Origin of the sequence: Aeromonas sp. MR7 (assembly GCF_963899385.1) — a bacterium.
Classification (GTDB): domain Bacteria; phylum Pseudomonadota; class Gammaproteobacteria; order Enterobacterales; family Aeromonadaceae; genus Aeromonas; species Aeromonas bestiarum.
The window spans coordinates 168,694-266,873 of record NZ_CAWQXH010000049.1; the positions used below are offsets into that span (position 1 = coordinate 168,694).

The window sequence follows — 98,180 nt, forward strand, 5'->3', positions numbered from 1 at the left end:
GGTTTCTAGTTTCCCGCGGTAACACGAGTGCCGGAGGTTTCTTATGTGGATTGGGGTGATTAGCCTCTTCCCGGAAATGTTCCGAGCCATTACCGAGCACGGGGTAACGGGTCGGGCCGTCAAGAGTGGCCTGCTGCAGATTGAGTGCTGGAACCCCCGGGACTTTACCCACGACAAACACCGTACGGTCGACGATCGTCCTTATGGTGGTGGGCCCGGCATGTTGATGATGGTTCAGCCGCTGCGTGACGCGATTCATGCAGCCAAGCAAGCGGCGGGAGACGGGGCGAAAGTCATCTATCTCTCTCCTCAGGGACGCAAGCTGACTCAAGCTGGCGTAACCGAGTTGGCGACGAGTCAGAAACTGATTCTGGTAGCCGGTCGATACGAAGGTATCGATGAACGCGTGATACAAACCGAAGTCGACGAAGAGTGGTCTATCGGGGATTACGTGTTAAGTGGTGGCGAGTTGCCTGCCATGACCCTGATCGATGCGGTTTCGCGTCTGGTCCCAGGGGTTTTGGGCGATCAGGCCAGTGCCGAGCAGGACTCCTTCACGGATGGCTTGCTGGATCATCCCCACTACACTCGGCCGGAGTTGTTGGATGGATTGGCGGTGCCAGAGGCGCTGACAAGCGGCAATCACGAAGTGATTCGACGCTGGCGTCTCAAACAGTCGCTCGGACGAACCTGGCAAAGAAGGCCGGAACTTATTAACAACCTAGCTCTGACTGACGAGCAAGAATCACTTCTTGCCGAGTATGTCCGCGAAGTGCGTGACAGCGTTAAGTAGAGTTTTCAGTTTATCCTAGGTAAGGAAAGACAATGAGCAAGATTATTCAGCAGCTTGAACAAGAGCAACTGCGTACCGACATCCCGGCATTTGCCCAGGGCGACACCGTACGTGTTCAAGTTCGTGTTAAAGAAGGTGGTAAAGAGCGTCTGCAGGCTTTCGAAGGCATCGTTATTGCCAAGCGTAACCGCGGTCTGCACTCTGCTTTCACCGTTCGCAAGATCTCCAACGGCGAAGGTGTTGAGCGTGTATTCCAGACTCACTCTCCGCTGATCCACAGTGTAGAACTGAAGCGTCGTGGTGATGTTCGCCGCGCCAAACTGTACTACCTGCGCAACCTGTCCGGCAAAGCTGCTCGTATCAAAGAGAAGCTCAACTAATTCGATTCGAATTGGTGTCGGTATGTCGGCGAAAAGCTCGACAGGTAGTGAAAAGGCTCGCCAATGGCGAGCCTTTTTTGTGTCTGCAATTCGGGTGCCGGCCAGATGCGCCAGTGTTCTGCTCGTCGCCTACTGACTGACCCGCACCACTGAGTTGTCACGTCCGAAGGGGCCGGGCACATAGTCGTCCGCCTCCCAGTCGTTGTCGTAGTGAGTCTCCCCGTTCGGTTGCACCAGCTGGTAGCAGTATTCGAAATGGCTGGGGCCATCGGTGGGCAGGTTGAGGGTGGTTCTGAACTCCCCGCTCTTCATCCGTTTGAGCTCTATGGGTTGCCACTGGCTGAATTCCCCCAGCAGCAGTACCTGTTCAGCCTCACCTGCGGCCACTTTTTCCACTGCGAAGGTCACCTTGACCTCGGGACGGGACTTGAGGAATTGCTTGTTGATCGGCATGACGCCTCCTTGTCATTGATTGCGAAGAAATGGCTTCTGGCTATTTTTATATCACTTTATGACAAGGATGTTTATAACGGAGATCAAAGGGGCAGGGCAAAGTGGCGTTGCAGCAGGCCGTGGGTGAATCCTGTCTTGAGGTAAAAGCCCCGTGGCAGGGTCAGGATCGGCTGGCCATTGCGACCGATGGCACGGGTCAGCGCCTTGTTGTTGGCGGCCTTGGGACGCAGTTGCATCACCTGGCCGTGGCGAGCGCTGATCTGCTCTACCTCGCCCAGCACTATCATGTCCATCAGCTCCTCCCAGTCCTGGCGCAGCAGCCGATCCTCCTCCTCACTCGGGCTCCACATCAGCGGCATGCCGACCCGCCGCTCGCCTATGGGAATGTCGCGGCTGCCCTCCACCGGGATCCAGAGCACCCGGGAGAGCTTGTTGCGCACGTTCGACTGCTCCCAGCGCTGGCCGCTGACGCCGATCAGCGGCGCCACGCAGACGAAGGTGGTCTCCAGCGGTTTGCCCTGAGGATCTATGGGGATCGTCTTGAGCTCTATGCCGAGTTCGGGGAAGTCCTGCTCCGGCTTGCTGCCGGCGCTGGCGCCCAGTTGCCATTCGATCAGCTGGCCGACCCAGCCCTTGTCCCGCCTCAGATCCTGCGGGACTGCAAGGCCGGCATCGGCCGCCAGCTGTGCCAGCGTGAAGCCCGCCATGGCATGGGCTCGGCTCAATAACTCCTGCTCGGACTGGGGCTGGGTGGGCATGAATGACTCCTGCAAAGGGGGATTATTCTAGCAAGTCTGATCCCTGGTGAGGATCGTTGTTTTTATAACCGATCCTGCCGAGGGGTTGCACAGGGGGGGCGGTTTTGTGTGTAAGCACTTATCATAATGATTTTTAACGGATTTGTCTTTGTTGCGCCGATCTTTCCCACGCAGGATCCCGACTTGAAATAGTTGTCCAAGGGTTTGCTCATGCTGTTGCACACAGTTATCCACAGAAATCTTGGATAACTGGCTGAAAGTGGTGATAGTCGGGGGGTTGTTACAAAAAAATGTGAAACTGCACCGATTTTTGCTGTGATGACAGGGCAGATAGTGTGCCACTCCTGTGGATAAATTAGCCGTGGTGGATCTTTGAGCAGCCGAACTTGTTCACAATCGGGATCCCGGATCTCCGGCCGGGAAAGACATGGATCTTGATCCAGCACTCTGCATTTAACACTATGTATTTAAATACATATTTAGTTTTTATCATCATGCTGTATGCTGATGCCCTGGGTAGAGCAGATAAATAAAACTACTGTATATACCCGCTTGCTCACAGGCTTATGCACAGTCTGGGTGGGCAACTTGCGGGGCTTGATCCTCAGGTTTGTTTATAAGTCGGCTTGAAATTGAAAGTTATTCATGAGTGGGGGATTGCAGTCCTTGTTTGCTGCCACGGGGTGAATGTGGAACAATCTCCTTATAGATTCAGCCTTTATAAGGTGATCACGTGATAGATGGCGACGGGTTTCGTCCCAATGTCGGAATCGTGATCTGTAACCGTGACGGGCAAGTATTGTGGGCTAAGCGCTATGGGCAGCACTCCTGGCAGTTTCCGCAGGGGGGGGTTGATGACGGTGAGACGCCTGAGCAGGCCATGTATCGTGAGCTGTATGAGGAGATAGGCCTCAAGCCCGAGGATGTGACCATCATGGCCACCAGTCGCAACTGGCTGAAGTACCGCTTGCCAAAACGCCTTGTTCGTTGGGACAGTTCACCGGTCTGTATTGGCCAAAAACAAAAATGGTTCTTGCTACAGCTGGATCCGGGCAGGGAGTCCAGGATCCAGTTCGGCTGTCATGGTCACCCCGAGTTTGATGATTGGCGTTGGGTCAGCTTCTGGTATCCGGTACGCCAGGTTGTCTCCTTCAAACGAGAAGTCTATCGACGGGTGATGAAGGAGTTTGCTCCGCTGGCGATGCCAGTGCCTGTGGTGCAAGTTAATCGGAAAGATGGGCGGCGCAACCGCTCTCGCTAAGGAGCACACCTAGTTGCTGACGGAACTCAGACGCATCGTCGAAAGCATGGCCGAAGCCAACACCCTGGAGCTGGCCCTGCAGGCATTGGTCAGCCAGACCCGGCTGGCCATGATGGTGGACTGCTGTTCCGTCTATGTTTCTGAACCTGACATGCGCCGCTACCGGCTTGCCGCGACCGATGGTCTGGCCGAGTCGGCGGTGGGCAAGGCGACCCTGCCATTCGAGCAGGGCATAGTCGGTCTGGTGGGTCAGCGCGAAGAGCTGATCAACCTGGCCGATGCCCCCTCCCATCCCAGTTTCAAATTCCTGCCCGATGTGGCCGAAGAGGCGTTTCGCTCCTTCCTTGGCGCCCCCATCATGCATCAGCGCCAGGTGGTGGGCATTCTGGTGGTGCAGCAGAAGGACAGTCGCCTCTTCGATGAGGGGGAGGAGTCCTTCATGGTCACGCTGGCGGCCCAGCTGGCGGCCCGCATCGCCCAGGCGCAGGCCAAGGGCTGGTTGCAGAAGACCGACTGGAGCAAGCCGCTGCGCGGCATCGCCGGGGCCAGCGGCATTGCCATGGCCAAGGCCTGGGTGTGGCGGCCCCGCAAGGAGCTCAGCTCCATCACCCCGCGCAAGGACGAGGAGCACGCCAAGCAGCTGGAGCGGCTGAATGTGGCGGTGGAAGAGGTACGCCACGATCTGGAGAGTCTGGCGCTGCGGTTTCGCGAGAGCTACAGCCAGGATTCGGTCGCCATCTTCGACATCTATCTGCATCTGCTGAACGATCCCGGTTACATCAAGCCCATCCGCAACAAGGTGAGCAAGGAGCACTGGACGGCCGTGTCGGCGGTCAAGCTCATCAGCGACCGGCTGATCGATCAGTTCAAGGGGATGAAGGATCCTTACCTGCAGGAGCGCTCCACCGATGTGAAGGACATAGCCCAGCGGCTCATCAGCCGGCTGGTGCAGAATGAACCTGAACACATCACGGTCGGCGAGCCCGTGGTGCTGGTCGCCGACGAGGTGACGGCCACCATACTCGCCGAGGTGCCGCGGGAATTCCTGACCGGGGTGGTCTCCCTCAAGGGGGGCACCAACTCCCACGCCGCCATTTTGGCCCGTGCCATGGGGGTGGCGGCCATCATGGGGGTGGATCTGCCGCTCGGCGACATAGGCGGTCGCATGCTGGTCGTCGACGGCTACAGCGGCGATCTCTTCATCGAGCCCAATCAGGTGATCCTGACCGAGTATCGGCAACTGCTCAACGAGGAGCGGGCGCTCGATACCCTGGTGCGCAGCGTCGACAACCAGCCATCGGAAACCGCCGACGGCACTCCTGTCTCCTTGCTGCTCAACGCGGGCCTGAGCGCCGACACCGAGATCTCCCTCAATCATCTGGCGGACGGAGTCGGGCTCTATCGCACCGAGATCCCCTTCATGCTGCAGGACAGCTTCCCCTCAGAGTGGGAGCAGACGGCGCGCTATCGCGGCATCCTGGAAACCTATCGCAATCGTCCTGTCTGCATGCGCACGCTGGATGTGGGGGGCGACAAGCAGCTGCCCTATTTCCCCATCGTCGAGGAAAATCCCTTCCTTGGCTGGCGGGGGATCCGGCTCACCCTGGATCACCCCGAACTGTTCCTGGTTCAGCTCAAGGCGATGCTGCGGGCCAGCGAGGGGCTGGACAACCTGGCCATCATGCTGCCGATGATCAGCAGCGTCAGCGAAATCAGGGCCTCCCGCCGGCTGCTGGATCAGGCCTGGCGAGAAGTGTCGGAAGAGGCGGCCAGTCGCGATGCGGTGATCCGCTACCCCAGCCTGGGGGTGATGATAGAGGTGCCGTCCGCTCTCTATATACTGCCCGAGATGGCGCCACTCATCGACTTCTGGTCGGTGGGCAGCAATGACCTGACGCAATACCTGCTAGCGGTGGATCGCAACAATGCCCGCGTCGCCAACATCTACGATGCCTTCCATCCCGCGGTGATCCGCGCCCTGCAACTGCTGGTCGATGCCTCCCATCGCTACCAGAAACCTGTCTCCGTGTGTGGCGAGCTGGCCGGCGATCCGGTCGGTGTGCTCTTGCTGCTGGCCATGGGCTATCGCCGCTTCAGTATGAACACCCACAACATTGCCCGCATCAAGTACGTGCTGCGTCAATCCACCCTGAGCGAGCTGACCGCGCTGATGGCCGACGGCCTCAAGCACGACAATCCTCACGTGCTGCGCGGCCTGTTCGCCCGTTACCTGGAAGAGCACGGTCTGGGCGGCTTGCTGCGGGCCGGTCACAAAACGAAACAGACTGATTGATAATCATGCCTTGTCCCTGCTGACGAATGATCGGAAAATGCGGCTTTTCTTATGACTGGGGCCGCATATGCAGCACGATGGATATTGGGTTTTCTCGCAGGTTGATCCTGTAGCATTCAGTTTGGGGCCACTATCGGTACGCTGGTACGGTCTCATGTATCTGTTTGGTTTCGCCTTCGCCATGTGGCTGGCGGGGCGTCGCGCCGATACACCGAACAGCGGCTGGACCCGCAACGAGGTCTCCGATCTGCTGTTTTACGGCTTCCTCGGGGTGATCCTGGGTGGCCGGGTCGGTTACGTGCTGTTCTACAACTTCGACATGTTCCTGGCCGATCCCCTCTACCTGTTCAAGATCTGGACCGGCGGCATGTCGTTCCACGGTGGCCTGATCGGGGTCATCACCGCCATGATCTGGTTCGCTCACAAGACCAAGCGCCACTTCTTCACCGTGGCCGACTTCGTGGCACCGCTGATCCCGTTTGGCCTCGGCGTGGGTCGCATCGGCAACTTCCTGAACGGCGAGCTGTGGGGCCGGGTAACCGATGTGCCCTGGGCCATCATATTCCCTGAGGCTGGCCCGGAGCCGCGTCACCCTTCCCAGCTCTATCAGTTCGCGCTGGAAGGTGTGGTGCTGTTCATCATCCTCAACCTGTTCTGGCGCAAGAACCCGCCCCGTGGCGCCATCTCAGGCATGTTCCTGTTGTTCTACGGTCTGTTCCGCTTCCTGGTGGAGTTTGTGCGTCAGCCGGACAGCCAGCTGGGTCTCTACTTCCAGGAGATCAGCATGGGCCAGATCCTCTCCATGCCGATGATCATCGTCGGTGCCATCATGATCTGGGTCGCCTACAAGCGTCCTCAGCTGTTCGGCAACGCCGCGAAGGAGGCAAAGCAATGAGAGCCTATCTTGACCTGATGCAGAAGATTCTGGATGAGGGCACGGTCAAATCCGACCGCACCGGTACCGGTACCGTCTCCCTGTTCGGCCACCAGATGCGCTTCAATCTGGCGGATGGCTTTCCGCTGGTCACCACCAAGAAGTGCCACCTGCGCTCCATCATTCATGAGCTGCTCTGGTTCCTCAACGGTGACACCAACACCGCCTATCTGAAAGAGCACGGCGTCAGCATCTGGGATGAGTGGGCCGACGAGCATGGCGATCTGGGGCCTGTCTATGGCGCCCAGTGGCGCTCCTGGCCGGCGGCCGATGGCTCCGTCATCGATCAGATCCAGCGGGCTGTGGATGACATCAAGCACAATCCGGATTCGCGCCGCATCATAGTCTCCGCCTGGAACGTGGGCGAGCTCGATAAAATGGCATTGGCACCCTGCCACGCCTTCTTCCAGTTCTATGTGGCGGACGGCAAGCTCTCCTGCCAGCTCTACCAGCGCAGCTGTGATGTGTTCCTCGGCCTGCCGTTCAACATCGCCAGCTATGCATTGCTGACCCACATGATGGCCCAGCAGTGCGATCTGGAAGTGGGCGATTTCGTCTGGACCGGTGGTGATGTGCACCTCTACTCCAATCACATGGAGCAGACCGCGCTGCAGCTCTCCCGCGAGCCACGGCCCTTGCCGCAGCTGGCGATCAAGCGCAAGCCGGACTCCCTCTTCGACTACAGGTTCGAGGATTTCGAGATCCTGGGGTACGACCCCCATCCCGGCATCAAGGCGCCCGTCGCCATCTAATGTAAAAGGCGCCTTGAGGCGCCTTTTTTATGCATAAAAATAACTTAAAATTCATTTTATTGATTGCGTCATCAAGGGGGCCTGAGTGCAGTAAAACTTGCGTATAGCAGGCACCTTCTGTTTTGCCTTCGGTTTTTTCGTTGTATTCAGCAGTAAGAAACGATTTTCCATTAATTGTTATGGGATATAGACTCAAATCAAAGTAATACTGTGGATAATTTAACCATGAGCAACGTAATAAAGAAGTTTCTGCAGCTGGAGGCCGCCTCCGGAATAATTCTGATCATGGCAGCCATACTGGCGATGGTATTGGCCAACACGGGTCTGGCCGGTGGCTATCAGGCATTCCTCGATACGCCGGTGCAGGTGCGCATCGCCGCACTCGACATCAACAAGCCGTTGCTGCTCTGGATCAACGACGGTTTCATGGCGATCTTCTTCCTGCTGGTCGGGCTTGAGGTCAAGCGCGAGATGCTGGAAGGGGCCCTCTCTTCCCGGGTGCAGGCGACCTTCCCGGCCATAGCCGCGGTCGGCGGCATGCTGGCCCCCGCGCTCATCTACGCCTTCTTCAACTACTCGGATGAAGTGGCGCGCGCCGGCTGGGCTATCCCCGCCGCGACCGACATCGCCTTCGCCCTCGGGGTGATGGCGCTGCTGGGCAAGCGGGTGCCGGTCAGCCTCAAGGTGTTCCTGCTGGCGCTGGCCATCATGGACGACCTGGGTGTCATCATCATCATCGCGCTCTTCTATACCCAGCAGCTGTCGCTGACGGCGCTGGCGGTCGGCATACTGGCGACCCTGACCCTGCTGTGGATGAATCGCCGTGGGGAGGACAGGATCGGCCTCTACATGCTGGTGGGGCTGGTGCTCTGGGTGGCTGTGCTCAAGTCCGGCGTCCATGCGACCCTGGCTGGCGTCATAGTGGGCTTCATGATACCGCTCAACGGCAAGCGTTATGCCTCGCCGCTCAAGCATCTGGAGCACTCGCTGCACCCGTGGAGTGCCTACCTGATACTGCCGCTGTTCGCCTTTGCCAATGCGGGGGTTTCGCTGGACGGGATAGGCCTGTCGTCCCTGCTGAGCCCTGTCCCTCTTGGCATCATGCTGGGGCTGTTCGTGGGCAAGCCGCTCGGGGTGTTCACCATCAGCTGGCTGGCGGTCAAGCTGGGCATCGCCCAGTTGCCGGGCGGGGTCAACTTCAAGCAGATTTTTGCGGTCAGCATACTGTGTGGCATCGGCTTTACCATGTCGATGTTCATCGCATCGCTGGCGTTCGAGCACGGCGGATTGGATTACGGCAGCTATTCACGCCTCGGGATCCTGGTGGGATCCACCCTGGCGGCGGTGGTCGGTTATCTCGCCCTGCGGATGTCGCTCCCCAACCGGGAGGCGGATCAAAGCACGGAGGGGTTATGAGAAGAGTGATAGGCTTGGTCATGCTGGCGAGCCCGGGGCTCTGGGCGGCCAGTCTGGAGGATTGTCAGCAGGATGCGGCATCAAACAGCTGCTCCGCCTATCTCAACGGGGTGGTCGACAGCGCCGTCATGCTGGGGGACAAGCAGGCCAAGGCCCAATTCGGTGAGACCTTCGCCGAGCGGGCCCTGAGCAGTCGGGCCGGTGAGCGGGTCAAGCAGTCCAACAAACGCTACTGCGGCGAGCGGATGCCTGACAAGGTGCGCCTCAAGGCCAACTTGCAGGCGCAGTTCACCGCAAACAAGGTTGACTCGATCAGCGACATGTATGACATTCTGGCGGCTGAACTCAGCTGCTACCGGAGTCCGCGTACCGCGGGAACCCCATCGGATGTCACACCTTAACTACAACCACCTTTACTATTTTTGGATGACTCAGAAGAAGGGCTCCGTCACCCAGGCGGCGGAAGCCCTCTTCTTGACCCCGCAGACTGTCACCGGCCAGATCAAGCTGCTGGAGCAGCGCCTGGGCGGCAAGCTGCTGATGCGCAAGGGGCGCTCCCTCGAGGCCACCGAGCTGGGCCAGCTGGTGTTTCGCTATGCCGACAAGATGTTCAGCCTCTCCTACGAGATGCTGGATATCGTCAACTACCGCAAGGAGAGCCAGATACTGTTCGACGTCGGCATCGCCGATGCGCTCTCCAAACGCCTCGCCAGCCGGGTACTGCTCTCGGTCATTCCCAACGATGGCTCCATCCACCTGCGCTGCTTCGAATCGACCCACGAGCTGCTGCTGGAACAGCTGAGCGAGCACAAGCTCGACATGATCCTCTCCGACTGTCCGGTGGACTCCAGCCAGCATGCGGGCCTACTCTCCAAGCGGCTCGGCGGTTGTGGCGTCAGCTTCTTCTGCAAGGCGCCGCTGCCCGAGAAGCCCTTTCCCGCCTGTCTGGAGGAGCGCAAGCTGCTGATCCCGGGACGTCGTACCGCCATGGGTCGCCAGCTGACCCAGTGGTTCGAGCAGCAGGGCATCTCCCCCAGTATCCTCGGGGAGTTCGACGATGCGGCCCTGATGAAGGCCTTCGGTTTCTTCAATCAGGGCATCTTCATGGCCCCCACCATCTATCGGGAGGAGATCCTGGAAGGGGAGGAGGTGATGCTGATCGGGGAGACCCAGGATCTGATGGAGGAGTATTACGTCATCTTCGCCGAGCGGATGATCCAGCATCCGGCGGTAAAACGGGTATGCGAGAGTGATTTCTCCTTCCTGTTTGCCGGGCGGGAGGACTTCACCACGATTCAACCGGCAACCCTGGCATTTTAAATCAGCGGGTCACAGAGTATGATTCTTGCCTCGGACGAGAGGGGATGAGATGCAACTGGAAGAGATGGAGGCGAATGCGAGCCGGGCGGTGGCGCTGCTCAAGGCACTGGCCAACGAACGACGACTGTTTATTCTGTGTCAGCTGCAGGATCGGGAACTGTCGGTGGGGGAACTCAACGAGGTGCTCGGATTGAGCCAGTCAGCCCTGTCACAGCACTTGGCCGTGCTTCGGCGGGATGAGTTGGTGGAGACGCGAAAAGAGGCCCAGACGGTCTACTATTCGCTGCGCAGCCACGAGGTGCGCGAAATGATTGCCCTGCTGCACAAGCTTTACTGCAGCGCAGATAAATAAAAACCGGCACTGAGGCCGGTTTTTTTAGCTTTATACAGCCGAAGCTGATTAAGCCATAGCTTTGATCTGGGCAGACAGGCGGCTCTTGTGACGAGCAGCTTTGTTCTTGTGGATCAGGCCTTTGGTAGCCATGCGATCCATGATCGGCTGAGCGGTAGCAAAAGCAGCAACGGCAGCAGCTTTGTCGCCAGAAGCGATGGCAGCAATTACTTTCTTCAGATAGGTACGGGTCATTGAACGACGGCTGGCGTTGTGTTGACGACGTTTCTCTGACTGAATCGCGCGCTTCTTAGCAGATTTGATATTAGCCAAGGTAAAACTCCTAAAACTGTCTTAGCGAGTGTATTGAAAAGGCCCGGAAATATGCCTTCTCAACCACATATTGTCAAATGATTTGTGCAAATAAACACCGCCCCCCGGTGGTGTGTCTGTTGGGAGGCGGTTAAACTGTCGGCCGATTCTACCAGCATTCTTTCCATTCTGACAGTTCCAGAGGCTTCGTCTTGAGTAAGAAATTGATCAAATCCGGCATGATAGTGTCCGCAATGACGCTGGCGTCCCGTGTGATGGGCTTGGTTCGCGATGTGGTCATCGCCAATCTGCTCGGCGCCGGGGTGGCCGCAGACGTCTTCTTCTTTGCCAACCGCATTCCCAACTTCCTGCGCCGGCTGTTCGCCGAAGGGGCCTTTAACCAGGCTTTTGTTCCCGTGATGACGGAGTACAAGAAAAAGGGCGATGAGCGCGAGGTGCGCGAATTGCTGGCCGCCGTGGCGGGTACGCTTGGTGGCATAGTCACCGTCGTTACCCTGCTCGGGGTGCTGGGCTCGGGCGTGCTGACGGCCCTGTTCGGCTGGGGCTGGTTCTGGGACTGGCTGCATGGCGGGCCGGCGGCCGAGAAGTTCGAGCTGGCCAGCCTGATGCTCAAAATCACCTTCCCCTACCTCTGGTTCATCACCTTCACCGCCATGGCGGGGGCCATACTCAACACCTTTGGCCGCTTTGCCGTCTCCTCGTTTACGCCCGTGTTTCTCAACCTCACCATGATAGCGGCGGCCTGGTGGATAGCGCCCTTGATGGAGCGGCCAGAGATAGCCCTCGCCATCGGTGTCTTTCTCGGCGGTCTGGTGCAGTTCCTGTTCCAGTATCCCTTCCTGCGCCAGATCAACATGCTGGTGTGGCCCAAGTGGGGTTGGCATCATCCCGGGGTGATCAAGATCCGCACCCTGATGATCCCGGCGCTGTTTGGCGTCTCGGTCAGCCAGATCAACTTGCTGATCAACACCATGCTTGCCTCCTTCCTCGCCACCGGCGCCATCAGCTATCTCTATTACTCGGATCGGCTGCTGGAGTTTCCCCTCGGCCTGTTTGCGGTGGCCATCAGTACAGTGATCCTGCCTGCGCTGGCCAAGAAGCACGTGGATGAGGATCCGGCCGACTTCGCCCGTACCATGGACTGGGGGGTACGCATGGTGATGCTGCTCGGCCTGCCGGCCATGGTGGGGATAGCCGTGTTGCGCGAGCCCATACTGCGAGTGCTCTTCATGCGCGGCGAGTTCGGCATGCACGAGGTGAGCATGTCCAGTGCCAGCCTGCTGGCTTCCACCACGGGCCTGCTCTCCCTGATGCTGATCAAGGTGCTGGCGCCGGGCTACTACGCCCGCCAGGATACCAAGACGCCGGTGCGGATCGGGGTGATGTCCATGATTGCCAACATGGTGTGCAACCTCATCTTCATCTTCCCGCTCGGCTATGTGGGGCTGGCGCTGTCGACCGCCTGCTCGGGCACCTTGAATGCGGCCTTGCTGTTCAAGGGCTTGTATCAGCAGTCGGTCTACCGTCCGTCCCGCCATACCGGGATCTTCTGTCTCAAGCTGCTGGTGGCGACCGTGCTGATGGGGGGGCTGCTTGGCTACCTGTCGCCGGATCTCGCGCAATGGGGCGCCTGGGGCATGGGCAAGGCCAGCATGCAGCTGACCATGTTGCTCTGTCTGGGCGGGGCCCTGTATGGCGTCATACTGCTGGCGCTGGGCATTCGGCCAAGACACCTGAGATCGGGTCAGTAGCCGCAGTGACACTGCCGCCATGGGCGGGTGAAACTTGCAGGGGGTGGCTCTGATGGCGCTCGGCATTCGGAATTTGACCAGGATGCCTGAAATCGGGCCATGAGGGCTGACCCTGCCTGCTGGCTGATATATAATCCGCCGATTTCCATGGCAGCAACGCACAAGGCACTGATGGAGCTTATTCGCGGTATTCACAATATCAAGCCCCGTCACCGGGGGTGTGTATTGACCATAGGCAACTTTGATGGGGTCCATCAGGGTCACCATGCCGTGCTGGCACGCCTGCAGGAAAAAGCCGTCCAACTCGGCCTTCCCGCCTGCGTCATGCTGTTCGAGCCCCAGCCCCTTGAGCTGTTTGCAGGTAGCGAGGCGCCTGCCCGCCTCAGTCGGCTGCGGGAGAAGTACGAGGCGCTCAGGGGCATGCAGCTCGATCGCATGCTCTGCGTGCGCTTCAACCATCGCTTCGCCGAACAGTCCGCCGCCACCTTCATCGAGCAACTGCTGGTGAATAAGCTCGGCGTGCACTATCTGGTGGTCGGCGATGATTTTCGCTTCGGCAAGGGGCGGGAAGGGGACTTCCAGCTGCTGGAGGCGGCGGGGCAGCGTTTCGGTTTCGAGGTGATCAGCACCCAGAGCTTCCAGCTTGAACGCCAGCGGGTCAGCAGCACGCTAGTGCGCGAGGCTCTCAAAGCCGGCCGGATGGCGGAGGTGGAGCTGATGCTCGGTCGCCCCTATACCATCAGTGGCCGGGTGGCCCACGGTGACAAGCTGGGCCGCACCATAGGTTTTCCCACCGCCAATCTGGCGCTCAAACGCCAGGTGATCCCGGTCGGTGGCGTGTTCGCGGTGGAAGTGGTATGTTCCGGCAAGACCTTCCCCGGTGTCGCCAATGTGGGTGTACGGCCGACCTTGAGCGGTACACAAGCCAGATTGGAAGTACATCTATTTGATTTTTCTGGCGATCTATATGGTCAACAGGTCAAGGTGCTGCTTCGCCACAAGCTGCGCGAAGAGCAGAAGTTTGCCTCTTTCACCGCCTTGAAAGAGCAGATCGAACGAGATGCCCTGGCGGCCCGAGCCTGGTTCGGGCTGCCACCATTCAATTTACCCAGCACTCTTTTAGAAAAGAAGGGAACCCAGGACTGATGAGCGACTATAAACATACCCTGAATCTTCCGGAAACCGAGTTTCCGATGCGTGGCGATCTGGCCAAACGCGAACCCAACATGCTGAAACGTTGGTACGATCAGGATCTTTACGGCGCCATTCGCCGCGCCAAAGCGGGCAAGCCCTCCTTCATTCTGCATGATGGCCCTCCCTACGCGAACGGCAGCATTCACATCGGTCACTCGGTCAACAAGATCCTGAAAGATGTCATCATCAAGTCCAAGGGCCTCTCCGGCTTCGATTCTCCCTATGTGCCCGGCTGGGATTGCCACGGTCTGCCCATAGAGCTGAAAGTGGAAGGCATGGTCGGCAAGCCGGGCGAGAAGGTTTCCGCCGCCGAGTTCCGCGCCGAGTGCCGCAAATATGCCAAGACCCAGATCGAAGCGCAGAAGACCGACTTCATCCGTCTGGGCGTGCTGGGTGACTGGGAACATCCCTACCTGACCATGGATTTTGGCACCGAAGCCAACATCATCCGCTCCATGGCCAAGATCGTCGAAAACGGCCACCTGCACAAAGGTTCCAAGCCGGTGCACTGGTGTACCGACTGTGGCTCCGCCCTGGCTGAAGCCGAGGTTGAGTACTACGACAAGAACTCCCCCTCCATCGACGTGCGTTTCAAGGCCGTCGACGAGGCTGCCGTTGCCGCCAAGTTTGATTGCGCCGAAGGCCACACCGGCAAGGGCCCGCTCTCCGTGGTGATCTGGACCACCACCCCCTGGACCCTGCCGGCCAACCGCGGCGTCGCCATGCACGCAGACCTCGACTATGCCCTGGTGCAGGTGGATGGCGAGCATCCTGAGCGCCTGATCCTGGCTGCCGACCTGGTCAAGGACGTGATGGACCGCGCTGGCATCGAGCAGTTCCACAACCTGGGTTATGCCAAGGGTGCGGCGCTCGAGCGGCTGCGCTTCAACCACCCCTTCTACAGCTTCGACGTGCCTGTGGTACTGGGTGATCACGTCACCCTGGATGCCGGTACCGGCGCCGTTCACACCGCCCCTGGCCACGGTCAGGAAGACTTTGTGGTCGGTCAGAAGTACGGTCTGGAAGTGGCCAACCCGGTTGGCAGCAATGGCGTTTACCTGCCGGATACCGAACTGTTTGCCGGCCAGCACGTGTTCAAGGCCAATGCGGCCGTGGTCGAGGTGCTGAACGAGCGTGGTGCCCTGCTGCACCACATGGTGTTCAACCACTCCTACCCGCATTGCTGGCGTCACAAGACCCCTATCATCTTCCGTGCCACCCCGCAGTGGTTCATCAGCATGGAACAGAAGGGTCTGCGCAAGCGTGCGCTGGAAGAGATCGAGCGCATCGAGAAAGACGGGATCACCCAGCACGGCCAGAGCGGCTGGGTTCCGGCCTGGGGCAAGAACCGCATCCAGGCCATGGTCGAGAACCGTCCTGACTGGTGCATCTCCCGTCAGCGTACCTGGGGCGTGCCCATCTCCCTGTTCGTTCACAAGGAGACTCAGCAACTGCACCCGGAATCCGTGCGCCTGATGCATGAAGTGGCCAAGCGGGTCGAGCAGGCCGGCATCCAGGCCTGGTGGGATCTGGACAAGGCCGAGCTGCTGGGTAGCGACGCCGACATGTACGACAAGGTGCCCGACACCCTGGACGTCTGGTTTGACTCAGGTTCGACTCACTCTTCAGTGGTCGATGCCCGTCCCGAGTTCAACGGTCACTCCGCCGACCTCTATCTGGAAGGTTCCGACCAGCACCGTGGCTGGTTCATGTCCTCCCTGATGATCGGCGTGGCCATGAAAGACAAGGCGCCCTACAACCAGGTGCTGACTCACGGCTTCACCGTGGATGGTCAGGGTCGCAAGATGTCCAAGTCCATCGGCAACGTGGTCAGCCCGCAGGACGTGATGAACAAGCTGGGTGCCGACATCCTGCGTCTGTGGGTCGCCAGTACCGATTACACCGGCGAGATGACTGTCTCCGACGAGATCCTCAAGCGCTCTGCCGATGCCTATCGCCGCATCCGCAACACAGCCCGTTTCCTGCTGGCCAACCTGAACGGCTTCAATCCGGCAACCGACATGGTGGCTCCGGCTGACATGGTGGTGGTGGATCGCTGGGCCGTGGGTCGTGCCAAGGCGGTACAGGCCGAGATAGTGACGGCATTCGACGAGTACAACTTCCACGGCGTGACCCAGAAGCTGATGCAGTTCTGCTCCATCGAGATGGGTTCCTTCTACCTGGACGTCATCAAGGATCGTCAGTACACCGCCAAGGCAGATAGCCTGGCTCGTCGCTCCTGCCAGACAGCTCTGTATCACATAGTGGAAGCCATGGTGCGCTGGATGGCGCCTATCATGAGCTTCACCGCCGACGAGATCTGGGCCCTGTTGCCGGGTGAGCGCAGCGAGTTCGTGTTCACCGAGGAGTGGTATGACGGCCTGTTCGGGCTGGATGCCGGCGAGCAGATGGGCGATGCCTTCTGGGCCGAGATCCTGACCGTGCGCGGTGAAGTGAACAAGGCGCTGGAAGCGGCCCGTGGCGAGAAGCGCATCGGCGGCTCCCTGCAGGCCGAACTGACCCTGTTCGCCAAGCCTGCGCTGGCCGAGCGTCTGAATGCCCTGGCTGACGAGCTGCGCTTCGTGCTGCTCACCTCCAAGGCCAAGGTCGTGATCGCTGACAGTGCACCGGAAGGTTCCGTTGCGACCGAGCGCGATGACCTCTGGCTGAGCGTGGCCCAGTCCGCCGCCGCCAAGTGCGACCGCTGCTGGCACCATGTGGAAGACGTGGGCACCATAGCCGGTCACGAAGAGATCTGTGGCCGCTGCGTCACCAACGTCGAGGGTGACGGCGAAACACGTCAATTTGCCTGATGAACATGACTCATAACAAGAGCGGCCTGCGTTGGCTGTGGCTGGCGGTGCTGGCATTCGTACTGGACCAGGCGAGCAAGCTCGCCGTGGTCAAGCTGCTGCCGTTTGGCTATCCGGGGGTGGAGATCACCCCCTTCTTCAATCTGGTGCACGTCTACAACAAGGGTGCGGCGTTCAGCTTCCTGGCCGATCAGGGGGGCTGGCAGCGCTGGTTCTTCGCCGTGCTGGCGTTTGCCATCTGCGGGCTGCTGATCCACTGGCTGCGCAAGCAGTCGGTTACCCAGCGCTGGAGCGGCATCGCCTATTCGCTCATCATCGGCGGGGCCCTTGGCAACGTGTTTGATCGGCTGGTGCTTGGCCACGTGGTCGACTTCCTCGACTTCTACTGGCAGCGTTCCCATTGGCCGGCGTTCAACCTAGCGGACAGCTTCATCTTCATCGGCGCCGCCATGATAGTGCTGGAAGGCTTCCGTTCCGAGAAGAAGAGGGAGGTGGCATGAGTCAGCCTATCGCCGCCGAAATTACGGCCAACAGCAGCGTGCTGTTTCACTTCGCCATCAAGCTGGAAGACGGCTCGGTTGCTGACAGCACAGCGCTGCACGGCAAACCGGCCCGCCTGCGGATGGGAGATGGCAGCCTGACCAACACCTTCGAACAGTGCCTGCTGGGCCTGCAACAGGGCGACGCCAAGAGCTTCACGCTGGCGCCGGAGCAGGCGTTCGGCCTCGCCAATCCCGACAACATCTACCATCTGGATCGAGCCAAGTTCGGCGCCGAGGTGGAGCCCAAGGTCGGCACCATCATCCTCTTCGACCAGCCCAATGGCAGCGAGCTGCCCGGCATCATACGGGCGGTGGAAGGCATGTCGGTGACGGTCGATTTCAACCACCCCCTGGCCGGTCATACCGTCACCTTCGAGGTGGAGATCCTGGGCGTTGATGACGAGGAAGAGGTTCACTGATGGATATTCTGCTCGCGAATCCTCGCGGTTTCTGCGCCGGCGTTGATCGTGCCATCAGCATAGTCGAGAGCGCGCTGGAGAAGTTCGGTGCTCCCATCTATGTCCGTCACGAAGTGGTGCACAACCGCTATGTGGTGAACAAGCTGAAAGAGGCGGGGGCCGTGTTCGTCGAGGAGCTGGACGAGGTGCCGGACGACAGTATCGTCATCTTCTCCGCCCACGGCGTGGCCAAGACGGTGCGCGAGATGGCCAAGTCCCGTGCCCTCAAGGTGTTTGATGCCACCTGCCCGCTGGTGACCAAGGTACACATGGAAGTCCATCGCGCCAGTCGCAAGGGCTCCGAAGCCGTGCTCATCGGTCACGCGGGTCACCCCGAGGTGATCGGCACCATGGGCCAGTACGAGAACCGCGAAGGCGGCATGTATCTGGTGGAAACGCCGGACGATGTGGCCAAACTCCAGGTGAAGAATCCGGATGATCTCTGCTTCGTCACCCAGACTACCCTGAGTGTGGATGAAACCTCGGATGTGATCGACGCCCTGCGCAAGCAGTTCCCCAAGATCCAGGGGCCGCGCAAGGACGATATCTGTTACGCCACCCAGAACCGCCAGGATGCGGTGCGGGAGATGGCGGGGCTGGTAGATGCCATGCTGGTGGTCGGGTCACGCAACTCTTCCAACTCCAACCGTCTGCGCGAGCTGGCCGAGAAGGTGGGGGCTCGCGCCTACCTGATCGACGATGCCTCCATGATCGAAACCGGCTGGCTGGAGGGGGTCGAGCGCATCGGGGTGACGGCCGGCGCCTCGGCACCGGACGTGCTGGTGCAGAACGTTATCGCCCGCCTGCGCGAGCTGGGCGGCAATATGGTTGTCGAGCACCCGGGTCGCGAAGAGAACGTGGTGTTTGAAGTGCCGCCCGAGCTGCGGATCCTCTGATCCGCATCCTGTTGGTCGGGATGAGATGATGGGTCCCCGAGCCACCTCCTGCGAGGTGGCTTTTTTATGCACGATTCTTATGAATCTTGTTTACCCGGATGCCGCAGGAACCCAGCGAAAATTGATGATGTATGTCCAAGATTTGAGTAGATTGAATTGCAAGCGAAGAGCCGCAGTCTAGACTGCTGATGATCTTCTCATCTGGCTTGATGGCACATGGATATGCAGGCAAGCCCCCAACGAAATCAGAGCGAAACAGGATGTTTTTGCGTTCAGGTTTTAGCCTTATCGAGCTGATGGTCACCATAGCGATCGTGTCGATCCTGCTGACCCTGGGAGTCCCCTCCTTTAGCGCGGTATTGCGCAACATCACGTTGACCACCCAGGCCAACAATTTCGTGGCCGCCATCAACCTTGCCCGCTCCGAAGCCATTCGCCGCAATACGGCGGTGACCCTCTCCGCCACAGCCAGCAACATTACCCAGCATCACTGGGAGTCGGGCTGGCAGATCTGGGTCGACAGCAACGGCAATGGCACCCTGGATAACGGTGAGCTGCTGCGCCTCTTCCCCGACATGGGGTCAGGCACTCTGGTCAGCAACACCTCGCTCTTGCGTTTCAGTGGCAACGGCTTTCTCGATGGCCGCCAGCAGGTGACGCTGGTGTTTTCTCTGCAACCACCTGACTGTGCCGCCGAGCCGGCGCGGGACATCATGATCACCCCCGCCGGCCGTCCCTCCATCCAGGAGACCAGCTGCATATGAAGCGTCAACAAGGGCTGTCACTGCTCGAAATCCTGATCTCCGTGCTGGTGCTGTCGATCGGCATCCTCGGCATGGCGACCCTGCAGCTGCAGGCGCTCAAGAGCAACCAGTCGGCGCTGACCCGTACCGAGGCGACCCAGTACGCCTACATGATCACCGACATGATGCGGGCCAATCGCAGTGCGGCCCTGCTCGGCCAGTACAACGTGGGGCTGGGGGAGGCCGTCTCAGGCAGTTCGATGGCCATGTTGGATCTGCAGTACTGGAAACAGGCGCTGACCGGTCTGCCGAGCGGCGATGGCGCCATTGTGATCAGCGCGGGGCAGGCCACCATCACCATCCAGTGGGATGCCAGCCGGCTGCCGACCGAGCCTTCGTTGCGCAGCATGACGCTGAGGACGGATCTATGAGCGGGCGCCCGTCACTGCGACGGCAGGCCGGGGTCGGTCTGGTGGAGGTCATGATAGCCCTGGTGCTGTCTCTGCTGACGGTGGGCATCATCATTCAGGTTTTTCTCGGCAACCATAAGACCTATCTGACCGGCGAGGCCATAGCCCGGGTGCAGGAAGACAGCCGATTTGCCGTCAACCTGCTGCAAAAAGAGCTGCGAATGGTGGGTTATCAGGGGTGTCTGAGCAAGCAGGGGGTCAACATTACCAATACCCTCACCGGCGGGACTGCACTGCCCTACAACTTCACCGTCTATCTGCGCGGTTATGACAATGTCACCGCCACTCTGCCCGCAGCCTTGTCGGCCCTGTTCACCGCGGGCGAGCCCAAGCCCAGGCCGGGTAGCGATGTCTTGTTGATCCAGGGGCCGACCGGGGCCGGGGTGCCGGTGACGCGCAACAACAGCGCAGCCCAGCTGTTCGTGCAGCAGATCTCCAGCAAGGCGAACTACTGCGGCACCGGCAAGCAGGGCTACAGCGACTTGTGCGAAGGGGACATAGTCATGGTCTCCGATTGCCAGAAGGCCCGGATCTTCCAGATCACCCAGACCCAGGTGGTGGGGGCGGGGACCGAGGTCAACATAGGTCACTCCAATGACAACAAATACACCCCAGGCAATGCTATCAGTTCCTGGGGCGGGGCCAGCAGCCCGGTCGAGGAGCGTTTTGGTGCCGGTTCGATACTGAGCCGGATGGAGACCCGGATCTACTACATTGCCCGGGCCTCGGCCACCGCCCCCTACACCCTCTATCGCAAGAGTGGTCTCGCCGCCGGCATGCCGCTGGTCGAAGGGGTGACCGACATCCAGCTGACCTTCGGCGAGGATCAGAACCGGGATCGGGCGGCGGATCGTTACGTGAGCGCCGCCAGCAATCCGAACTGGGACAACGTGCTGGGGATTGGTGTCCAGCTCTTGATGCGCGGCGCTCAGGGCAATCTGGTCTCCGCGCCCCAGGCCTTGAGCTTTGCGGGCTCGACCTTCCAGGCTGGCGACAATCACTGGTACTGGGTGGCCGAGACCACGGTCGCCCTGCGCAACCGGCTGCCATGAGGATGGAATCCATGATGCCTCGACAACAGGGAATGGCACTGGTGATCAGCCTGATTTTTCTGGCCATGGTGAGCCTGCTGGCGATGGCCAGCATGCAGGGCGCACTGTTGCAGGAGAAGATGGCGGGCAACCAGAAGGAGTCGCAGCAGGCGCTGCAGGCGGCGGAGGCCGGTTTGCGTGCCGCCGAGCGCTATCTGGAAGCCGGTAATTCAGGCCCCTATGACAACAGCGCCGGTTTGTACGAGTTCGTCAGCGTGGCGGTGGATCCCGCGTCTCCCTCCACGGCCTGGCGTACCTATGCCAACAGCGGTCTGGCGGGGCGCGCCCCCGAGTACTTCATCGAGCGACTGCCCTACACCCAGGCTGGCAATGAGAGTCTGGCGGTCGACGAACCGATAGGCGAGCGTCGCCTCTATCGCATCACGGCAAGGGGATTCGGTCTCTCGGATGAGAGCCGGGTGCTGTTGCAATCGACCTACAGCCGCTAGGAGGGCAACCCATGCGCACATCTGGCTACGGACTCTCGGTCCTGCTGCTCTGCTCGCCGGTGCAGGCCGCGCTCGATATTGCCCAGGTTCCCCTCTATCTCGGTACCCGGGCCGAGCCCAACATCATGTTCAGCCTCGATGACTCCGGCTCCATGCACTTCGAGCTGATGCCGGAGGGGCTGATCGAGAACAGCGCCCGCTACGTCTATCCCCGCGTCGACAACGTGTATGGCAGCGAGGACTATGACAACCGGACCGTCACCTTCACCAGCAACAGCGACCGCAACGCCTATACCCGCTCTAGCAACAACAACAAGCTCTACTACAACCCGCTGCAGAGCTACCGCCCCTGGGCCAAGGCGGATGGCACCCTGATGGCGAACGCCAGCATCAGCTGTGCGCCGCACAATCCGTTCAATACGGCCGCCGGTTGCCGTGACCTGACCAAGAACAACCGGTCTAGATCGCTGCGTTACTACACCGGATTCTCCTCCAGCGACTACAACGATGACGAGACGTTCTGGCCCGCCGTCTATTTTGCCTACAAGGGCAGTGGCGATGTGAAGAAGGTGGGCAGCTACACCCGGGTCGAGATCAAGTCGGGCAGCACCTATGGCGGACGCCCCAACCGCAGCGACTGCAAGAGCGCCCCCGTCTGCACCTATGACGAGGAGATCCAGAACTTCGCCAACTGGTATACCTACTATCGCTCCAGGATCCTGGCGGCCAGGGCCGGGGTTGGGCGGGCCTTTGCCAGTCAGGGGCAGGCCATCCGGGTCGGCTTTGCCACCATCAACGCCAGTGGCAGCGTGATCCGTGGTGTGGCCCCCTTCTCCGGCACCGATCGCAGCGCATTTTTCAGTGACCTCTACAGCCGCGACATTCTGGCGTCCGGCACACCGCTGCGCACCAGTCTGAAGGATGTGGGGGAGTACTTTTCCCGCACGGACAACAATGGCCCCTGGGCCGCCAGTGCGGGCAGTACTCTGCCGCACCTCACCTGCCGTCAGAGTTACAACATACTGATGACGGACGGCTACTGGAACGGAGACACCCCTTCGGTGGGGGATCAGGACAAGGACGGTTACAGCAATACCCTGGCCGATGTGGCCTACCAGTATTGGAAGGCGGATCTGCGCACCGATCTGGCCAACAAGGTGCCGACCAGCACGGCAGATCCCGCCAACTGGCAGCATCTGGTCAATTTCACCGTCGGGCTGGGGGTGAATGGCTCGCTCAATCCGGCCAACGGCATCCCGAGCAACTGGCCCAATCCCCATGATCCGGATGACAAGGAGTACAAGAACCCGACCTACATTCCGGAGTACAAGATCGATGATCTCTGGCATGCGGCACTCAACAGCAAGGGCAGCTTCTTCAGTGCGGCCGACCCCGACACCTTTGCCGCGGCCCTGAGCAGCACCCTGGCCCAGATCGCGGCCCGCAACAGCTCAGCCAGTTCGGTGACCGCCAACGCGACCCGGCTGGACAGCAATACCCACATCTATCAGGCCCGTTACAACAGCGGGGACTGGTCGGGACAACTGGTTTCCATTCCGCTCAACAGCGATGGCTCATTGGGCTCCATGGCCTGGGATGCGGCGACCCTGATCCCGGCGCATTCGGCCCGCACTATTTTCACCCGGCAAAACGGGGTCGGCATCCCTTTTACCTGGGCCGATCTCAATGCCACCAACCGCGCCTTGTTCAACATCGCCGGCGACAACCAGGGGGAGAACCGGGTCGCCTATCTGCGCGGTGATCGCAGCCGTGAACAGAGCAATGGCGGCCTGTTTCGCAGTCGCAGCGATCTGCTGGGGGACATCATCAACTCGGATCCCGTCTATGTCGGTGTCAGGGACTACGGCTACGGCAGAGCCACCGGGCTGAGCCAGGCGGAGCGGGACGGTTATCAGAGTTTCCTCGGATCGACGGCCATCCGCAGCCGCACTCCCATGCTCTATGTGGGGGCCAATGATGGCATGCTGCACGGTTTCAGGGTCGCCAACGGGGTGGAGACCCTGGCCTATATTCCCGCCAGCCTGTTGGGGGATCTGAGCCTGTTGACCAAGCCTGATTACAGTCATCGTTACTATGTCGATGGTACTGCCAAGGTGGGCGATGCCTATCTTGGCAGTAGCTGGAAAACCGTACTACTGGGATCCACGGGGGCCGGTGGCAAGGCGGTATTCGCCATCGACGTGACGGCGCCGGACAATTTCAGCGCCGACAAGATGCTGTGGGAGTTCACCAATGCCGAGATGGGGGTGGCACTGGCTGCGCCGACCCTGGTTCGGGTCAAGTCCGGCAGCAAGTGGGTGGCGCTGGTGGCCAATGGTTACAACAGCACCAGCCAGACGGCGCGTCTGTTCGTGCTGGATCTGGCGACCGGCGCCGTGATCAAGGAGATAGATACCCAGGTGGGGTCGGCCAGCGAGCCGAACGGTCTCTCTTCCCCCTTGCCGGTGGATGAGGATGGCGATCGGGTGGCTGATTATGTCTATGCCGGCGATCTGCAGGGCAACCTGTGGAAGTTCGATCTGACTGACAACAACAGCGCCCAGTGGGGCAGCGCCTTCAAGACCGGCAACAAGCCAAAGCCGCTGTTCCAGGCCTGCAATGGCACCTGCTCGGCCAGTACGCGCCAACCCATCACCATGCGGCCACTGGCGATCCGCCATCCCAAGGGGGGCATCATGGTGCTGATGGGGACGGGGAGCTATTTCACCAATGATGACAAGCTGTTGCCTGCAACTCCGAGGCTGGAGGCCGTCTATGGCATCTGGGACACGGGGGCCGAGGTGAGCAGTAGCCAGTTGCTGCAACAGAGCATCACCCACGAGTATTCGGCCAATGGCACCAGCATCAAGTTCAATGTGCGGGTGGTGTCCAGCAAGGCAGTCAACTACACCAGCCAGAAGGGCTGGTACCTGGTCTTGAAGTCACCCGGGCTGAGCAAAGGGGTGGGGGAGCGCGCCGTCTCCGAGATGCTGTTTCGGAACAAGCGGCTGATCTTCAACACCCTGATCCCCTCGGCAGATGCGTGTGACTTTGGCGGCCGTTCCTGGTTGATGGAGCTGGATCCCGTGTCGGGGGCCCGTTTGACCTATTCGGTGTTTGACGTCAATGGTGACGGTGCCGTCAACGATGATGACTATGTGGGGATCAAGGATGATGCCGGCAATGACGTCAAGGTGCCGGTCAGTGGCAAGCAATTTGACGAACTCACCACGACCCCGAGCGTGGTGGAGGATGCAGACATGGAGCGTAAATACATCAGCGGATCCAGTGGCAACATCTCGGTCACGCTGGAAGAGGGGGCGGGCGATCTGGGTGGTCGTCAATCCTGGTTGCAACTGGACTAGAGGCTGGCATGGAGCGTGGATTTTCCCTGATGGAGTTGATGATTGCGGTGGCCGTGATGGCCATCCTGACCGTGATCGCCTACCCCAGTTACAACAACTACATTGCCTCGGCCAAGCGGGCCGAAGCCAAGGCAACCTTGCTGGAGGCCGCGCAATATCTGGAGCGGCAGTTTACTGCGGAGGGCAATTATGATGGCGGGAATCTGGCCTCTGCCGGACTGGCGACCCTGCCAAAGGAGGGGGGAGAGGCTTATTACAACCTGGCGCTCAATGCCAGCGGGGGTCGTTATACCCTGACGGCGATTCCGACCGGAGCCATGAATGGTGACCCCTGCGGCCTGCTGACCCTGGATCAGGGTGGGCAGCAAGGGGTGTCAGGCGCCACCATGACGGCGGCGGAATGCTGGTAGGACGGCGATACCGGTCGCCTGTTACCAGCAATCGGCTGGGGTCTTGGTGTCGGCCTTGTTGAGTGTCAGGGTATCGCAGGCAGTACTGCCGGCCTTGTCTCCGACCTGAGCCCCTTTGGTGGTGGCGATCAGGGTATAGGTGGTCGCGGTCGCCCCTGAAATGGTGAAGGTGTAGTAATCGCTGGCAGGGTTGCCCACCTGGGAGGGGGTGGCGCTGTAGCTGGTGTTGGAGACCCGAAACTCTTCCTGCTTGAGCTGCATGCTGAGCAATCCCTTGAAGGCTTCGGCCCGGCGGGATTTGCGCAAACCATCGGTGAAGCTGGGGTAGGCGACAGAAGCAATGATGGCGACGATGGCGATCACGACCATCAGCTCCAGCAGCGTGATTCCTGATTGTTTGATTCTCATGGGCGGCATGGTTCATGAAACAGGTTGATACTATAGGATAGTACTGACAGTACGCTCTACTGGCATGAGCAAAAAGAAAGGAGTCTTGAGCTAATGGAATGTACAGAGGGCAGATCCGCCGGTTTTACCCTGATTGAACTGATGGTTGCCATGGCCTTGGTCGCCCTGTTGTTGACCGTGGCCATCCCCAGCTATCAGTCATTGCGCCAGGACCAGATGGTCAAGGCGGCGGCTCTGGCCGTCTATACGGACGTGATGCTGCTCAAGTCCGAAGCACTCAAGCGCAATCGCAACTTGCAGATGATCCTGTTCAACAGTGGCACCAACAACTGGTGCTATCGCATCAGCATCGACGGGACCTGCGGCAGTTGCAGCGATACCTGCTCCAGTATTGAGGGTCGCAAGGGGGCCGATGCCAGCGAGTTCCCGGGCATTGTCCTGACGGCGACCTATACCGAATCATCGAGCCAGGTGCGCCCCATCACGTTTTCCCCCCGTCGCGGCACCCTGCCCAGCGGCAGCATCACGGTTGCCTCGTCCGTTGCCAGCATGAAGGTGGTGACCAGCAACCTCGGGCGGGTACGCACCTGTGCTGTCAGCAACCTGGTCGGGGAGGTGACATGCGATTGAGGGCTCATGGCTTCAACCTGGTCGAACTGATGGTCGCCATGGTGGCCGGGCTGCTGCTGGTCGCGGCTGTCACCTCGCTGTTCGCCACCATCCTCAAGGCCAATCATACCGCCATGCAGACCAGTCGCCTGAATCAGGAGATCCAGCTGCTGACGGACATGATAGCGCGTGATATCCAGCGAACCGGGTATGACACCAATGCGACTCAATTTCTTGCCGCAACATCCGGCAGCCGCTCCAGTTTCTATTTTGATACGGCAGCGGATCTGATGAATGAAACGGCGACGGGCTCCGGCCTCTATACCTGCATCAGGGTGCGCTATGACAATGATGAGAACGGTGTACTGAACACGGATGACACCCTGGTCTACAGCTACAGCAGTGCTGACAAGGGGATCAAGCAGGGGACTGGCGCTACGACATGTGGCAACGGCAGCCTTGTTTCTACCGATGACACCATAGAGATAACCGCCATGACCCTCAGGTTGCTGCCGAGTAGCCAGGTCAGCGGGGCGCGGGCACTGCAGTTGATGATGAGCGGTCGCTTCAAGTCTGCGCCCGCACTGACCCTGAATCTGCAGCGGGACATCAAACTGCGTAATGATGGGTACTGATATGAGCCGACAGTCGGGTTTTACCACCTTCACCATCACGTTGCTGCTGGTGCTGATCTTGTTGGGTATCTCACTGCTGGTGGGCAAGATGCTGGTGGCCGATCGACGGGTGACCCTCAATGAGGTGCTCTATCGTCAAGCCATGGCGATGGCAGAGCAGGGCATGGCGGATGGATTGGGGCGGCTGGCGCTGGACCCGGGTTGGCGCACCAGCTCGGCAACGACCACGCTGACCACTGGCAGCTACACACTCTCGTCAGTGGATGACACGGCCATTACCGTGGGGTCCGTGGTGGTGACTCCGATCCGGGTGCGCTCCCAGGCGACGCTGAGCAATGATCAGGCGCAGGCTGCAGTAGAGACCAAGGTGGTACGTTTCAGCGTGTTGGCGGGATCGCCAGCGGCCCCCTTGACCGTGGCCGGCGGCATGGCGGTCGGCGGCAACTTCACCATAGTGGCCAATCCCAATGGCGGTGGGCTGGGGGTGCCCCTGTCGGTCTGGACCAGTGGCAACGTCGACCTCATTACGGGGACGGGGCAAACCTGTCATCAGGGGGATTACAGCGGCGGCTGCTCGGCCAACATCAGCCAGAAAGGGGACAAGCAGTCGGATATCAAGGACAACGATGCCGCCTTTCCGACCGATCTGGTCTGGTATCTGTTCAATGAAAAGGATGATGCTGCCGGTTGGACCAATCTGGAGGCCAGAGCCACCCAGCGGTTGACCGATTGCAGCTCCCTCGGCCCCACCTCGACCGGGCTCATCATAGTGGATGGCGACTGCAAGCCTTCTGCCAACGTCGGCACCGAGGCCGCACCCGTGATCCTGATAGTGCGCAACGGCAATTTGGCGGTGAATGGCAACACTGTGCTGTACGGTCTGGTCTTTGCCTACTCGTCTAACCCGGCCGCGGCCGGTACGGATGTGAAGCTGACCGGGGGAGCCATAGTATATGGCGCCATGGTATCCAATTATCAGCTGGGAAATGCCAACGGCACCTACGATGCAAAGTTTGATGCCAATGTATTGAGCAACATCTCGAATGGCGCCGCTTTCCAGGTCGTCAATCAGGTGCCCGGCAGTTGGCGGGACTGGTAGAGGAAGATGAGGATGAATAGGCAAAAAGGATTTGGCCTGCTTGAGATTTTGATCACGCTGGTCGTGTTGGGGGTCGGGGTTGTCGGCCTGGTCGCCATGTCAAAGTCGGCGCTGACTGTCTCGCAGGATGGCCGTCGCTATGAGACTGCGATGCGCCTGGCTGAATCAAAACTCGATGAGTTCCGCAACTTCAATGGCGTGATGACGGCAACGGCACCGCTCACGGCTTACAACCAGATCGCCTCGGCCAGTGCCGCCGTTACCCTGTCGGGGGAACCCTATTCTCTGGCCTGGACCGTGACCAATCAGTACCTGAATGGCTCAACCTGGCAAGGCACGGTGCCGGTCGGCTATCGCCTCAGCTATCCGGGGAGAAAGGCGGTGGCCGTCAATGTCGGCTGGTCGGATAGCGAAGGGCAATCCCATATGCTGCAGCTTGTCGGGAATGTATCGCCGATAGAGTCCTTGAGCACAGATCAGCTGAACGGTGGCTTGAACACCGCAAGGCAGGGGCCCAAGGTCAACTATACGCCTGGGGTCGCCCCGGATGTCATCTCGGTTGAGCTGGGCGATGGCAACAAGCAGGAGACCAGCAAGCCCTTGCCCACAGTCACGTCCAAAGATGGTCAGGTCGGCAAGTTGGTGCAGTTTGAAACCGTGACTTACAAGCCTGAGGCCGGAGGCAACACCCAGCAGGTGTTGCAGGACATGGCCTCAGTCTCCTGCTCATGCAGTTATGGCTCCAGCCTGACCGCCTATTTGCCGGGGCAGGTCTACAGTTCGGCGAGCAAGCAACTTTACTGGAAAGCTGGCGCCATGCTGAGCAAGCCGACCGGGACACTCGACAGCAGCGTCAATGGCCAGCCCACGCTGTGTACCAGCTGCTGCAAGGATCACTTCGATGGCAGTGGCTCCAGCTTTACTAACTTCTATGCTCCGCTCAACACCAGCCGGGTGCGTTACAACAGTGCCTTGAGCACTGTCACCAGTGGCAAATATGTGGACGCCTGTCGTTTTGTCCGGCTGGACGGTTTCTATCGCCCCTTGCCAGACTGGAACCTGGTCAAGGTAGTGGTGACCACGGCCGATTTTCTGGCCAAGCCGGCCAATCAGGCCAGCTATCAGAAATACATCAAGTACGTGGTCAAGACTTACATCGACTGGCAGAAGTCGACCCTGAACTGGACGCAAGGCGCCTCCGCCACACTCCCGACGATCACCGACTTTTCGGCCTGGCTGGCCTCCAATGCAGAGACTGGGGGAGATACCACGACAGGCATCACAGTCAGTACCGGCACGGCGCAGCTCATCGCTCGCGGCATCTATGTGGACGTGCTTGACCCTGTCTATCTGGTTGGCATCGACACCAGCGAGACTGACTATCTGACCAAGGTGCCGTTTCAGGATATCAACCTGACCATGCTGGCAGAATGGACCATGGGACCACTGACCCTGTTGACCGGCAGCGCCACCGATTATGCGACCGTCACCAATGAAGCGGTGAAAACCGTGGTGGACCTCAATAACTACTATTTCGGCAGTTACAGTCGCGGCTACATGACGGCGAAAAAATCGACCAAAGACAGCGGCCAGATACTGCGGGACGTCATTATCCGGGTCGCTGCCTATCAGGGGAACTCGGGGATCACCGCCTCCCTGATCTCCCCGCAGGATCAATCATTGGCATTGAGCGCCGACATGCTGGTGAAAATTGATGCAAGCCAGCAGACGGTACCGACCATCAAAGTCAGTGGCCGAATCCAATGCTTGGATCGTGGCAAGGGGAACAATAATCCGCCGCCAGAGGCCTGCAGCAAGAACACCTTCAACAACCTGAGCATCAGCACGCCAAACTCGGGGGCGACCTGCCGTATCGACAAACCGCAGGCGAACAACCAGCCCGCAGCCTATCTGTGCGAGGCCCCGGAAAATGCGACGCTGGCCATCAATCTTTCCTACACCAATCAGGGCAGCACAACCTACATGCTGCAGCCGCCCTCTTTCAGCGTGCAGATGACGCCACAGCCCAACAATCAGGTGTTGAGCGGGCCCTGTTCCCTGCTGGTGGACAATGGCGTCACCAACGCTGCCAACCTGACTTGCACCCCTTGAGCCTTAGGCGCTGGCACCGCCAGCGCCTTTTCTTTATCATTCCCCATCATTTTCGATTTTAAGATGCATCGCCATGGCAAAAGCCCTCTCTCTGATGCTTGCCCAGTTGAACCTGACGGTAGGCGCCATCGAAGATAACTGTGACAAGGTGCTGGCTGCGGCCGCCCAGGCCGAGCAGCAAGGTGCTGATCTACTGGTGTGCTCCGAGCTGGCCCTGACCGGCTACCCGCCGGAGGATCTGCTGTTGCGTGCCGATCTGATGATCCGGGTCGACGCTGCGCTGGCTCGCATCGCGGCCTGGCAGGGCAAGTGTGCCATTCTGGTGGGTCACCCCTGGCGTGAGGGGGCTGCGCTCCATAATGCGGCTTCTCTCTATGAGCAGGGCAAGCTTATCGCCCGTTACTTCAAGCAGGATCTGCCCAACTACGGAGTATTCGACGAGAAGCGCTACTTCACCGCAGGCACGGATAGCTGCGTGGTGCCCTTCCGTGGTCATCAGCTGGGACTGCTCATCTGCGAAGATCTGTGGCAACCGGGCCCGGCGCTGGCCGCCAAGGCGGCGGGAGCCGAGCTGCTGCTCACCATCAATGCCTCGCCCTACGATCAGGAGAAACCCTGGATCCGCCATGAGCTGATGACGACCCGCTGTCACCAGACAGGTTTGCCGCTGGTCTATCTCAACCAGGTGTGTGGCCAGGACGAGCTGATCTTCGACGGTTGTTCCAAGGTGTTCAACGGTCGGGGCGAGCTGACCCATAAATTGGCTCCGTTTGCCGAAGAGCTGGCCCTGGTGCGCTTTGCCGCCGGGCAGCCGCTGAAAGAACGTGAGCCTGCCGCGTCGCTCGACCCCTTGGCCGAGACCTATCAGGCGCTGGTACTGGCGGTGCGTGATTACATCACCAAAAACGGTTTCCAGGGGGCCGTGCTGGGTCTCTCCGGCGGCATCGATTCCGCCCTGACCCTGGCCATAGCGGCCGACGCCATAGGGGCGGACAAGGTGCAGGCAGTGATGATGCCGTTCCGCTACACAGCCCAGATGAGTGTGGAGGATGCCAAGGAGCAGGCCGAGCGTATGGGGGTCGAGTTCGACATCATCTCCATCGAGCCCATGTTCGAAGGTTTCATGACCCAGCTGGCGCCGCTGTTTGCCGGCACAGCCCGGGATACCACGGAAGAGAACCTGCAGGCTCGCTGCCGTGGCGTGCTCTTGATGGCGCTCTCCAACAAGCGTCGGCGCATAGTGCTGACTACGGGCAACAAGAGCGAGATGGCCGTGGGCTATGCCACCCTGTATGGTGACATGGCGGGCGGTTTCGACGTGCTCAAGGACGTGCCCAAGACGCTGGTCTTCAAATTGTGCGAATATCGCAACTCGGTCGATTACGTGATCCCGCAGCGGGTCATCGACCGTCCCCCCTCGGCAGAGCTTGCGCCAGACCAGGTGGATCAGGACAGCCTGCCCCCCTACGACATCCTGGATGCCATCCTCAAGCGCTACGTGGAAGAGGATGCCTCGGTCGCCGATCTGGTGGCAGAGGGATTCGAGGAGGCAGTGGTGCGCAAGGTGATCCGGCTGGTGGATCTCAACGAATACAAGCGCCGTCAGGCCGCCGTCGGGCCCCGTATCACGGCCCGCAACTTTGGTAAGGATCGCCGTTACCCCATCACATCCGGGTTTGGCAAACAGAACTGGTAAGGAGTCACCATGAAGAAGATTGAAGCCATCATCAAACCGTTCAAGCTGGACGATGTGCGCGAGGCCCTGGCCGAGATCGGCATCAACGGCATGACGGTATCCGAAGTCAAAGGCTTCGGCCGCCAGAAAGGGCACACCGAGCTCTATCGCGGCGCCGAATACATGGTTGATTTCCTGCCGAAGGTAAAGGTGGAGCTGGTGGTGCAGGACGAGGATCTCGATGCCTGCCTGGAAGCCATCCAGAACACAGCCCGCACCGGCAAGATAGGTGACGGCAAGATTTTCGTCTGCGAGGTGGAACGGGTCATTCGCATTCGTACCGGCGAAGAGAACGAAGACGCGATTTGATGTGATGCATGTGCCTCGTAACGATCAAGAGAACGAAGATGCAACACGGCTGATGTCATGGATGCGCCTCGCTGCGGTGGCAGGCCTGCTGGCCGGCCTGACCGCTTGCAGTACCCGGCCGCCGGCCCAGCCGGAGAACCTGTGCCAGATCTTTCGGGAGAAACCCGAGTGGCACAAGGCGGCACTCAAGATGAACGAGAAGTGGGGGACGCCGATCCAGGTGGTGATGGCCATGATGTACCAGGAGTCCTCCTTCGTACACGACGCCCAGCCGCCTATGGGGTACTTCCTCTTCATCCCGACCGGGCGGGCCAGCTCCGCTTATGGTTATGCCCAGGTGAAAGACGAAACCTGGGACGATTACCAGCGGGAAACCGGCAACGGCTGGAGCAGTCGCGACGACTTTGCCGACGCCATCGATTTCATGGGCTGGTACACTAACAAGGCCCAGCGGCTGAATGGCACCTCCAAGTGGGATGCCTATGGCCAGTATCTCAACTATCACGAAGGGTGGGGTGGCTACCGGCGTGGCAGCTACCGCAGCAAGGGGTGGTTGATGAAGACCTCCCGCAAGGTAGAGGCTCGCGCCCAGCGCTACGGCGCCCAGTATCGACAATGCAAGGATCAGCTCTCCAGCGGGGGCTGGTTCTGGTAACCAAATCAGGAGTCAGAAATGCCGCTATTGGACAGTTTTACCGTTGACCACACCCGCATGGAAGCCCCTGCGGTACGCGTGGCCAAGACAATGCAGACCCCGAACAAGGACACCATTACCGTGTTCGATCTGCGTTTCTGCGTGCCGAATCAGGAGATCCTCTCCGAGCGCGGCATCCACACCCTCGAGCACCTGTTTGCCGGTTTCATGCGTGATCACCTGAACGGCAATGGGGTGGAGATCATAGACATCTCCCCCATGGGTTGCCGTACCGGCTTCTACATGAGCCTGATCGGCGCACCGGACGAGGCCCGTGTCGGCGCAGCCTGGAAAGCGGCCATGAGCGATGTGCTGACAGTGCAGGATCAGGCCAAGATCCCGGAGTTGAACGAATACCAGTGTGGCACCTTCAGCATGCACTCGCTGGAAGAGGCCCATGCCATCGCCCGCCACGTGCTGGAGCGCGGCATTGGCGTCAACCACAATGAGGTGCTGGCCCTGCCGGAAGATAAGCTGAAAAGCCTCTGATCCTGGTATCGCCAGCATGAAAAAGGCCGGTCATTGACCGGCCTTTTTGTTGCCTGGAAGGATCAGGAGGGCAGCGGCATCACCCGGTTGCGGCCCAGCTCCTTGGCCTTGTAGAGCAGCTTGTCGGTACGTTCGACCAGGGCATCGCCCGTCTCCTGGCCATTGTACTCACCCACCCCGAATGAAGCCGTGATGTGGTCGATGCGGCGGCCTGACTTGCGATCCAGAATGGACATCTTCTCGATGGCCCGGCGCAGGCTCTCGGCCATCTGGCGGCTCAGGGCCAGGCTGCGCATGGGCACCAGCAGGGCAAACTCCTCGCCACCGAGCCGGTAGGCGGTGATGCCCTCCTTGCAGGTTTCCCGCAGCCGCTTGCTGAAGGCGCGCAATACCTGATCCCCCAGCAGATGGCCATATTCGTCGTTGAAGTTTTTGAAGCGGTCTATGTCCGACAAAATGAGAGAGAAGGGGCGCTTGCTGCGGATCAGGCCGTCTATTTCCAGATCGAAGGCGCGTCGGTTGAGCAGGGAGGTGAGGGCATCCTCGTTGGCCAGCTTGCGAGTCTCGTTGAGCGCCTCACGCAGCTCCTTGATCTCCTTCTCGGCGCTGCTGAGCTGATTGCGAAAATGCATGGTCGACATGCGAACATCCCGCGACTCGCGTACCAGATCCCGCAAGATACCCATGGTATCCTCCAGGCTCAGCCCCTCATCGTCGATGAGGCTCAGCCGATCGAAGCTCTTGTCGAGCATCTCCTGGAACATGCCGGTGTCGGAGATGGCATCCTGCATACTATGGCCGAGCTCGTTGGCCATGGCAGCCAGAGTGAGCTTCATCGCCTCCATCTGCTGCTCGTCTTCGGCGGCGAGATGCTGGTGATAGAGCCGTTCGCAGGTGGTGAGAGAGCAGGTGCCCTGCAGCTTGATGGCCTGATCGATGGCCTGATTGAGCTCGGGCATGCTGGCGGCCACATAGTTATACCAAAGGGTGTAATTATCCGGCGTCGTGGGAATTTGATACTTGATCATCAGGGGAACCGCCTGCTTCAGATAGGCGGCGGATTGGGCGAACGAGTCCTTGCTCATGAGTTCCGTGTCTCATCATGCCTGCAAACTTTGCATAGTATGACAGAGAGATTGGCCAAAAGGCAGCCGATGGATGCCATTAGCTCCCCCCTTCGATATAATGTCTGCGTTATTACCTACCCTAAGGCCTGCTTATGTCTCAAAAAGATCCTTTCCTCCAACGCGAGGCCGAAAAATACGAAAACCCCATCGCCAGTCGCGAGATGCTGCTGGAGCTCATCAAGGGCCATGAAAAACCCATGTCCCGGGAAGAGCTGGCCAAGGCTCTCAAACTGACCGACGAAGAGCCGTTGGAAGCCTTGCGCCGTCGTCTGCGCGCCATGGAGCGTGACGGGCAACTCGTGTTCACTCGCAACCAATGTTATGCCCTGCCGGATCGTCTGAATCTGGTGAAAGGGTATGTACTCGGCCACAAAGATGGTTTCGGTTTTCTGCGCCCGGAAGGTGGTGGACCGGATCTCTATTTGAACAACCGCGAGATGCAGCGCCTGATGCATGGCGACTACGTGCTGGTGCAGCCGACCGAGATTGACCGCAAGGGTCGTCAGGAAGCGCGTCTGGTGCGTCTGCTCAAGTCCCGCGAGGCGGATATCGTCGGTCGTTACTTCGTCGAGAACGGCGTCGGTTTCGTGGTGCCGGATGACAGCCGCATCGGCCAGGACATCATCATCCCCGAAGGGGAAAACAAGGGAGCCCGCCAGAGCCAGGTGGTAGTGGTGCGCATCAATCAGCGCGCCACCTCCCGCATCAACGCGGTCGGTACCGTGCTGGACGTGCTGGGCGAGAACATGGCGCCGGGCATGGAGATCGAGATCGCCCTGCGTACCCACGGCATCCCGCATACCTGGCCGGAAGAGGTGACCAAGGAGGTTGCCGGTCTGGGCGAACAGGTACCGGAGAAGGCCAAAGAGGGTCGTATCGACCTGCGTGCCCTGCCGTTGGTCACCATAGACGGGGAAGACGCCCGTGACTTCGATGACGCCGTCTTCTGTGAAGCCAAGCGTGGTGGCGGCTGGCGCCTGTGGGTAGCCATCGCGGATGTCTCCTCCTATGTGAAGCCCGGCACTGCGCTGGATGCCGAAGCGTATCAGCGTGGCAACTCCGTCTATTTCCCCGAGTTCGTGGTGCCCATGCTGCCGGAGGTACTCTCCAACGGCCTCTGCTCCCTGAACCCGCAGGTCGACCGTCTGTGCATGGTGTGCGAGATGACCATCTCAGCCGCCGGCCGCATGTCCGGTTACAAGTTCTACGAAGCCGTGATGAACTCCCACGCGCGCATGACCTACAGCAAGGTGGCGGCGATCCTGGATGGCGAGCCCAAGCTGCGTCAGCAGTACGAGCCGCTGGTGGGTCACATCGAGGAGCTCAACAACCTCTACAAGGCGCTCAAGCATGCCCGTCACCAGCGTGGCGCCGTGGAATTCGAGAGCGAAGAGACCCGCTTCATCTTCAACGCCCAGCGCAAGATCGACCAGATAGTGCCGCTGGTGCGCAACGATGCCCACAAGATCATCGAAGAGTGCATGATCCAGGCGAACGTGGCTGCGGCCCGTTACATCGAGAAGAACGAAGCCTTTGCCCTGTTCCGGGTGCACGACCGTCCGGGCGAAGAGCGTCTGACCGGTTTCCGTGACTTCCTGGCCGAACTGGGTCTGGAGCTCAAGGGTGGCCTCGAGCCCGAGCCGAAAGACTTTGCCGAGCTGGCCGCCAAGTTTGAAGGGCGTCCGGATGCGGAGCTGCTCTCCACCATGCTGCTGCGCTCCATGCGTCAGGCCGTCTATCAGGCCGACAACATAGGTCACTTCGGTCTGGCCCTGAAGTCCTACGCGCACTTCACCTCGCCGATCCGTCGCTACCCCGACCTGATATTGCACCGCGCCATCAAGTACCAGACGGCCAAGGAGCAGCAGGGCAATCTGCGCCACAAATGGACTCCGAGCGGTGGTTACCACTACCAGCTGGAAGAAGTGGATCCCATGGGCGAGCACTGCTCCATGACAGAGCGCCGTGCCGACGATGCGACCCGCGACGTGGCCGACTGGCTCAAGTGCGAGTACATGCTGGATCACGTGGGTGACGAGTTCGATGGCGTCATCGCCAGCGTCACCGGCTTTGGTTTCTTCGTCCGTCTGGCGGAGATCCACATCGACGGTCTGGTGCACGTCAGCACCCTCACCAACGACTACTACCAGTTTGATCCCCTGCACATGCAGCTGATCGGCGAGAACTTCCGCCGTCGCTACCGTCTGGGCGACAAGGTACGCGTCAAGGTGATGGGCGTGAACCTGGACGATCGCAAGATCGACTTCGTGATGGTGGAAGAGCCGCTCCAGGCCACCGGCAAGAACGCCAAAGAGATGGCGCGCAAGCAGGCCGAAATCAAGAAAGAGAAGGCCAAGAGCGCTCAGCGCCACGAAAAACGCAAAGAGGGCAAGGAGATCGGCAAATCCGACAAGGGTGGCCGCGCCAAGCCCAGCAACAGACGACCGAGCAAAAAGGCTCGTGATAAGGTCAAGAGCACGAAATGAGTACTGAACTGATCTACGGCATTCACGCTGTATCCGCGCTGCTTGAGCGCACCCCGGAGCGTTTCATCGAAGTGTGGGCCCTCAAGGGCCGGGATGACGACCGGCTGCAACCCCTGCTGACCGAGCTTGAATCCCTCGGTCTCAAGGTGCAGAGCGTGAACCGCAAGACGCTCGATGACAAAGCCGAGGGCAACAATCACCAGGGCATCATGGCCAAGGTGATAGAGGCGCCCAAGCTGGCCGAGCACGATCTGGCCAGCCTGCTGGACGGCTTGGCGGTGCAAGAGACCGCCCCCTTCCTGCTGGTGCTGGACGGGGTGACTGACCCGCACAACCTGGGGGCCTGCCTGCGCAGCGCCGATGCGGCCGGGGTCCATGCGGTGATAGTGCCGCGGGACAAGGCCAGCGGCCTGACCTCTGTGGTGCGCAAGGTCGCCTGTGGCGCCGCCGAAGTGGTACCGCTCATCCAGGTCACCAACCTGGCCCGCAGCCTGCGCGAGTTGCAGGAGCGCGGCGTCTGGCTGGTCGGCACCGCCGGTGAGGCGGATCACGACCTCTATCAGGCCAAGCTGACCGGTCCCATGGCGCTGGTCATGGGCGCCGAAGGCAAGGGTATGCGCCGCCTGACTCGCGAGCATTGCGATGAACTGGTGAGCATCCCCATGGCCGGGGCTGTCTCCAGCCTCAACGTCTCGGTGGCAACGGGCGTCTGCCTGTTCGAAGCCGTGCGTCAGCGTCGCGCCTGAGGCGAACGGGATGGACAGACCCCCGTTTAGCCGGGATCGGGTCATGAATGAGCAGGAGGCCACGCGCCTCCTCTCTTTTGCCCGCTCGTTGACCTTGAGCCCCCGCACCTGTCTCTGGCATGCGGGCGACAGACCCGATCTGCTGGTCAGGGTGGAGCAGGGGTTGCTGCGGGCCAAGGTGGTGCTGGCGGATGGCCGCGAGTACATCAAGGAGTTCTACTGGGAGGGGGACGAGTTTATCGACTTCCACCATCTGCTCAGTGGTGAACCTGCCCGCTACAGCGTGGAGGCGCTGGAGCCCTGCCGGCTGCAACTCTTCAACCTTGGCGACTTGCGTCAGCTCCCTTGCTGGTCCGCCTGGTATCACCACCTGCTGGCGGTGCAACTGCGCATCAAGGAGGAGAAAGAGTTGCTCTTGCTGACCGAGAGCCCCCAGGCCCGTTATCAGCACTTCCTGCAATGTTTTCCCGAGCTGGACGCCAGGGTGCCGGATCACCAAATTGCCGCCTATCTGGGCATCACCCCCATCAGCCTGAGCCGCATTCGCAAACGGCTGAAGGATCTTAACAAAGGTTAATGCCAGCCCCTTGCTGGCTGGCTATGCTGCCCTTCTCATCATGAGCAAGGAATCCCCATGAACTGGTCCCTCAAGTCTTTTGAACAACTCGACGTCAACGAACTGTATGAACTGCTCACCCTGAGATCCCGCGTCTTCGTGGTGGAGCAGACCTGTGTCTTCCTCGATCTGGACGGGGTCGACAAGCGTCCCGACGTGCAGCACCTGCTCGGCTGGCAGGATGGCGTGCTGGTGGCCTACGCCAGACTGATGGCGCCCGGCGTGGCCAAGGCGAATCAGGTGGTGATCGGTCGGGTGGTGACGGCGCCCGAGGCCAGAGGCGACGGTCTGGGTCACCAGTTGATGCAGCAGGCGCTGCTGGAATGCGAACAACTGTGGCCCGGGGTCAGCATCTATCTGGGCGCTCAGGCGCACCTGCAGGGTTTCTATGGTCGTCATGGCTTCACCGCCGTGGGCGAACCCTATCTGGAAGATGACATTCCCCACATCGGCATGACCTCCTCTTAATATCTTTTAGGCATAACAATGAAATTATTATGTCTTGAGGTAGTAAAGAAAACGGGTGCTCGCCGCCATGTTACTGGGTACCCTCTGAGTGATTAATCGGCAACCGTTGATGGATAGGTTTAAAAATGGTTTTTTACCCCATTAATACAGAACAAGATTCAGCGATTGAGCCGTTGAGGCATTTTATCTGCGTTCGCCACACGAGTGGCTGTCGCTGATGGAGCTGTTGCGCAAGCGGTTCGCTCTGGACCTGCAAACCTTCGCCATCATCACCCTGGTGCTGGGCAATCTGGCCCAGGCCTTCTCCGATGTGCTGGTCAAGCTGATCGGCCCCGGTTTCAGCCCCTTCCAATACATGTTCCTGCGCCAGCTGCTGACCCTGCTGGTGCTGCTGCCCTTCATGCTGCGGGTGCCGAGAGCGGCCTGGGGACTGGGTGCCTGGAAATGGCACCTGCTGCGCGGTCACCTCTGCCTGCTCGGCGGGGGCGGCATGATGCTGGCTCTGACCCAGCTGCCGCTGGCCACGGCCAACGCCATCTTCTACGTCTCCCCGTTGCTTACCCTGCCGCTGGCGGCCTGGCTGCTCAAGGAGAAGATCAATTCCCGGGTCTGGCTGCTGGGGGGCATGGGGCTGCTCGGGGTCGTGTTCGTGCTCAAGCCGGGGGATTTTCATCTGGCGGGGCTGGGTGCCCTGGTGACCGCCTTCACCCTGGCGCTGTTCAACGTGACCGGCCGCAAGCTGCCAGCGGGTATCTCTGTGGTGGCGACCCTGTTCTGGGCCAACCTGCTGGCGTTGCCATTGACGGCGGGGTTGGCGGTGAATCAATGGCAGCCGGTGGACTGGCGTCTGCTGGCGCTGATTGGTGGCAGCGGCGTGATGCAACTGCTCTACCATGCCAGTTGCATTTATGCCTACCGGCAGGTCGAGGCCAACCGCATCGCGACGACCGAGTATTCCGGCCTGATGTTCGTGGTGCTGCTGGGGGTCTGGCTGTTTGGCGAGATCCCGGCCTGGAACCTCTGGGTCGGGGTGGGCTTTATCCTGCTGGCCATCCATTGGCAGCGTCGCCTGCGCTAGCGCGCTCTCCTCCATATGACAAACCGGCTGCTTGCCGGTGTGTCATATGAGCAGCTTATGAAGCCGATCCCGGTTGTGGCACCGAAAATAGGCTAGCCTGTCCCGCTCTCAGTGACAGGAACCCCATCGTGACACTCACCCTCTTTGCGGCCATCCTGCTGGCCGCGCTGCTGCACGCCCTCTGGAATGCGCTGGCCAAGCGCCAGGCCGAGGGGCGCGTCAGCGTCTTGCTGGTCTCCCTCTGCTCCGGGCTGTTTGCCGCCCCCTTCTTGCCGCTGGTGGGGTTGCCTGTGGCTGCCGAATACCCCTGGCTGGCGCTCTCCATCCTGCTGCATTGCGGCTATTGCCTGTTTCTCGGTCGGGCCTATCGACTGGGGGAGTTCGGCCAGATCTATCCGCTGGCCCGTGGCAGTGCCCCCCTGGTGACCCTCTTGCTCGGGGCCCTGCTGCTGGGGGAGGTGCCCGGTGGGCTGGCGGTAGCGGGTGCCCTGGTGCTGGTGAGCGGGGTGCTGCTGATGGCTTGGCGCGGCGGTATCAGGCTGGCGCCTGCAGCCCTGCGTGCCGTGCTGATCACGGCGCTGTTCACCGCAGCCTATACCCTCTCCGACGGCGCTGGCGCTCGCTCGGCCGGGGCGCCTGTGCGCTACACCCTCTGGCTGTTTGCCCTGACTGCGCTGATGATGCCGCTGCTGATGCGCTGGCAGAGTCGCACCGCCTGGCGCGCGCTCGATCTCGCGGCATGGCGTACCGGTGCCCTCGGCGGCGCTCTGTCACTGCTTGCCTACGGCATCGTCATCTGGGCCATGACCCAGGCGCCCATCGGGCTGGTGGCGGCGCTGCGCGAGAGCAGCGTGCTGTTTGCCGTGTTGCTCTCCTGGTGCTGGCTGGGGGAGAAGCTGGGGCGGGTACGGCTGTGGGCCGCGCTGGTGATCCTCTGCGGTATCTTGCTGATCCGCCTCGGCTGATGGGTGACGACGTCAGGCCGGGATAGCCCCGGCCTGACGGTTGGCTCAGGGAGTGACCCGGGTCGTCAGGGTGAAGCCCTCCTCGCAGGGGGCGAGCTGCACCCGAACCTGGCCCAGCTCGGCCAGGGTGCCGACATGGGTGCCGCCGCAGGGGATGGTGACCTCTTTACCTTCAAGCATGCAGTGCCAGTAGCGCGAATCTATGATGGCCTCGCCGGCCCGGCTGCGGCGGATCTCGCCACCGGCCGACAGCCAGTCTGCCAACTGCTGGTTTACGCTGGTCTCGATCTGCGCCAGTTCCGCCAACAAAGCGTCACTATTGACCCCCTTCTTGCGCAGGCTCTTGCCGATACGGTACTGCTCCTGGGATCCCATGGGCTCGACCCGCGAGGTCTGGATGGCGAGGCGGTCAAAGTCGGGCTGATCCAGCGCGTCGCGCTCGCTCACCTCCTTGCGCCAGTAGGGAACCAGCATCCGGTTGAGGGCCAGCGCCGCCAGATGGCAGCCGCTGTGGCCCAGGCTCAGGGCGTGGCGGGCTGCGGCATCCACCTTCAGTTCAACCCGTGAGCCCACCGCCAGAGAGTGCCGGCCTGCCAGGGGATGCACCACCACGAAGGCCCAGCCTTCGGCGCCACGCTTGACCGGAATCTCTGTGTCCACGAACAGTTCGCCTTCCGGGCTGATGGCGCCCATGCGGCAGGGGCCCACACTGGCATCGCCGCCATCCCAGCAAACCGTGCCCACATCGCCTGGCTGATCGGGCCAGAGGTGGCTCTGGGGGTGGAAAGGGGTGAGGTCGGTGACCAGCATGCTGGTGTCGCCGTTCTGGCAGAAGAGCACGCTGGCCTGTTCATGATGGTGGCCCAGCACGAAGCTGGCTCGGGTATGTTCCATGGATGGCTCCTGCGAATCGAAGAGGAAGAGAGAGCCGCAGCATACGCCAAAGTGCAGGCCGGCTCATTAACCTGGGTTAATGAGCCGGCCTGAATAGCGGGTTGTGAGCGCTAGATCATGGCAACCAGCAGGTAGGCGTTGAGCCCGATCACCAGCGCGACTATGAGGCGGCCGACTGCCTGGGTCACCGGATGGTTGCGATACTCGCCCATCAGCGCCCGATCGCCGGTCAGGATCAGCAGTGGAATGAGCGCCAACGCGATACCGAAGCTCAGCACCACCTGGCTCAGCACCAATATTTCGGTGGTGTTGAGCCCCATGGCGATCACCACGAAAGCGGGGGCCATGGTGATGGCGCGGCGCAGCCAGAGCGGTATGGTGAAGCGCACGAAGCCTTGCATCACCACCTGACCGGCGAGTGTACCCACGACCGTGGAGGAGATGCCTGAGGCCACCAGTGACAGGCCGAACAGGGTGGCGGCGGCCTGCCCGAGCAAGGGCGTGAGCGTCTGGTAGGCGGTTTCGAGTTCGGCCACGGGCTGGTTGCCGGCGCCGTGGAAGGCGGCCGCCGCCATGGCCATCATGGCCAGGTTGACGAAGCCGGCTATGGTCATGGCGATCGCTACGTCCACCCGGGTGGTGTGCAGTCGCTGGGGCACAGTGCCCTGATCCTGGGTGTGCTGGGTCAGCGCCGAGTGCAGGTAGATGACGTGAGGCATGACGGTCGCACCGAGCACGCCAGCGGCCAGATAGACGGCGTCGCTGTTGGGCAGACCGGGGAAGAGGGCGCCTTCCAGCAGGCTGGGCAGGTGGGGGCGGGAGAACACCAGCTCGACGATATAGGCCGCCGCCACGAACAGCAAGAGGCCGCCAACCACTAACTCCAGCGGCTTCTGGCCGCGGGATTGCAGCATCAGAATGCCCCAGGTGACCACGGCCGTGATGCCAGCGCCTTCCAGCAGGGTGACGCCGAGCAGCAGCTTGAAGCCCACGGCCGCACCGATGAACTCGGCGAGATCCGTGGCCATGGCGATGAGCTCCGCCTGTACCCAGTAGGCCCAGACCGCTGGTTTGGGCAGCCGATCACGTATGTGCTCCGCCAGGTTCTTGCCGGTGACTATGCCGAGCTTGGCGGAGAGGGTCTGCACCAGCATGGCCATCAGATTGGCCCATACCACCACCCACAGCAGCCGATAACCGAAGGTGGAGCCGGCCTGGATATTGGTGGCGAAGTTGCCCGGATCTATATAGCCGATGGCGGCGATAAAGGCGGGGCCAAGCAGGGTCAGTTTGAATTTGCGGGCCGGGATGGCCGTGGTCAGCGCGGGTTGCATGGAATCACCCTCCATAAGATTATGGAGATAGAATAGATCTAAATGATAATTATTATCAATTGATGTTTTGTATCATACCCATAGATAAAAACATCTGTGGCGGCCAGTTGCAGTGAGGGATGTTATTTCGTACAATACGCCGCCCTAGAAAGCAGTGTCTAAACACACCATACGTTCCTTGCCTCCGAGGTCTGGCTGCACCTGGGCGGAGGCTGAATTAATCCGTAAGGAGCTAAAATGCGTCATTACGAAATCGTCTTCATGGTTCATCCGGACCAGAGCGAGCAAGTACCCGGCATGATCGAGCGTTACACCGGCGCTATCACCACCGCGGGTGGTACTATCCATCGCATGGAAGATTGGGGCCGTCGTCAACTGGCTTACCCGATCGACAAGCTGCACAAAGCTCACTACGTTCTGATGAACGTGGAAGCAGAGCAAGCCGTTATCGATGAACTGGAAACCAACTTCCGTTTCAACGATGCCGTTATCCGCAACATGATCATGCGCACCAAGCACGCCGTGACTGAAGTTTCTCCGATGGCCAAGGCCAAGGAAGAGCGCTTCGTCCGTCGTGACGACGAGCGCCGCGAAGATACTGTTGAAGCAGCGTCTTCCGAAGAGTAATTCTGGATCACTGAATAGAGGATAAAGGCCATGGCACGTTATTTCCGTCGTCGTAAGTTCTGCCGCTTCACTGCCGAGAACGTTACCGAGATCGACTACAAAGATATCGTTACTCTGAAAAACTACGTCACTGAATCTGGCAAGATCGTACCGAGCCGTATCACCGGTACCCGCGCCAAGTATCAGCGTCAGCTGGCACGCGCCATCAAGCGTGCTCGTTACCTGGCTCTGCTGCCGTACACCGATCTGCACAACAAGTAAGAATCGGCCCGGCACTTAAGCCTAACTCAACTTTTATAGAGGAAAGGTAATGCAAGTTATCCTGCTCGACAAAATCGCCAAACTGGGCGGTCTGGGTGATCAAGTCGCTGTTAAAGCTGGCTACGCCCGTAACTATCTGATCCCGCAAGGCAAAGCCGTTATGGCTACCAAGGCCAACATCGAGACTTTCGATGCTCGCCGTGCTGAACTGGAAGCCAAACTGGCTGCCGGTAAAGCTGCCGCTGAAGAGCGCGCTGCCAAGCTGGGTGAACTGGCTGCTGTTGTCATCGCCTCCAAATCTGGCGACGAAGGCAAGCTGTTCGGTTCCATCGGTACCCGTGACGTGGCTGAAGCCATCACTGCTGCCGGCGTTGCTGTTGCCAAGAGCGAGGTCCGCATGGGCAACGTTCTGCGTAACACCGGCGAGTACGAAGTTGTTGTTCAGCTGCACGCTGACGTCAAAGCAACCGTACAAGTTCAGGTTGTTGCCCTGTAATAGCGTTTCGCTTTTGCAGAAAAACCCGCGCACTTGCGCGGGTTTTTTATTTTGGGATCAAAGGGTAAAGTGAGGTTCTGTTCCTCTGGAGGAGATCCTTATGGCAGCCTGGGTCGAAGGTAGGGTCATCGAGCGCATCGAATGGACCCCCACCCTGTTTTCCCTGCGTGTGGAGGCCGAACTCGTCCCCTACAAGGCAGGTCAATTTACCAAGCTGGCCCTCGAGCAGGGTGAGCGCCGCATCCAGCGGGCCTACTCTTTCGTCAATCCCCCCTCTGCGCCTTACCACGAGTTTTACTTCGTCGAGATCCAGGGCGGTGAGCTGACGCCTTCACTCGGTTCCCTGCAAACGGGCGACACTCTGCTGGTGCAATCCCAGGCGACCGGCTTTCTGACCCTGGATGAGCTCCCGCCCGGCCGCGATCTCTGGCTGCTCTCCACAGGTACCGCCATAGGCCCCTTCCTCTCCATGCTGGCGGACGGCGAGGCGTTCGAGCGCTTCGAGAACCTGGTACTGGTGCACGGGGTACGCAAGGGGGAGGAGCTGAGCTACCGAGCGCTGATCGATGGTTTTTCCGAGCGCCACGGCGAGCGTTTTCGCTACGTGCCCTTCGTCAGCCGCGAGGCCTGGCCCGATGCGATGGAAGGGCGGATCCCGGCGGCCATCGCCGACGGGCGACTGCAGGAGCGAGTCGGGCTCGCATTTTCACCCGAGCTGAGCCAGGTGCTGATCTGTGGCAATCCGGCCATGGTGAAGGAGACGCAACAGACCTTGCTGGCATTGGGGCTGGCCAAGAACCTGCGGCGGGCGCCGGGCAACATCAGTGCGGAGAATTACTGGTAGTCCAATGAACACAGGGGCCATGGGCCCCTGTGTGATGTCTGCTGTGGTTTCGGCTAGTTCTTCTTGCCGTTCCCATTCCCGTTGCCATTGCCCTTCTGCTTGTTGTGGCCCTGACCCGGATTGTTGCCGCTGTGGATGCTGCGGTTGTAGTGATCGCGATACTTGCCATCCACCTTGTCGCAGTTGAGCTGGATCCGGCTGTCGCCTATGCCGAGATCCAGGCAGTTGTTCTGCCACCAGTCGTACTCTTTCTGATCCCAGTTGATGTCCAGCTTGATATCGTCGGTGGATAGCTTGACGCCATCGTTGTTCTTGGAGGGCGGCGCGGCAAAGGCCACGCCATGGGCCAGCAGGAGGGAGAGCAGCAGGGCGGTTTTATTCATGATGACCTCGGATTCAGGGTGATTGCTATCAGTCTAGAAGGTGCAGGCTTAACCTGAACGGAACCAGCCATCATTGTGGCTGCGCCGGCTTTGCGGCTTGGCACCTCACCTTGCCAGGGGGGCTGCGCCACTTCTTCGGTGCGACGGGCCCGCTTGTCATTGCGTCGAGGATGGCAGCTTGGGTTCGAGCCGTCATCATGCCGGTGGCGGCTATTTGCCCAATCTGGTCGCAGCCTGTCCATCCAGGGCAGTATCTGATTGAATTCAAACGATTAGCCTTCATTCTGTCGATGGGGGGACTATAATCGGTAGCCAACTTTTCCTGCACAGTATCCCCACTTCATCATGAATACACAGGCTTCCGCCATATTGCGCTACCCCAAGGGGTGGTTCGCTCTGACCACGGTGTACAGTTTTACCGGGTTGGCCATTCTGGCCTCCATCGTCTTCTCCCTGTTGCTGTTTCTCTCCATCGACGACAACCCCCTGATGAAGTGGCTGTTCGGCGGCCTGGCCATCATCTTCGAGCTGGGCAAGTTCTACGTCTGGTACGAGTACGGCGAGTGCAAGGCGCGCCGCGATCTCGGCGGCGCCTTCTGGTCGCTGCTGTTCTACAGCGTGCTGGCCGCCATCTCCATCGGCGGCAGCATCGGCGGCAGCATCGGCGGCATCAACAGCGCCACCAACACCATACTGAGCCAGCAGGCGCGCCACGAGCGGGAGCTGGCCCGCTTCGACGAGCAGATCGCCAGCATAGAGCGGCAGATCCAGCTCAACGAGGAGGCGGCCCGCAAGTATATAGAGATGGCGCGCATCTCCAGCGGCGTCAGCGGCTTGCAGCAGGCCAACACCAAGCTCAGGTTGAAGCAGGATGAGTTGCGCCAGGAGCGGGACGCCAAGCCGCTCAACGAGCAGTCCTCCATGCTGGGGCTGATGAGCAGTCTGGCGGACGGGGTGGGCATGAGCATCAGCCAGGTGCAGTTTCTGCTGGTCTGTTTCCTCTCGGTGCTGCTGGATGTGTTTGGTGCCTTCTTCGTCAGCCTGATCGGCGAGGAGAACCGCTTTCGCCGTATGTGGCTGTGGCAGCAGGCGCGGGAGCAGGCCGCGGCGCGGCTGGCGGAGGCTGCGGCCACTGCGCCTCCTGTGGTGAGCAAGCCGGAGCCCGAGCCAGCTGTGGTGGCCCAGGTGCGCTCCGTGCTGGAGAGCGGCGAGCTCAAGTGCAGCAAGCGCGGGGTAGCCGAGGCGTTGTCGCTGTCGCTGGAAGAGGTAGACAGGGTATTCCAGCATCTGCTGGCCCAGGGGGTGCTGGGGCAGGGCAGCAACCGCCACTACCACCTCAGCGCGCAAGCGGGTTGATGATCTGGCCACCTCAGGGTGGCCTTTTTGTTGCTGTGCGCGGGCGGCGCTAGTGAGTCAGCACCATCATCAGGCTGAGGAAGGCGGCCAGCCCCCCACCTATGCCGATGATCCAGTAAAACCCCTTGGCCCCCTGTTTGAGCGGGATGCGGAAGTAGAGCAGAAACGCCCACCACCCCAGGGCCAGCAACAGAGGAATAAGAAACATTCGAGCCATGGTGTCCTCGCTGTTATTCTGTTGACCCTTGATCAGTCAACAGGATGGATTGTGCAATGACGCAGCTACAGATTACCGCATTCGGCGACCCCTCGGTACTCAAGCTCAACCCTTCGCAGGGCAAGGTGCCCGCCGAGGGGGAAGTCCGGGTGCGCATCTGCTTTGCGGGAGTCAATCCCATCGATGCCAAGACTCGGGCCGGCCTCGGCTGGGCGGCGGCCCAGAACAAGGACAAGCTGCCCTGGACGCCGGGTTATGATGTGGCTGGCGTGATTGAGAAGGTGGGCCCAGGCGTGACCTCGCTGGCAGAGGGAGATCAAGTGTGCGGCATGGTGGGCTTTCCGCTGGCGGGCGGCGCCTATGCCGACAGCACTGTGGTGAGCGCAGAAGCGCTGGTCAAGCTAGATGGCATCAGCCTCAAACAGGGCGCCGCCCTGCCGCTGGCCGGTCTCACCGCCTGGCAGGGGCTGTTTGAACATGGTGCCCTCAAGGCCGGTCAGCGGGTGCTGATCCTGGCCGGTGCCGGCGGGGTTGGCCATCTGGCGGTGCAGTTTGCCAGCGCTTACGGCGCCGAGGTGGTCGCCACGGCCAGTCGTGACAATCACGGTTTTCTCCATGGCCTGGGGGCCGGTCATCTTGTGGATTACCACGACCCTGACTGGGTCGCGCAGATCCTGGCCCAGGGGGGGCAGGTCGATCTGGTGCTGGACCTGGTGGGCGGCGAGAGCGGCAAGGCGGCGCTCGCCTGCGTCAAGCCCGGTGGCCGTCTGGTGACTGTACCGACCATCACGGCCCAGCAGATCAAGGATGCGGCGGTCGATGCCGGCATAGAGGTGCTCGGCATGCTGGTGCACCCCGACAGCAAACAGCTGGCCCAGATGCTGATCCTGCTGCGCCAGGGGGATGTACATATCACGGTCGGTGGCGAGTTTGCCCTGGCCGAGGGGGCGCTGGCCCATCAGGCCATAGAACAAGGCCATGTGCGTGGCAAGCTGGTGCTGCGCATGCCTGCCGCCGATGGCCAGCCCGGATGACTGGTATTGCCGAGATGGGGCTGGGCTGGCTGTTTTTGAGCGCCTTCACCTCCGCCACCCTGCTGCCCGGCAGCTCGGAAGTGCTGCTGGGGGCCATGGCGGCCAAGGGAGAGTGGAGCATGACCAGCCTGCTGCTGTGGGCGACGCTTGGCAATACCCTGGGCTCCATGACCACCTGGTGGCTCGGCTGGCTCGCCACCTTCAAGAAAAAACCGGAAGATTTTCAAGGCCGTGGGGAACAAAAAGCCCTCGGCTGGCTCAAACAACATGGTCACTGGTGTCTGCTGTTGGCCTGGACGCCAGTGGTCGGTGATGGCCTCTGTCTGCTGGCCGGTTGGCTGCGTCTCTCCTTCTGGCGCTCTCTCATCCTGATCGGGCTCGGCAAATTATTGCGTTATGCCCTGGTTTTTCTGTTGGCCAGTCACATTTTCTAGCCCCTTTCTTCACTCACGAGGTAACCGTGAACAAACTCATTCCATTAAGTCTTCTTCTGGGCTTCACCCTGCCCGTGCTGGCAGCCCCCACCCTGGTGTCGGAGCAGGTCAAGGAAGAGGGCAAGCTCGGCATCCCTTACCAGATGTACAAGCTGGACAACGGTCTGACCGTGATCCTGGCGCCCGACAAGTCAGATCCCCTGGTGCACCTAGACGTCACCTATCACGTGGGCTCGGCCCGCGAGCAGGTGGGCAAGTCCGGGTTTGCCCACTTCTTCGAACACATGATGTTCCAGGGCTCAAAACACGTTGGCGATCAGGAGCATATGCGGATCATCAACGAGGCGGGTGGCGACATGAACGGCACCACCAACAAGGATCGCACCAATTATTACGAGACTGTGCCGGCCAATCAGCTGGAGAAGGTGCTCTGGCTGGAAGCGGATCGCATGGGCTTCCTGCTCGATGCGGTGAGCCAGAAGAAGTTCGAGATCCAGCGCGCCACCGTCAAGAACGAGCGCGCCCAGCGCATCGACAACCAGCCCTATGGCCTGGTGAGCGAGAAGGTGGGGGAGGCGCTCTACCCGCGCACCCATCCCTACTCCTGGCAGCCCATCGGTTATGTGGAGGATCTGGACCGGGTCGGGGTGGATGACCTCAAGCAGTTCTTCCTGCGCTGGTACGGCCCGAACAACGCCACCCTGACCCTGGGCGGCGACTTCGATACCAAGCAGGCACTGGCCTGGATCGAGCAATACTTCGGTTCCATCCCGCGCGGTCCTGACGTGGCCGAGCCGACCCCGGAGCCGGTGAGCCTGCCCGAGACCCGCTACGTGACGCTGGAGGACAAGGTCCATCTGCCGCTGCTCTACATCAGCTACCCGACCGTCGCCCTCGGCGATCCGCAGGAGCCGGCGCTGGACATGTTTGCCGACGTGCTCGGCGGCTCCGCCAGCTCCATGCTCTACCAGTCGCTGGTGAAAACCGGCAAGGCCATAGACGTGGGCGCCTCCCACTACTGCGAGGAGCTGGCCTGCACCCTGACCGTTTACGCCTATCCCAACCCGGCGGTGGATGGCAGCCTCAAGACCCTCAAGGGGGAAGTGGACAAGGTGATCGGCGAGTTTGCCGGTCGCGGCCTCAAGCCGGAGGATCTGGAAAAGGCCATCAGCAGCTATCGCGCCTCGGCCATCTGGGGTCTGGACAGCGTCTCCGGCAAGGTGAGCCAGCTAGCCATGGGCCAGGTGTTCGCCCAGGATCCCAACTATGTGTTCAAGAGCCTGGATGCCATCGGCAAGGTGACCCCTGAGCAGGTCAAGGCGGCCTATGACAAGTTCATCGTGGACAAGCCGGCCGTGGTGCTGAGCGTGGTGCCCAAGGGCAAGACGGATTGGCAGGTGACCAAGCCGAACTTCACCCCTGCCAAGCGCGAGCTGCCCGATTACAGCCAGCATGGGGAGCCGCTGGCGCTGCGCCCGGTCAAGGACAACTTCGATCGCAGCGTGCAGCCCAAGGCGGCGGATGCGGTCAGCGTCAAGGTGCCCGCCATCTGGCACGGCAAGCTCGACAAGGGGATCGAGATCATCGGCACCCAGAGTGACGAGATCCCGGCCGTTTCCATCATGGTCGCCCTGCCGGGCGGCATGCGGGCCGAAGGCAAGGGGGAGCTGGGGCTCGCCAGCCTCACCGCCAGCATGATGGGACAGGGCTCGGTGCGCCTGACCGAGGCCCAGCTCAGCGACGAGCTGCAAAAGCTCGGCTCCAGCGTCAGCGTCTCCAGTGCCCAGTACAGCAACCTGGTCACCATCAGCAGCCTGACCGACAAGCTGCCCCAGACCCTGGCGCTGGTGCGCGAGGTGTTCGAGCGGCCCGGCATGCGGGAGGCGGACTTCGAGCGGGTCAAGGCGCAGATGCTGCAAGGCATGAAACAGAGCGAACAGCAGCCGGAGTGGCTGGCAGGCCAGGCGTTCCGCGAGCTGGTCTATGGCAAGCAGAACCGCCTCGGTCAACCGGGTGACGGTGTGCTGGCCGACGTCGAGAAGCTGACCCTGGCGGACGTGAAGCGCTTCTATCAGAACTACTACAACCCGACCAACGCCAAGGTGGTGGTAGTCGGGGATGTGGCTCAGCAGCAGGTGGAGGAGCAACTCGGTTTCCTGACCCAGTGGAAGGGCGCCACGCCGGTACTCGGCAGCCTCAAGCCCAAGGGTGAGCAGGCCAAGCCGGGCATCTATCTGGTGGACAAGCCGGGGGCGCCCCAGTCGGTGATCCGCATCGGTCGTCGCGCCATGGCGTTTGATACCACGGGGGATTACTTCACCGCCGGGCTGATGAACTTCAACCTGGGGGGCAACTTCAACAGCCGCATCAACCTCAACCTGCGCGAAGACAAGGGCTACACCTACGGGGCCAGCTCGGGCTTCTCCGCCAATCGCGAGGTGGGTACCTTTGCCACCGGCGCCAATGTGCGGGCCGATGCGACCGTGGATGCCATCCGTCAGTTCCTCAAGGAGATGGACAACTACCGCGCGACCGGCCCGACCCCGGTGGAGCTGGCCTACATGCGCAGCGCCGTTTCCCAGCAGGATGCGCTCTCATACGAAACCTTGGGCCAGAAGGCAGGCTTCCTGCTGCAGATGATCATGTATGACCTGAAGCCGGACTATGTGCAGGCCCAGAACCAGCTGATCAAAACGGTGTCACCCGAGGCGCTCAAAGCCAGCGCCGCCCGCTGGCTGGATCCGGCCGACATGGTGATTGTGGTGGTGGGTGACAAGCAAAAGCTTGAAAAACCCCTGAAGGAGCTTCATCTTCCCATCTATCCGCTGCAGCTGCCCTGAGGGCGCTTCATAAAAATAGCGCCGCCCCCCTGTGGGGCGGCCACACATGAGCCGTGAATATGACTACTACTAGCTTGTCACTCACCGAGTTGTTGACCGCCCTGGGTTCGCCGGAACGGCTGACGGCCCTCAAGGGGATCCGGCGCGGGATCGAACGTGAATGTCTGCGCATCACGCCGGAGGGGACCCTCTCCCAGACGGATCACCCCAGGAGTCTGGGCTCGGCCCTGACCCATGCCAACATCACCACCGACTACTCGGAGAGCCTGCTGGAGTTCATCACCCCGGCCACCGACTCCATCGACAGCCTGATCGAACAGCTGGGCGACATTCATCGCCACGCCATCCATCATCTCGGTGACGAGCGCATCTGGCCGCTCTCCATGCCCTGCTTCGTCGGCGACGAGGAGAGCATACGGCTGGCCCAGTACGGCAGCTCCAACATAGGGCGGATGAAGACCCTCTACCGGCAGGGGCTGAAGAACCGCTACGGCAGCCTGATGCAGGTGATCGCCGGGGTGCACTTCAACTTCTCCATGCCGGACAGCTTCTGGAGCGAGTGGCAGGATCTGGTGTGCGAGGGCTGCTGCAGCCAGCGCTTCATCTCCGACAAGTACATGGGGCTTATTCGCAACGTCTACCGCTTCGGCTGGCTGGTGCCCTATCTGTTCGGCGCCTCCCCGGCCATCTGCGACTCCTTCCTCAAGGGGCGCAAGAGCAGCCTGCCGTTCCAGAAGACCGGCAAGGGCACCCTCTACCTGCCCTATGCCACCGCGCTGCGGCTGTCCGATCTCGGCTACACCAGCAGCTCCCAGAGCAAGCTCAACATCAGCCATGACAACCTGCCCGCCTATGTGGCCAGCCTGCGCCGCGCCATCAGCACCCATGATCCCGAGTTTGCCAAGATAGGGGTCAAGGTGAACGGCGAGTACCGTCAGCTCAACGACAACGTGCTGCAGCTGGAGAACGAGCTGTACGCGCCGATCCGGCCCAAGCGCACCCCGCGCAGCGGCGAGAAACCCTCGGATGCGCTGGAACAGCGCGGCATCGAATACATAGAGCTGCGCACAGTGGATGTGAACCCCTTCACCCCGTTCGGCATAGATGTGGATCAGATCCGCTTCTTCGATCTGTTCCTGGTCTGGTGCCTGCTGCGCCCGTCTCCCGTGCTGGGTGACGAGGAGATTGCCCGCAATCGCCGCAACCAGAACAAGGTGGTGCTGGAAGGGCGTCGCCCCGGCCTGGAGCTTGAATATGAGCAGGGCAACGCCATCGGTCTCAAGGAGTACGGCCTCAAGCTGTTTGACGAGCTGGCTCAGGTGGCCTCCCTGCTGGATCGCTGCTGTGGCCGCAACCGCTACCGCGAGACGCTGGCCATGCACCGCGAGAAGCTGCTCAATCCCGAGCTCACCTACTCCGCCCGCCTGCTCAAGCAGTTGCTTGAGAGCGGTCAGGACAACGGCTGCTTCGGTGACGAGCTGGCGAGCCGCTATCGGGAAGAGATGCTGGCCGGCGAGCTGCAGTACTGGGATCAGGCCTACTTCGCGGGCGAGGCGCGGGAATCCCTGGCCAAGCAGCGGGAGCGGGAGCGCAGCGACAGCCTGTCGTTCGACGACTTCCTGGCCGACTACTTCGGTACCCGCCAGACCACGACCTGATCCTTCCCCCTTTCGATCCGCAAGCCGCTCCTGGAGCGGCTTTTTTATTGCGTCTCTCCCGCCTCTCCCCGGCGTATTTCCGTGGCCCCGAGCGTTCGAAAATGGCGCCCGAAAATAAGTGTGAGTCAGCCTTCACTTCAGCAGGGCGGGTGGGGTTTTTATTGTCAATCCGCTCACATTTCCCTCTTTTGCGGCTTGAGTCTTGCGCCGTGGACGCCTAACGTCACGGCAACTGAAACGATTCAGCTTTCACAAAAACCATTCACAAGAACAAGAGACACGAGGATAAATCCATGTTGAAGAGACTCTCCATTGCCGTACTGCTCGCCCTGGGCGCGAGCTCGGGCCAGGCCGCCGAATTTCTGCTGACCGACTCCCAGCAGGGACTGGATGTGGGGGACTGGAAGATCAGCAGCGACAAGCTGGGGATCAAGAGCCCTGTGCCCTTCTCCGTCGAGAAGAAGCGGCTGCACGGCGGGCGTCAGGAGGGGGTGGATCTGCTGATCGTCGACAACGGCGTGATGAAGATTACCCTGGTGCCGACCCGCGGCATGGGGATCAAGGAGCTCAAGGGGGCCGATGTGCGCCTCGGTTGGGATTCCCCCGTCAAGGAGGTGGTCAACCCGGCCTTCATCGATCTGGAGAGCCGCGCCGGTCTCGGCTGGCTCGATGGCTTCAATGAGATGCTGGTGCGTTGCGGCTACGAGTGGACCGGTCACCCCGGAGTCGACGACGACGGTCGCCTCAAGAGCCTGCACGGCCGGGTGCAGAACATACCGGCGTCCGTGGTCAGCGTGACCATAGACGAGGAGCCGCCCTATGCCATTCACGTGCTGGGCCGGGTGGACGAGCGCACCTTCAAGGTGAGCGAGCTGGTCACCTGGACCCAGCTGAGCGTAGTGCCCGGTCAGGCGGAGTTTGCCCTGCAGGACAAGCTGACCAACCACGCCGACTACGAGAACGAGTACCAGATCATCTATCACAGCAACTTCGGGACGCCGATCCTGGAGGAGGGGGCGCGCGTCAGCACCCCGGTGAAGCAGATCTCCCCGTTCAACGACTACGCCAAGGCGGGGCTGAAGAGCTGGCAAACCTATCTGGGGCCGACCAAGGGCTTCGATGAGATGGTGTTCAATCTGGTGCCCTACAGCGACGCCGAGGGCAATACCCTGGCGGTGCTGAACAATCGGGCGGGCAGCGCCGGTGTGGCTGTGGGTTACAACACGCACCAGTTGCCCGTGCTGACCCTGTGGAAGAACACCGACACCCGGGCCCAGGGTTATGTGACGGGTATCGAGCCCGGCACCAGCTATGCCTACAGCACCAAGTACCAGCGTCCGCTGGGACTGGTTCCCAAGATCCAGCCGGGGGAGACCAAGACCTTCGATCTGACCTATCGTCTGCTGCGAAATGGGGAGGAGGTGAAGCAGGCGCTGGCACAGGTGGAGAAGATCCAGGCCGGTCGCCCCACAGAGCTGCGCGAGCAGCCGCTGGTCAAGCTGCCCTGAGTGGCAAGCACACAGCAAAAAGCCGCTCTTGAAGCGGCTTTTTCATGTCAGGCGTGGGCATGCTCAGACATGGTTGTACATGGCCTCGATCTCGCTCTGGTACTTGGATTCGATGATCTTGCGGCGCAGCTTCATGGTGGGGGTGATCTCCCCCAGCTCCATGGAGAAGGCGCTCGGCAGCAGGGTGAACTTCTTCACCTGCTCGAACTTGGCCAGCTCCTTTTGCAGATCCTGGATGCGGGCATCGAAGAACTCCATCACCCGGGAGTTGCGCAGCAGCTCTGTCTTGCACTGGTATTGCAGGTTGATGGAGCGGGCGTACTCCTCCAGCGACTCGAAGCAGGGCACGATCAGCGCCGACACGAAGTGGCGGGCATCGGCGACGATGGCGATCTGCTCGATGAAGCGATCCTTGCCGATGGTCCCCTCCACCAGTTGCGGTGCCACGTACTTGCCGTTGGAGGTCTTCATCAGCTCCTTGAGGCGCTCGGTGAAGTAGATGTTGCCGTCGCCGTCGAGCTCGCCCGCATCGCCGGTGCGCAGGAAGCCATCTTCGGTCATCACCTCGGCGGTGGCGTCTGGCTTGTTGTAGTAGCCGCGCATCACGGTCGGGGAGCGCACCAGCAGCTCGTTGCTCTCACCCAGCTTCACCTCTATGCCGCTCAGCGCAGTGCCGATGGAGCCCAGCTTGAACTGGTGGTCTTCGTAGCAGCAGACGGTGGCCGTGGTCTCTGTCATGCCGTAGCCGTACTTGAGGTTGAGCCCCATGGCCTGGAAGAAGAAGTTCACGTCGTCGGCGAGGCGGGCGCCCGCCACCGGCAGAAAGCGGGTGCGACCACCGAAGCGGGCGCGCAGCTTGCGAAACACCAGTCGCTCCGCCAGCCAGAGCTGGGCGTAGAGCAGCGGCGAGGTCGCCTTGCCCGCCTGACGGCTGGCGACCAGCTGCTTGCCGACGCCGGTGGCCCAGCCGAACAGGGCGCGACGCAGGCGTGGCGCCTGAGCCACCTTGGCCTGGATCATGGCGTAGGCCTTCTCGTAGAGGCGCGGCACGGCGCACATCACGGTCGGCTGCACCTCGCCGATGACATCCATCACCTTCTGCGGATCGCGGATGTAGACGTTCTCGGCGCCGCAGTAGAGCACATAGTAGGTCCAGGCGCGCTCGAACACGTGGCTGAGCGGCAGCATGCACAGCGACACATCCTGCTCGTTGAGGTCGAGGCGGCTGTTGTGCATCTCGAAGCAGGCGGCGATGTTGGCAAAATCGAGCATGACCCCCTTGGGTTCACCCGTGGTGCCCGAGGTGTAGATCAGGGTCAGCAGGTCGTCCATCCGGTACTGGGTTTCCCGTACCCGCAACTCCTGCTCGCTGGCCTGATGGTTGCCGGAGACCAGAAAAGCCTGGAAGTGGCTGGCCGCCGGGCAGTCACGCAGGTTGACCTTGCCATCGAGGGCGACGATCTGGCGGATCTCGCCATCCTTCAACAGGGTGAGCGCCTGATCGAACTGGGCCTGTTCGCCGACGAACAGCAGGCCTATGTTGGCGTCGCGCACTATATAGCGCAGTTGCTCAAGGGTGCTGGTGGGGTAGATGGGCACGCTGACGCCGCGGGCGGCGAGGATGCCGAGATCGGCCTGGGTCCACTCCGGCATGTTGCGAGCGTAGAGACCCACCATTTCGGTGGGCTGGTGGCCGGCGCGGATCAGCGCCTGGGCGCAGTAGTCCATGGCCTGTCCCAGGGTTCGCCAGCCGATGGCACGCCACTGGCCATCCTGTTGTACGCGCAGGGCGGCCTTGTTGCCAAGCCGGGCGATACGTTCACGCATCAGTCGAACCAGATGGAGTTTCGGCATCAGTCAAACATCCTCAAGTAACAGTTGTACGCCCGCAGGGGCACTAAAAATCGCGCTGGAGTTTAAACTCTAAGATTACAGCTTACAAGTGTGCGCTGTTTGTCCTGGATCACAAAGTCAGCAATCCGGGCGAGCTTGAGGCATGATGGTCGATGACCAAGAGGAGCCATTCAGGGAGGGTGAACAATGAGTGTCGGGATCAAGGGCATGGTCACGGGGGCATTGCTGTTGCTGGCCGGGGCCGGCGGGCTCTGGTTTGCGCTGGGGGATATGGCCAGCGAGCAAGACAACCCCTGGCTGATCGGCGCCGACGGATACGCCAAAGCGCAGCAGCTGGCCCTGCACAAGGGGTATCCGCTGCTCTATGTGATCGAGCGCGCCAAGTGCCGACGCTGCAAGGGACTGGACGCCACATTGTGGCAGTCAGAGGAGATGGCGCCCGTGCTGGCCAGGCTGGTCAAGGTGCGGCTCAACCCGGATGCGGGGGATGGCAGCGAGCACATACTGCGCCGCTTCCCGCAGGTGGCGACCCCGCCCGGCATCTATGTGCAGCAGCCGGGGGAGCCGCTCAAGCCCATCAAGATAGCGGTGGATCTCCAGCAGATCTGGATGCCGGGCGTCACCTGGCGGCGCGGCTTCTTCATGCCGTTGTCGGCGGCCGGCTTCGAAGCCGTGCTGCACACCACCCAGAGCCTGCAGGATCCGGCCCTCGACAATGCGCCGTTGCTGTAGGGCGGCTGTCTAGCCGAAGTCGAACAGGCGGGACATGAGCACGGCGTCTTCCCGATCCTGGCCGGTGCCGTAGTAGTCGGCGCGGCGGCAATACTCGGCAAACCCCTCGCTCTCGTAGAGGCCGATGGCGCGCTTGTTGCTGTCGCGCACCTCCAGGAACCAGGCCTCGGCCCCCTTCGCCTTGCTGCGGGCCAGATAGGCCTTCAGCAGCGCCCGTCCCAGCCCCTTGCCCTGACAGTCTGGGTGCACGCAGATGTTCATCAGCGAGCTGTCGCCCGCCACCAGATCCGAGATGTAGAAACCGGCGGGGCGGCCATCCAGCAGCATCAAGCCATTGAGATAGCGCGGCCCGAAGCAGGAGATCAGGTTGGCCTGGCTCCAGGGCTCCTTGTGGGCGGCCTGTTCTATGGGGTAAATCAGCTCGAAATCTGTCTCGAGCAGGGGACGAAACTCAGGCATGGTGGCTCCGGGTCGGGGCGGCGGAAGGAAAGGGGGCAGATCCGGGCGACAGGGTCGCTTAACCGAGGCGCGATCTGAGTTGCTGCCACAGCGCCCGTTTCTGGGCCGGTGTCGGCGTGAGCGGGCAGACCAGCGCATCGGGCCAGGCGGGATCGGCCAGTTCCAGCCAGAGCTGGGGGGGCTTGTGCCCGGCGGGCAGCGTGGTCAGCAGCGTCACCTCGTCGACGCCTATGCCGAGCAGCTGGCAGAGATCCGCCAGCAGGGTCGGGGCGGGCAGGCGAGGTGCCAGGATCCAGAGCTTGCCGGCCGGCTGCGTGTCGAGTTCAGGCTGGGCCAGTTGGACGGAGGGCAGATCCCGAGCAGGGGCTGGCTCGGCGGCCTCCTGGTAGCCTGGGGCGGCATGGGCCCCCAGCAGGGCCGGGCGGCGCAGTTGCCAGCTTTGTATGCCCATGCGGGCCAACAGGGTTTGACGCATCAGGTCGGGCGTGAGGCCGCTTTGCTCAAGGGATGGCGCCTGATGTGCGTTCTGACGCTCGGGATCTTGCATGGCTGTGGCTCTGTCTTGATCTGCATTGGTGAAAAAAGCTCTGCGCAGGGTACACTCGAACGCGTTTTGCTGCATCTTTTGCGGTATGTTTTAGCCAGGAGTGGTGGCCCAGCGCCCATGCGCCCGCCGGTTTTTCCCGCAGGTGGCCTCGACACAATACAATAAGCAGAACAGGGAACATTCGACCGAGTCGCGGGTGTGCCGGTTCCAGACAACCCCAGTATCGGAAGTGCGCTTATGCCACCTTTAGCACCACAGAATCTTCGCCTTGCCCCCATTCATGAACGCTTGCCACGCCTGTTGTCGGCCCTCGGCGAGGGATTGTATGAGCGCCAGGATGCCCTGCGGCTCGGTCTGCTGGCCGCCCTCAGCGGCGAGAGCGTCTTCCTGCTGGGCCCGCCCGGCATTGCCAAGAGCCTGATCGCCCGCCGCCTCAAGCTGGCCTTCCATGAGGCGCGGCACTTCGAATACCTGATGACCCGCTTCAGCACGCCGGAGGAGGTGTTCGGCCCCCTCTCCATTCAGGCGCTGAAGGAGGATGGCAAGTACCTGCGGTTGACCACGGGCTACCTGCCGGAGGCCGAGGTGGTGTTCCTCGACGAGATCTGGAAGGCGGGTCCCGCCATCCTCAACACCCTGCTCACCGCCATCAACGAGCGGCAGTTTCGCAACGGCGACAGCCAGCACCCCATCCCCATGCGGCTGTTGGTGACTGCCTCCAACGAGCTGCCGGCGCCGGACAGCGGGCTGGAGGCGCTTTACGATCGCATGCTGGTGCGGATCTGGATGGACAGGGTGCAGGAGAAGGCCAACTTCCAGGCCATGCTGGCCAGCGATGGCCAGTCCCATCAGAACCTGCCGCCCTCGGTGCAGATCCACAGCGAAGAGTATGAGGCCTGGCAGGTGCAGATCGACCAGGTGCGGCTGCCCGACGACTGCTTCGAGCTCATCTATCAGCTGCGCCAACAGCTCGACAGCCAGCTGGCCCACAGCTGCTACGTGTCGGATCGGCGCTGGAAGAAGGCGGTCAGGCTCATCAAGGCGAGCGCCTTCTTCAACGGCCGCGACGAGGTGGCCCCCCTGGATCTGCTGCTGTTCAAGGATTGCCTCTGGCACGACGATGCCTCCCGCACCGCCCTGCTGGAGATGATGACCGAATTCTCCCGCCTCTATGGCTACCAGCAGTTGGCCATGACCCGCCAGCTGATGGGGCTGCGGGATCAGTTCAAGCAGCTCAGGAGCGCTGTGGCCCAGCGCCTGTGCTGCAAGGCGAAGCAGCGCCAGCAGTGGTTCGGACGCCGCGCCCGCGGCATCCAGATCCCGCTGGCCAATGCTCGTCCGTTTGGCAAGCTGGTGCACTTCAACCTGCTCACCCCGGCGGCGCTGGATGGCGACGATCCGGAGCGGCTGATCGAGACCCTGGTGTTCGATCGCACCCTGCTGTCGCACTGGCACCCCACCGGCGAGGCGCTGGTGGGCTGGCCGCTCGGCAACCCCAAGGAGGGGCACTACGAGCTGGTGCTGGACGACGAGCTGCGGCTGCAGGTGCTGGACCTGCAACGCCAGCAGATCCCGCTGGTGCTGGTGGAGCGCACTGCCATCCCCGAGGTGGTGATAGCCCCCTGGCAGGCGGCGCTCACCGGACTGCTGGCCGAGAGCGGCCTGCTGCAACAGGAGCTCAAGCGTCAGCGCGGCCTGTTCGAGCGCCATCAGCAGCACCTCTTCATCGGCCGTCACTGGCTGCAGCAGGTGGAAGACAGCTTCTTCGTGCTGAACCGGGATCTGGAGCAGCTGCGCAGCGATATCAGCCACTGGCACGATCGCCTGCCGAAGCTGGACGCCTGAGCCATGGGGAGCGTGAGTGGGGTAGCCATGAGCCATGTCGGCGGAGGTCGCCATGCTTGAGATCGGCATGATGGACTTGGGGCTGCTCATCGGCGAGGGGGAGCTGGCGGGGGAGATGGCGCTGCTGCTCGCCTCGGCGCCCAAGATCTCCGAGTTCATCAAGCGCTCCCCGCTGCAGGGCAAGCTGCTGCAAAAGCGCATCCGGCGCTGGAGCGAGCAGCTCGGCGAGGAGATGCGTCACAAGCCGGTGCCGGTGGCGCTGGAGCAGGAGTACCGCTTGTATCAGGCGCACAAGGGTCTGTCGCTGGCCGAGCTGATGGGGCGGCTGCCGACCCTGCTGGACGGGCTGGAACAGTTCAGCCCCTTCGCCGGCGAGGCGCGCAGCCTGGTGCGCCAGATCATGGCCCACCCCACCGACAGTCAGCGGCTGTTGCTGATGGAGAAGTGGCGCACCAGCCTGGTGGGCAGCCTGCTGCAACTGCAGCAGCAGATCGCCGAGGCGGAGCGGGAGAAGCAGCGCCAGGAGATCGAAGATCAGCTGCTGGCGAGCCGCACCCTGGCCGATGCGCTGGATCCGAACCAGATCTCCGCCGGCGGCCTCTGGGATCTGGCCCAGGGCAGCTGGCACAAGCGCAGCCTGGTGCTGATCAAGCAGTACGCCCGCATGTTGCAGCGCGAACCCCTGCTGGCCGAGATAGCCAACCTGCTGGGGCGCAGCGAGCAGGACAACCGGGCCAACGAATCCCCGGTGCCGCCGGTGCAGGTACACGAGCTGGAAGAGGTGCAGACCGACGACGTGCCGGACGATCTGGTGGGCATACACCCGGCCAGCGACCTGATGCGGCTGTTGCCGAGCGAGGCCGTGATGCTGGCCCTGCCCGAGCTGGAGCTGGAGTTCTATCGCCGCTATCTGGAGCGGCGCCTGCTCAGCTACCAGTCGCGGGGCACCTTGCCGCGCCAGCGCCTGCTGCTGCGCACTCCCGAGCTGGGGGGCCATCAGCTGCAGCAGCGGGGCCCTTTCATCGTCTGCATCGATACATCTGGCTCCATGGGTGGTTATCCGGAGGAGTGCGCCAAGGCGCTGTTTCTGGCCCTGCTCAAGGTGGCGATGGACGAGAAGCGGGGCTGCTATCTGATGCTGTTTTCTACCGAGGTGGCGACCCTGGAGATCACCGCCGATACCGGTCTGGACAAGGCGGAGCGCTTCCTCTCCATGAGTTTTCACGGCGGCACCGATCTGGTGCCCTGCCTCGAGAAGGCGTTGATCAAGCTCGATGATCCCGCCTTCGCCAGGGCCGATGTGCTGGTGGTTTCCGACTTCATCGCCCAGAGCCTGCCGCACGCCCTGCTGGATCGGATGAACCGCCAGCGCAAACAGCAGACCCGTTTCCACGCCGTCGCCATGTCCCGCCACGCCAAGCCGGCGCTGCTGCGGGTGTTCGACAACAGCTGGCTACTCGACTGCGGCCTGCGCGGTCGCCTGCTGCGCCGCTGGCAGCGCAACTGAAACGCGCCGTGCCGGCAGACTGGCCAGCACAACCCCGACACACAAGAGGCCAAGCGCCAGCCACACCGGCGGCGTGACGGCTTCCCCCAGCAGCCACCAGGCCAGCATGGCCGCCATCACGGGCGTGAGCGAGCCCAGCGCCGAGCTGACCTCGGCGCCCAGGGTGCGGATGGCGTGGGCGTAACAGAGCGCCGCCAGCAGGCCGGCGCCTATCCCTTGCAGCAGGCCCTGCCATAGCCAGACGCTGGCATGACTCACGGCGGGCAAGGGGCTCCACAGGAGCGTCGGCAGCAGCAACAGGGCCGACGGCACCGCCACCAGCGCGGCCGCATCCAGCGCCGCCAGTCCGCTGCGTCTGACCGCCAGGGTAAACAGGGCCCACAGCAGGGCCGCCCCCAGAAAGCAGACTTGTCCCTGCCACAATCCCGGCTTTCCGCCCAGCAACAGGGTAGCGGTGGCCAGCACTATGAGGGCGAGCCCCCAGCGCCGCTGCGCGGGGCAGGGGCGCGCCACAGCAGCAGGCCCAGCAGGCTGACCATGAGGGGCACTGTGCCCGGGATCAGGGCGCTGCCCTGGGCCACAGGGGCCAGCTGCATACCGGTGGCGCCGAGCCAGAAGAAGGGCAGACCGGCCCCCGCCAGCATGGCCAGCTGCCAGCGCAGGGGCGTGCGGCGCAGGCGGATACGGTGACGCCAGTAATAGGGGAGCAGCAGCAGGGCCGGGATGCCGAAGCGCAGCAGCGCCAGCGCCTGTGGCGGGAGCTTCTCCTCGGCGCCGAGGCGCAGGGAGAGAAAGAAACCGGACCAGAGCAGCACGGTGGCGAGGGCGGCGGCCCAGCCGCTGCAACGGGGTGACAGTGTGAATGACATAGGGCTCCCTCCATGGCGTGTCCCGGGTCATTATCTCGCCAGGGGGGAGGGTGTTGCAGGGCAAACTGTTTGAGAAATTCCGGTGTAATTGCTAGTTTCAGCCAATCCAAAAGGGATTTTTACCGGATATCACCAAGATGCTCGACAGGATTGATTTACATCTGCTACGGCTGCTGCAACAGGACGGGCGCCTCACGACAGTGGAGCTGGCGGAGCGGGTCGGGTTGTCTGCCTCCCCCTGTGCCCGGCGTCTGAAGCGGCTGGAAGGGGAGGGCCACATACGGGGGTATCGCGCCGTGCTGGCGCGGGAGAAGCTCGGCCTTGGCATCACCATCTTCGTCAACGTGCGGCTCAGCCAGCACAGGGAGCCGCTGGTGGAGGCCTTCGAGCAGGCGGTGGCGGCCATGGCGGAGGTGATCAGCTGTCACACAGTCTCCGGCAACTACGACTACCTGCTGGAGGTGGTGGTGCCCGACCTGCCCGCCTACGAGCAGTGGATCCGGCGGTTGCAGTCCCAGGACATGGTCAACGACATCAGCAGCCACTTCGCCATTCGCGCGGTCAAGGTGATGGGGCCGCTGCCCATTTGACCAGGTTCAGGTACAGGGCTGGTGGCCGAGCCCGCGCTCGTTCACCTGCTCCTGATCCAGCAGCGGCTGACCGCTCGGCTGGGAGACGTAAAAGCCCCGCTTGCCGCTGCGCTTGACCCGATACATGGCCTGATCGGCCCGGGCCAGCGCCGTGCTGAAGTCATCCTGTGGCCGGATCGCCGCTATCCCCATGCTCAGCCCCACGGCGGCGTCGCCGTTGGGCAGCTCGAACGGGGTCGAGATGGCATCTATGCAGCGGCGGGCCAGGTGGCTGGTGCGGGGATCCTCGCTGGCCCAGGGCAGCAGCAACACGAACTCGTCGCCGCCGAGGCGGCCGATCCTGACCCCCTCCTCGCAGCAGGCCTTGAGTCGCCGGGTGAGGGCGATCAGCAGCTCGTCCCCGGCCCTGTGGCCCAGGTTGTCATTGACCTGCTTGAAGTCGTCGAGATCGATGAAGCAGATGGCCTCGAACGTCTGCGGGAACTGGCGTTGCAGCGCTGTGCGGTTGAGCAGGCCGGTTAGGGGATCCCGGTGGGCCAGCTGGGCCAGCTGCTGCTCGTACTCCTTCTCGTGGGTGATGTCGATGTGGGTGCCCATCACCCGCAGCGGCTTGCCCTCTTCATCCCACTCCACCACCCGGCCCCGATCCAGCACCCAGGTGATCTTGCCATCCTTGGCGATCATGCGGTGCATCGCCTGATAAAACGGGCTCTTGCCGCTCAGGTGATCGAAGAAGGCCTGCAACACCCGCTCCCTGTCCTCCGGATGCAGGTGTTCGCGCCACACATCGAAGTGGGCCGACAGCTCCTTGGGCTGGTAGCCGAGCATGGCGCCCCAGCGCCGGTTGAAGATGATGAGCTTGCCGGTGGGCACGTGATTCTGCCAGATGCACAGGCCTGTGCCGTCCATGGCGGCCTCCAGCTTCTCCCGTGCATCCTCGGCCACCCGCTTCAGCCGCTCATTCTCCTGCAGCAGCCTGTCATAGGCGGCCTGCAGCTCCTCGTGTCTCATGAAGGCACTCTTCCCTGTGGTGAATGTCGCTATAGTCGATGCTGATTTTCCTCCTGTAAAGGGGATGAGATCGCCAGTGTGAGGGCCAGCCTGAACCTGTGGTTTTTCTCTCCCTCACTCTGGTTGCTGTGCCCATGGGCAAGGAGAGATATGATGGGGCATCCGAGTGCCAGCACCATCGAATGGGGAAACCGAACCGGCATGAAACGCATCATGACCTTGATCCTGCTGACCTGCCTGTGCGGTGCCCCCGCCTGGGCGGCCAGGGTGCCGCTCGTCGAGCCGCAACTGTCCCGAGAGTTGCAACTGCTGGAGGAGGGATTCCAGCCAGACCGCATGTTCCGCTTGCGCATCGCCGCCCTGGTGGCGAGCCGCGCCGCTTACCCGCCCGAGGTGCAGGGCCGCATAGTCCGGCTGCAGTGCTGGGCCATGTCTGCCGAGCGGGACAGCGAATATCGGGCCGTGGTGGCCTTTGCCGACCAGGAGCTGGCCCTCGCCCGTGAGCGCAAGGACAGGATCACCGAGAGCGGCCTGCTCACCTGTCGCGGTTTTCACCAGCAGATGCTGGGCAACATGGAGCAGGCCGGGGCCGATTACGAGCAGGCGCTGGTGCTGGCGCGCAGGCTGGGGGATAGGGTGCAGGAGGCCGACATCCTCAGCTACCGTGGCGACATGAAAGCCTATCAGGGGGAGCTGGCCGAGGGGCTGATGGAGCTCATCGAGGCACACAAGCGCTTCGAGGCGCTGGGGCAGGATGGCAAGGCGCGGGAGGTGTTGTCCCAGATCGCCAACGCCTACCGGCGCATGGGGCTCTATGCACGGGCCGAAGGCTACTTTCAGGAGCTGGAGCGCGACTACAGCACCCTGGGGGATCAGGAGCGGCTGGTGGACATTCGCTCCCAGCAGGGGCTGCTCTATGCCGAGATGGGGGAATTCAACCGCGCCCTGCCGCTGATGGCGCAGGCCGAGCAGCTCTATCGTTCGCAACACAAGGAGGGCTTGCTGGCCTGGATCCAGATCGAAATGGCCACCATCCTGATCAACCAGGGCAAGGTGGCCGAGGCCATGGCCAGACTGCAGCAGGCCGATGTCATACTGCGCAGCCGCGAGGATGTCGACAGCGTGACCCTGGCCCACTGGCAACTGGTGATGGGCATGGCGGAGGACGCGCTGGGCCATCCGACCAAGGCGCTCTACTACCTGACGCACGCCGAACCCATCTTCGCCAGGGAGAAGAACCAGCGTTTCCTGGCACGGGTCTACGAGGTACGGGCTCGCATTCTCGAACAGCAGGGCCAGGTCAATGCGGCCCTGGCCAGCCTCAAGCTGTACGTGCAGACCCGGCACGCCCTCGAGCTGGTGCTCAGGGAGCAGCGCTCCCTGCAGATGCGCTTCGAGTTCGATCTGGCCCGCAAGGAGCTGGAGAACCAGGCCCTCAAGACCAAGCAACTGTTGCAGGAGGCCAAGCTCAAGCAGTTGCAGGAGCGGCGGCAATGGCAATACCTGGTGGTGATCCTGCTGCTGCTGGTGATGGGCATGCTGGCGCTGTACCAGTTCAACCGCTCCCGCAAACTGCGTCGGCTCGCCATGACAGATGACCTCACCGGCATCCACAACCGCCGCCAGATCCAGGCCCAGGGGCAGGCCTGGTTCAAGCAGGCGAGGGAGCAGGGCAAGTCCCTGTGCGTGCTGATCCTGGACATAGACCACTTCAAGCAGGTCAACGACAGGCTGGGCCACCACATGGGGGATCAGGTGCTGGCGGCCGTCGCCAGGAGCATAGCCGCCCAGCTGCGCACCCTGGACAGGGTGGGGCGCAACGGCGGCGAGGAGTTTCTGGTGCTGTTGCCCGACACCTGCATGGCGGAGGCGGTCGAGGTGGCGGAGCGGATCCGCCATCGGGTCTCCCAGCTGCGCATCGAGGGGATGCCGGAGGGGCATCCGGTGCACGTCAGCATAGGCTGTGCCCAATACAGCCCCCTCGACGACAGCCTGGGGGATCTGATCCAGCGAGCCGACGAAGCCATGTACAGGGCCAAGCAGGCCGGCCGCAATCGGGTGATGCGGGCCGAGTAGGGCGCTCCGGCGCCCTTCGCGAACGGCCCTAAGCCGGGCTGGGTATTTTTCACTCGCGCGGGTATAATGTCGCGCAATTTTGCTTTGACTCAGGCGAGAAGACCCATGTAATGCAACCCGCTTCCCCTGTCCCACCCGGTTGGCCTCGGTGCCGGCCCGTGTGGCGTTAGTTGCATGCAGTCCTGTGTATGCCGGCGGACCCGAGGCCGCATACATGCAAATGTGCCGTGAGTCGAATGCGGCATCCCGGATTTATTCCCACGGTGGCCAAGGCCATCGCTCAATAGAAGAACGTTGAATTATGTCAGCTGAATTTCTGAGTGAAGTCTCCAAGAGACGCACTTTTGCGATCATCTCGCACCCGGATGCGGGTAAAACCACCATCACCGAAAAAGTCCTGCTGTTCGGACAGGCCATTCAGCGCGCCGGTACCGTCAAGGGCCGTGGCTCAGGCCAGCATGCCAAATCCGACTGGATGGAGATGGAGAAGCAGCGCGGTATCTCCATCACCACCTCTGTGATGCAGTTCCCCTATGCCAACTGCCTGGTCAACCTGCTCGATACCCCGGGTCACGAGGACTTCTCCGAAGATACCTACCGTACCCTCACCGCGGTCGACTGTTGCCTGATGGTCATCGACGCCGCCAAGGGTGTTGAAGACAGAACCCGCAAGCTGATGGAAGTCACCCGTCTGCGGGACACCCCCATACTCACCTTCATGAACAAGCTGGACCGCGAAGTGCGCGATCCCATGGAAGTGATGGACGAGGTGGAGCGCGAGCTGAAGATCATGTGCGCCCCCATCACCTGGCCCATCGGCTGCGGCAAGTCCTTCAAGGGTGTCTACCACCTCTACAAGGATGAGGTCTATCTGTACCAGACAGGTCAGGGCCACACCATCCAGGAGAAGCGGGTGGTCAAGGGCCTGCACAACCCGGATCTGGACGCCGCCATCGGCGAGGATCTGGCGGCCCAGCTGCGCGGTGAACTGGAGCTGGTGCAGGGCGCCTCTCCCGAGTTCGATCACGAGGCCTTCATCGCCGGCGAGATGACCCCTGTCTTCTTCGGTACCGCGCTCGGCAACTTCGGCGTCGACCACATGCTGGATGGCCTGACCGACTGGGCGCCGGCGCCCATGCCGCGCAAGGCCGAGAGCCGCCTGGTCGAGGCGACCGAGGAGAAATTCTCCGGCTTCGTGTTCAAGATCCAGGCGAACATGGATCCGAAACACCGCGACCGTATCGCCTTCATGCGCGTGGTGTCCGGCACTTACAGCAAGGGCATGAAGATGCGCCATGTGCGCATCGGCAAGGACGTGAACATCTCAGACGCCGTCACCTTCATGGCCGGTGATCGGGAGCAGGCCATCGAGGCCGTCGCGGGCGATATCATAGGTCTGCACAACCACGGCACCATACAGATAGGCGACACCTTCACCCAGGGTGAGGATCTCAAGTTCACCGGCATCCCGAACTTCGCCCCCGAGCTGTTCCGCCGCATCCGCCTGCGCGATCCGCTCAAGCAGAAGCAGCTGCTCAAGGGGCTGGTGCAGCTCTCCGAAGAGGGCGCCGTGCAGGTGTTCCGTCCGCTTATCAGCAACGATCTCATCGTCGGCGCCGTCGGTGTGCTGCAGTTCGATGTTGTGGTTTCGCGTCTGAAGAGCGAGTACAACGTCGAGGCGCTGTACGAGGCGGTCAACGTCTCCACCGCCCGCTGGGTGGAAGGGACCGACGTCAAGAAGTTCGAGGAGTTCAAGCGCAAGAACGAACTGAACCTGGCGCTGGATGGCGGTGACAACCTCACCTACATAGCCCCGACCATGGTCAACCTGCGTCTGTCTCAGGAGCGTCACCCGGACGTTCACTTCCGTCAGACTCGCGAGCACTGATAAGCGCTTGCCAGATAGGCAGACAAGATAAAAAAAGACCCCGCCCAGGCGGGGTCTTTTTTTGCATGGCGATCAAGGATCGGATGGGTGGATGGGCCAGCTGGAGACCGGCCTGGATGGCGTCAGGTCTCGTCCTCCATGCCGCTGGCGAGGCTCGCCAGCCAGCGTTTGACCAGCCGCAGCTCGGTTTCATCGAGGGGGGCCGCCAGCGCCTGCTCCAGCAGGGCGACCCTGGCCTTGGCCTGCGCCAGCAGTTCAGCCCCGGCGGGACTGAGGCTGAGCTGCTGGATGCGGCCATGGACCGCGTGAGGGGTGCGGGCCAGCAGGCCGCTGCGCTCCAGGCTGGTCACCATGGGGCTTATCGTCTGAGGGGTGAGCAGGGTCAGCCGGGCGAGCTCGGCGTTGGAGCTGCCGGGGTAGGCATCCAGCATGGTCAGCAGGGCAAACTGGGGGGCCGTGACGGGCAAGTCCGCCAGTGCCCGTTCCATGCGCAGGCGCTGGGCGGCAGCGGCCTGGCGCAGCAGATAGCCGAGGTGGCCCGCCTCGCCACGCTTGCCTTCGCCGGGGGCGGGAGTCTCTGGTTTCAATCCAGTCTCAACAGGGGGCTTGTCTATCATGTCAGGGGGCTGATATGTTGTTCGTGTCCTGATATTAAGCCATGACGAAGGAGAACACCAGAATGAGCACCCGCATCGATTACCCCCACTTTCGCCAGCTGCTGCCGGCAGCCCACGATGCCCTGATCGCCGCCGGCAAGGCGGTGGACGACGCCGGCCTCGACAAGGAGCTGAGCGAGCTGGTGAAGCTGCGCGCCTCCCAGCTCAACGGCTGCAGCTTCTGCCTGCAATATCATCTCAACATCGCCCGTCGCAGCGGGGTGGGGCAGGCCAGGCTGGATCAGCTGGCTGCCTGGCGCGATGCCACCGTCTTCACTGCATCTGAGCGGGCGGCCCTGGCCTGGACCGAGTGCCTGACCCGTTTGCCCGAGGCCGGGGTGCCCGATGCGCTTTATGGGGAGCTGCGCGAGCACTTCAGCGAAGCCGAGATAGTGCAGCTGTCGGTGACGGTTGCCACCATCAACAGCTGGAACCGGCTCGGGGTGGCGCTGCGCTTCGTGCCGCCCGCCGCTCAGCTTTAAGCAGAAGCAAAGGGCGGCACCAGTGCCGCCCTTTTCTCATCCTTGACCCCATGCCTCAGGCGAGCGTCTGGCCATCGCTGGTGCCAAGCGCCAGCACCATGCAGATCTCGCAGGCATCGTGGCCGGTGCAGCCGAGCGGCCCCGGCAGGTGCTCGAAACCCAGCGACGCGTAGAGCGTGGTCGCCTCGCGCAACACCTCGGTGGTTTCCAGATAGCAGCGCTGGTAACCCAGGATTCTCGCCTCGTCCAGCGCCTGCAACACGAGTCGCCGCCCCAGTCCCAGCCCGCGCAGGGAGGGCATGAAGTACATCTTCTGCAGCTCGCAGACCCGATCCTCTTCCCCTGCCAGCGGCGCTATGCCGCCGCCGCCGAGGATGGTGCCATCGGGCCCCTCGATCACCCAGTAGCGGCTCTTCTCCCCTTGGTAGGTCTCGTGCAGCCGATCCAGGTTGGGGTCGGCCACGCCATAGCCCTTGTCGGCGGTGAGGCCGTATTCGGCGGAGACGGCGCGCACCACGGCAGCGATATGGGGGTTGTCGGCGGCTGTGATGGGACGGATGCGGTAGCCCTGCTGACGGCGGGCGCGGGAGAGGGCGCTGCGGTAGAGACGCAGGCCGGCCCACAGTTGCTCGCGCTCGCTCAGTGTGAGCTGGGCCAGGGTCTCTTCCATGGCGTTGTCCATCTCCTGATGCAGATCCAGCAACTGGGCCTGGCCGGCGATGGTGAGGCGCGCCTCCTTGCTGCGGCCATCGGACGGATGGGGGTGCCAGCTGATGAGTTCGCGTTCGGCGAGCCGCGCCAGCGGACGGCTGGCGTTGGATTTGTCGATGCGCAGCCGCTCTGCCAGCTGCTGGTTGGTGGCGGGGCCGTTCTCCAGCTCGATCAGCAGATGGGCTTCTAGCGGGGTGAGCGCGAGTTCGCCGCACTGCTGGGAGAGCATGCCGAGTTCGCGAACCAGATCGCGCGACAGGGCGCGCAGGGGACGGGGATCCATATCAGGGCTTCCTATTTGGTTGTCGTCAACAACCAATATAGTCAACAAGTTGTCACTAGCAACCTTTTTATGGGGCTTGAATGGTGGAGCATGAGGCGGGCAAGGAGAGGACGGACATAAAAAAGGGCCCGTAAGGGGCCCAAACATTGGAAACCCGCGCCCGGAGGCGCGGATCCCATCCTTGGTCGGTCATGAACCGGCGCGCTTACACCAGCTCTGCCAGCATGGCGTCGGCATAGGGAACCAGCGTCTCGCCCTTCTGCACCCTGGCGATGTAGTCCGGGTTGGCGATCAGCGGGCGGCCGATGGCGACGAGGTCGAAGCGGTTGGCCTTGATGGCATCCAGGGCCGTGTCGGCGCTGTAGTTGCCCACCCCCACCAGATGACCGTCGTAATGGGCGCGCAGGTAGTCGGAGGCGCGGCCATCCAGATAGTCGAAGGTGAGGCTGTCATCGAAGATGCCCAGATGCACATAGGCCAGGGCGCGTCGGTTCAGTTCGCTCAGCAGATGGTCGAACACGGCGCGATCCCGCTGGTCACCCTCAAGGTGCACATAGGCACCGGGGGAGAGGCGCAGGCCAACCCGCTCGGATCCGATGCGGGCGTTGACCGCATCCACCACTTCCAGTGCGAAGCGGCTCATGTTCTGCGGGCTGCCACCGTACTGATCGCTGCGCAGGTTGCTCGAATGGTGCAGGAACTGATCGATGAGGTAGCCGTTGGCGCCGTGGATCTCCACCCCGTCGAAGCCTGCCTCGATGGCGTTGGCGGCGGCCTGGGCGTAATCCTCGGCCAGCTGGGCGATTTCGCTCTCGGTCAGGGCGCGCGGCACCTGATAGACCAGCTCGCGCATGCGCGGTACCGTGCCTTCATGGGCGACGGCAGACGGTGCCAGCACCTCGCCATGGTGGAAGAAGGGGTGGGAGAGGCGACCCACGTGCCACAGCTGGGCGAAGATCTTGCCGCCATTGGCGTGTACGGCGCTGGTGACGTTTTTCCAGCCTGCGATCTGCTCCGGGCTGTAGATCCCCGGGGTGTTGGGATAGCCCTGGCCGTCCGGACGAATGATGGTGGCTTCGGAGATGATGAGGCCGATGTCGGCACGACGGGCGTAATAGGCGGCCATCTGCTCGGTGGGCACCAGGCCCGGGCCGGCCATGCAACGGGTAAGCGGTGCCATCATGAAACGATTCGCGAGGGTGAGGGTGTCGTTGAGGCGATAGGGCTGAAACAGGGTATTCATGATCGTCTGTCCTGAGGGAGTGATTCTTGAACGTGCATTCAAGACGTTTTTTGTTTTGTGTGCAAGTCTTTTTTGAACGAGCATTCAACATGGGTTGGTCTTGCCTGCCTGCTGGGGTAAACTTGCCGCCCTTTTTGTTCCCCCTCATCGGCTCTGCGCCGGTGATCGCTTTTTCAACGGAGAAACCATGCGCAGCGCCGAGTTCAACCGGGACGACGTCTTGCGAAATGCCATGGAGGCATTTCGGGCCAAGGGTTACGCCAAGACCACCATGCAGGAGCTGGTGGCGGCGACCGGGTTGCATCCGGGCAGCCTCTACGCGGCGTTTGGCAACAAACGCGGCCTGCTGCTGGCGGCGGTCGATCACTATGTGCAGGAGAAAAGCGCGTTGCGCCGTGGCTTCTTTGCCGGCCAGAGCCCGTTGGCGGGGGTGCAGGCCTACCTCAGCCAGATAGTGAACGATGCCCTGTGCGGCACCTGTCTGGTGACGCGCACCCTGATGGAGCTGGCGGAGCAGGACGAAGAGCTGCATCTGCGGCTCAAGGCCATCTATGCCGAGCTGGACGCCGATCTGGCGCAGATCCTGAGTCTCGCCCAGCAGCGCGGCGAGCTGATGGCCGACCGCGACATCCCGACCCTGACCGCCTTCCTGCTCATCAATATCCAGGGTCTGGTCACCTTCGCCCAGTGCCGCCCCGACCATGCCCTGCTCGATGGCGTCGTCACCCAGCTGATGACGGCCCTGCGGGCATGATGACAGGCAGAGAAACAACAGTGGCTCCCGCGGGAGCCACTGTTGTTTCTGGGGATGCTGATCGCAGCGGGCTTACCTCGGGCTAACCAGCTCCTTCATCAGCTCTTTTAACCATACCAGTGCGGGTTGTTACGCATGGTACGTGAGATGCCAGACGCAGCGGGATTACTTCAGGCCAACCAGTTCCTTCATCAGCCCTTTTAACCACACCAAGGCCGGTTGTTGCGCATGGTACGTGAGATGCCAGACGTAGCGGGCTTACCTCGGGCCAACCAGCTCCTTCATCAGATCCTTGAGCCATACCAGTGCCGGTTGCTGCGCATGCACCGGGTGCCAGACGCAGTTGAGGTGATAGTCGGGCACGTCCGCAGGCAGCGGCAGGCTCTTGAGCGGCCAGTGGCTGGCGAGCAGCTCGGCCACCATGCTGGGCAGCACCAGCAGGTGGTCGCTCTGGCTGACGATGGCGGCGGCGGACATATAGCTCTGGCTGTTGACCGAGATGGTGCGGCTGTGGCCCAGCGTCTTCAGATAGCGATCCAGGCTCGCCTCCGAGGTGCCGAGCGGCGAGTGGAACACGTGGGGCATGGCGATAAGCTGCTCAAGCGTGATGCGCTCCTGCCATTGGGAGGGATCGCTCTCGGCCCCGGCGGTCGCCGATTTGGCAATCGGCAGATCGGCGCGCACCAGCCCGGCCAGCGGCTCGGTGAGCCAGGTCTCCTTGCCCAGATACCCAGGCACCTGCATGTACTCGTCAAAGCCCAGCACCAGATCGATCTCGCCGCTTGCCAGCTCCGCCTCCGGCAGGGTGTCGCGCAATATGCGGATCTCTATGGTGACCCCGGGCGCCAGCCGTCTGAGTCGCTGAATGAGCGGCGGGATCAGCACGCACTCCACGTAATCCGTGGTGCAGAGCACGAAGCGGCGCTTCGACTGGCTCGGCTCGAATACCTCCTCGTCGGAGAGCTGTTGCTCCAGCAGCCGCAGCGCCTGCTGTACGCCAAGATGCAGCCGCTGGGCGCGCGGGGTGGGCAGCATCCCCTGCGGGGTGCGCACCAGCAGCGGATCGCCAAAGAAGGTGCGCAACCGACCGAGGGCGTGGCTCATGGCGGGCTGGCTGATAAAGAGCGTCTCGGCGGCGCGGGTGACGCTGCCCTGCGTCATCAGGGCGTCAAAGGCGAGCAGCAGATTGAGGTCGAGCTGGTGCAGTTTCATGGTGGGATCATTTGCCATGCTTATGGGACAATCCATCCTATTCATTTGATGGATGGGTGCGCAACTTCTTACACTGCGGGCCACGCTTATTTTTTTCAGGGGGCGCCCGTCCGGCACGCTGTCGGGGCGGGGGCCCGCCCGTTTCCCCCATTACCGGCCCCGTGAGGCGTGCATCGCCATCACAGGCCCGCAAGGATATTGCGATGAGCATCAAGACGATCAACTCCACCCCAGTCGCCGACGGCTTCACCATGCCCGCCGAGTGGGCGCATCAGCAGGCCGTCTGGATGATCTGGCCGTTCCGTCCGGACAACTGGCGTGAGGCCGGTCGTTTCGCTCAACAGACTTTTGCCAAGGTGGCCGATGCCATAGGCCAGGCCACTCCTGTCTTTATGGGGGTGCCAGCCGAGTTTATGGAGCAGGCCCGCGCCATCATGCCCGCCCACGTTACCCTGGTAGAAATGGCCAGCGATGACTGCTGGGCTCGCGACACAGGTCCGACCGTGGTCACCAACGCAGCCGGCGAGTGCCGTGGGGTGGACTGGGGCTTCAACGCCTGGGGCGGCCACAAGGGCGGTCTCTACTACCCCTGGGATCAGGATGAAAAAGTGGCGGCCCAGATGCTGGCCCAGCACGGCATGGATCGTTACGCTGCGCCGCTCATTCTGGAAGGGGGCTCCATCCACGTTGATGGCGAAGGCACCTGCATGACCACAGCCGAGTGCCTGCTCAACGAAAACCGCAACCCGCACCTGAGCAAGGAGCAGATCGAAGCTTATCTGCGTGACTATCTGGGCGTGCAGAGCTTTATCTGGCTGGGCGAGGGTGTCTACATGGACGAGACCGACGGCCACATCGACAACATCTGCTGCTTCGTGCGTCCGGGTGAAGTGGCCCTGCACTGGACCGACGATCAAAACGATCCCCAGTACACCCGCTCCCTGGCCGCCCTCAAGGTGCTGGAAGCGGCGGTGGACGCCAAGGGTCGCAAGCTGAAAGTGTGGAAGCTGCCCCAGCCGGGCCCGCTGTTCTGCACCGAGGAAGAGTCTGCCGGTGTCGAGAGCGGTACCGGTGTGCCGCGCGAGGCAGAAGGTCGTCTGGCCGGCTCCTATGTGAACTTCCTTATCACCAACGATCGCATCGTCTATCCGCTGCTGGATGCCGCCACCGATGGCGAAGCCCAGCGCATTCTGGAAGAGATCTTCCCGGAGCACACAGTCGTTGGCGTACCGGCCCGCGAGATCCTGCTGGGCGGTGGCAATATCCACTGCATTACCCAGCAGATCCCCTCCGGCAAGTAAGAACCGGTTCCAAGCCAGCCGAGGTTGGTATTCAAAACCCCACGCTGGTGGGGTTTTATCTCTTGATGATGTGATGGTCGCAGGCGCTGATGCGGCGATCATCATCACAAACAGTCACCCTTTTACAGGAGATCCCCATGATCGAAGTGACAGAGGTTTCCATTGCCGAGCTGCGCAGTGCGCTCGAATCAGGCCGCACCACTGCGGTCGAACTGGTCAAGGCCTATCTGGCCCGTATCAAAGCCTACAACGGCCCCGAGACACAAACCCGCCTCAACGCCGTGGTGGTGCCCAACCCCGATGCCCTGAAAGAGGCGCAAGCCTCCGATGCCCGCCGTGCCCGTGGTGAAACCCTGGGCCCGCTCGACGGCATCCCCTACACCGCCAAGGACAGCTACCTGGTCAAGGGGCTGACCGCCGCCTCCGGCAGCCCGGCCTTCAAGGATCTGGTGGCCCAGCGCGATGCCTTTACCGTCGAGCGCCTGCGCGCCGCCGGTGCCATCTGCCTCGGCAAAACCAATATGCCCCCCATGGCCAATGGCGGCATGCAGCGCGGCGTCTATGGCCGTGCCGAGAGCCCCTATAACGCTGAGTATCTCACCGCGCCCTTTGCCTCCGGCTCCTCCAACGGTGCCGGCACCGCCACCGCCGCCAGCTTCGCCGCCTTCGGTCTGGCGGAAGAGACCTGGTCGAGCGGCCGTGGCCCGGCCTCCAACAACGGCCTCTGTGCCTATACCCCGTCCCGTGGCGTCATCTCGGTGCGCGGCAACTGGCCGCTGACCCCGACGATGGATGTTGTGGTGCCCTACGCCCGCACCATGAGCGATCTGTTGGAAGTGCTGGATGTGGTGGTGGCTGACGATAGCGAAACCCGTGGCGATCTCTGGCGCCTGCAGCCCTGGGTCAAGATCCCCAAGGCCTCCGAGGTGCGTCCGGCTTCCTATCTGGAGCTGGCTGCCGGTGCCTCTGCCCTCAAGGGCAAGCGCCTCGGCGTGCCGCGCATGTTTATCAACAAGGATGAACTGGCCGGCACCAGCGAGCACCCCGGCATCGGCGGCCCGACCGGCCAGCGCATCCATACCCGCCCGTCGGTGATTGCCCTCTGGGAACAGGCCCGTCAGGCCCTGGAAGCCGCTGGCGCGATCGTTGTCGAAGTGGACTTCCCGCTGGTCTCCAACTGCGAAGGGGACAGACCCGGCGCGCCGACCGTGTTCAACCGCGGCATCGTGTCACCAGAGTTCCTCAACGACGAGCTGTGGGAGCTCTCCGGCTGGGCGTTCGATGACTTCCTGCGTGCCAACGGCGATCCCAAGCTCAATAAGCTTGAGGACGTCGACGGGCCCCAGATCTTCCCCCACGATCCGGGCACCCTGCCGAACCGCGAGGGGGATCTGGCGGCGGGCATGGACGAGTACGTCAATATGGCCAAGCGCGGCCTGAAATCCTGGGACGAGATCCCCACAGTGCCGGACGGCCTGCGCGGCCTGGAGCAGACCCGCAAGCTGGATCTCGAGGACTGGATGGACGAGCTCAAGCTCGATGCCGTGCTGTTCCCGACCGTTGCCGACGTCGGCCCGGCTGACGCGGACGTGAATCCGGCCTCCGCCGATATCGCCTGGAGCAACGGCATCTGGGTCGCCAACGGCAACCTCGCCATCCGCCATCTCGGCGTGCCGACCGTCACTGTCCCCATGGGCGTCATGGCCGATATCGGCATGCCGGTGGGCCTGACCTTCGCCGGTCGTGCCTATGACGACAACAAGCTGCTGCGCTTTGCCTCCGCCTTCGAGTCCACTGGCAGCAAGCGCAAGGTGCCGCCGCGCACGCCGCCGCTGGCCTGATTGCTGTAGTGCCCTGCCCGCGAGGTATCAGGGACAAAGAGAGAGGGAGGCATCATGCCTCCCTCTTTTTTTCGTCCATTTTCTGGCTTTGGCCATCACACCCGGATGTTCTGGCCCGCGCCCATCTCGCTCTTTGTCACATGCGGGGTCTGCCCCTCTTGGGACAAGCTGGCCTCCCACTCATGGGCCTTCTCCAGCAGATCGGCGAGGCTCTCCCTGATCTGATGCGGACGATAGCTCCCCAGTGCGATCTGGGAGAAAAACGATACCCGCTCGGTGCCGGGATAGATGCCGACCCCGTAGTCATGGCGCAAGGGGGCGAGGGCATGCTCGCCAAAACGCAGGAACAACTCGCGGGGCAGATGCTCGGGAAGATCGCTCGCCGTGGTCACCGAGAGTACCAGCGCCATCTCGTCGGGTTGAGCCACGATATTGACAACAAAGGGGGCGGTCGCCTCCTCTTCTGTTCGCTGGATTTCGAACGTGCAGACGCCGTTTTCATCGAAGGCGAGCGGCTCGACCGACAGCTCGGCCACGATTTTTTGATAGATATCCAACACAACACTCCACTCCGGTTGCCCGGTCGTCTTCGAAGGGGCAGGGCAAGATCACAAAGAGACGGCCCCGCCACCGAGCGGGCAGGGCCGTCATCCATATTCACGGCAAGGGTTACACCTTGATATTGAGTGCTCGGCCCTCTTCCAGCTCGAATATCCGGACATCGCTTACCGGGTTGTCGTTAAAGCGCACATTTTTCTTCATCTTAGCGGAGAGGTTCTCCCCATCCGATGAGCCAGTGTTTTCTTCGATTAGCGGTGAGGTCTCGTTGGCGCGGGTGTTTACCTCGGTCAGGGCTTCCAGCTCGGCGGTAGTTTTTTGCTCAAATAGCTGGCCAAAGCTGCGATTGAACTCGGCATTGACCTTGGTGTTGAACACCTCCGACTCCTGGCTCTGTACCTTTAATGCCTCTTGCAATGCCATGGGATCGTCGCTCAGCGAGGCGAACAGAGTATTGGTCTGCTCGATGGCTCGGGAACTCAGCAGGCCGAAGATGGTGTCTCTCCCGTTGATAAAACTGGAGAAGTGCTCCATGGCAAACGCCTGGGAGGAATCACTCATGGCCTCAAGACCCAGTCGATTCTTGTTGGCGTCGGTAACATCCGCTAGGGTCGCCGTTTTGGGATCGCTGCCCGGCTTCAGATATTGGGCATCGTTTTTGAACTCGCTGATGGGCTGGTTAAAGGCTTGCTGCACAATCTTCTTGATCTGGCCAAGTTCGGTCAGCTGCCGCTGCACCTCGGACTGAATTTGAGTGGCCCGGGTGGTGAGCGCACTCTCCCCCTTGGTGGCGGCTCTGCTAAAGAAGTCGAGCACCGCATTTTTGATGCGGCCCAGCGTGCTTAAATGGGCTAGGTCCCGCTGTACGGAGATATCCCCACTCTTGCCGATATGAATGGTGTACTCCTTGCCTTCACCCAGATGAAGGGCAAGCTTCTGATTGCTGCCGGGATTGACGTTGGCGAGCTGCAGGCTGTCGATAGCCTTTAACATAACCGGGGTAGCTCCATGAATAGCCATGACGTTTGTTCCTTATCTCACTACAAGCGATACATCTGGCCTGCATCATACCTGTCAGTGAAAACGGCGTTTATTAGCCATGGTTGCACTATTTTAGTTTGGGGTTGGTCTGCGCTGGCGTGTGTGAGAGGGCAACAGCCAGTGGTGTTGCTTCGGATTTGAGTCCATCGCAGCAAGCGTATGGTGCTGCCGCAGACGTAGCCGTGATCACCGGCTGGAGTGAGATATGTCAGATTAACCTAATATGATGATAAAAATATAAAAACCTATAAATGAGGTGGTTGTTTATTTTCGGAAACGCTTGTGTAGATACAAATTTGTATAGTTAGTTGAGAATGTTATGAGCTCTTATCCTAAAAAAGTAAGCATAGTAGAAATTATACGTATATACGTAGTATCGCTATCATGCTATATGCCCCTTTTGGGAGGGGCATATATATTTTTATTTACAATAATGCTTCAAGGAAATGACGCCAAGGTATACTGCATGAACCTGCAGATGTTACTGTAAGTGGTATTGAAATAACGCCATCATCTGCAGTTTTCATTGTTTTTTTTACAATGTTGTCGACCCCTACGGGGTATTGAGCGATAGCTGGACCTGGTAGGAAAACGATTTTATAGAATGTTGTTGTTATTTCATCAGGACGAAAATTTTCAAGATGAAAAAGGCCATGTGTTTTTGCTATTTCGATAATATATGATGCAAATTTTCTACTGAACTCGAATTGTGCAGGGCAACGTCCAGTAGTACCTAGAGCACTTGATTTTAATTCGCAAAGTATGACGTTCAATCTATTCTCATTTGCATGAAATATGATGTAGTCACACTTCCTTGTGATATCTGCACAGTCGGGGTTTATAAAATGTGAAAACTGTTTTAATAGTTCTGATGTATGATCACTAGAAACAACGATAGCATTTTTTAACTCACCACCACCAATTGTATGGAAATTAGTAAGATTGAAAATAATCTTTTTTAATTTTGCATCATCGCTAGCTTCAATAAAAAGTATTTGTTTATCCTGATGCCTTACTTTTACATTAGGATTGATTACGTTTCTAATTGTTTCTATCATGAGTATTATGAACCTTCATAAATAGCCATGCTGATTTCATTTGCAATATCAATGCTTTTTATAATTTCATCATTAAACAAAGTAAGATCGATACCAAGCTCGGATATTGTCATGGCTTTTGTTTTTCTTGGTCCAGACTCTATGACTACAGTCGAAACACTTTCTGGACGCAAGATGGAAACATCCTTAATATTCGCTTTTTTTAACAATTCAGATTTTGATTTACGATCTATTTTGGGGCTTGAAAGCATAACCAAGTTATTGATTTCTCTAACAAAATGATCGCTATGAGTTGTCACGACAACTCTTACACCATTATTTGATAATGCCGCTAATAAGTGCGCCATTTTTTTCTGATTATCTAAATGCAGGTTCATTTCTGGTTCATCAATAATCAGAAGGCCATTCATTGTCTGTAGTTTAGTGACAAAATGGTCTAATAGCAGCATTGATTTTGCTGCGCCAGAAGATGACTTTAATGAAACGACAACATTGTCACGGTTTTCTGGTATGAATTTGATGGTTTTTTCTTCGCTCTTATATTTTCCACCAATTAAATCACGCATTATTTTGACAGTGTCAAGGTTCTTTTTATTACCATTTGATATTCTAAAGAAATTCCGTTCATGAGATAAGGAACGAATAGTTGCGATGTTATCTTCGATCGGTTTAATATATATGTTTTTAGGGGCTGATTGGTCTTTATTTTTATAACCAAAATCGATTATGCTTTTTCGTAAAGAACTATCAAGATCATTGTAAAATAATGATATTCCTGTGCGTTCAGACGTTATTGCAAATTGAGCGTGTGATAACAGCCTCCTGCAAATGAAATAACTCAGTACATTTGATATGTCATCTATTATTTTCTTATTGCTTGTTGATGGTGCACTTTCATCGCGAGTTATATCAATTCTAAATAAGTTTTCATCAGCTGGTTTTTCGATGGAAACATTAATTTCACTAATGAATGCGTTTATCCCCCCCTTGCCTTTAGATACTCTATCTAAAAAATCATTATCTATTTCAACATCTATTTCAGGTAAAGGAGTAGAGTTTAGCTCTAAGCTATTTGCAAGAAAAACAGCAGTCTCAGTAGACTTCAATTCATTTATTATTTTGTTGGTGTTGATCTTTATGTCATCAATGTTTAGCGTGAATGTGAATTTAGAGAAATCGTCAGTATAGTTGTTTTTTATCCACGCTTCTAATTCTGGATATTTAATAGATGAACGAAATGAATCAAAGAAAATACTTGTCAATAAATAGTGAGTGTAACTTAAGTAGGTTTTACCTACGCTATTTTTACCGCATATTATAGTTAAGTTGCCGAATAAAATATCTGCTTCTTTAATTGGTCCTAAGTTTTTAATTATTAGGCGTTTAATCATTTTATCATCTCATTTCTATAGATAGATATGGCCTAATGTTTATACATTATTTTTTGATAAAAATCACTAAGATAAACAAGCCACTCTGGGCTATACGCTCGAATAGCTAAGCGTATTCGGACGTTCGCGAATAGATTGTGGCCGAGAAGCCGCTGATATCCGGAGTTTCCTGCCGGTCTTGCCATAACTTGGTGCGTGGCGCTAAACGGACGATTACGCTGCGCTAATCGTCCCTACAGCAAGGCGCTGATTGCATGTTTTGACCATTTTCCTCCCTCAACTTCCCGCACCGTCAACCGCCATCTTTGCCGTGGTTCGCTGCCGATATCTCCTGATTTTTCCTGACGTCCCCCGACTTCACCTTCTCTTCACACAAGCCCATTTTCCCTTCACAAATCCCCCGTATCTTCTGCCCACTGCGCAAAGGGCCCGGCTTGTCACAGGGGTGGCGAGGGGGCGGTTGGATCTAGGGAGCAAGATGATGAAAGGTTGGATAAAGTGCGGGCTGGCCGGTGCCCTGGTGCTGGTGGCGAGTTTCTGGGGCGGTAGCGTGCATGCGGCCGCGATCTCCCTCACTCAGGTGAGTGGCCCCGTGTATGTGGTTGAAGACAACTACTATGTACAGGAAAACTCCATGGTCTATTTCGGGGCCAAAGGGGTGACGGTAGTGGGGGCGACCTGGACGCCGGATACCGCCCGCGAGCTGCACAAACTGATCAAGCGGGTCAGCAGCAAGCCTGTGCTGGAGGTGATCAACACCAACTACCATACCGACAGGGCGGGTGGTAACGCCTACTGGAAGTCCATCGGCGCCAGGGTGGTATCGACCCGCCAGACCCGGGATCTGATGAAGAGCGACTGGACCGAGATTGTTGCCTTTACCCGCAAGGGGCTGCCTGAGTACCCGGACTTGCCGCTGGTGCTGCCAAACGTGGTGCACGATGGCTACTTCACCCTGCAAGAGGGCAAGGTGCGCGCCTTCTACGCGGGCCCGGCCCACACCCCGGACGGCATCTTTGTCTACTTCCCCGACGAGCAGGTGCTCTATGGCAACTGCATCCTCAAGGAGAAGCTGGGCAACCTGAGCTTTGCCGATGTGAAGGCCTATCCGCAGACGCTGGCGCGACTCAAGGCGATGAAGCTGCCGATCAAGGTTGTGGTAGGCGGCCATGACTCGCCGCTGCACGGCCCAGAGCTTATCGATCACTACGAGGCGCTGATCAAGGCCGCTCCGCAGGCATAGAGAACCAGGCCGCAGGGGTAACAAGAGGTGCCGCCCCCGTGAAAGGTGCTGACCAGAGAAAACGCCCGAACGGGCGTTTTCCTGTTTTCAGCGCACCGGATTTCCTGTGGCGGATCTCCGAGTCTTGCCGATCGGCAGCCGGCCCCCGGCATTAAGGCTGTTCAAGCCGGGTGCGCTTTCATAAGATGGATTCCTCTCTGGCCAGCCATTAACAAGCAATTGATATGCAATATAAATCCCTCGAGCGGCTGAAGCAGGCCTTTATCACCGGCATGTGGGCCTCGCTTGCCAGCATAGTTATCGGCTTCGCCTTCAAGGTGTGGCTGGCGCAGTGGGTGGCCAAGGGGGATCTGGCGCTGTTCAACAGCGTGGTGGATTTGATCTCCCTCTCCTTGATCCTGATGACCGGCTTTCGCTCCTCCATGGTGGTGAGCTACTCCCAGACCAAAAACGACAGAGACATCATCAATATCTTCCGCTACTTCCTCATAGGCATGGTGCTGCTCACCTGGGGGCTGGTGATCCCCTATATCAAGCACGGGCTCCATATCCGGGTGGAGTATCTGCAACTGGTGGGGGTCATCTTCGGGTTGGGGCTCAAGGTATATTTCACCAATCTGGTGGCCATGTACCGCATGTACGATATCTCCAACAGGGTCACCTGGCTGGAGCCGCTCGCCAATGCCCTGCTGTTTATGGCCTGCTACTTCGGGCTGGGGATGGATGCGCTCTCGTCGCTCTTCTACGGGCTGACCTGCTCTTCGCTGGTCATCGCCGGTTATATGTATCTCTATCGGCGCAGGGCCATCGCCACCCGGCCGCTGGCCAAAGTCGAGCTCGGCCCCGAGATGCGCAGCTATGTGAAGAAGAGCTTTACCGCCTCGCTGGAGGCAGGGGCCAGCATCCTGATGATCTACATTACCGTGCTGCTCACCATACGCCACTTCAGCATCGACGAGCTGGGGGATTTCCAGGTGGTGGTGCGCCCCATCTTCACCTATATGACGCTGCTGTTTGTCTTCCCCATCTACCGCTTCGTGCTGCCTGAGCTGGCGGTCAATCTGCGCCACGGCGATCACCGCCAGATCAGGATGATCCGCCGCTGGATCTTCCGCCTCTCGGCCATCGTCAGTCTGGTGTTCTTTGTGCTGATGCTGCTGGCGGGCAAGCCGCTGGTGTTGCTGCTGTTCCCCGTCGACTATGTGGGGGCCGTGCCCGTGCTGTTCCACTTCTCCATCTTCTTCATCTTCATGATGCTCAACGGCTATCAGCTTGCCTATATCAAGGCCCACGGCCACTTTACCCAGAGTCTGCTGATCCGCCTAGTCGGCATAGTGGCGCTGGTGGCGGCCTACTATCTGGTGGCCGAGTTCACTACCAATGTGGTAGCCATTATCGTGGCGCTGGGGCTTGGCTATATGGTGATGTTTATCCTCTCGACCCTGGCGGAGCGGCGGATCCTGAAATCCCTGCCACTGGTGCTGGCGACCCGCTAGGTGTTCAGTCGCCAAGGGTGGCGCTGGCCATTGTCGGATAACAAAAAACGCCCATGCGGGCGTTTTTTGTGGGCGGCGTTGAGCGGCTTAACGCTTGCCCTTGCCACTCTTGTTGCCGCCGAGGGCCTGCTTTCTGGCTCGCTGCTTCTGGGCCGCCTTGCCGTTGCGGCGTGGCTCGGGCTCAAAGCGGGTGAGGTCGGGCTCAAAGCCCGGGAACCACTGTTGGGGCAATCGGGTGTCGAGCACGGTTTCCACCTTTTCCAGCAGGGGCGCATCTTCCGGGCTGAACAAGGTGATGGCCAGCCCCTTGTTGCCAGCGCGGCCGGTGCGACCGATGCGGTGGACATAATCCTCTGCGACAAAGGGGAACTCGAGGTTGATCACGTAGTTGAGATCGCTGATATCGAGGCCGCGGGCGGCCACGTCGGTGGCGACCAGCGCCTGCAGGGTGCCGGCGCGAAACTCCAGCAGCACCTTCTCCCGCGCCCCTTGCGACAGATCGCCGTGGAAGGCCAGCGCATTGATGCCCGCCTTGCCCAACTGCTGGGCCAGCTTGTCGGCGCCCTGACGCGTGCGGCTGAAGATAAGCACAGGCGCCCAGCCCTTCACCTTGATCAGGTGCTCCAGCAACGCCAGCTTGCGCTCGCCATCCACCGCATAGACCCGCTGCTCCACCTCGGCCGCCGTGGTGTTGCGCGGTGCCACTTCGATCAGTTCGGGGTCGCGCAGCAGCACACGGCTCAAGGCAAACAGGTTGTCGTCGCAGGTGGCGGAGAAGAGCAGGGTCTGGCGATCCGCCGGTATCTGTTTGAGCAGCGCCTTGATCTCGTCCATAAAGCCCATGTCGAGCATGCGATCCGCCTCGTCAAACACCAGATGGCTGAGGTGCTCAAGGCTCAAGGCCCCTTGGCGCAGATGGTCGAGCAGCCGACCCGGGGTGGCGATCAGCAGATCCACCCCGGCTTTCAGCGCCTCCACCTGCGCGGCTATGCTGACCCCGCCATAGACCAGGGCGCTGGTGAGGTTGGTGCCCTTAGCGTAGCGCGCGACGCTCTCGTGTACCTGCACCGCCAGCTCGCGGGTCGGCACCAGCACCAGGGCGCGGATCGGGCGGTGTGCATCACCTGTCGGTGTTTGCATCAACTGCTCCAGCAGCGGCAGCACGAAGGCGGCTGTCTTGCCTGTGCCTGTCTGGGCCCCCGCCATCAGATCGCGCCCCGCCAGAATGACGGGGATGGCGCTGGCCTGGATCGGGGTGGGTGCGGCATAGCCGAGTTCGGTCAGCGTCTGCTGCAGACGGGGGGAGAGGGCCAGTTCGGCAAAGGAGGCAATGGACATAGGGGCACCAGTGTGGGGTTATCGCGGCCAGGGCCACGACAGAAACAATCGTAGTGGCCGGCATGGTAACAGAAGCGGGGGCATGGGCAGAAGGCGGGCGAGGGGACTGGGGTTATGAAGGGTAGAGTTCATCAGCAATCAGTGACCGCCATCAACGACGGCGGCAACAAAAAAGAGGGCCTAAGCCCTCTTTCATCTCTGAATGCCAAACAATGTTATTTTTGATACTTGGGAGAATGGGGGCCGTAGAGGATGCCATTGGGCATATCGGCGCTCAGCAGCCGGAAGCTGGTGATCCCTGCAATTTCATATCCCTTGTCGGTAATGGTGTTGGCAATTTGGTTGACGACAGCAACGACCAGCATACCGATCAAGCCACCACCAGAATTGCTCTGCTGTTCTGCGCTGCTGGCACTGGCTTTACCTTCCCACAACAGTTTGCCGGTTCGAAGATCGACCAGACGCGCACTGGCTGTGACTACGGTTTCACTGGACACAACCAGATAGCTGGTGCCGTAGTTCTGGATGTCCAGATACAGGGCTGTATCGGCACCATAAATCTCGTGCAGCTTCTTGATTGGCAACGCATGAATGTCAGCCGCTTCCGTCACGCCGTTTTGACGGAAAGTCTCATTGGTGACGGCGACAGGCAGCACATAGTAACCAGACTCAGCCAGCGGGAGCGTAATTTGAGATTGCAGGCTTGCCCCGGCTTTGACATCTGGTGAGTGGTTCAACGGGGGCAATACCAGAATGGAGGTCGGTTTGCTCTCTTTGAACGCCGTGTAATCGTAAGAAGGGCGCTGTGCACAACCAGCCAACAGAAGAGTGGCGAACATCAGTGAGAAGAGGGCGGGCATCTTCATTGGGTAGCCCCTTTTTTGTTGGACATCAGGAAGTTCATGAAGGGAGCCGATTCAGGGAACAGACGTTTTTCTGTCTCAAAATGCTGCCGTGTTTCTGTATCTTTGCCCAGTTGCGCATACAGCATGCCTAAATGGGCATGGAAACCGGGGGGAACGGCCTGTCCTTTGGCACTTGCCTCTTGCTGGTTCTTTTCAAGGGTAGAGATTTGCTCCTCTACGCTGGTTTCGTTGCCTTCCATGTTTTGATAGACAACCTGTTGGTACTGATCCCAGTTGTAGAGAGAGCGTGGTGCCTGAGCACACGCAGTCAACAGCATGGCCGCTGCCAGCAAGGTGAATAGCTTGAACTGTTTCATTTTTATTATTCCTACTGCGCCGGATGCCAGGCGCCGGTCTCAATACCGTTCACCAGATTGTTGACTGCTTCACGGATGGCCAAGTCCAGCACTTTGCCATTCAGGGTTGAGTCATAGCTTGCGGTACCGCCGAAACCGATGATCTCTCGATTGGACAGTTCGTATTCACCAGCTCCCTGGGCAGAGAAGACGACTTCGGAGGTGGTGACATTGACAATATTGAGATTGACCTTGGCATAGGCAATCTGGGATTTGCCGCGACCCAGGATGCCGAACAACTGATGATCCCCGACTTCCTTGCGACCAAATTCAGTGACATCACCGGTGACCACATAGTCAGCCCCTTTGAGGGCTTGAGCCTGTTTCTTGATCCCCGCTTCTGCCTTGATCTCATCCATGTTGTCACGATCGAGCACGCTGAAACGGCCGGTTTGCTGCAGGTGGGTGATCAAGACGGTTTTTGCCTGGCTGCCCAGTCGATCCACGCCATCGGAGAAAATGCCGCGCATGTAGCTGGAACGGTTATCAAATTTACCGACGGAGATCGGGCTGCGAGTGCCCTGATAGTGACTTTGGTAGGAGGCAACTTTGGGGACATCCAGGGAACGAGAAGATTCGCTGGCACAGCCAGCCAACAAACTCGTCATCAGGATGAAACCACATGAAACAACGAACTTCTTCATATAAGGTCCCGTTTAATAAGGAAAAAACAGCGTGGGACTCTAGCATGGTTCGCTGCGAAGAAAGTGCCCCGAATGGGGGGCTGGCCAGTTCAATAACTGAGCATTCAGTTAGTTTGTATTGGCAAAGAGATGGCGCACCCCGTCAGCGGCAGTGAAACACCTCCTCCAGTGCATCCACAACGGCGCGCACCCGGCTGGCTTTTTGCAAGTCGGGGTGGAGCACCAGCCAGATGTCGACCGGCTCGCACAGGGTAGGCAGCACGCGCTCCAGATCCGGCTCTTTGTCCGCCAGAAAGGTGGAGAGCAGGGCGATGCCGAGCCCCTGGCGAGCCGCCGCCAGCAACAGCAGCTGGGCGTTGCACTGCAGCACCACATTGGGCTCGTGCAGCGGCTCCCCGCACAGGCTGTGCCAGTGGTGGGAGACCAGCTCCTTGGCAAACAGCAGCAGGGCGTGCTGGCTGAGGCCATGGCCGCTCTTGGGTGTGCCGTGGCGGGCCAGATAGTCGCGGGAGGCATAGAGCCCCATCTCTATGGTGGTGAGGCGCTTGATCACCAGTTCGTCGTTGTCCGGGCGCAGCCCGCGGATGGCGAGATCGGCCTCCCGGTAGGCGATGTCGCTGACACTGACCGCGGTCTGCAGGCTGAGCCTGATGCCGGGATGGCGCTCGCGCAGCAGGGTGAGGGCGGGTAGCACGAAGGCCTGGGCCAGGGTATCGGTGGTGGCGATGCGCACCTCGCCACACAGGCTCTGATCGCCGGCGCTCGCCTTGCGTTCGATGGCCTTGATGGCTTGCTCCATGGCGCTGGCATCCGCCAGCATGGCCTCGCCGAGGGGGCTGAGATCATAGAGCTTGGGGGTGCGGATAAAGAGTTTGGAGCCAAGATTCTGCTCCAGCGCCGTGATGCGGCGCCCCACGGTGGCCTGATCGACCCCCAGTATGCCGGCGGCGCCGCGCAGGGTGCCCTGCCGTGCCAGTGCCAGAAAAAACCGCGCGTCGTCCCAGTTGATCATCGAACCTCCCACTCAAAGTGCCCCGGCGGGGCGTACCCATTAGAAGCCAGTGCCGGCGGGATCACAAGGCGAGAGTGCCCTTGTCGACATGCAGATAGATGCCACTGACATGCATTATTGAAGCAGGCTGATGCATTTGTGTCGCTGTCGAGGGGCCACGGCGGGCGCTATCATGGCGCCTCTTGTCAGCGGCCTTGTCCGCCCTCATCGGAGCCTTGCATGTCATCATCTCTCTGTGCCGCCGCCCCCTCTGCGGCGGCTACCTCCCATCGCGCCATCCTGCTGTTTCTGCCGCTGGCGCTGATGTCGGCGCTGCTCAACAGCAGCGTGCCCACCCCCCTCTATCCCCATTATCAGCAGGTGCTGGCCCTGAGCGATGTCAGCCTCACCCTCATCTATGGCGGCTATGCGGGCGGGGTGCTGATCTCCCTATTCGGGGTGGGCAATCTAGCGGGCAGGGTGAGCGATCTGCGCGCCATGATCCTGCCGGCCCTGCTGGCGGTACTGGGGGGCGCCCTGCTGTTCTCCCTCGCGGACTCCTTCTGGTCGCTGTTGCTGGCGCGGGTGCTGGCCGGGATCGGCACCGGCGCCCTGACCGGCGCCGCCAACGTGGCTCTGCTACGCTTTGGCCCGCGCGATGGCGGCAAGCGGGCCGCCCTCAGCGCGACCCTCTCCTTCACCGCCGGGCTGGCGCTCGGCCCGGTGTTCAGCGGGTTGGCGTTGCAGCTGGAGTTCTATCCGACCCAACTGCCCTTCCTGCTCATCATGGGGTTGGCGGCCTGCGCCATGGCGGGGGTGGCATTGAGCTGGCCCGCCCACGCGCAAGGGGCGCCGGCTGCGGCAACGCAGCAGGGCAGGGGATCTCTGGGGGAGGGGCTCAAGGCCACCGGGGCGGCTTTCTTTATTTGTGCACTGGCGCTGTTTACCGCCTGGGCGGTGGCGGCTAGCCTGCTGGCCATCGGCCCCAAGGTGGCCAGCCAGCTGCTGGGGCTGCGGGATCTGGGCCTGTTCGGCTATCTCATCGCAGCCTACATGGTGCTCTCCGGCCTGTGCCAGCTCTGGGCCCGCCGGCTCGATGCCCGTCACACTTTGCAAAGCGGCGCCCTGGCGCTGGCGCTTTGCATGCTGCTGTTTGCCGGCGCCGTGCATGCCCAGTCGTGGTGGCTGGCGGTGCTCGGCTTGCTGGTGGCCGGTTATGCTCAGGGCGCGGTGTTTGTCGGCAGTGCGACCCTGGTCAACCGCATCGCGCCGGCTGCCAGCCACGCCCGGCTGGTGTCGCTCTTCTACGTGATCGCCTATGTGGCGAACTGGGTGCCGGTGCTGCTGGGCTGGGTCAGCGATGGCGCCGGCGTGCAGGCGGCGGTGGATCTGCTCACCGTCGGCAGCGTGCTGATCAGCCTGGGGCTGGCCTGGGCAGCCTGGCGCACCCGCTTCGAGCCGGCTGCCGTCTAGCGTGACTCAGTCGGCCAGCACCACCCGTTCGGTCGACAGATGGTGCATCCATTCGCGCAGGATCAGCAGGGCGGCGGCAAAGCGCCGGGTCTTGGGCAGGCTAGCGTGACTCAGTCGGCCAGCACTACCCGCTCGGCCGACAGATGGTGCATCCATTCGCGCAGGATCAAGAGGGCGGCGGCAAAGCGCCGGGTCTTGGGCAGGTTGGCGGCGGCCAGCGGGTCACCCTCTACCATGGCGGCAAACTGGCCGAACAGCTGCTCCAGGCTCTCCCGGCTCAGTTCACGGCTGCCGAGCACCTCGGCCAGCGGCAGCGGCGCCTGCAGGGTCACCACCTCATGGGGCGGTACCTCGGCGGCCAGCGGCATCAGCACGTCCTCCACTACCATGATGGCCTGCTCCAGCTCCAGCGCGCTCGGTGGATCCCGGCGAAACGGGCCTGGCGTCATGGCCTCGAGGCCGAAGCCCAAGTCGCGGGTGAAGCGGGTGCCATCGGCCAGGGTCAGCTGCAGCTGGCTGCTGTGCTCCCCCAGGCTGAGCCGGATGGTGGTCTGGTTGCGGGTCATGGGCTCTCCTTGTAGAGGTCGCGACTCAGCCCTATCCATACACCCGCCGCGACCTGCTGGCGAGGGCTTTCGGTGCCCCCCATCCGGGGAATACAGCTTGCAATATATAGAAGCGATGGCATTCTGGATGTCTAGATGGTTATTTTGCCATTACCTCAGGAGTTCAGATATGGATATTCGTACCGCCCCCCGTGCACTTGCGCTCGCCCTGTTGCTGGCCAGCGGCCTTGCCACCGCCAACGAGGCGCTGGTGATCCAGACCGACTTCGGTCTCAAGGATGGTGCCGTCTCGGCCATGAAGGGGGTCGCCTTCGGGGTGGATCGCACCCTGCCGCTCTATGACCTGACCCACGAGATCCCGGCCTACAACATCTGGGAAGCCTCCTACCGTCTCTACCAGACTCTGCAGTACTGGCCCAAGGGGACCGTGTTCGTCAGCGTGGTGGATCCGGGTGTCGGCACCGATCGCAAGTCTGTGGTGCTCAAGACCAAGAGCGGCCACTACATCGTCAGCCCGGACAACGGCACCCTGACTCTGGTGGCGGAGCACTTCGGTATCGACACCGTGCGCCAGATCGACGAGAAGACCAACCGCCTCAAGGGCTCCGAGAAGTCCTACACCTTCCACGGCCGCGACGTCTATGCCTATACCGGCGCCCGGCTCGCCTCCGGTGCCATCAGCTATGAGCAGGTGGGGCCCAAGCTGCCGGCCGAGGTGGTGAAGATCCCCTATCAGCCGGCAGTGGCCGAGCAGGACGGTACCCTCAAGGGCACCATTCCGATCCTGGACGTGCAGTACGGCAACGTCTGGACCAACATCGACGACAGCCTGCTGACCAAGGCGGGGATCAACAAGGGTGACAACACCTGCATCAAGATCAGCGAAGGGGATGCACTGAAGTACGAGGGCAAGGCCCCCTATGTCAGCAGCTTTGGCGATGTGCCGGAAGGCCAGCCGCTGGTCTACCTCAACAGCCTGCTGCAGGTGTCGGTGGCGCTGAACATGGACAGCTTCGCCGCCAAACATCAGGTGCAATCCGGCGCCAACTGGCATATCAGCCTGAAGAAGTGCTCCTGACCGCGAGCCGAGGTCGCCGGCTGACCAGTATACGGAGATAAGGAGGGCAGGCATCGACGGATGCCTGCCCTCTTGTCATGGCGTCCGCGACAGCGTGGTTGTTGTCAAAACACATATTTGCAAGGTGATATTGATAATTATTGTTATTTAACTGGATAATCGGCGACTCCTCAGACCACTCACCCTTTGCACGATGAAAACCAGCCTCTTACTGGTCAGCCTGCTGATCCTGACCGCCTGCAATGACAACCATAGCCAGGCGCCCGTTCCCTCTGTGCCGGTGGTGACACCGCCCGTGGTAGAGCCGCCGGTGGAACCTCCGGTGGTGACGCCACCCACAGAGCCGCCGATTGAACCGGTACCGACCCATACCCGCAGCGAGTTGACCGTGCGACTCGATGTGACGACCCGCCTGAGGCAGGGGGCCACCCTGCTGCTGCGCCAGGCCGCTACTGGCATCGCGGTGAGTGGGGAGGTAGGGGAGGAGCGCCCCTTGGTCATGACGCTGCCGGCTGGTTTGCTGCTGGATCAGCCGCTGGAGCTGGTGGGGAGCGATGGCAGCTATATTCTGCGCGCCGCGACGGCCCGGGTGGCCGATCTCGGCGCCACGGCCTTGTCGGCCCGGCGCGCTGACGCACCTTCCTTGCGACTGGATGAAGAGGAGACGGCGCTGTTCCTGCTAGCCGACCACAATGGGAACGGCACCCTCGATCAGAGCGAGTGGGGGCAACTGGCACAGATCCGTCTGCAACAGCAACCGCTCATTCAGGACTATGCGACCCTGTTGCTGGCCCAGCGCCAGCCGGGGGCCGAGCTCAACTATCCGGACAGCTGGCAGATGCTGCTGGCCCTGCGTGCCGATCAGGGGGAACGCAGCTGGTATCGGCGCAGCAACAGCGGCCCCATCGAGGCGGCAAAGCTGCTGCTCTATCCCGCCCAACCCAGCCAGCCCGACGAGCCGGAGACGGCCGACCTGCTGCGCCTTGATGAGCAGGGCCGGCTGACGAGCGGCACTGACTGGCGTTGCCTGCACGATGTGCGCAGCCCCGCCGGGGTCAAGGGCAGCCAGTATTGGCTGCACGCCAGCGGCGGCAGCGCGTTGCCGCAGGCCAGCCGTGCCGGGCTGGGGGTGGTGCCGACCGGTTGCGGGCGCAGTGACTGGCGGCTGCCTGGCCTGGCCGAATTCGAACGGTTGCTGGCGGCGGACAAGCAGAGTTGGCGCTACCCACACACCTTTGCCCTAGCTGTACCGACCCGGATCTGGCTGCAGGACGGCGCCGGCCGCCCCGCTCTTTACCAGCCCGCCACGGGCAGCTGGCTCGAGGAGGGGGAGGGCAGCGTGCTCTGGTATGCGCTGGCGCCCTATCCGGTACGCCCTTCGGTCATCCGTGACGACAGCATGCCCGACATGGCCGCCTTGCGCGCCCAGTATGCCGGCCCTGCCGCCCAATGGCCGGCGGCCAGAGTTGATGAGGGGGTCGAGTGGCAGGAGCTGGGGCCGCTGCCGGCGGTGCCCTTCCCGGCTGACAACCCTTACAGCCGGGCCAAGGTGGTGCTGGGTCAGCAACTGTTCTTCGACAAGCGGCTCTCCCGGGCGCAAGACATCAGCTGCGCCAGTTGTCACGATCCGCAAAAGGGGTGGAGCGATGGCCTGAGCGTGTCGGTTGGTCATCTGGGGCAGAAGGGGACTCGCAATGCGCCCACCATTCTCAATGCCGCCTATAGCAGCAGCCAGTTCTGGGACGGGCGGGTGGCCTCGCTGGAGGAACAGTCGCTCCATCCCATCCAGAATCCGGTCGAGATGGCGCTCGATCACGACGAGCTTCTGGCGCGGCTGCGGGCCAGCCCGGACTACCCGGCGGCCTTTGCCACGACCTTTGGGGATGATCATATTTCACTCGAGCGGGTGGCCAAGGCCATCGCCACCTTCGAGCGCACCATCATCAGCCGTGACAGCGACTTCGAACGCTTCGTCAGAGGGGATACCCAGGCGCTCAGCGACAAGGCGCTGTGGGGGATGCACCTCTATCGCACCGACGGACGCTGCATGAACTGCCACTCAGGCCCTCTGCTGAGCCAGCACCAGTTCGAGAGCGTGGGGCTGGCCTACTATGGCCGCAATCTGGAGGATCGCGGCCGCTTCCTGCAGACCCGTCAAAAGGCGGACATGGGGCGCTTCAAGACGCCCGGCCTGCGGGACGTGGCCTTCACGGGCCCTTACATGCATAACGGTGTCTTCCCTATTCTGGCGCAGCGCATCGGTGGCTCGGTGCAGGGCGTCGTGGCCATGTACAACTTCGGGGTGACCAAGTGGAGCAGCGGGGTCGGCTTCCCGACCGGGGTGGATCAGCATGATCCCTTCTTCCCCAAGGCATCCGATCACCTGCATGCCCTCGGCCTCTCCAACGATGAGCTGGAGGCCATAGGTGAGTTCTTGCGCAGTGCCTCCGCCGAGCCGAGACGCACACCGGCCACGGTAGCCGAACTGGGGCTGGCACAGGTGGATGACGCGACCCCGGTCGCGGCCATTGCCATCGACTTGCAGGTGACGCCGGCCAGGCCCCAGCTGGAGGTGGGCCGGGCACTAGCGCTGCAAGCAGGGCTGCGGCTGAGCGATGGGGCTCTGATCCCGGTGAGCGGGCCCTTGCAATGGCACAGTGAAGAGCCAGAGCGGGTGAGCGTCGATGGGAACGGGGTGATCCAGGGGCTGGCCGTGGGCCCGGCCCGTATCCAGATAAGTGCGGGCAAGTACGCGCAGGCCGTGACGGTGCAGGTGGTGGATGCCCAGCCCGATTTCAGCCAGGGCTGTCGTCATCCCGAGCTGGCGGTGGGCCAGCTGGTCTTCGTCTGCCCGCTGACCCGCGCCGAAGCGGACAGGCTGGCGATCGATTACGATGGCACAGCCCGGGACGAGGAGGGGGATTACAACCCCTTCACCGCCGACTATGTGGTGATGAGCCAGGCGCGAGCCCGCAGTTATTGCCAGCAGCTGATTGCCCGCGGGCACGATGACTGGCGCCTGCCGGTGGCACAGGAGCTGGCAGCCCTATTTGCCGCCTACCATCAGCGTGGTGAAGATATGAAGCTGCTGACGGAGCAAGGCTGGCCGCTCTACAGCCGGCTCTGGAGCAGCGATGCTCCCAACGACGAGGGGGAGGCGCCTCTGTTCGATCCGGGCAGCGGCGAGCTCATCACGGATCTGCCGCAAGAGGCCCACGGGGTCGCTTGCGTGCGGGCTGGCTAGTCGGCCAGCATTATCCACTCTTCAATACGGGCGCCACGGCGCCCGTATTTTTTGCAGGCTTAGCGCAGGGCGGTGGGGGGCGGCACTTCTATATAGCGCCCGTCCAGCTCCCGCTGGTAGTAGTGGCCGGCTCTGACGTAGTAGCGACGGCCATCCAGGTCCAGCGGGGTGAGGCTCGTGTCCGTCTGCACCTCGATCACCTGGGTTGGCGGCGTGACCACCACATAGTGACTCTCCTGCTGCTGGTAATAGATGCCGCCGAGCACATAGTAGGTGAGCCCGGCCAGCATGATTGTCTCCACTCCGCCGGGCAGCAGGTCGATGCGATGGCCCGGCGCGGGGGCGGACCAGGGGCCTGCATAGTGGCCATGGCGGGTCGCGGGAGGCGACATCTCCCGTCCCGGCGGGCCGTCAGATCCACCCCCGCCAGCACTCGCGGGGAGGGTGATGAGCAGCGCCAGTGCCCAGGGCCAGGAGCTATCCCTGTTCATCCTATTGGCCCTTGAGCGGGGCTGTGGCGGACTGGAGCCTGATTGGCTGGGGTGGCAGCTCCCGCACGCTGACCATTACCTCGTAACCTTTGTTGGCCTCGGCGGCGGGGATGTTCTTGAACAGCTCCTGGGCCGTGGCCCGGGGATCCTTGCTCTGCTTGCTGGCCTGATAGAGAACCGAGGGTGGCGCCGGCATCTGAGCGCCGTGGTGGCCTGGCATGGGGGGCGGCATGTCGTTGGCATGTACAGACAGGCTGCCGAGCAGCAGGGGCAACAGGAGGGTTTTGCATGGCATGGGATGACTCCGTCCGGGTGAATATGGCCCATCAAACGCCAGCTAGGCTCTGCGCTCAATCGCTTTTACATCCTCTTTTCACCCCCTTTACAGTTGTGACAACGGGCGCCTGGGCGCCCGTTGTGTGTCATGGAAGGAGGTCGGCCTCAAAACTCGTTGGAGAGCGCCTTGTAACCCTTGACCAGATCTATGTTGGTGTGGGCCACGTCCTCGGAGAACTCGGTGGCATCCACTGTGACTCTGGGGATCTCGGCTAGATCGCTCTGCTGGTTGATGCGAGTGGTGGAGGGCACATAGAAGCCGGGGGGCAGATCGCAGCCATCCACCACAGAGTTGTGGCGCACCACCGAACCTTCACCTATGTGGCAGTTGAACAGCACGCTGTTGAAGCCGATGAAGACCCGGTTCCCCACTTCGCAGGGCCCGTGCACTATGCTGCGGTGGGCGATGGAGGTGTACTCGCCTATGGTGACGGCGGCGCCGGACTTGGAGTGGATCACCACCCCGTCCTGAATGTTGGAGTTGGCGCCTATGATGATGGGCTCCATGTCGCCACTGGCATCCACCTCGTCGGCGCGGATCACCGCATAGGGGCCGACAAACACATTTTCCTTGATGATCACCTTGCCACAGATGATGGCAGTCTTGTCGATATAGGCTGATTCGTCGATGACCGGCAGGTGGCCGGAAGGATTCTTGCGGATCATGTTACATCCTGTTGAAGATGAAATCGGGACGGGGAAAAAGGCGAGGCCACTGGCCTGCCGGTGGGTCAGCTTACGCCTGTGGGCCGGGAGGGGGAACCCCTGACTGGTCTGACCCCTGGGGTTGTGCGCTCATCTTCTCGGGGTGTTCCCGACGCGCAAATTATGGGAGCATGATTTCTGCCGAACGGGCCGCGTGGCCCGCCTGGTACTCTTTTGATATAAGGCTGGATACCCAAGATGAAGAAGATTGTTGTGCTGCTCGGCACCCTGCTGCTCTCCCCCTTGTTCTCTTCTGCCGTGCAGGCCAAGGGGGAGGCGGGCGAGTTTGACTATTACGCCCTGGCGCTCTCCTGGTCGCCGGAGCATTGCGCCGTCAAGCCGGCCGATCGGGACCAATGTTCCCGCCAGCTGGGATTCGTGCTGCACGGGCTCTGGCCCCAGTACCAGCGCGGCTACCCGAGCAGCTGCTCCCGCGAGCGGCTGGATCCCACCATGGAGCAGCAGTTTGCCGGGCTCTATCCCAGCCGTTTTCTCTATCGCCATGAGTGGGAGAAGCACGGTACCTGCTCCGGCCTCGACCAGCCGCAGTTCCATCAGCTGGCCAGCGACCTGCGTCTGAAGGTGAAGATCCCGGCCGCGTACCAGTCGCCTGCCGAGCCCCTGCGCAAGAGCCGCTTCCAGCTCAAGGCGGATCTGGCCAGTGCCAACGACTGGCTGGCGCCAGACAACATCACAGTCGCTTGTGCCGACGGGGGCCGCTTCCTGCGGGAAGTCTACATCTGCATCAACAAGGAAGGAACGGATGCCGTCACCTGCTCCGACGAGATGCAAAAGCGTGAACTGCGCTCCTGCGGTCAGCCGGACTTCCTGCTGCGCAGCGTGCGCTGACCCCTCCTTATCTTCATCGGGCCCCTTGCGGGCCCGATGTGCAAATACCGTCATCGGAAAGGAGTCTGGCAATGACCGACATGAAACAGTTCTCGGCGCGAGAGCGAAGCCTGCTGCTCGGAGTGAAAGGAGTGGGCCCTACCGTCATCGGCCGGCTCGAACAGCTGGGTTATCACACACTGAGCGAGCTGGCCGGGGCGGACACGAGCCACATAGTCCAGCTGGTGGCCAGCATGCTGGGCTCGACCTGCTGGCAGAACAGCCCGCAGGCCCGCGGCGCCATCGATGGTGCCATAGGGTTGGCGCGCAGCCAGGTTGCAGCCGACGCCGTTTCGGACTGTGAGCAGGGAACATAGCCATGAGCCTGTTCGCCGAACTGGGGATGCGTTATCCCATCATTCAGGCCCCCATGGCGGGCGTGCAGGACAGCGGGCTGGCGCTGGCCGTCACGGGGGCCGGTTGTCTGGGTTCCCTGCCGGCGGCCATGCTCAGCCCGACCGGGCTGCGAAGCGAGCTTGGTCGACTTGCCGCCAGCGGTCTGGGGCCGTTCAACATCAACTTCTTCTGCCATCGGCAAACCGAGCCGGATCCGATCGCCCTCGCAGGTTGGCGGCAGACCCTGGCACCTTACTACGCCGAGTTCGGGGTGAATGCCGAGGCGGCTGTGACGGCGCCCGGTCGCGCTCCGTTCAACGCCGAGCATGCCGCCATCCTGGCCGAGTTCAACCCCGCCGTGGTCAGCTTCCATTTCGGCCTGCCCGAGCCGAGCCTGCTGGCCCGGGTGAAAGCCACTGGGGCAAAAGTCTTTGCCAGTGCGACCACGGTAGCAGAAGCACAGTGGCTGGCCCGTCATGGCGCCGATGCCATCATAGCTCAGGGGCTGGAGGCGGGCGGCCATCGCGGCCACTTCCTCTCTGAGGATCTCGCCTTGCAGCAAGGTACTTTTACCTTGCTGCCACAGATAGTGGCCGCTGTGGACCTGCCCGTCATAGCCGCCGGTGGCATAGTCGATGGCAAGGGGATCCGGGCCGCTCTGGCGTTGGGGGCCAGCGCGGTGCAGATGGGAACCGCCTTCCTTTGCTGTCATGAGGCGACGACCTCTGCCCTGCATCGCGCAGCTATTCATTCGGCCCAGAGCCAGCATACGGCCCTGACCAGGGTGTTCAGTGGTCGCCCGGCAAGGGGGATAGTCAATCGGTTGATGCGGGAGCTGGGCTCGCTCTCGGATCTGGCACCTGACTTCCCCCATGCCAGCAGCGCGTTGGCCCCATTGCGTGCGGCAGCCGAAAAGGTGGGTGAGAGTGGCTTCTCGCCATTGTGGGCGGGCCAGAATGTCTCCGGCTGCATGGACCTGCCAGCCGCCGAGTTGATCGCCGCATGGGTGAAAGAAGCGGGCCTGGCGTGAGCGCTTCTTTATATAGGTAGATGAGCGGGAGGGCCGCCATGCGAGGAGTGGCCCTTCTACAGGCTACATGCGGGTAACTCTATAAGGCCAAACGGGCCGTTTTACGGTGTTTCTGTGGATAAGTTTGTACAAAAGCTGTGGTTGGTTATGAATAACTAAATAAGTGCCGATTTTTGCAGTTTTATTGCATTGTGGCCCTTGCCAACGCGATCAATCTCTCTATAATGCGCCACATCGACAGGGCAAGCGGCAACGCAAACACCCCAGTCGGTGCCTCGAAAAGCCTTTGAAAATAAGGCTTGACTCGAGAAGGCGGTTGAGTAGAATTCCACTCCCGCAGCAACACACTGTTGCGTCGCTCTTTAACAATTTGAATCAAGCAATCTGTGTGGGCACTCACAGCATCGAACATCAAACAATTTTGTTGATTTTCAATGTCTGGTGAAGTGACCAAAACGACTTGTTAGCAATAACAAGCCGAAC

Annotated in this window: 98 protein-coding genes (1 of these 98 running past the window's edge); 65 read left to right on the forward strand and 33 right to left on the reverse strand. The window is 61.0% G+C overall.

Annotated features, from left to right (window positions below):
- The 3 genes in view from rimM to rplS are tightly spaced (at most 34 nt apart) and all read left to right on the forward strand, a layout consistent with a single transcriptional unit that may run on beyond the window.
- A protein-coding gene (gene rimM / locus AACW87_RS18275; RefSeq protein WP_043141859.1) for a ribosome maturation factor RimM crosses the window boundary here: on the forward strand, positions 1–9 show its final stretch. Its footprint begins 513 nt before the window's first position; 9 of the gene's 522 nt are visible here — the last part of the coding sequence; its start codon lies beyond the left edge, outside the window; its stop codon occupies positions 7–9.
- Positions 10–43: 34 nt separating this feature from the next.
- The gene (gene trmD / locus AACW87_RS18280; RefSeq protein WP_042652118.1) at positions 44–793 is read left to right on the forward strand and encodes a tRNA (guanosine(37)-N1)-methyltransferase TrmD; all 750 of its coding nucleotides are present in this window, start codon (positions 44–46) and stop codon (positions 791–793) included.
- A 32-nt stretch (positions 794–825) separates the two neighbouring features.
- A complete protein-coding gene (gene rplS / locus AACW87_RS18285) occupies positions 826–1,173 on the forward strand; it encodes a 50S ribosomal protein L19 (RefSeq protein ID WP_005313505.1) in 348 nt (115 codons plus the stop codon).
- A gap of 129 nt (positions 1,174–1,302) precedes the next feature.
- On the opposite strand, the gene AACW87_RS18290 is transcribed toward rplS, so the two are convergent.
- Both AACW87_RS18290 and mutH read right to left on the reverse strand, forming a co-directional pair.
- On the reverse strand, positions 1,303–1,626 hold the full coding sequence (locus AACW87_RS18290) for an isoamylase early set domain-containing protein (RefSeq protein WP_043141863.1): 324 nt from the start codon (positions 1,624–1,626) through the stop codon (positions 1,303–1,305).
- Between the two features lie 83 nt (positions 1,627–1,709).
- Positions 1,710–2,384, reverse strand: a complete 675-nt coding sequence (mutH, locus tag AACW87_RS18295; protein WP_241325742.1) for a DNA mismatch repair endonuclease MutH — start codon at positions 2,382–2,384, stop codon at positions 1,710–1,712.
- A 733-nt stretch (positions 2,385–3,117) separates the two neighbouring features.
- Between mutH and rppH the strand changes: the two genes are divergently transcribed.
- From rppH to AACW87_RS18335, 8 genes are all read left to right on the forward strand, one after another.
- A complete protein-coding gene (gene rppH / locus AACW87_RS18300; protein ID WP_043141866.1) occupies positions 3,118–3,645 on the forward strand; it encodes an RNA pyrophosphohydrolase in 528 nt (175 codons plus the stop codon).
- A gap of 13 nt (positions 3,646–3,658) precedes the next feature.
- A complete protein-coding gene (ptsP, locus tag AACW87_RS18305; protein ID WP_241325743.1) occupies positions 3,659–5,938 on the forward strand; it encodes a phosphoenolpyruvate--protein phosphotransferase in 2,280 nt (759 codons plus the stop codon).
- A 67-nt stretch (positions 5,939–6,005) separates the two neighbouring features.
- Positions 6,006–6,833 carry a prolipoprotein diacylglyceryl transferase gene (gene lgt / locus AACW87_RS18310; RefSeq protein ID WP_043141870.1) on the forward strand — a complete coding sequence of 276 codons (828 nt, stop codon included), beginning with the start codon at positions 6,006–6,008 and terminating at the stop codon, positions 6,831–6,833.
- Positions 6,830–7,624 (forward strand): thymidylate synthase, encoded by a 795-nt coding sequence (gene thyA / locus AACW87_RS18315; RefSeq protein WP_241325744.1) that lies wholly within the window; start codon positions 6,830–6,832, stop codon positions 7,622–7,624. The genes lgt and thyA overlap by 4 nt, the downstream gene beginning before the upstream one ends.
- A gap of 225 nt (positions 7,625–7,849) precedes the next feature.
- The gene (gene nhaA / locus AACW87_RS18320; protein ID WP_042869135.1) at positions 7,850–9,040 is read left to right on the forward strand and encodes a Na+/H+ antiporter NhaA; all 1,191 of its coding nucleotides are present in this window, start codon (positions 7,850–7,852) and stop codon (positions 9,038–9,040) included.
- 20 nt (positions 9,041–9,060) lie between these two features.
- Complete coding sequence (locus AACW87_RS18325; RefSeq protein WP_445206862.1) at positions 9,061–9,441, forward strand: hypothetical protein; 381 nt, start codon at positions 9,061–9,063, stop codon at positions 9,439–9,441.
- Positions 9,428–10,360 (forward strand): transcriptional activator NhaR, encoded by a 933-nt coding sequence (gene nhaR / locus AACW87_RS18330; RefSeq protein WP_103471606.1) that lies wholly within the window; start codon positions 9,428–9,430, stop codon positions 10,358–10,360. The genes AACW87_RS18325 and nhaR overlap by 14 nt, the downstream gene beginning before the upstream one ends.
- A 49-nt stretch (positions 10,361–10,409) precedes the next feature.
- The gene (locus AACW87_RS18335; protein WP_042869139.1) at positions 10,410–10,712 is read left to right on the forward strand and encodes an ArsR/SmtB family transcription factor; all 303 of its coding nucleotides are present in this window, start codon (positions 10,410–10,412) and stop codon (positions 10,710–10,712) included.
- A 48-nt stretch (positions 10,713–10,760) separates the two neighbouring features.
- Here AACW87_RS18335 and rpsT read toward each other — a convergent pair whose 3' ends face one another.
- Positions 10,761–11,024, reverse strand: a complete 264-nt coding sequence (gene rpsT / locus AACW87_RS18340; RefSeq protein ID WP_005892298.1) for a 30S ribosomal protein S20 — start codon at positions 11,022–11,024, stop codon at positions 10,761–10,763.
- Positions 11,025–11,215: 191 nt separating this feature from the next.
- On the opposite strand from rpsT, the gene murJ reads away from it, so the two are divergent.
- From murJ to tppA, 12 genes are all read left to right on the forward strand, one after another.
- Entirely contained in the window at positions 11,216–12,775 is a 1,560-nt protein-coding gene (gene murJ / locus AACW87_RS18345; RefSeq protein WP_241325746.1) for a murein biosynthesis integral membrane protein MurJ, read from the forward strand.
- A 171-nt stretch (positions 12,776–12,946) separates the two neighbouring features.
- Positions 12,947–13,921 (forward strand): bifunctional riboflavin kinase/FAD synthetase, encoded by a 975-nt coding sequence (ribF, locus tag AACW87_RS18350; RefSeq protein ID WP_043141564.1) that lies wholly within the window; start codon positions 12,947–12,949, stop codon positions 13,919–13,921.
- Positions 13,921–16,782 carry an isoleucine--tRNA ligase gene (ileS, locus tag AACW87_RS18355; protein ID WP_241325747.1) on the forward strand — a complete coding sequence of 954 codons (2,862 nt, stop codon included), beginning with the start codon at positions 13,921–13,923 and terminating at the stop codon, positions 16,780–16,782. Before ribF ends, ileS begins: the two co-directional genes overlap by 1 nt.
- Positions 16,782–17,282, forward strand: a complete 501-nt coding sequence (gene lspA / locus AACW87_RS18360; protein ID WP_043141560.1) for a signal peptidase II — start codon at positions 16,782–16,784, stop codon at positions 17,280–17,282. Before ileS ends, lspA begins: the two co-directional genes overlap by 1 nt.
- Positions 17,283–17,290: 8 nt before the next feature.
- The gene (gene fkpB / locus AACW87_RS18365) at positions 17,291–17,743 is read left to right on the forward strand and encodes an FKBP-type peptidyl-prolyl cis-trans isomerase (protein ID WP_216640194.1); all 453 of its coding nucleotides are present in this window, start codon (positions 17,291–17,293) and stop codon (positions 17,741–17,743) included.
- Positions 17,743–18,678, forward strand: a complete 936-nt coding sequence (gene ispH, locus AACW87_RS18370) for a 4-hydroxy-3-methylbut-2-enyl diphosphate reductase (RefSeq protein WP_043557522.1) — start codon at positions 17,743–17,745, stop codon at positions 18,676–18,678. Before fkpB ends, ispH begins: the two co-directional genes overlap by 1 nt.
- Before the next feature lie 260 nt (positions 18,679–18,938).
- Positions 18,939–19,442, forward strand: a complete 504-nt coding sequence (gene tppE, locus AACW87_RS18375) for a type IVa pilus pseudopilin TppE (RefSeq protein ID WP_043141552.1) — start codon at positions 18,939–18,941, stop codon at positions 19,440–19,442.
- Positions 19,439–19,852, forward strand: coding sequence for a type IV pilus modification protein PilV (gene pilV, locus AACW87_RS18380; protein WP_043141549.1), 414 nt, complete (start codon positions 19,439–19,441; stop codon positions 19,850–19,852). Before tppE ends, pilV begins: the two co-directional genes overlap by 4 nt.
- A complete protein-coding gene (locus AACW87_RS18385; RefSeq protein ID WP_241325748.1) occupies positions 19,849–20,943 on the forward strand; it encodes a PilW family protein in 1,095 nt (364 codons plus the stop codon). The genes pilV and AACW87_RS18385 overlap by 4 nt, the downstream gene beginning before the upstream one ends.
- Before the next feature lie 11 nt (positions 20,944–20,954).
- Positions 20,955–21,431, forward strand: coding sequence for a pilus assembly PilX family protein (locus AACW87_RS18390; protein WP_103471818.1), 477 nt, complete (start codon positions 20,955–20,957; stop codon positions 21,429–21,431).
- Positions 21,432–21,442: 11 nt separating this feature from the next.
- Positions 21,443–24,796, forward strand: a complete 3,354-nt coding sequence (locus AACW87_RS18395; RefSeq protein WP_241325749.1) for a pilus assembly protein — start codon at positions 21,443–21,445, stop codon at positions 24,794–24,796.
- Between the two features lie 8 nt (positions 24,797–24,804).
- Positions 24,805–25,206, forward strand: coding sequence for a type IVa pilus pseudopilin TppA (gene tppA / locus AACW87_RS18400; protein ID WP_103471600.1), 402 nt, complete (start codon positions 24,805–24,807; stop codon positions 25,204–25,206).
- Between the two features lie 21 nt (positions 25,207–25,227).
- Here the strand turns inward: tppA and AACW87_RS18405 are convergent, their stop codons facing one another.
- On the reverse strand, positions 25,228–25,614 hold the full coding sequence (locus AACW87_RS18405) for a type IV pilin protein (protein WP_043135448.1): 387 nt from the start codon (positions 25,612–25,614) through the stop codon (positions 25,228–25,230).
- Positions 25,615–25,707: 93 nt separating this feature from the next.
- On the opposite strand from AACW87_RS18405, the gene AACW87_RS18410 reads away from it, so the two are divergent.
- From AACW87_RS18410 to luxS, 8 genes are all read left to right on the forward strand, one after another.
- The gene (locus AACW87_RS18410; RefSeq protein ID WP_241325750.1) at positions 25,708–26,244 is read left to right on the forward strand and encodes a GspH/FimT family pseudopilin; all 537 of its coding nucleotides are present in this window, start codon (positions 25,708–25,710) and stop codon (positions 26,242–26,244) included.
- Positions 26,235–26,858: a prepilin-type N-terminal cleavage/methylation domain-containing protein gene (locus AACW87_RS18415; RefSeq protein WP_241325751.1), complete on the forward strand. Its 624-nt coding sequence runs from the start codon at positions 26,235–26,237 to the stop codon at positions 26,856–26,858. The genes AACW87_RS18410 and AACW87_RS18415 overlap by 10 nt, the downstream gene beginning before the upstream one ends.
- 1 nt (position 26,859) lies before the next feature.
- Positions 26,860–27,957: a PilX N-terminal domain-containing pilus assembly protein gene (locus AACW87_RS18420; RefSeq protein WP_241325752.1), complete on the forward strand. Its 1,098-nt coding sequence runs from the start codon at positions 26,860–26,862 to the stop codon at positions 27,955–27,957.
- 12 nt (positions 27,958–27,969) lie between these two features.
- Complete coding sequence (locus AACW87_RS18425) at positions 27,970–30,069, forward strand: type IV pilus modification PilV family protein (RefSeq protein WP_241325753.1); 2,100 nt, start codon at positions 27,970–27,972, stop codon at positions 30,067–30,069.
- A 73-nt stretch (positions 30,070–30,142) separates the two neighbouring features.
- Positions 30,143–31,765, forward strand: a complete 1,623-nt coding sequence (locus AACW87_RS18430) for an NAD+ synthase (protein ID WP_241325754.1) — start codon at positions 30,143–30,145, stop codon at positions 31,763–31,765.
- 9 nt (positions 31,766–31,774) lie between these two features.
- Positions 31,775–32,113 (forward strand): nitrogen regulatory protein P-II, encoded by a 339-nt coding sequence (glnB, locus tag AACW87_RS18435; RefSeq protein ID WP_005308848.1) that lies wholly within the window; start codon positions 31,775–31,777, stop codon positions 32,111–32,113.
- 61 nt (positions 32,114–32,174) lie between these two features.
- Positions 32,175–32,768 (forward strand): transglycosylase SLT domain-containing protein, encoded by a 594-nt coding sequence (locus AACW87_RS18440; RefSeq protein WP_276203889.1) that lies wholly within the window; start codon positions 32,175–32,177, stop codon positions 32,766–32,768.
- Positions 32,769–32,786: 18 nt separating this feature from the next.
- Entirely contained in the window at positions 32,787–33,296 is a 510-nt protein-coding gene (gene luxS / locus AACW87_RS18445; RefSeq protein ID WP_241325755.1) for an S-ribosylhomocysteine lyase, read from the forward strand.
- A 62-nt stretch (positions 33,297–33,358) separates the two neighbouring features.
- Here the strand turns inward: luxS and AACW87_RS18450 are convergent, their stop codons facing one another.
- Entirely contained in the window at positions 33,359–34,381 is a 1,023-nt protein-coding gene (locus AACW87_RS18450; RefSeq protein ID WP_181003604.1) for a GGDEF domain-containing protein, read from the reverse strand.
- Positions 34,382–34,515: 134 nt separating this feature from the next.
- Between AACW87_RS18450 and rnr the strand changes: the two genes are divergently transcribed.
- The 6 genes from rnr (at position 34,516) to AACW87_RS18480 (ending at position 40,782) form a co-directional block, all read left to right on the forward strand.
- Positions 34,516–36,909, forward strand: coding sequence for a ribonuclease R (gene rnr, locus AACW87_RS18455; RefSeq protein ID WP_098980771.1), 2,394 nt, complete (start codon positions 34,516–34,518; stop codon positions 36,907–36,909).
- Positions 36,906–37,655: a 23S rRNA (guanosine(2251)-2'-O)-methyltransferase RlmB gene (gene rlmB / locus AACW87_RS18460; protein ID WP_241278979.1), complete on the forward strand. Its 750-nt coding sequence runs from the start codon at positions 36,906–36,908 to the stop codon at positions 37,653–37,655. The genes rnr and rlmB overlap by 4 nt, the downstream gene beginning before the upstream one ends.
- 10 nt (positions 37,656–37,665) lie before the next feature.
- Positions 37,666–38,232: a Crp/Fnr family transcriptional regulator gene (locus AACW87_RS18465; RefSeq protein WP_241325756.1), complete on the forward strand. Its 567-nt coding sequence runs from the start codon at positions 37,666–37,668 to the stop codon at positions 38,230–38,232.
- Between the two features lie 57 nt (positions 38,233–38,289).
- The gene (locus AACW87_RS18470; RefSeq protein ID WP_098980768.1) at positions 38,290–38,739 is read left to right on the forward strand and encodes a GNAT family N-acetyltransferase; all 450 of its coding nucleotides are present in this window, start codon (positions 38,290–38,292) and stop codon (positions 38,737–38,739) included.
- A gap of 217 nt (positions 38,740–38,956) precedes the next feature.
- Positions 38,957–39,817 carry a DMT family transporter gene (locus AACW87_RS18475; protein WP_172955202.1) on the forward strand — a complete coding sequence of 287 codons (861 nt, stop codon included), beginning with the start codon at positions 38,957–38,959 and terminating at the stop codon, positions 39,815–39,817.
- A 128-nt stretch (positions 39,818–39,945) separates the two neighbouring features.
- Positions 39,946–40,782 (forward strand): EamA family transporter, encoded by an 837-nt coding sequence (locus AACW87_RS18480; protein ID WP_241325757.1) that lies wholly within the window; start codon positions 39,946–39,948, stop codon positions 40,780–40,782.
- A gap of 45 nt (positions 40,783–40,827) precedes the next feature.
- Here the strand turns inward: AACW87_RS18480 and AACW87_RS18485 are convergent, their stop codons facing one another.
- Both AACW87_RS18485 and AACW87_RS18490 read right to left on the reverse strand, forming a co-directional pair.
- Complete coding sequence (locus AACW87_RS18485; protein WP_241325758.1) at positions 40,828–41,676, reverse strand: hypothetical protein; 849 nt, start codon at positions 41,674–41,676, stop codon at positions 40,828–40,830.
- 110 nt (positions 41,677–41,786) lie between these two features.
- Positions 41,787–43,010 (reverse strand): Nramp family divalent metal transporter, encoded by a 1,224-nt coding sequence (locus AACW87_RS18490; protein WP_241325759.1) that lies wholly within the window; start codon positions 43,008–43,010, stop codon positions 41,787–41,789.
- 237 nt (positions 43,011–43,247) lie between these two features.
- On the opposite strand from AACW87_RS18490, the gene rpsF reads away from it, so the two are divergent.
- From rpsF to AACW87_RS18510, 4 genes are all read left to right on the forward strand, one after another.
- The gene (rpsF, locus tag AACW87_RS18495; RefSeq protein ID WP_005313395.1) at positions 43,248–43,637 is read left to right on the forward strand and encodes a 30S ribosomal protein S6; all 390 of its coding nucleotides are present in this window, start codon (positions 43,248–43,250) and stop codon (positions 43,635–43,637) included.
- A 30-nt stretch (positions 43,638–43,667) separates the two neighbouring features.
- Positions 43,668–43,898: a 30S ribosomal protein S18 gene (rpsR, locus tag AACW87_RS18500; protein WP_005313392.1), complete on the forward strand. Its 231-nt coding sequence runs from the start codon at positions 43,668–43,670 to the stop codon at positions 43,896–43,898.
- Between the two features lie 49 nt (positions 43,899–43,947).
- On the forward strand, positions 43,948–44,394 hold the full coding sequence (gene rplI / locus AACW87_RS18505; RefSeq protein ID WP_043135484.1) for a 50S ribosomal protein L9: 447 nt from the start codon (positions 43,948–43,950) through the stop codon (positions 44,392–44,394).
- Between the two features lie 100 nt (positions 44,395–44,494).
- Complete coding sequence (locus AACW87_RS18510) at positions 44,495–45,238, forward strand: ferredoxin--NADP reductase (RefSeq protein WP_098980764.1); 744 nt, start codon at positions 44,495–44,497, stop codon at positions 45,236–45,238.
- 53 nt (positions 45,239–45,291) lie between these two features.
- On the opposite strand, the gene AACW87_RS18515 is transcribed toward AACW87_RS18510, so the two are convergent.
- Positions 45,292–45,621: a hypothetical protein gene (locus AACW87_RS18515; RefSeq protein ID WP_241325760.1), complete on the reverse strand. Its 330-nt coding sequence runs from the start codon at positions 45,619–45,621 to the stop codon at positions 45,292–45,294.
- Positions 45,622–45,966: 345 nt separating this feature from the next.
- Here AACW87_RS18515 and AACW87_RS18520 point away from each other — a divergent pair, with 345 nt between their 5' ends.
- Positions 45,967–46,977, forward strand: coding sequence for a Preprotein translocase subunit SecY (locus tag AACW87_RS18520; protein ID WP_241325761.1), 1,011 nt, complete (start codon positions 45,967–45,969; stop codon positions 46,975–46,977).
- Between the two features lie 49 nt (positions 46,978–47,026).
- Here AACW87_RS18520 and AACW87_RS18525 read toward each other — a convergent pair whose 3' ends face one another.
- Positions 47,027–47,194, reverse strand: a complete 168-nt coding sequence (locus AACW87_RS18525; protein ID WP_005308905.1) for a hypothetical protein — start codon at positions 47,192–47,194, stop codon at positions 47,027–47,029.
- A gap of 44 nt (positions 47,195–47,238) precedes the next feature.
- Between AACW87_RS18525 and AACW87_RS18530 the strand changes: the two genes are divergently transcribed.
- From AACW87_RS18530 to AACW87_RS18550, 5 genes are all read left to right on the forward strand, one after another.
- The gene (locus AACW87_RS18530) at positions 47,239–48,228 is read left to right on the forward strand and encodes an NADP-dependent oxidoreductase (protein ID WP_241325762.1); all 990 of its coding nucleotides are present in this window, start codon (positions 47,239–47,241) and stop codon (positions 48,226–48,228) included.
- Positions 48,225–48,662: a YqaA family protein gene (locus AACW87_RS18535; protein ID WP_043135490.1), complete on the forward strand. Its 438-nt coding sequence runs from the start codon at positions 48,225–48,227 to the stop codon at positions 48,660–48,662. Before AACW87_RS18530 ends, AACW87_RS18535 begins: the two co-directional genes overlap by 4 nt.
- Positions 48,663–48,688: 26 nt before the next feature.
- Positions 48,689–51,502 carry a M16 family metallopeptidase gene (locus AACW87_RS18540; RefSeq protein WP_241325763.1) on the forward strand — a complete coding sequence of 938 codons (2,814 nt, stop codon included), beginning with the start codon at positions 48,689–48,691 and terminating at the stop codon, positions 51,500–51,502.
- Between the two features lie 59 nt (positions 51,503–51,561).
- A complete protein-coding gene (gene gshA, locus AACW87_RS18545) occupies positions 51,562–53,160 on the forward strand; it encodes a glutamate--cysteine ligase (RefSeq protein WP_241325764.1) in 1,599 nt (532 codons plus the stop codon).
- A gap of 293 nt (positions 53,161–53,453) precedes the next feature.
- Positions 53,454–54,668, forward strand: coding sequence for an aldose 1-epimerase family protein (locus tag AACW87_RS18550; RefSeq protein ID WP_241325765.1), 1,215 nt, complete (start codon positions 53,454–53,456; stop codon positions 54,666–54,668).
- A gap of 63 nt (positions 54,669–54,731) precedes the next feature.
- Here AACW87_RS18550 and AACW87_RS18555 read toward each other — a convergent pair whose 3' ends face one another.
- Positions 54,732–56,522: an AMP-dependent synthetase/ligase gene (locus AACW87_RS18555; protein WP_241325766.1), complete on the reverse strand. Its 1,791-nt coding sequence runs from the start codon at positions 56,520–56,522 to the stop codon at positions 54,732–54,734.
- A gap of 186 nt (positions 56,523–56,708) precedes the next feature.
- On the opposite strand from AACW87_RS18555, the gene AACW87_RS18560 reads away from it, so the two are divergent.
- A complete protein-coding gene (locus tag AACW87_RS18560) occupies positions 56,709–57,254 on the forward strand; it encodes a thioredoxin family protein (protein ID WP_241325767.1) in 546 nt (181 codons plus the stop codon).
- 9 nt (positions 57,255–57,263) lie between these two features.
- Here the strand turns inward: AACW87_RS18560 and rimI are convergent, their stop codons facing one another.
- Positions 57,264–57,713 carry a ribosomal protein S18-alanine N-acetyltransferase gene (gene rimI / locus AACW87_RS18565; protein ID WP_103471578.1) on the reverse strand — a complete coding sequence of 150 codons (450 nt, stop codon included), beginning with the start codon at positions 57,711–57,713 and terminating at the stop codon, positions 57,264–57,266.
- Positions 57,714–57,771: 58 nt separating this feature from the next.
- Positions 57,772–58,260, reverse strand: a complete 489-nt coding sequence (locus AACW87_RS18570) for a hypothetical protein (protein WP_445206859.1) — start codon at positions 58,258–58,260, stop codon at positions 57,772–57,774.
- 237 nt (positions 58,261–58,497) lie between these two features.
- Between AACW87_RS18570 and AACW87_RS18575 the strand changes: the two genes are divergently transcribed.
- Positions 58,498–60,105, forward strand: a complete 1,608-nt coding sequence (locus AACW87_RS18575) for an ATPase RavA domain-containing protein (protein ID WP_043135499.1) — start codon at positions 58,498–58,500, stop codon at positions 60,103–60,105.
- Positions 60,106–60,157: 52 nt separating this feature from the next.
- Positions 60,158–61,612: an ATPase RavA stimulator ViaA gene (gene viaA / locus AACW87_RS18580; protein WP_241325768.1), complete on the forward strand. Its 1,455-nt coding sequence runs from the start codon at positions 60,158–60,160 to the stop codon at positions 61,610–61,612.
- Here viaA and AACW87_RS18585 read toward each other — a convergent pair.
- Both AACW87_RS18585 and AACW87_RS18590 read right to left on the reverse strand, forming a co-directional pair.
- Positions 61,559–62,125 (reverse strand): EamA family transporter, encoded by a 567-nt coding sequence (locus AACW87_RS18585; protein ID WP_241325769.1) that lies wholly within the window; start codon positions 62,123–62,125, stop codon positions 61,559–61,561. The genes viaA and AACW87_RS18585 overlap by 54 nt on opposite strands.
- On the reverse strand, positions 62,077–62,481 hold the full coding sequence (locus tag AACW87_RS18590) for an EamA family transporter (protein WP_241325770.1): 405 nt from the start codon (positions 62,479–62,481) through the stop codon (positions 62,077–62,079). The genes AACW87_RS18585 and AACW87_RS18590 overlap by 49 nt, the downstream gene beginning before the upstream one ends.
- A gap of 137 nt (positions 62,482–62,618) precedes the next feature.
- On the opposite strand from AACW87_RS18590, the gene AACW87_RS18595 reads away from it, so the two are divergent.
- The gene (locus tag AACW87_RS18595) at positions 62,619–63,071 is read left to right on the forward strand and encodes an Lrp/AsnC family transcriptional regulator (RefSeq protein WP_043135501.1); all 453 of its coding nucleotides are present in this window, start codon (positions 62,619–62,621) and stop codon (positions 63,069–63,071) included.
- Between the two features lie 6 nt (positions 63,072–63,077).
- Here AACW87_RS18595 and AACW87_RS18600 read toward each other — a convergent pair whose 3' ends face one another.
- Positions 63,078–64,082 (reverse strand): sensor domain-containing diguanylate cyclase, encoded by a 1,005-nt coding sequence (locus tag AACW87_RS18600; RefSeq protein WP_241325771.1) that lies wholly within the window; start codon positions 64,080–64,082, stop codon positions 63,078–63,080.
- A 213-nt stretch (positions 64,083–64,295) separates the two neighbouring features.
- Between AACW87_RS18600 and AACW87_RS18605 the strand changes: the two genes are divergently transcribed.
- Entirely contained in the window at positions 64,296–66,158 is a 1,863-nt protein-coding gene (locus AACW87_RS18605; protein WP_241325802.1) for a GGDEF domain-containing protein, read from the forward strand.
- A gap of 298 nt (positions 66,159–66,456) precedes the next feature.
- The gene (gene prfC / locus AACW87_RS18610) at positions 66,457–68,046 is read left to right on the forward strand and encodes a peptide chain release factor 3 (protein WP_098980750.1); all 1,590 of its coding nucleotides are present in this window, start codon (positions 66,457–66,459) and stop codon (positions 68,044–68,046) included.
- Between the two features lie 122 nt (positions 68,047–68,168).
- Here prfC and AACW87_RS18615 read toward each other — a convergent pair whose 3' ends face one another.
- Complete coding sequence (locus tag AACW87_RS18615; RefSeq protein ID WP_241325772.1) at positions 68,169–68,633, reverse strand: MarR family winged helix-turn-helix transcriptional regulator; 465 nt, start codon at positions 68,631–68,633, stop codon at positions 68,169–68,171.
- A 92-nt stretch (positions 68,634–68,725) separates the two neighbouring features.
- Between AACW87_RS18615 and AACW87_RS18620 the strand changes: the two genes are divergently transcribed.
- Positions 68,726–69,184 carry a carboxymuconolactone decarboxylase family protein gene (locus AACW87_RS18620; RefSeq protein WP_098980748.1) on the forward strand — a complete coding sequence of 153 codons (459 nt, stop codon included), beginning with the start codon at positions 68,726–68,728 and terminating at the stop codon, positions 69,182–69,184.
- 55 nt (positions 69,185–69,239) lie between these two features.
- Here AACW87_RS18620 and AACW87_RS18625 read toward each other — a convergent pair whose 3' ends face one another.
- Positions 69,240–70,178 (reverse strand): bifunctional helix-turn-helix transcriptional regulator/GNAT family N-acetyltransferase, encoded by a 939-nt coding sequence (locus tag AACW87_RS18625; RefSeq protein WP_098980747.1) that lies wholly within the window; start codon positions 70,176–70,178, stop codon positions 69,240–69,242.
- 205 nt (positions 70,179–70,383) lie between these two features.
- The gene (locus tag AACW87_RS18630) at positions 70,384–71,421 is read right to left on the reverse strand and encodes an alkene reductase (protein ID WP_241325773.1); all 1,038 of its coding nucleotides are present in this window, start codon (positions 71,419–71,421) and stop codon (positions 70,384–70,386) included.
- 187 nt (positions 71,422–71,608) lie between these two features.
- Here AACW87_RS18630 and AACW87_RS18635 point away from each other — a divergent pair, with 187 nt between their 5' ends.
- The gene (locus tag AACW87_RS18635; RefSeq protein ID WP_042869217.1) at positions 71,609–72,175 is read left to right on the forward strand and encodes a TetR/AcrR family transcriptional regulator; all 567 of its coding nucleotides are present in this window, start codon (positions 71,609–71,611) and stop codon (positions 72,173–72,175) included.
- Between the two features lie 258 nt (positions 72,176–72,433).
- Here the strand turns inward: AACW87_RS18635 and AACW87_RS18640 are convergent, their stop codons facing one another.
- Entirely contained in the window at positions 72,434–73,387 is a 954-nt protein-coding gene (locus tag AACW87_RS18640) for a LysR family transcriptional regulator (protein ID WP_241325774.1), read from the reverse strand.
- A gap of 203 nt (positions 73,388–73,590) precedes the next feature.
- Here AACW87_RS18640 and aguA point away from each other — a divergent pair, with 203 nt between their 5' ends.
- Both aguA and AACW87_RS18650 read left to right on the forward strand, forming a co-directional pair.
- Positions 73,591–74,688, forward strand: a complete 1,098-nt coding sequence (aguA, locus tag AACW87_RS18645; protein WP_241325775.1) for an agmatine deiminase — start codon at positions 73,591–73,593, stop codon at positions 74,686–74,688.
- Between the two features lie 137 nt (positions 74,689–74,825).
- The gene (locus AACW87_RS18650; protein ID WP_241325776.1) at positions 74,826–76,529 is read left to right on the forward strand and encodes an amidase; all 1,704 of its coding nucleotides are present in this window, start codon (positions 74,826–74,828) and stop codon (positions 76,527–76,529) included.
- 95 nt (positions 76,530–76,624) lie between these two features.
- Here the strand turns inward: AACW87_RS18650 and AACW87_RS18655 are convergent, their stop codons facing one another.
- From AACW87_RS18655 to AACW87_RS18670, 4 genes are all read right to left on the reverse strand, one after another.
- Positions 76,625–77,086, reverse strand: a complete 462-nt coding sequence (locus AACW87_RS18655; RefSeq protein WP_241325777.1) for a CesT family type III secretion system chaperone — start codon at positions 77,084–77,086, stop codon at positions 76,625–76,627.
- Positions 77,087–77,198: 112 nt separating this feature from the next.
- Positions 77,199–78,080 (reverse strand): hypothetical protein, encoded by an 882-nt coding sequence (locus tag AACW87_RS18660; protein WP_241325778.1) that lies wholly within the window; start codon positions 78,078–78,080, stop codon positions 77,199–77,201.
- A gap of 473 nt (positions 78,081–78,553) precedes the next feature.
- Positions 78,554–79,186, reverse strand: coding sequence for a hypothetical protein (locus tag AACW87_RS18665; RefSeq protein WP_241325779.1), 633 nt, complete (start codon positions 79,184–79,186; stop codon positions 78,554–78,556).
- A 5-nt stretch (positions 79,187–79,191) separates the two neighbouring features.
- On the reverse strand, positions 79,192–80,577 hold the full coding sequence (locus AACW87_RS18670) for an AAA family ATPase (protein WP_241325780.1): 1,386 nt from the start codon (positions 80,575–80,577) through the stop codon (positions 79,192–79,194).
- Between the two features lie 478 nt (positions 80,578–81,055).
- Here AACW87_RS18670 and cphA point away from each other — a divergent pair, with 478 nt between their 5' ends.
- Positions 81,056–81,820 carry a CphA family subclass B2 metallo-beta-lactamase gene (gene cphA, locus AACW87_RS18675; protein ID WP_445206860.1) on the forward strand — a complete coding sequence of 255 codons (765 nt, stop codon included), beginning with the start codon at positions 81,056–81,058 and terminating at the stop codon, positions 81,818–81,820.
- 224 nt (positions 81,821–82,044) lie between these two features.
- Complete coding sequence (locus AACW87_RS18680; protein ID WP_241325782.1) at positions 82,045–83,316, forward strand: hypothetical protein; 1,272 nt, start codon at positions 82,045–82,047, stop codon at positions 83,314–83,316.
- Between the two features lie 87 nt (positions 83,317–83,403).
- On the opposite strand, the gene AACW87_RS18685 is transcribed toward AACW87_RS18680, so the two are convergent.
- The 5 genes from AACW87_RS18685 to AACW87_RS18705 form a co-directional block, all read right to left on the reverse strand.
- Positions 83,404–84,654, reverse strand: coding sequence for a DEAD/DEAH box helicase (locus AACW87_RS18685; protein ID WP_241325783.1), 1,251 nt, complete (start codon positions 84,652–84,654; stop codon positions 83,404–83,406).
- A gap of 215 nt (positions 84,655–84,869) precedes the next feature.
- Entirely contained in the window at positions 84,870–85,520 is a 651-nt protein-coding gene (locus AACW87_RS18690; protein ID WP_241325784.1) for a DUF799 domain-containing protein, read from the reverse strand.
- The gene (locus AACW87_RS18695) at positions 85,517–85,876 is read right to left on the reverse strand and encodes a DUF4810 domain-containing protein (RefSeq protein ID WP_241325785.1); all 360 of its coding nucleotides are present in this window, start codon (positions 85,874–85,876) and stop codon (positions 85,517–85,519) included. Before AACW87_RS18695 ends, AACW87_RS18690 begins: the two co-directional genes overlap by 4 nt.
- 11 nt (positions 85,877–85,887) lie before the next feature.
- The gene (locus tag AACW87_RS18700) at positions 85,888–86,559 is read right to left on the reverse strand and encodes a CsgG/HfaB family protein (RefSeq protein ID WP_039216072.1); all 672 of its coding nucleotides are present in this window, start codon (positions 86,557–86,559) and stop codon (positions 85,888–85,890) included.
- Between the two features lie 142 nt (positions 86,560–86,701).
- Positions 86,702–87,571, reverse strand: coding sequence for a LysR family transcriptional regulator (locus AACW87_RS18705; RefSeq protein ID WP_241325786.1), 870 nt, complete (start codon positions 87,569–87,571; stop codon positions 86,702–86,704).
- 219 nt (positions 87,572–87,790) lie between these two features.
- Here AACW87_RS18705 and AACW87_RS18710 point away from each other — a divergent pair, with 219 nt between their 5' ends.
- Complete coding sequence (locus tag AACW87_RS18710; protein ID WP_241325787.1) at positions 87,791–89,023, forward strand: MFS transporter; 1,233 nt, start codon at positions 87,791–87,793, stop codon at positions 89,021–89,023.
- Positions 89,024–89,029: 6 nt separating this feature from the next.
- Here AACW87_RS18710 and AACW87_RS18715 read toward each other — a convergent pair whose 3' ends face one another.
- Positions 89,030–89,179: a hypothetical protein gene (locus AACW87_RS18715; RefSeq protein ID WP_241325788.1), complete on the reverse strand. Its 150-nt coding sequence runs from the start codon at positions 89,177–89,179 to the stop codon at positions 89,030–89,032.
- Positions 89,134–89,589 (reverse strand): hypothetical protein, encoded by a 456-nt coding sequence (locus tag AACW87_RS18720; RefSeq protein ID WP_241325789.1) that lies wholly within the window; start codon positions 89,587–89,589, stop codon positions 89,134–89,136. The genes AACW87_RS18715 and AACW87_RS18720 overlap by 46 nt, the downstream gene beginning before the upstream one ends.
- Before the next feature lie 169 nt (positions 89,590–89,758).
- Here AACW87_RS18720 and AACW87_RS18725 point away from each other — a divergent pair, with 169 nt between their 5' ends.
- Positions 89,759–90,667, forward strand: coding sequence for an SAM hydrolase/SAM-dependent halogenase family protein (locus AACW87_RS18725; RefSeq protein WP_241325790.1), 909 nt, complete (start codon positions 89,759–89,761; stop codon positions 90,665–90,667).
- Positions 90,668–90,860: 193 nt separating this feature from the next.
- Positions 90,861–93,911: a cytochrome c peroxidase gene (locus AACW87_RS18730; protein ID WP_241325791.1), complete on the forward strand. Its 3,051-nt coding sequence runs from the start codon at positions 90,861–90,863 to the stop codon at positions 93,909–93,911.
- Between the two features lie 59 nt (positions 93,912–93,970).
- On the opposite strand, the gene AACW87_RS18735 is transcribed toward AACW87_RS18730, so the two are convergent.
- The 3 genes from AACW87_RS18735 to AACW87_RS18745 all read right to left on the reverse strand — a co-directional run bounded on the left by AACW87_RS18735 (position 93,971) and on the right by AACW87_RS18745 (position 95,404).
- Positions 93,971–94,402, reverse strand: coding sequence for a DUF6515 family protein (locus tag AACW87_RS18735; protein WP_241325792.1), 432 nt, complete (start codon positions 94,400–94,402; stop codon positions 93,971–93,973).
- 1 nt (position 94,403) lies between these two features.
- Complete coding sequence (locus tag AACW87_RS18740; protein ID WP_241325793.1) at positions 94,404–94,697, reverse strand: hypothetical protein; 294 nt, start codon at positions 94,695–94,697, stop codon at positions 94,404–94,406.
- Between the two features lie 146 nt (positions 94,698–94,843).
- Positions 94,844–95,404, reverse strand: coding sequence for a gamma carbonic anhydrase family protein (locus tag AACW87_RS18745; RefSeq protein WP_042869323.1), 561 nt, complete (start codon positions 95,402–95,404; stop codon positions 94,844–94,846).
- A gap of 237 nt (positions 95,405–95,641) precedes the next feature.
- Here AACW87_RS18745 and AACW87_RS18750 point away from each other — a divergent pair, with 237 nt between their 5' ends.
- The 3 genes from AACW87_RS18750 (at position 95,642) to AACW87_RS18760 (ending at position 97,697) form a co-directional block, all read left to right on the forward strand.
- Positions 95,642–96,292 carry a ribonuclease T2 family protein gene (locus tag AACW87_RS18750; RefSeq protein ID WP_241325794.1) on the forward strand — a complete coding sequence of 217 codons (651 nt, stop codon included), beginning with the start codon at positions 95,642–95,644 and terminating at the stop codon, positions 96,290–96,292.
- A gap of 71 nt (positions 96,293–96,363) precedes the next feature.
- Positions 96,364–96,648 carry a Pathogenicity locus gene (locus tag AACW87_RS18755; RefSeq protein ID WP_043135538.1) on the forward strand — a complete coding sequence of 95 codons (285 nt, stop codon included), beginning with the start codon at positions 96,364–96,366 and terminating at the stop codon, positions 96,646–96,648.
- Positions 96,649–96,650: 2 nt separating this feature from the next.
- Complete coding sequence (locus AACW87_RS18760) at positions 96,651–97,697, forward strand: NAD(P)H-dependent flavin oxidoreductase (protein ID WP_241325795.1); 1,047 nt, start codon at positions 96,651–96,653, stop codon at positions 97,695–97,697.
- The last annotated feature ends 483 nt before the right edge of the window (positions 97,698–98,180 follow it).

Coding starts and splice junctions, on each gene's coding strand:
- trmD (WP_042652118.1), top strand. CDS start 44: ATGTGGATTGGGGTGATTAGCCTCTTCCCGGAAATGTTCCGAGCCATT.
- rplS (WP_005313505.1), top strand. CDS start 826: ATGAGCAAGATTATTCAGCAGCTTGAACAAGAGCAACTGCGTACCGAC.
- AACW87_RS18290 (WP_043141863.1), bottom strand. CDS start 1,626: ATGCCGATCAACAAGCAATTCCTCAAGTCCCGTCCCGAGGTCAAGGTG.
- mutH (WP_241325742.1), bottom strand. CDS start 2,384: ATGCCCACCCAGCCCCAGTCCGAGCAGGAGTTATTGAGCCGAGCCCAT.
- lgt (WP_043141870.1), top strand. CDS start 6,006: ATGCAGCACGATGGATATTGGGTTTTCTCGCAGGTTGATCCTGTAGCA.
- thyA (WP_241325744.1), top strand. CDS start 6,830: ATGAGAGCCTATCTTGACCTGATGCAGAAGATTCTGGATGAGGGCACG.
- nhaA (WP_042869135.1), top strand. CDS start 7,850: ATGAGCAACGTAATAAAGAAGTTTCTGCAGCTGGAGGCCGCCTCCGGA.
- AACW87_RS18325 (WP_445206862.1), top strand. CDS start 9,061: ATGCTGGCGAGCCCGGGGCTCTGGGCGGCCAGTCTGGAGGATTGTCAG.
- nhaR (WP_103471606.1), top strand. CDS start 9,428: ATGTCACACCTTAACTACAACCACCTTTACTATTTTTGGATGACTCAG.
- AACW87_RS18335 (WP_042869139.1), top strand. CDS start 10,410: ATGCAACTGGAAGAGATGGAGGCGAATGCGAGCCGGGCGGTGGCGCTG.
- ribF (WP_043141564.1), top strand. CDS start 12,947: ATGGAGCTTATTCGCGGTATTCACAATATCAAGCCCCGTCACCGGGGG.
- ileS (WP_241325747.1), top strand. CDS start 13,921: ATGAGCGACTATAAACATACCCTGAATCTTCCGGAAACCGAGTTTCCG.
- lspA (WP_043141560.1), top strand. CDS start 16,782: ATGAACATGACTCATAACAAGAGCGGCCTGCGTTGGCTGTGGCTGGCG.
- ispH (WP_043557522.1), top strand. CDS start 17,743: ATGGATATTCTGCTCGCGAATCCTCGCGGTTTCTGCGCCGGCGTTGAT.
- tppE (WP_043141552.1), top strand. CDS start 18,939: ATGTTTTTGCGTTCAGGTTTTAGCCTTATCGAGCTGATGGTCACCATA.
- pilV (WP_043141549.1), top strand. CDS start 19,439: ATGAAGCGTCAACAAGGGCTGTCACTGCTCGAAATCCTGATCTCCGTG.
- AACW87_RS18385 (WP_241325748.1), top strand. CDS start 19,849: ATGAGCGGGCGCCCGTCACTGCGACGGCAGGCCGGGGTCGGTCTGGTG.
- AACW87_RS18390 (WP_103471818.1), top strand. CDS start 20,955: ATGATGCCTCGACAACAGGGAATGGCACTGGTGATCAGCCTGATTTTT.
- AACW87_RS18395 (WP_241325749.1), top strand. CDS start 21,443: ATGCGCACATCTGGCTACGGACTCTCGGTCCTGCTGCTCTGCTCGCCG.
- tppA (WP_103471600.1), top strand. CDS start 24,805: ATGGAGCGTGGATTTTCCCTGATGGAGTTGATGATTGCGGTGGCCGTG.
- AACW87_RS18405 (WP_043135448.1), bottom strand. CDS start 25,614: ATGAGAATCAAACAATCAGGAATCACGCTGCTGGAGCTGATGGTCGTG.
- AACW87_RS18410 (WP_241325750.1), top strand. CDS start 25,708: ATGGAATGTACAGAGGGCAGATCCGCCGGTTTTACCCTGATTGAACTG.
- AACW87_RS18415 (WP_241325751.1), top strand. CDS start 26,235: ATGCGATTGAGGGCTCATGGCTTCAACCTGGTCGAACTGATGGTCGCC.
- AACW87_RS18420 (WP_241325752.1), top strand. CDS start 26,860: ATGAGCCGACAGTCGGGTTTTACCACCTTCACCATCACGTTGCTGCTG.
- AACW87_RS18425 (WP_241325753.1), top strand. CDS start 27,970: ATGAATAGGCAAAAAGGATTTGGCCTGCTTGAGATTTTGATCACGCTG.
- AACW87_RS18430 (WP_241325754.1), top strand. CDS start 30,143: ATGGCAAAAGCCCTCTCTCTGATGCTTGCCCAGTTGAACCTGACGGTA.
- glnB (WP_005308848.1), top strand. CDS start 31,775: ATGAAGAAGATTGAAGCCATCATCAAACCGTTCAAGCTGGACGATGTG.
- AACW87_RS18440 (WP_276203889.1), top strand. CDS start 32,175: ATGCGCCTCGCTGCGGTGGCAGGCCTGCTGGCCGGCCTGACCGCTTGC.
- luxS (WP_241325755.1), top strand. CDS start 32,787: ATGCCGCTATTGGACAGTTTTACCGTTGACCACACCCGCATGGAAGCC.
- AACW87_RS18450 (WP_181003604.1), bottom strand. CDS start 34,381: ATGAGCAAGGACTCGTTCGCCCAATCCGCCGCCTATCTGAAGCAGGCG.
- rnr (WP_098980771.1), top strand. CDS start 34,516: ATGTCTCAAAAAGATCCTTTCCTCCAACGCGAGGCCGAAAAATACGAA.
- rlmB (WP_241278979.1), top strand. CDS start 36,906: ATGAGTACTGAACTGATCTACGGCATTCACGCTGTATCCGCGCTGCTT.
- AACW87_RS18465 (WP_241325756.1), top strand. CDS start 37,666: ATGGACAGACCCCCGTTTAGCCGGGATCGGGTCATGAATGAGCAGGAG.
- AACW87_RS18470 (WP_098980768.1), top strand. CDS start 38,290: ATGAACTGGTCCCTCAAGTCTTTTGAACAACTCGACGTCAACGAACTG.
- AACW87_RS18475 (WP_172955202.1), top strand. CDS start 38,957: ATGGAGCTGTTGCGCAAGCGGTTCGCTCTGGACCTGCAAACCTTCGCC.
- AACW87_RS18485 (WP_241325758.1), bottom strand. CDS start 41,676: ATGGAACATACCCGAGCCAGCTTCGTGCTGGGCCACCATCATGAACAG.
- AACW87_RS18490 (WP_241325759.1), bottom strand. CDS start 43,010: ATGCAACCCGCGCTGACCACGGCCATCCCGGCCCGCAAATTCAAACTG.
- rpsF (WP_005313395.1), top strand. CDS start 43,248: ATGCGTCATTACGAAATCGTCTTCATGGTTCATCCGGACCAGAGCGAG.
- rpsR (WP_005313392.1), top strand. CDS start 43,668: ATGGCACGTTATTTCCGTCGTCGTAAGTTCTGCCGCTTCACTGCCGAG.
- rplI (WP_043135484.1), top strand. CDS start 43,948: ATGCAAGTTATCCTGCTCGACAAAATCGCCAAACTGGGCGGTCTGGGT.
- AACW87_RS18510 (WP_098980764.1), top strand. CDS start 44,495: ATGGCAGCCTGGGTCGAAGGTAGGGTCATCGAGCGCATCGAATGGACC.
- AACW87_RS18515 (WP_241325760.1), bottom strand. CDS start 45,621: ATGAATAAAACCGCCCTGCTGCTCTCCCTCCTGCTGGCCCATGGCGTG.
- AACW87_RS18520 (WP_241325761.1), top strand. CDS start 45,967: ATGAATACACAGGCTTCCGCCATATTGCGCTACCCCAAGGGGTGGTTC.
- AACW87_RS18525 (WP_005308905.1), bottom strand. CDS start 47,194: ATGGCTCGAATGTTTCTTATTCCTCTGTTGCTGGCCCTGGGGTGGTGG.
- AACW87_RS18530 (WP_241325762.1), top strand. CDS start 47,239: ATGGATTGTGCAATGACGCAGCTACAGATTACCGCATTCGGCGACCCC.
- AACW87_RS18535 (WP_043135490.1), top strand. CDS start 48,225: ATGACTGGTATTGCCGAGATGGGGCTGGGCTGGCTGTTTTTGAGCGCC.
- gshA (WP_241325764.1), top strand. CDS start 51,562: ATGACTACTACTAGCTTGTCACTCACCGAGTTGTTGACCGCCCTGGGT.
- AACW87_RS18550 (WP_241325765.1), top strand. CDS start 53,454: ATGTTGAAGAGACTCTCCATTGCCGTACTGCTCGCCCTGGGCGCGAGC.
- AACW87_RS18555 (WP_241325766.1), bottom strand. CDS start 56,522: ATGCCGAAACTCCATCTGGTTCGACTGATGCGTGAACGTATCGCCCGG.
- AACW87_RS18560 (WP_241325767.1), top strand. CDS start 56,709: ATGAGTGTCGGGATCAAGGGCATGGTCACGGGGGCATTGCTGTTGCTG.
- rimI (WP_103471578.1), bottom strand. CDS start 57,713: ATGCCTGAGTTTCGTCCCCTGCTCGAGACAGATTTCGAGCTGATTTAC.
- AACW87_RS18570 (WP_445206859.1), bottom strand. CDS start 58,260: ATGCAAGATCCCGAGCGTCAGAACGCACATCAGGCGCCATCCCTTGAG.
- AACW87_RS18575 (WP_043135499.1), top strand. CDS start 58,498: ATGCCACCTTTAGCACCACAGAATCTTCGCCTTGCCCCCATTCATGAA.
- viaA (WP_241325768.1), top strand. CDS start 60,158: ATGCTTGAGATCGGCATGATGGACTTGGGGCTGCTCATCGGCGAGGGG.
- AACW87_RS18590 (WP_241325770.1), bottom strand. CDS start 62,481: ATGTCATTCACACTGTCACCCCGTTGCAGCGGCTGGGCCGCCGCCCTC.
- AACW87_RS18595 (WP_043135501.1), top strand. CDS start 62,619: ATGCTCGACAGGATTGATTTACATCTGCTACGGCTGCTGCAACAGGAC.
- AACW87_RS18600 (WP_241325771.1), bottom strand. CDS start 64,082: ATGAGACACGAGGAGCTGCAGGCCGCCTATGACAGGCTGCTGCAGGAG.
- AACW87_RS18605 (WP_241325802.1), top strand. CDS start 64,296: ATGACCTTGATCCTGCTGACCTGCCTGTGCGGTGCCCCCGCCTGGGCG.
- AACW87_RS18620 (WP_098980748.1), top strand. CDS start 68,726: ATGAGCACCCGCATCGATTACCCCCACTTTCGCCAGCTGCTGCCGGCA.
- AACW87_RS18625 (WP_098980747.1), bottom strand. CDS start 70,178: ATGGATCCCCGTCCCCTGCGCGCCCTGTCGCGCGATCTGGTTCGCGAA.
- AACW87_RS18630 (WP_241325773.1), bottom strand. CDS start 71,421: ATGAATACCCTGTTTCAGCCCTATCGCCTCAACGACACCCTCACCCTC.
- AACW87_RS18635 (WP_042869217.1), top strand. CDS start 71,609: ATGCGCAGCGCCGAGTTCAACCGGGACGACGTCTTGCGAAATGCCATG.
- AACW87_RS18640 (WP_241325774.1), bottom strand. CDS start 73,387: ATGAAACTGCACCAGCTCGACCTCAATCTGCTGCTCGCCTTTGACGCC.
- aguA (WP_241325775.1), top strand. CDS start 73,591: ATGAGCATCAAGACGATCAACTCCACCCCAGTCGCCGACGGCTTCACC.
- AACW87_RS18650 (WP_241325776.1), top strand. CDS start 74,826: ATGATCGAAGTGACAGAGGTTTCCATTGCCGAGCTGCGCAGTGCGCTC.
- AACW87_RS18660 (WP_241325778.1), bottom strand. CDS start 78,080: ATGTTAAAGGCTATCGACAGCCTGCAGCTCGCCAACGTCAATCCCGGC.
- AACW87_RS18665 (WP_241325779.1), bottom strand. CDS start 79,186: ATGATAGAAACAATTAGAAACGTAATCAATCCTAATGTAAAAGTAAGG.
- AACW87_RS18670 (WP_241325780.1), bottom strand. CDS start 80,577: ATGATTAAACGCCTAATAATTAAAAACTTAGGACCAATTAAAGAAGCA.
- cphA (WP_445206860.1), top strand. CDS start 81,056: ATGATGAAAGGTTGGATAAAGTGCGGGCTGGCCGGTGCCCTGGTGCTG.
- AACW87_RS18680 (WP_241325782.1), top strand. CDS start 82,045: ATGCAATATAAATCCCTCGAGCGGCTGAAGCAGGCCTTTATCACCGGC.
- AACW87_RS18685 (WP_241325783.1), bottom strand. CDS start 84,654: ATGTCCATTGCCTCCTTTGCCGAACTGGCCCTCTCCCCCCGTCTGCAG.
- AACW87_RS18690 (WP_241325784.1), bottom strand. CDS start 85,520: ATGAAGATGCCCGCCCTCTTCTCACTGATGTTCGCCACTCTTCTGTTG.
- AACW87_RS18695 (WP_241325785.1), bottom strand. CDS start 85,876: ATGAAACAGTTCAAGCTATTCACCTTGCTGGCAGCGGCCATGCTGTTG.
- AACW87_RS18700 (WP_039216072.1), bottom strand. CDS start 86,559: ATGAAGAAGTTCGTTGTTTCATGTGGTTTCATCCTGATGACGAGTTTG.
- AACW87_RS18705 (WP_241325786.1), bottom strand. CDS start 87,571: ATGATCAACTGGGACGACGCGCGGTTTTTTCTGGCACTGGCACGGCAG.
- AACW87_RS18710 (WP_241325787.1), top strand. CDS start 87,791: ATGTCATCATCTCTCTGTGCCGCCGCCCCCTCTGCGGCGGCTACCTCC.
- AACW87_RS18715 (WP_241325788.1), bottom strand. CDS start 89,179: ATGGATGCACCATCTGTCGGCCGAGCGGGTAGTGCTGGCCGACTGAGT.
- AACW87_RS18720 (WP_241325789.1), bottom strand. CDS start 89,589: ATGACCCGCAACCAGACCACCATCCGGCTCAGCCTGGGGGAGCACAGC.
- AACW87_RS18725 (WP_241325790.1), top strand. CDS start 89,759: ATGGATATTCGTACCGCCCCCCGTGCACTTGCGCTCGCCCTGTTGCTG.
- AACW87_RS18730 (WP_241325791.1), top strand. CDS start 90,861: ATGAAAACCAGCCTCTTACTGGTCAGCCTGCTGATCCTGACCGCCTGC.
- AACW87_RS18735 (WP_241325792.1), bottom strand. CDS start 94,402: ATGAACAGGGATAGCTCCTGGCCCTGGGCACTGGCGCTGCTCATCACC.
- AACW87_RS18740 (WP_241325793.1), bottom strand. CDS start 94,697: ATGCCATGCAAAACCCTCCTGTTGCCCCTGCTGCTCGGCAGCCTGTCT.
- AACW87_RS18745 (WP_042869323.1), bottom strand. CDS start 95,404: ATGATCCGCAAGAATCCTTCCGGCCACCTGCCGGTCATCGACGAATCA.
- AACW87_RS18750 (WP_241325794.1), top strand. CDS start 95,642: ATGAAGAAGATTGTTGTGCTGCTCGGCACCCTGCTGCTCTCCCCCTTG.
- AACW87_RS18755 (WP_043135538.1), top strand. CDS start 96,364: ATGACCGACATGAAACAGTTCTCGGCGCGAGAGCGAAGCCTGCTGCTC.
- AACW87_RS18760 (WP_241325795.1), top strand. CDS start 96,651: ATGAGCCTGTTCGCCGAACTGGGGATGCGTTATCCCATCATTCAGGCC.